The organism is Candidatus Zixiibacteriota bacterium, assembly GCA_036480375.1.
Classification (GTDB): Bacteria; Zixibacteria; MSB-5A5; order GN15; family JAAZOE01; genus JAZGGI01.
Genome location: JAZGGI010000024.1, coordinates 1 through 115,343 on the forward strand (window position 1 = coordinate 1; position 115,343 = coordinate 115,343).

Consider the following 115,343-nt stretch of genomic DNA (forward strand, 5'->3'; position numbering starts at 1 on the left):
CCTTTTCCTGTGTGAAAAAATCAATGTAATCCTCGGTTATTTTTCCATTCCATCGTATTGTTACCTTATCGTGTTTGGGAATAGTGCGTACAATCGGAGCCGGGGGGGGCGAAGCTATTCTAAAATCAGGAACACCGTCTCCGGTAAAATATCTTTTATAACAACAATCGCGGGTTGTATCTATCGGAAAATCACCTTCTTCATAACAGGTATCGATGTCATCGCATTTACATTTCCACAAATACCTTCCGCGGTATCCGTCATTGTCAGTATCAACCCCGGGATTATCAAAAGTGAATTTAGCCCAATATGAATTTTCAAAAAGATTCCTAAAGTCTAAGTATTTGAAATACGCTTCAGGACTCCAGGGATCGTGATACCAGAGATAACTCCAGGGTTTCCAGTGAAATTTATCGCCAAATACCAAGGCCATTGTCATAAAAGTCGAATCACCTGGCGCCAGATCAACCGGCCCGGTTGATAGAACTCCCTCGGGCGAAAAGCCATTGGATACGTCAACGGCAAATGCCATTCCAGGGGGCGGAAGAAATCCTTCACCTTGATGGTCAATAACCGTAAACATTTGATCATAATCAATTTCGCCATTCGACATGAGGTAATATTTATTATTATCACCAGTGGGATACCCTGTTCCATAATGAAATTCACGATAGTTGTCTTTCAACTGAGGTCCAAAATTAGCAGCCCAATGGTATCCGGAAACAAACCAATTAAAATTAATTTTGGCATTTTCGTTTGGACGGCGAAGAAATTGAAATGAGGCGGCCGCCCGTGGGGAACGATAATCATACCTGCAATTATTTACGGCTTCGCCCTCATTATCTGCCCACCACATTAAATTTATCGAATCAGGCGGTACACATTGCCCAGGAGAATATGCAGATACACATTTAAAACCGATTAACTCGTCATTATTACTTTTGCCCGCACCCATATCGCCCTTATTACCAACGGCCGTTACGGTATAGATTCCCATATAAAAATCTTCAATAGTTTTCTTTCCTTCATTTTTAATCATATAATCAATAATAATGAAATCCTTAGTGTAATCAGTATCCCAGGTATAGCTTGTATGCTTAATTACTATACCTAAAGGCTTGTGATAACGATTATCGTAAGGATCTTCCGGCATCATCCCATAAGACCAAGTACTGGGCATGGTGTCTGTCAATGTAAATTCAATATCCAAATCCGAATTGGCATTTAAATCATAGTTCACTCCAGTTTTATTTCTTGAGCGTATTTTGAGATCACCGTTGTTCCAATCAGGAAATATTTCTGTTCTGATCAAATCTGACCAGTCATCAGTATCCATTGAAGAGGAAGATACAAGGGTGTCGCCGTCAATAATTCCGCCGAACCATAATTCCGCGCCCCATAAATATTCGTTATAGGAATTCTTCGGATATTCGCAACTGGCATGATTCATAAAATGCCTGCCTGCGCCTAAAACTCCAAAATTGGTAAGTGATAGCCTGATTTTGTTGGCATCATTAAGGAAATAATCATAGCGCGGAAAATAACTACTATAATTTGCCCCTGATGAAGATGTTTCTTCACAGACTACCTCATTGATAAAACCTACAAGAAGGATTATTAATAATATGTATACTGTTTTCAACGACTGGCCCCCAAGAAATTGCCAGCACTTCATATATTTCTCCCGTTTTGGGCGGTATTGGCTGAGGGGGGAGTATTAGTCAAAGCGAATATATGAATATTTGCTTCATGTGTCAATATTTATCCGCAGATTTTTCTATTCCAATATATTAAAAAAAGCCCCCGATTATTATCGAGGGCACAGGGTACAATTAAAAAAAAGGAAGGAGTGATCGTGATGTTCTTTCTTTACCTATCCGTAAAGATTTTTATTCAAGCTTTTCTTTGATCTTGCTTATCTCTTCCTGAAGTTTCTTTATTTCCTTGCGGAGTTTATCGATCTCCGATCGTTGATCATCAAAATGAATATCGAAGTCGTCGTCGCCAAACCAACGTAATCCATAGCTTTTTGAACCCGGTGAGGGGATCCTGATACGAGGCGCCGAAAACGTATGAATTTCAGGCTCATGCTCCGCGATCTCAACCGTCACCGTTCGTTCCCTTTTGTCCCGCAAATAACTAATCTCCGCCCGGTCACCTTCTTCCATAGCTCCGATAATTTCCCGCAGTTCATCGGTCGAATTGACATCTTCACCGTCAACTCCGGTAATCACATCCCCCGCCTTGATTCCCGCCACTTGCGCCGGAGAATCATCCTGGACTTCGGTAACCAACACTCCTTCACCGTCCTCAACTCCAAAATATTCCCCCAATTGATCATTGAGATCCATAATGCCGACGCCGATATAGCCGGACGGCTCAGAAATGAATGAATAGGCGTAATTGCCAGGACCCTTATATCCGATGATTGATTCTCCGGGAGCCGACGATTTGGGCCGATTCCCGATTTTAACAACGGCTGTTTTTTCCTTACCATTTCTCACATAAACGACGTCAACTTCATCTCCCGCTTCCGTATCCAACACAAAATCCCGAAGCGGAGTTGATCCATCAATATTCTTCCCATTAAAATTGACTATAATGTCCCTTTTGCGTAGTCCTGCTTCTTCGGCCGGCGAACCGTCCAAAACATCGACTATAACAATTCCATCGCTGCGAGAAAGGTTAAATGCCTCCTCCATATCTTCATCTATCTGCTGGACGTAAACGCCTATCCACGGGCCATATTTTGCCTTATCCCCGGCAAAAGATATGTTTGCGGTAAATAGAACTATTGAGAAGAAAGACAAAAGTATGAGGGCTTGAATTGACCTCCGCTTCATAATTTTCCTCCTGATGTTATTCACAATTTTGGGACCCGATGTCCCCATCCAATTGATTTTACCATCTTTGACAATGGTGGTTCCATATTTTGGAGTTATAATTTTTGCGATATTAAGCTTGTGATATTTCCTCCAATTACCCCCCAAAGGCAGTAAAATAAAGACTTTGGCCATTCCGACAGGTAATGGGAATCTGCCCATATAATTGGATGTATTGAAGTGTCAAAATTCCGGTAAATTAGCCAGTATGGGGTTGCGCCCGCACCATATCTCTTTAACATACAACAACTTATAACAATTACTCATTTCTCGTATTGGCTTGGCATTAGCCTTGCAAAAGGAACATCGAAACGGTGAACCTATTGATAGCAAAGCGGGTGATTGCATGAAGGTCAAATTTACTCTTACAATGGATGATGTCATTGTTGAAAACCAGCATCTTGATAATATCATCCTTGACTGGGAGGAAGAGTTAAATCAGGAAGAAATTCTGGAATTATCCCAAAAATGGATAACATCCAGGAATTTTCTGACCAGCCGAATGATCGGGTTGACCCAGGTAGGAGAATCCAGTCTAACAATTGAACCGGTGGACTAAGGATTTACCGAAGTCGACCGAATATATTTATAGGACAGGAGATTAATGAGTCTGCTATCGAGTATAAAAAACGATATTATTGCCTCGCAGGTTTCTCAGCATCAGGAGATGCTTGATCCGATTCGGCAATTTATCGTTGACCAGTTCGGGCAGAACGGGCTCTATGCGGCATATTTTTTGGTAGCCGCTTTGGTTGCGCTCATAATATACAAATTGGTAAAACTGGGTTTTGAGTTGATATTTTTCGTGGTTCTACCGGCGGCAGTTTCGGCATTTATTTTGGGGTTGTTTTTGCCGTATAGCTTTTTCTATCTCCTGCCGGTAACCGCCGCAGTGTTTACTTTGGGACTGATATTGAAAAACGTTGGATTTTCCAAAGGGTAGCAAAGCCCCCTTCCCAACCCCCTGTGCGATAGAGGTCGGGATGCAATATCCCGGCCTTTTTTTATTCCTTAATTACCGTAACTTCCCCGGCATTAAACGCTTTTCGGTTCCCATCAGGTAATTCCAGAATCAACCGCCCCTCAGTATCAATATCGCGAGCAATCCCTGAAATTATTTCGTCCTTCTGACCCAGACTGACAAAGCTTCCAATCAGATTAGAATATTTAACAATTCGCTTCCGCAGATTTTTAAGACCCGACTTTTGATAGACACGGTAATCCTTCTCAAATTGGTATAAAAAATTTTGTAACAACTCTACCCGGGATAATTTCCGTTTCAATTCCGCTCCTACCGAAGTCGCTCTTTTCCTGATATCTTCGGGGAAATCTTCGCGCTGCTGATTGACGTTGATCCCCACCCCGACGATAACATAATGCACCTTTCCAATCTCGGCCGAAAGTTCGGTCAGTATCCCCACCGTTTTGCGTCCGTTAATCAGGCAATCATTGGGCCATTTGATATTCACCGACGGCGCGCCGTAATCCGATATGGTATCAGCCAGAGCCAGCGCTGTCATAATCGAAAGTCCGGGAGCCATCGTCGGCCTGATATCGGGATAGATTATTATCGAAAGATAAATACCTTTCCCGTTTGAAGAAAACCATTTTCTCCCCAGCCGTCCCCGGCCGCGAGTCTGCTCTTCAGCGACGACAATAGTTCCCTCGACCGCCCCGGTCTCGGCCATTTGACGCGCGATTATATTAGTCGATTGCACCGATTGAAAAGCGTGAACATTACGGCCCATCTTCTTTGTCTTCAATCCATGCAGAATCTCCGCCCGGAGCAACAAATCGGGAGCCGATTTAAACGCGCAATGCGTATCCTTGCGGGTTTCTATTCTATATCCCGTCTGCCGCAAAAGAGCGATAGCCTTTGCCAGTAAATCTTCATCAATTTCGAGCTTCCTTTTTAGATAGGCAAACGTATAAAAATAATCCGGTCGGCGTCGAATAATATCTACCAAATTATCCGACACATCATTGAGATTTTGCTTATTCATCGATGATAATTTTTAGCGAAAAATCGGAAGCCGGAGCCGAATGGGTCAAAGCTCCGACTGAAATATAATCCACTCCCGTCGCCGCCACCTCGGCCACGTTGTCCAGCGTGATGTTGCCGGATGCCTCCAGCAAAACACCCGTACCGTTCTCATGCTCGCGGGCGAAAGCGGCCATCTCTTTCAAATGCTCCGGCGATTTATTATCCAGAAGAACTCGTTCGATTTTAGCGTCGAGAGCCTCGTTGAGCTGCTTGATACTTTCAACCTCGACCTCGATTTCAAAAGCCGATGGCTCGGTATGAAAAATCTTTATAAATTTTTCCGAAGCCATAAATTCGCGGACCTTCGCTATCGCCTCTGTTACCGAACCGGCCGCGGCAATATGATTATCTTTTATCAAAACCATATCATAAAGGCCATAACGGTGATTTTCACCGCCGCCAGTCGCGACTGCGTATTTTTCAACATACCGCAACCCCGGCATGGTCTTACGGGTATCCAATATCCGCACCTTATCCGGACCCGCAACCTCAACCATTTTGTTTGTAAGCGTGGCAACACCCGATAGATGCATCAGAAAATTCAGAGCCGTCCGTTCCCCGGTCAAAATCGAGCGCAGACGCCCCGACAACAACGCCGCCCGGTCGCCTTTTTTAAATTTCTGACCGTCTTCTATCAGCATCGTAAATTCTATCTGGGGATCGACTTTTAGAAAAGTCAGCTCACACAGAGGCAACCCCGCGATAACGCCATCGGACTTAGCGACAATTTCGGCTTCACCGGTCATCGATTCAGGCACTGTCGCCAAACTGGTAATATCTCCGGCGCCGACGTCCTCCTGCAAAGCATTCATCACCTGTTGCAAAAGAATTTTCTCTCTGCTCGGCATAAATCCTTGATACGAGATGTTGACCGGTTTGTCAATTATAAACGATTATGAAAAAATCGGTTTTGACAGGGCTAATTACTGACTATATTCCGGTCACGAAAGAGGATATTCAAATGAAAAGAAATCAAAACATAACCGTCCTGGGATACGGCTCACAAGGCCGAGCGATTGCCCTTAATCTGAAAGACTCGGGATTCAATGTTACCGTCGGACTGCGGGCACGTTCGAAATCCAAATCACTGGCCCAAAAAGATAAATTACACGCAATATCAATCTTATCCTCCTCGATCGAATCCGATTATATAATTGTTGCCCTGCCCGATCACGCTCACAAAGAAATTCTAACCGATAATTTTTTTAACACGCTCCAAAAAAAAACGGCGCTGGTATTTCTGCATGGCTCCTCAATTCATTTCAAGCAGGTTGTTCCGCCCAAGAATTTTCCGGTTTACCTCCTCGCGCCCCACGCTCCGGGTTTGGCAGTTCGCGATAATTATCTGAATAAAATTTCTTACTCGGCTTTTATTTCTGTGCATCAGGGATCAAAGCAAAAAGGATTTGAAAATCTCAGCCGCCTTGCCCGAGCCATCGGGATTCCCAAAACTCATCTGGTCAGAACCACCTTTGCCGATGAAGCTATAGGCGACCTGTTCGGCGAGCAGGCAGTACTTTGCGGAGGTTTGGCCCGGCTGTTAAAATTTGGATTCGAGACTCTCGTCGAAAATGGAATCCCTCCGCAAAATGCCTATCTCGAAGTCGCCTTCCAGATAGACCTCTTAGTTGAATTAATCAAAAAATACGGCCTCGAAGGAATGTTCGAACGCATCTCGCCGATAGCCCGTTACGGCTCGGTCACAAACGGCCCCCGGGTCATCGACAAAAACGTCAAAACACAGATGAAAAAACTCTTCGGTGAAATAAAATCCGGCGAATTTCTAAAACAGGTTGACCGAAAAAGGCTAAAGCTTTCCAAAAAGCAACTATCCGAAGTGACCAACATTCAATTTGACAAACAGGCAAAAAAATTCAGCAAATACTAATCCATTATGATAAAAGATGCCAGGCGCCGGGCCAAAAAAATAGTCGAACTTCTCAAAGCCGAATACCCCGATTCGGGATGTTCGCTCAAATTCAAAACCGCCCATCAGCTTCTCGTCTCGACGATACTCTCGGCTCAGACAACCGACGAGCAGGTCAACAAAATCACGCCCGGACTTTTCAAAAAATATAAATCGATAAAAGATTTCGCCTCGGCCGATATTACACAACTCGAAAACGATATCAAATCAATCGGGCTGTATCGCCACAAAGCCAAATCAATCAAAAATTCCGCCGCCGCCATCCTGCATGATTTTGGGGGTACGGTCCCCGATACGTTAGATGAGATTATCAAACTCCCCGGTGTCGGGCGCAAAACCGGATCGGTCATATTGGGGGCATGGTACGGCAAAGCCGAAGGCATCGTCGTCGATACTCACGTCAAACGAATCGCCAACTTGCTTGGTCTGACTGAAAACAAAGACCCGTACAGGATCGAACTTGATCTGATGCGATTGATCGCCAAAAAAGACTGGATTATCCTGACGCATTTACTAATCGACCACGGCCGCGCCGTCTGCGTCGCCCGCCGTCCCCGCTGTGAAGCCTGCACCCTCCGCCCCCAATGCCCGTCTGCGAAATAACCTGGATTTAGTAATATTTTTATCTACATTCGTTGTACCCCGCACAACAGCTAAAAACAGGCCTTTACCTGTGTAGAGACAACTCTTGAGTTGTCGAACCAATTTGCCTGTCATTCCCGAGAGCGAAGCCCAGAGGGTAAAGCGAGTCGGGAATCCAGAGTTATCCACATTTTCATTTTTGAAAATCCCTTGTAATTGCATGTTTTATTTTTAGTTGCGGGGAATTGGGTTCGTTTTGTCCTTTTTCGTAGTCGTCCTTTTGGCTCCTTTTATTTTGTGGCATATATGATGCGTCTCCCGGTTAAGGATATACTTATTTTCAACTAAGGGGTTGGTTTAAGAATCAATGGTGAATTTGTTGGGGAATTGAGAAATTTTGTAGGGCAAGAGCCCACAGGGCTCCTGCCAGAGATTAATCCATAAATCAATAAACTGATTGCCATTATTATATAAATTTGGTATTATGAACCCGATTGTGGGCAATAATGTAAATACATTTAGATAATACTAAGTTGAGGAGTGATATATCTATCTCCACATCTGAAGATGTGGGGCACCGGGCGATTGATCGCCAAAAAGGACTGGATTATCCTGACGCATTTACTAATCGACCACGGCCGCGCCGTCTGCGTCGCCCGCCGTCCCCGCTGCGAAGCCTGCACCCTGCACCACCAATGCCCTTCTGCAAAGATATAAACTTATTTGCGTAGCGACAACCCTCGGGTTGTCGTATGGTGAAATCAGGGAATTTGAAGCGATTGCATTTTGGGAAAGCCACCCGAAAACTTTACATTTTTTGGGATGAGCCATCCGTGCCTACAGACTGATTTGGGAGGATTTTAGAATCTTGGTTGCTAGTTCCGAAATCCCTTTATCTGTTGATCCGGCTAATTTATCTGCCAAGGTCGGTGATTTGGAGACGACATAATCGTGATCCACTTTGTGCCATACAGGCAATATTACTTTGTTCCCCTTAATTTCCTTCTGAACCAATCCAGATAACTCTCTTTGGGGCCAAGGCTTACTAAAGAACGCTTTGCTTATGATGACTATTCCATATTTCGAGTTTTTAAGACCATCATCAATCCTTTGGCTTAGACTATCACCTATAGATAATGTCCAATCATCATACCATACTTTTGCACCTCTATTATTAAGTTCCATTGCAAGAGGTTCGACAACTTCCTTTTTATCTTCAGAAGCGTGACAAATGAAAAAATCCCATTCTTTAGATATCTGTTGTATGTTTTTGGCGTTTTCCACATTAATCAAATTTTGAGGTTGATTGGTTAGATTGATATAATTATCCGCCGAAATACTGAAATCTTGCACAAACCACTCAGATTCTGAGCCTAGTGTCATCCAAATATCAGATGGCCAAGAGAAACTTAGTAGTTTGTGTTTATGCATAAAGTGTAATTGTTTTTTCGTAGTGACCACCGATAATTCACATGCAAGAATTATTTCTATAACTGTGAATGACTTTTCAAATTCTGCATCGTACCTTCTTTTAATGTAATTTGATATGTCACCTCTAATCATCTCATTAGTCATCTCTAAAGGAGTATTAAAAAGGTATGATTTAAAATTCCCTGTGTGTAATTCAATTTCATCGTTACCCGTTTCCATTTTTTTCTTCGCCACATTCAACATTGCGATTTCTAGAGAATTTTCAGGTTTGAGTTCTGCCAAAAGCGTTCCACTTACAAAAATATTTATATGCTTAGATTCGTTTTCGCAGGAAAATTGGAAGTTAAAAAATTCCCCATCGCGATTACATCTTTTGCCTTCTCTTGGACATGATACTGTATATACTTTATCCAATATTAAGATATGAAATTCAAATGAACCTAATACGTTGCTAAATTTCATAAACCGTTCCTTTTTTAAAGAAAAACTTTGGTTATATTACTTAACCATTTTACGAATTATTATTAGTATTGTCAAATGTAGACCCGCCAGCCCCGTAACCCATCCGAAAAATAAGCGAAGTGTTTTTTCGAGTGGGTTCCCGCATAAAAAACCTCCAATTTTCACATCAATTCAACACATTTTCCGAAATTTCCTATTTAGTATGATGAAGTATATTTTAAATCGGCTGCTACCGGTAGGGGGCTCGTCGCGACGAGCCCGTATTTACTTTGTCTTAATCCGAACTCAATTCTCTTAAAATCGAATCAACCCCCAAAAATGTTGAATCGGAATTATAAACTCGCTGATAGGCTTCAATCGACTTTGCCGTATCACCTAATTGTTTCAGAACCGTCCCGAGGCCGTGCCATCCGGCGAGATAATCCGGAAAGGTTTTAGTGATTAAAATGTATTGGGTTTCAGCTTCCTCATATCTTTCGGCCTGAGTCAGAAAAAACGCCAGATTATTCATTAATTCCAGCTCTCCGGGATTCTGAGCCAGTAATTCCTCAATGACAACTACGGCACTGTCAAATTGACCGGTAGCGGCCAGGCTATAGGCGAAAGCGAATCGAATTTGATTGTTGGATGGATCGTCAACAAGCAAATCGCGATAGATCGATACCGCCATTCCCGGCATTCCGGTTTTAATATTCAATTCGGCGATTTTGGGCAGGTATTTTTTCCTATTGTTTTCCAGAGCGCCCAAACGACTGGCCGCTTTTAATTGCATTTCAAAATCCTCGGCACGCTCACTTATCTCATACAGGAACTTCTGTCCCTCAAAATCGGTCGGATATAATGCGGAAAATTTGATGGCATACGATAAAGCGCTGTCAATTAGATTTAGTTTTTCATATAGACGCGCCCCCATAAAAAGCGTTGCTTTATCGGTGGGCATATCTTTTTTTAGAATTACGAAATGTTCGAGAGCCTCTTCGTAATTCCCCTCATCCATTAGATGCCGCATCCTGACGACTCTCTGCTCAGGCACTAAATCGTCTCCGCAGGAATTCAGAAGAAACGATAAAATTAGAATGGCTGGGATATAAATTAATTTTCGCATAGATTAAATATAAGAAAATGCCGTAAATGAGCAACATCCCTTTTATAATTTTCCGTTTTTGTGATTGGTTATTGCCAAACCCAAACCGCCGACGTAAATTATGTTAATGTTGGATTTAAAGAAATACAGTCCCGCTTCCCAGATATTGGCGCTGAAAATGACCGGCAAAGTGGGCCCCCGCACTTTTGCTCTGCTTATTAATCAATATCAAACTGTTGAAGACATATTTCTAGCCGAAGTCGATGAACTCCAGCAATTGGAAGGTATCGGACCGGGACGAGCTTCCGCTGTCGCCAAGGCTCCCGAATTTCTTGACCCGGCCCAGATTATAATCGAAAGCCTTGATGCCTTTGACTCCCGTTCGGTAATCTACTCCGCTGATAATTATCCGCGACTTCTGGATGAATTAAATGATCCGCCGCCGCTCCTGTATTATCAGGGTAACCTGCCGTCTCAGGATGAAAAAACGGTAGCTATTATCGGATCTCAGGACGTCTCGGCCGAAGGCATCGGAGATGCCGTGGAACTGGGATCTCTTTTGGCCAAAAACGGAGTATCTATTGTTGGCGGTCTGGCCCGAGGTATCGATACCGCCGGTCATGTTGGAGCGTTAAAAGAAAGGGGCAAGACCTACGCCGTCCTGCCCTGCGGAATAAACATTATCCATCCTTTGGAAAACAGCGGTCTGGCCAAAGAAATTACTGAATCGGGAGGCCTTATTAGCGAATATATACCCGATAGCCCGGTCAGTACCGGACGGCTGATGAGTCGCAATCGCATTATTGTGGGACTCTCTCAGGTGGTCGTTATCGGGCAGGTTTCGGCGAATTCAGTGGGGACTCTCGATGCCGCCCTATGCTGTCATCAGCTGGGTAAATTGCTTTTTGTGATAGTCGGCGATGAAAATCCGCATCTTGAAAAATTCATCGAATACGGAGCCATCCCGCTAACTAATGTTAACGAATATAAACTGATTCTCAAATCATTGGTTTAGCAAGTACCATGTCTGGGAAAATTATCGATAGCTTTTTGACTCTGGCTGCTCCGGCCGAACATGAAATTAAAATTAAGGGCTCTCGTTTTATCGCCAAAGGTTTCTCAATCGAAAGTGAATTGGACTGTCAAAATATCCTGGAGAAAATTCGTAAAGAAGAATATTCAGCGACGCATCACTGTTATGCCTATACGATTGGTATTGACGACGCAAAGTTCAAATATTCAGACGATGGGGAACCGTCCGGGACTGCCGGGCGGCCCATATTTCAGACCATCACCGGGCATGAATTAAAAAATGTAATCATTATTGTCATTCGTTATTATGGCGGTACGAAATTGGGAACCGGAGGATTGATCCGGGCTTATTCAGGTGCCGCGTCAGAAATGCTTGACCAAGCGCGAATAGTCGAACGGTTAATCTGCGACCGCTTGAAATTTTCGATTGCGTTTAAATACTATGACCAGCTTATGCGAATTATAGACGCCGAGAAATTCAAAATCATAAATCAAAATTTCGCTGACGAAGTAACCATGGAACTTAAAATCAGGAAATCAAAAACCTCCGATTTTGAATCACGCTTGATCGAATTAACGGGAGGCCAGGTTAAAATTGAAAAAAACGGTTGACGCTCTGGGGCTGGGTATCGCTCCGGTCGATTTTTTTGTGACAATGCGATCTTTTCCTCTCCCGGGAAAAAAAATCGACGGTATCCCTCAGAGCAGCCTGATCGCGGGAGGCGGGCCGATCCCCAATTCCCTTTGTACTTTTTCCAAATTAGGCGGACGGGCCAGCTTGATAGCGCCCTTTGGCGATGATCGGTGGGCAAAATTCGCCAGAGAAGAGCCCGATAAATTCGGCGTGCGTCATAACCTGTGTGTCATCCGAAAAAACTGCTCGTCGGCCAGAGCCTTCGCCTGGATTGAACAACAATCGGGAAACAGGACAATTGTTTTGGATATGCCGCAGCGAATTTTTATCCATCCGCGCGATTTTAAGCTATCCTGTTTGCCGATTCCCAAACTGATTCACCTCGATGGCCGTCATCTAAAAGCCGCCGTCAAGCTTGCCCATTGGGGCAAAAAAGTCGACGCCCGAGTCATGCTCGATATCGGTTCGGTTCGCAACAAAGTCGATGAACTGTTTCCTTATCTTGATTTCTTAATTTGCGCCGATGATTACGCCCGGCATTATTTTAATACCCGCTCTATAAAAAAAGCCGCGTCCGGTTTCAAAAAAATCGGCATCCCCGAAGTTGTCGTCACATGCGGCACCAATGGTTCATTTGGTATCGATTCGTTTAATAACCAGCATCGCCAAAAAGCATTTAAGATAAAAGCAGTTGATACTACCGGGGCCGGTGATGCCTTCCACGGCGGGTATTTGTTTGGGTTACTCAAGGGATGGGATCTGGAAAGGAAAATGAAATTCGCCTCAGCCACGGCCGCTCTGAAATGTCTTAAGCCGGAAGCCCGCACGGGAATACCGTCTTACCGGCAGACAATAGCCTTCATTAAAAAACATCGGAAATTCCATGATTGAACGAATACTCGAATATGATACGATGCTGTTTCAAATTATAAACAGTACCCTGGCCAACCCGGTCACCGATTTTATTATGCCGATTATCACCAACGACTGGCTGTTGCGCATTTTATACGCCTTGATAGTCATTACCCTTTTGACCTTCGGCAAAAAGAAATTCGTCTGGGTGGTCGTTTTTTCCGCAATCACTGTGGCGATAACCGATTTATCATCGGCCGGGCTGATTAAGCCGCTGGTTGAAAGAATGCGGCCCTGTCGAGCATTGGATGTCCATCTTCTGGTAAGATGCGGTCCGGGATTTGCCTTTCCCTCGGCCCATACGGCCAATCTTTTCGGTCAGGCACTTTTCTTCGGCCTGCTCTATAAAAAATACCGCTGGTATTTCATGATATTCGCGTTTCTGGTCGGTATCTCACGCGTTTTCGTCGGAGTCCATTATCCTCTCGATGTGCTGGGAGGCGCAGTGTTGGGATGTTTCGCGGGAGGATTCTGCGTCTCAATTCTGATATTTTTAGATAAACGGGAAAAACTAAAACCTCGTCCTTACGTAGAATGAAATATCCGGATGCAAATAAAAATTATTAGGAATTTTCAAAGCGGACATGAAAGTCAAAATCTATTCTGGCGATATCACCGAAGCTAAGACCGACGCCATCGTCAATGCCGCCAATAATCATCTTTGGATGGGTTCCGGTGTGGCGGGAGCGATCAAACGTTTGGGCGGTCAAATTATCGAAGACGAAGCGGTGGCATTAGGGCCGATTGAAATCGGGAATGCGGTCGCCACGACCGCGGGTGATTTGCCGCATATGTACGTCATTCACGCCGCCGGTATGGGTCAGGATTTGAAAACCGACGAAGAATACGTTTATAAATCCACTCTCAACAGCCTATACGTCGCCGATGATTTAAATCTGTCGTCGATTGCATTTCCGGCTATCGGTACCGGTGTCGGAGGATTGTCGCTTGAGTCATGCGCCCATGCGATGCACGAAGCCCTGGATGAATTTGCCGATGACGCTCGATCAATCACCGAAATTCATTTTGTATTGTTTAATAAATCCGACACTGAATTATTCAAGAAATCATTTGGATAGAAATAATGGTAGGGCAGGATCCCTGCGGTTTCGACAATGCGACAACTCTAGAGTTGTCGCTACATATAAATAATCATAACATAGTCATTGCGAGCGAACGAAAAGAGCGTGGCAATCTGTAGTATTATAATAACAGATCGCCACGTCGTCCCGCTTTTGCAGAACTCCTTGTGATGACCATTCAGTAATTTTTCAACGAGCCCTAAAGATTTGAGGCACCGGGGCGCAAAAAGTATTCATCCCGGTAATGAGGATGATTTCTGAAAATACATCGAATGGATTGAATATATGTAAATGCCCCATGCGGGATCCCATCCGAAAAAAGCGCTTCGCCTGTTTTTCGGATGGGGCATTAGTCTAAATCTGCCTCAAAAAAACAACAAAAGGCGATATACGAGATATCGCCTTTTCAATTAATGTAAGCTATAATTACGGACAACTGGCGCAGGGTTCGGGACCGTCTTTAAATACATGATTGATTAAATAAACGGCGTCACCGACATTACACGTGCCATCGCAATTGGCATCGCCCGCTTTGGGATGCGATGGCGGCGGACCACCCTTAAATACGGCATTGACAATGTAAACGGCATCTCCGACATTTATGTTTTTATCTCCATTGGCGTCGCCATTAATGTACTCATCGCAAACATCACCGATGCCGTTTCTATTTCTATCTATCTGATCAGCGTTTGGTATTAATGGGCAATTATCAACACTGTCGGTAATACCATCACCGTCGGCGTCATCTATTATGACAATCGGCAACCAATCTATATAATAGTAGCCACTGTAAAATTCATGGGGTACGTCACCTAATCCATCACCATTATCATCACTGCCAGTATAATTGGACCAAAAATTCCCAACGTTATCATCGGGAGAATTCCAATATTCAGGATAATTAAACATCTCTAAGTAGTATCTTAAATCCTCACCATCTCGGGCTTTGAAGATATTATGATGAAAATAATTACGGCCACCTCCGCCCATACACTGAACAATGCCAAATCCAGATGAATTATCAATGCATTGATTAAAACAGAAAATATTGTCATACGACATAATAATTGAAAAGGCTGTTCCGTTATTTGAGATTAAATTCCCTCGAACTTCATTGAATCTGTGGTGAGAATACCCGGTATGCTCAAATTTGATGCCTGTTCTTTCGTTGCCAATTATCTGATTCTTCAGAATCTTATTTTCCACAATATCAACATCACGCATATCCTCAGGGAAAAAGAAATATATACCCGTGTAATTATTCGAAATGTAATTATTCTGTATCATACAATATGAGGATGATCGCAACGTGATTCCGGCGGCCAGATTGTCAATTATATTGCATCCTTCAATTACGCAACTATCGGAATTATAAATTTTAACACCGGCATCATGAGGATATTCATCGCCATATACTGGGCCAGCATTGGTTAAGGTTAAAGATTTTATAAGAACTTTCGGGGATGTAATAAAAATTTCGTCATCTGTGCCTCCGGCGTCAATAATCGAGCAATTTACCGATTCACCAATGAGGCTGATAGTTTTATCAATTGTCAGATGCTCGTTATAGTTTTCGATTCCCACGAAAATAGTATCGCCCGTTAAGGCATTATCAATACACTCCTGGATAGTGCCAAAGTCATCGGGAATATGAATAATGTTTGCGAAAACAGCTACAGGCCAAGCCAATGCCAATAGACTAATGATAAATTTTCTCATTATTCCCCTTCCCTGTAATCGATCACGATAGAATAAATAAACAATATTCCTATTAGATGACTAAATATCCTGAAGTGTCAAGAAAGAATATTATCTTTGCGGCAGGTCCTGATTTTGAGAAGAAAAATTGTGACCCGCCGCTGAAACCGTCAGTTCACACACGGCTAATTCCGGGCAGGAACTGACGGAACTTCCGAGTTTTTTAAGCCACAGATTGCCGCGCTCGTTTCACTCGCTCGTAATGACTATTTGGAGGTTCTTAAAAAAAGGCTCTTGCATGGCTCTGGCCGGAAATTCTTGACATTAATGCTATCTCACCGTAGATTGGCCGACAATTGGAACCAAAAACATGAGCGAATATCAAAGTACGGCCATAACCAACTCGCCTGGGAAATTCAGCAAAATCGTGATGATCGTCACGCCGCTGATAACAATTCCCGGCATACTGATGCGCCTCGGCGTTTTCCACAACGGCCCCGGAACCGAAGCGTTGATTTTTGGATTCAGTCTTCTCGGCGCGGCGTTTATACTATCCTGGGCGGCCGAAGTCGTCCAGATGGATATATCGCAGGGTTTCGCACTGGCGATTTTGGCTCTTATCGCTGTTCTTCCCGAATACGCCGTCGATATGGTATTTGCCTGGGACGCCGGCAAAGATATTGCGCTATCGGAGTTGGCCCTGGCCAATATGACCGGCGCCAATCGTCTTTTGATCGGTCTCGGCTGGCCAATGGTGCTTCTCATATTTTTCCTGCGCTCCAAAAAGAAGGCTTTACAGCTCCATAAAGGCCATTCCACCGAAGTTTTCTATATGGCCTGTGCCACCGTCTATGCTTTTTCGATTCCGTTCAAAGGCAGCCTTTCGCTGGTTGACGCCGCCGTTTTGATCTCTATTTTTATTGTCTATATCATCCGCACGGCCCGAGCGGAAGTCGAGGAACCGGATCTGGTCGGCCCGGCCGCGATAATTGGAAAACTGCAAAATAAACCGCGCCGAATGGTAACCTACGCGCTGTTTTTGTACGCCGGATTTATAATATTCATATCCGCTGAACCGTTCGCGCACTCGCTGAAAAATTTCGCGACTCAAGCCGGGATGGATGAATTCCTTGTTGTTCAATGGCTGGCGCCGCTGGCATCGGAAGCCCCTGAATTTATGGTGGCGGGCATCTGGGCTTTTCGTCTACAGGCACAGGCGGCTATCGGAGCTTTGATTTCTTCCAAAGTCAATCAATGGACATTATTGGTGGGGACTTTGCCTATCGTCTTTTCGATATCGGCCGGGAAAATCGGAGCGCTGCCTCTGGATTTGCGTCAGGATCATGAAATCTGGCTGACCGCGGGACAGTCAATATTCGCCGTGGCGATATTGACGAATTTGAGAATGTCCTGGTATGGAGCGATAATTCTGGCGGTTTTATTTCTTGCTCAACTCATATTCGCAGAGATTAGGATGGAAGTGTTTTATATATATCTGGCTTTTGCCGCATTGATTCTGATCCGCGACCGAAAAAGAATCCCCTCACTGTTCAAAATCGGACTGAAATTTAAATAGGGTAAAGCCGCAATGTCGAAACCGCAGGGGTTTCGACATTCTAAGATGATTTAAACACGCCCAAACTAAAAATCAATTTAGTCTTGACAATTGTATTCTGTGTATTAAGTATAGTCCAAAGTCACCTTTGAATGAAAGTTTGAAAGGCAATAAATGAAATATACCAGATACTCCCTTCTTATTGTATGCGCCATAATCTTTACCATCTCATGCAGTAAAAAATCAATTCCGTCGCCCGAAAAGCCGGATTTACACAAATCTCTCGAATTGCTTTCGACCAATAATCGAGCTGTCGAAGCCGGGACCTTTATGTCCGATTCGGTCAGGGTCAGAGTCGTCGATGAAAACAATGCGCTGGTACCTGGAATTGAAGTTTCCTTTGAGCAAATCACTTCCCATGATGGATCGGTAATATTTCCGGCGATAGATTCGACCGATGAGGGTGGTTATGCCTCGGCCGCATATTTGGTGGATACATTAATCGGAGTGGACACCATTAAGATTATTGCTTCGGATGTCGATGATTCGGTTGTTTATCTCTCGATTTTAGTCACCGCATCTAATCCCGAAAGAATGGAGTTAATTGGACCTACTATAAATCCAGTAACCGGGATTGCCGGGGAATTTATTGCTGATACGATTAAGGTTCGCGTGGTTGACAAGTATTCCAATCCGGTAGCATCTCAACGGGTTTTATTTAGAGCCCTTGATCGTAGTATAGTGGTTTCTGATTCAACGGCCCTGCTTCCGGTCGAAAACGACTCGATAGTAACCAGAACGGACGCATCCGGGATCGCCTGGACAACCTGGCGTTTAACGGCGAACCCCACCCCATTTATAGAATACCCCACTTCCAGTAATTTGGAAATTTACAGGGTATTAGACATGATATTGACCGATAAAATAGAATTGAGGGGCAACGGCAACGACCCAGGATCATATAATTATTACAGCGACATTCGGCCGATATTTGAAGATAATTGTTTTCCCTGCCATCCCGGAATCAGAACTGATTATTCTATGAATTTTTATTATACAACTGTATTGCCGGGCATTGTCGAGCCGGGCGACTCCGCTAATTCGGCTCTTTTGGATTCCGCCAATCGTTCCCATGAAGCGAACATGATAAATGTTGTCGAAGAGGATCTGGTTATTCAATGGGTCGTCTCCGATAGCGCCGCTCCCGGTTCTTCGGGATTAAATAGTTATAACAGCGGCATGAAAGATATTTTTGATCTTAAATGCGTTTCCTGCCATGGCGCCCTGCCCTATGGTAATTACTCCCTGGATTCTTTTGAAGGCATTCTCGGAAATGGAACCGATGGAATACCCAACGCTATCGCCGGAGATTCACTGTCGATGTTGATTCAGAGAATTTTACCGGTTGGCAACATGAGGCAATACCTGGCTCCGGACAACATACTATTCTCTGATTCAATAATAAACTGGATTATTATTGATTCTTTACGGCAATATTAACATCGGGAAAATCTTTATTCCCCGGGCGGGTTTCCTATAATCTAAAATAAATGTTTGTGGTATAATCAGTTATTTGATGCGATGTCCGCTTTAACGAGAGGAACAGCTTGACAATAATACGAGGGTTTGATATAATTCAAGGCTTAACCGTAGGTGGGATGCTAATGAAAATATCGACTATTGCGATATTTATTCTTATTTCGTTTTTTCTTTTTGGTGGGCTTTGCTTGGCCCAAAATCCCGATAACAATAGCGATTTGGCAACCAGGATTGGTGAATCAATAGTAAATGCTCAATCAAAAAGCGTTTCTTTCACCGAAATGGCCTTACAGATGATTTATAACAGTAGCCAAAATAAATTTCTTGGCAATTATGTTGATCCCGAAGATTATATTGTTGGTCCGGGTGATAGATTTACGATTTTTTTTATATCCGACCAGCTGGCTAATATTTCATGCGAAATAAAATCAGACGGCCACCTGTTTATTAAATCGGTCGGGCAGATTTATATTGGCCCGATAACGATGAATGAAGCGGTTGAGAAAATAAAATCATCCGCCGGAGAATTATTCGCGGGTTCGCCTTTTACAATACAATTGACTGAATTTCGCTTCGTAAAAGTAAACGTATCCGGCCAGGTCAAAAATCCGGGGACGTATTACGCCCCGGCAACGTGGCGGATTTCGGAAATAATTGAATTGGCCGGAGGAATCACTCCGGACGCATCAATTCGTAATATAGTTTTTCGGGGGAACAAGGGCGATTGGCGTACCGATCTTCTTAGATACAACGCGATCGGAGATAACTCTACCAATCCCTTATTATGCAAAGGTGATTTTGTATTTGTCCCTTCCAGGCATACTATTAACCGTTTTGTGTCGCTTTCCGGAAACGTAAATCAGCCGGGCATTATTGAGATTATTGAGGGCGATAAATTATCCGATTTGATCGCTTATGCCGGAGGATTAATCGGAAATTCCGAGGATTTGGAAATTGTAATTACATCAACCGATGGGGAAGAGAAAAATCGAGTTGATTTGGCAAGTTCAAATGCATCTTCATATATCCCTGCCGCGGGAGATAATCTGAATATAACATGGAAACAGGGGCATCAAAGACAAGGCTTTGTTGTAATTTTTGGGGAGGTTGCCAGGCCCGGGCGTTATGGACTTAGCGGTGACATATTTAATCTGGCGGAGCTATTTAATTTATGCGGTGGGGTAACTCCCAAAGGCATTCGCGAGCTTACTCAAATATATCGGTTATCGTGGTTGGACCGCGAACAGAGCATAAACATCGCATCCGTGGATAACTACAATCCAAATTCACCACAAAATGATTTGAAGAATATTACACGTTTGAGTCTCAATCCGCGTGACATAATGGATCCGATCCGGATTATTCTTATGGATCGGGATTCGGTTTATGTTCCTGAAATAACGGGAATGATCTCCGTATTGGGAGCGGTAGCGTCACCGGGATTAATTCCGCATATAAATGGAAAGGACGTTGATTATTATATAGTTCAAGCCGGCGGCTTCGGCAGTAACGCCAACCGGGATAAAATAATCATTATCAATCCGTCCACTGGCGGACGCATAAGCATCGAAGATACAAACGAATTATTTGACGGCGAGATTATCTATATACCGGAAAAAGAAAGCCAGGATAAACGATGAACGACAATTCATATTCTAATTTTAATCTGTGGAAAATGCTTGTTGTCCTGGCCTGCCGAAAGAAATTCATTATCAGTTTGGTTTTGGTCTGTACCATCGGGGCGGTTATTATCGCCTTACTTTTGCCGAAATGGTACCGAGCCAAAACATCGATTCTTCCGTCCCAACACGACCAGATGGTTAGTATGTCCGGGAGTTTTGCCCAGTACACTATCAGTTCGGCCGGATTTGATTTGCCTATCATGGCAACGCCCTCAGATGTATATGCAACTATGCTCAAATCGACGACTATCGCGCGAGCGGTTATTGAGGTTTTTGATTTGCAGAATCACTATCAACTGGGCTCCTTTCAGGAATGTCATTCTTACTTAAAAGATAAATCATCCATATCGGTATCTCCCGAGGGAATCGTCGAGCTGTATTATGAGGACAAGGATCCCGAAATGGCGGCTAAAATTGCCAATCAATTTGTCAAAGAACTGGATGATTTAAACCGCAGTGTCAAAGCGGCAAAGGCAAGATCCGATCGCGAATTTATCTATCACCGGCTGGACTCAACGAAAACCATGTTGGACAGCGCCCGGGCGAAATTATTGGCATTTCAGAAAGAGAATAAGGCAGTAGATTTGGCAAGTCAGAAGGAGTTGGCCATTTCGGCGGCATCGGAACTTAAATCGCAATTAGCTTTAACCCGGGTCTCGATTGATGTCCAGAAAAAGATGTACTCAGCCAATCATCCTTCGATAAAAAACCTCGAAAACAGAGCTCAGGAGTACGAAAAACAGCTGAGAAAAATTGAGTTGGGAGATGGAAGCAAATCGTATCTTGATTTGCCTCTTGAAGATATTCCTCGGTTGTCAATCAAGTTGGCCGAGTTCTCATCGGCCGTCGAGGTTCAGGAAAAAGTATATCTTCTCCTGACTGAACTTTATGAAGACGCGCGAATAAAGGAACAAAAGGATACACCGACAATTTCGGTTCTGGAAGAGGCCTACCCTCCGGAATTAAAATATAAACCAAAACGCTCAATTATTGTCGCGGTGACGTTTTGTACGTCGTTGATGCTGGCGGTTTTTCTTTCTTTGTTTGCCGACTATCTCGAGAATCTAAGGCGCCTTTCACCGACTGACTATGAATTGTTAAATCAGGCCCGGAAGGAAATCTCTGGCAAATCGGGAATTCCGGATTGATTAATCAGGGGCGAGGTCTGAACTGAATGGTTTTTATTCGGGAAAATTTAATTAATCCGGTGCTCAATTAGACGATTCGGAGAATTATAATGGACAATAATTTTATTGATAAATCGGCAGATATCGGAGCCGAAATGACCCTTGGCGTCAATTGTATCATCGGTCGGAACGTTTCTATCGGAAAAGGTTGTGTTCTTGGAAATAATATTGTCATTCATGCCGATTCGGTAATTGGCGATAATGTTCGCATTGATGATAATACCGTGATCGGCAAAGAACCGATGAAAGCGGCTAATTCGGCGACCACCTCCGTTCAGGAGCTGCCGCCCTGTAATATTGGAGATGATTGCATTATCGGGACCGGGGCGATCATGTATCGCGACTCACATATCGGAAATAGAGTTTTGATTGCCGACCTGGCCACAATTCGGGAAAACGTTACGATCGGAGATTTCACGATTGTCGGTCGAGGCGTAGCCATAGAAAATTTCTGCGAAATCGGACGCTATTGCAAGCTGGAAACCAATGTGTATATTACCGCCTATAGCCGTCTTAGTGATCGCGTTTTTATAGCTCCCTGTGTCGCGACTTCAAATGATAATTTTGTCGGACGAACCGAAAAACGATTTAAATTCTATAAGGGGATTATTGCCGAAAAAGGCGCTCGTATCGGCGTAAACGCTACTATTCTTCCGGGTAAAACAATTGGAGCCGACGCCCTGGTTGCCGCGGGCGCGTTAGTGACCAAAGATGTTCCTCCCCAGAGGATATTTGCGGGAGTTCCGGCCAAAGACTTCGGTCCCGTTCCCGAAGAAGAATTGCTTGAAAATCAAAACTGGCCGGAATAAGGAATAAACATGGCCGTACCATTACTTGATATAAAAAGAGAAACCGAACCGATTCGCAAAGAGATAGACCAGGCCATTGCCCGCGTTATTGACCATGGACGATATATTCTCGGACCGGAAGTAAAACAGATTGAAGAAGAAGTATCGGAGTTTTGCGGCGTCAAACACGCAATTGGAGTGGCTTCGGGTACCGACGCAATCTTGCTGGCATTGCAGGCTTGTGGCGTCGGGCCGGGGGATGAAGTTATCACTTCCGCATTCTCATTTTTCGCCTCGGCCGGAGTTATAAGCCGTCTGGGAGCGACCCCGGTTTTTGTTGATATAGATATTGATACCTATAATATCGATCCCGATTGCGTTGAAAAGGTCATCACTCCCAAAACCAAAGCAATTCTACCGATTCATCTTTTCGGACAATGCGCCCGGATGGATGCGATTATGGACATCGCCGGCAAGCTAAATATAAAAGTCGTTGAAGACGCGGCGCAGGCTATCGGCAGCGTATATAAAGAGCGTAAAGCCGGAAATTGGGGAGACGCCGGATGTTTTTCGTTTTTCCCGACTAAAAATTTGGGCTGCGCCGGAGACGGCGGAATGGTCGTCACCAACGATGACGAGATCGCCGACATGGTTCGTCTGCTCAGAGTGCACGGGGGCAAATTCGAATATCATCATGAAATTATCGGATATAACTCTCGCCTGGATACTCTGCAGGCGGCAATTTTGCTGGTTAAACTGCCGTATCTTACGGGTTGGTCGGAATCGCGCCGACAAAACGCCTCAAAATACGATGAAATGCTCAGCGGTCTTCCGGTAAGAACACCAAAAGTCGAAGACGGCAACTGGCACATATATAATCAATACACAATCGCGTGTGATAGACGGGATGAATTGGTTGCCTGGCTGAAAGACAAGAAAATAGGCTGCAAAATTTATTATCCGGTTCCGTTTCATCTCCAAAAATGTTTTTCGGATTTAAACTACAAGCGGGGCGATATTCCCAATTGCGAAGAAGCCGCCCTGACGGTAATTTCGATACCTATCTTCGGTGAGATGACATCGGATGAACAAAAAGAAGTAGTCGATACCATAAAAGGCTTTTTCAATTAGCTCAAGATTGGATATTCGCGATTTTGACATTGCATGAATAAAAAAAAAGCAAAAATAATGTCGCTCGTCGGCGCTCGTCCACAGTTTGTAAAGCTGGCGCCGCTGGCGGTTCGTCTGCAAAAAGCTTATCAGCATCAGATTATTCATTCCGGTCAACATTACAATTATAATCTATCCGGAGCCTTTTTTGACCAACTGCAAATTTCCAAACCGGATAAAAATCTCAATATCGGATCGGGCAATCATGGCTGGCAGACCGGACAAATCCTTGAGAAATTTGAAAAGATACTCCTTCATGACCGCCCCGATATGGTTTTGATCTATGGCGACACCAATACAACTTTAGCCGGGGCGTTGACGGCGTCGAAACTTCATATTCCCATTGGTCATGTCGAAGCGGGGCTGCGGTCGTTTGTTCCGACTATGCCGGAAGAAATCAATCGCCGCGTTGCCGATCATCTTTCGGATTTGCTTTTTTACCCGACGCCGACAGCTCGAAAAAACCTGTTACGGGAAGGTCTGACCAAAGGTTTGATTCGTTCCGGAGATTTGATGTATGAAATCCTTGACGCGCATTTGAAATATATCAAAGGCAATCGTGAAGTTTTCGCTAAATACAATATTGAAGAAAGCCGGTATTTCCTTATTACATTGCACCGCGCGGAAAACGCCGACGATCCGGAGCGGCTAAGGGCGTTTATAAAAATTCTGAACTCTCTGAAAGGCGCGAAGCTTTTTCCGGCTCATCCTCGTACGATTAAAAATCTCAAGAAATTCAGGCTTTATCAGGATTTGAAAAAAGTTAATAATCTTCTCGTAGTTGAGCCGGTACCATATAATGAGCTATTGACTTTGATGGCATTCGCCCAAGCAGTATTAACCGATTCGGGCGGAATGCAGAAAGAGGCGTACTTCCTCGGATGTCCCTGTTTGACATTGCGCCATGAAACCGAATGGGTGGAGACGGTTGAAAAGGGAGCCAATGTCCTGGTTGATATGTCGCCGGGTAAAGTGTCCAAAGCATTGAAGAAAATCAAGAAATCGCGCCGCCGCCTCAATTATTTAATCAACGGTAAAAAACCATCGCAGGTGATTCGTACGGCCATTGATAATTATCTTCAAAGATCCTGATGAATAATCCCGCTCATACAATTAAACAGGCCACCCTGGGCATTATTATTCTTGTTCTGGTTTCAAAGGTGATCGGATTTGGGCGGGAGATGATAATCGCCTACCGCTTCGGCACCAGCTTAGAATACGATGTTTATCTGGTCGCGGCCTCAATTCCCCTCGCGATATATACATTGGTGGCCGGATTATCCAATTATTTTATTCCGCAAATGAGTAGGGCGACTACGAAAAGAACAGGTATTGCCCCAATATCAACCATCTGGCCCGAATTTTTTTATTCATTAATCGGATGTATTGCTATTTCCCTAAGTGTCTTTACTTTTGCTTCGGTACTTGTAGAAATAATCGCGCCAGGTTTTAACGAAGAAACAATCGCCAAAGCGGTTTATTTAACCCGAATTATGACAATCATAATTGTTTTTTCGTACCTGGAAACATTTTTCCGTTCAGCGCTAAATAATGAAAAGAAATTTATTATTCCCGCATCGGGGCCGCTTATAGCCAATATAATCCTGATCGGTTCGATTATTCTTTTTGCCGCCGCATACTCGACCAGGGCCATAGTATATGGCGTGATTGTAGGATATCTTGTCCAGATTATTGTTTTGTACTTCCCTTTTCGCAGTCTAAAGTTTCTTCAGGGGATAAAAAAGTTTTCATTGAGTTTTACTGGTAATGGGAAATTTCTGACAGCGATTCTGTTCATTCTTATAATTGAGGGATCGGCTCAGGTTAATGCTGTTGTTGACAGGTTTTTTGCCTCATCAATGGAAACCGGAATTATTTCGGCGCTGGGTTATTCTTACGTTCTGTATAATGTCCCGATATCCATTTTTGCCTTCGCGCTGGCAACCGCAATCTTCCCTTATTTTTCCGAGTCACTTGAATTGAAACAATATGACACCGCCCGCTACATTTTTCATCGCGCCGTAACCTTAAGCATGCTGATTGCGGTTCCGATAATGATAGTTTTCTGGATTTTCCTTGAGGACATCATTGTTATTGCTTTTCACCGGGGTGCCTTCGACAGCCGCTCGATTGACCAGACCGCTTACGTCATGAGGTATTTTATTCCGGGAATGGCCGGACAATTTTTGTTCTGGATTATAACGCGGGTTTATTATGCCGGTAGAGAATATAAGGTTTTGATGATAAATGTCGCGCTCGTAGTTTTTTTGAAATTATTTTTTGCGTATTATTTGATTGAGAATATGGGCGCTGCCGGACTTGCCCTTTCAACCAGTATAAGTTATAGTGCCGGGGCCTTATTCCTCATGGCTCTGTCGAAACGAGTGTTGCCGGGGATTGGCTGGAAAAAAATACTGACTTATTTTTTCAAATTGATCGCTATCTCTGTTGTTGTTTTTTGGGTGGCGTCGGTCATATCGAATTGGGATATATTATCTTTTGGCGGAATGGCAGAAAGGATAGCGAATACAGTCATAAAATTGTCAATTACTGCTGTGACTTTTTTCTTGTGCGGGCTTATATTTAACATACCTGAATTAAGAGCGATATTTGCAAGAATAACCGGAAAAGGGTAATTGGTTTGATATCCAAATTTGATTATTTGCCATTGCATGGAAAAATCGACATATCCAATTGGGTGTTATTTCAGGCTGGTATGGTATATATTATACCACTGAGCGCGTTATTAATCTGGAAACCGGTACTCGGGATCGCATTTGGTTGTTTGCCAATACTTATATTGCTGCTGGTTAATGGAGTTTTTGCCGTATATTTATTAATCATCGGCACCTTTTTGTTTCTTCCTATGCAATTTACAGTGACTTTCCTCCCGGCCGATGTCTGCGCTATGATTCTGGTTCTGGCTTATTTTATCGATATCTTTCTGGGACGTCGAACAATAATACAAAATCATCTGTTTAAACCATATCTGATTTATCTTTTGATTGTGGTTCTCTCGGCCTTGCTCAACGGAGCGACGGCCCTATCCATAAAATTCATTATGCGCCAGATACTTCTTTTTATGACATTTATGGCTGTGTGTCATTATTCGCCCCGGCTAAATATAAAACACGTATTTATCTCATTTGCAATAGTAGCGGCGGCAAACTCTCTATTATCTACTATGCAATTTCTTGTCGCAGGCGGAGGCATACGAACTTTCGGTTTGGCGGGAAGAGGTTATGGGGATCATGTAATGCTTGGAATGTTGATTTGCCTCGTTTATTATTTATGGTCATCTGATATCCGGGAGCGAGTGTTTTGGACGATCTGTGGAATAATAATTTCAGGGGCACTGGCCGCCACTCAAACTCGCGCGTCGGCAATAACGGCTGGAATTGGAATTGTCTTAATTATTTCATTTTCTTTGCGTTACAGCTTTAAAAAAAACCTGGCCATTTCACGCAATAATCTAATTCATGCGGCGATATTGGTAGCCGCCGTTATACCCATAATATTAATTTATACGCCTTTACTTGACGGCATATTATATCGATTTGGCCGGATTGGACTTCAAGCCAGTGGTACGATTTTACTCCGCTTCACATTGTGGACGGCTGCCCTCAAAGCGTTTTGGGCCAATCCCATTTGGGGAATCGGTCCAGGGAATTTTGCCCAGATATATTTATGGTTGCCGGAGGTGAAATTTGATCCGATTTTTTATATGGTTTCGGGTTTATCAACTCACGCTATTGTTATGACAGTGTTATCTGAAACCGGCATTTTTGGATTCTTATCTCTGGGATACTTTTTTTTCAAGGCGATACGAGTATCTTATGGGAATTTCATTTCGGTTTCAGATACGTGCAGATCGGCTGACACGCTAATATTGTTTGTTATTGCCAGTGTTATAACGATATCATCCATTTATTCCGGTTCCTGGTTTTGGGGTAACAATAGCTACCACATGGCGATTGTCTTTGGGGTGATTGCCGCTTCAGAAGGTGAGCGTATCAAATTCAAAACGCGGGGATGTTTAAATTGAAAATTGCCATGCTGGCGCAGGCGGGTTCGGTGCATACCGAACGATGGTGCGAAGCGCTGACGGTGCGAGGACATCATATTCGTTTAATAAGCAATAGCCGCTCAACCTCTTCCAATGATGAATACGAAACGGTCACGTTGCCCGGGAAGTCATCGATATCATATATTTTGAATATCTTGACGGCGCGAAAGGAAATTTCGAACTTCAATCCCGATATTGTTCACGTTCATTACGCCACCGGTTTCGCACTCTGGGGGATCTTACAAAATAACGCTCCGTTGGTTGTATCCGTATGGGGAACTGACATAGTTGACGCCGCCAATAAGAGATTCACAATTGGACCAATTACGCGCAAGGCATTGAAAAGGGCAGCGTTTGTTACAGCGACCAGCCGGTATCTGGTAAATAAAACCATACAATTTGAACCGTCTGTAGCAAATAAAATAGAACAGATACCATTCAGCCTGCCATTTTCAAAGAATATTGAAAAACTTGAAAAGAAAAAATCATCTGAAATTGAATTTATTTTTGCCAAAAGCTTTTGGCCTAATTATGCGCCGGACCTGGTTTTGAGGGCTTATGCCTCAGCTTATACTAAAATAGTTCCTTCACATCTTCGTTTGATAGGCGGGGGGCCAATGCAGGATGACCTTGAAAAATTGGCGGAAGATTTTGGGATAAAGAACAAGGTAACAATTGAAGGATGGATTGAAAAGACAAAGGCCGCGTCATACATTGCGCATGCTGATGTTTTGCTGATGCCGTCATATCAGGAATCATTTGGCGTTGCAGCATTAGAGGCCGCTGCTTACGGCTTACCTATCATAGCCACCAATGTTGGAGGCGTTCCCGAAATAGTAAAGGATGGGATCAGTGGAATCTTAATTGAACCGGGAGATGAGAGCGCATTGGCAGGAGCAATGGTTCATCTTGGAAATGATTTTCATGTGCGCAAAAAAATGGGAGCGGCAGGAAGGGAGTATGTTAGAAGACATTACGCATGGGATGAATGTCTGGATAAAATGGAAAAGGTATATCAGAAAATACTGGAGTAAAAATGAGAATACGGTTTGTAACTCTATATTTCCCGCCTGAAATGGGAGCAGCGCAGCGGCGCATATCGGAAATGGCTCGGCGACTGGCAAATAAGGGACATAAAGTGACTGTCGTAACCGGTTTTCCCAATTATCCCACGGGATTAAAGCCGAAAGAATATCACCGCAAATTCTTCATGAGAGAGAAAGTTAATGGATATGGAATAATCCGACTTTATCATTATACCGCGCCGAATAAAGGATTTCTGAAAAGGATTATGATTCATTTGACATTCGCGCTCTCGGCCTCCATTTATAATATATTCATGAAGCGCGACGATATCGTATATATCGAATCTCCTCCTCTTTTTAACGGCTTTATCGGTCTATCCTCGAAATTATTTCGACGTATTCCATACCTGTTTAATGTGGCCGACCTATGGCCACAAACGGCGATTGAACTTAAGGCCTTAAGAAACAAACAGATAATTTTTTTAGCCAGGTTACTTGAGAGAGTATTCTATGCGCAATCTTCCGGCATTATTGCTAATACTAAAGGAGCGCGGAAATTCATAATGGATTTGGGATTTGATGATAAAAAGGCATTATTTATAACCAATGGAGTTGATCTTCAAGAATTCCACGATCAAGTAGTTCCGTCAACAAAGATACTGAAATACAAGAAGGAAGGAAGATTACTGGCGATTTATGCAGGTATATTGGGCATGGCACAGGGGCTGAAAATCATTCTTGAAGCCGCAAAAGAACTGGAACGTGAACCGATAGATTTTCTTTTTGTAGGCGATGGCCACGATAAGGAAATGATGCTTGAATACAGTAAACAACAAGGGCTAAAGAATGTTACTTTTCTGGATCCGGTCCCTCAACAGGAAATGCCATCGGTTCTCAAGGCTGCGGATATTGCCATTATATCTTTGAGAAATTTAAAACTCTTTAATTTCGTAATTCCGTCAAAATGTTTTGAATCAATGGCGTCGGAATTGCCAATCATGTTATCTGTCCCTGGCGAAATGGCAGAATATGTAAATGCAGCATCGTGCGGGTTTACCGCCGAACCCGAAAACTTGGAGCAAATAGTTGGCGCTTTTAGGAAATTTATCGCTCTGCCTGATGAAGAAAGAATTGAAATGGGGCGTCGAGGACGAACCTATGCGATTCGGCATTTTTCGCGCGAAGATATTACCAATAAATTGGAATCGGCGATGCGGAACGTTTTAAGTCATGGCAAATAATCGCGAGAAGGCAGCCAATATATATAATTCGAGGAAAGATATCGATGACCGCTATTCACTCACTAAACCGGGTAATAAATACAACTATAAGAATCTTTATAATGGCATCGAAGATCTTCTATTATCCGCCTTTTCTGATTTGTCTGAGGTTAAATTTCTTGAGGTTGGATGTGGAGAATTATTTTGGCCGGAAGTGTTTATGGAAATAGGCTGCCGGTCGGAAAATTGTTTTGGAACCGATATCCTCCACCAACGAATGGTCAAAGGACGAGAAAAGGGACGGCACACCGCCGCGGTAACATCATCTGTACTCGAATTGCCGTTTAAGTCAGACAGTTTTGATTTAATCTGTCAGCTTACCTTGATGACCTCGATCTCTGAAGATGCAGATCGTGATATGGCAGTAGAAGAAATGCTGAGAGTCCTCAAGCCGGGGGGATATATTCTCTGGTATGATTTCAGATACAATAATCCAAAAAATCCTTATACTCGCGCGATAGGCAAAAACGAGCTGCATGAGCTATTTGCCCCCTTACCGGTCCAATTAAAAACAATTACGGTATTTCCACCGCTGGCAAGAAAAATGCCTGCCGCCGGCGTTCCTTTATTGAAATTTATCAATCTATTTTCTATGTTACGAACACATTACCTGGCTTTGATTGGACCGAAAGGATGATTTTAGATGGCAATTAAAAACGTGCCCTTTTATCGGCAGTCATTCGATAAAACCGAAATCGCGGAAGTCACCGATACTATAAAAAGCGGATGGGTAACGACCGGAACGAAAGCGCACAAGCTCGAAGAATTGATATCCGGGTACGTGGGGGCGAAATACGCCGCGGCGGTAAATTCCTGCACGGCCGGGATGCACCTTCTGCTTAAAGCGTCGGGGATAGGCCCCGGCGACGAAGTAGTTACGACTCCCTACACGTTCGCCTCAACGAGTGAAGCAATTTTATATACCGGAGCCAAGCCGGTTTATTGCGATATCAATTATAAAACGTTAAATATAGAAGCAAATGCGGCATCCTGTAAAGTAGGCAAAAAAACCCGAGCGTTATTACCGGTCCATATCGCCGGTTTGCCGGTCAATATGAAGAAATATGTATCGCTTGCCAAAATCAAAAAAATCAAATTTTTCGATGACGCGGCTCACGCTATCGGGGCGGAATATAACGGTCAAAAAATAGGTTCTATCGGCGATGGAAGCGCCTTCAGTTTTTATGCCACCAAAAATTTGACAACCGGCGAGGGCGGTATGATTACCACCCGGCATAAACGACTCGCTGAAAAGGTAAAACTCTTATCCTTGCATGCGATGAGCAGAGGCGCCTGGAAAAGATATACCAAAGGCGGCAGCTGGCGGTATGATCTTCTTGATCTGGGATATAAATACAACATGTCCGACCTGGCGGCATCGCTGGGCCTGGCGCAATTTAAAAAGTTCGAATCATTTCAAACCAAAAGACGGCGAGCGGCACAAAGATATATTTCGAATTTATCTCAAATCGATGCGATTCGATTGCCTTTTGTCGATAGCAATTCGGTTCATGCCTGGCACCTGTTTCTGCTCCGCCTGAAATTGAATAAATTGAAAATAAATCGCGACCGATTTATTGTTGAGCTGAATCAGCGAGGGATCGGCACCTCGGTTCATTTTATCCCATTGTTCCTGCAGACTTTTTATCGCCGTCATTTGGGTTTGGACAAAAAAGATTTTCCCAACGCTTATAAGGCTTACCGGGAAGTCATAACCCTGCCTTTGTTTCCCGATATTAAACCGGGCGAAATCGATTATGTCTGCGACACCATCGGAACAATCGTGAAAAAATATCGTCGATGAAACGGTTTTTTGATTTTGTTGTATCGCTGTCGGGATTGCTTGTCCTGTCTCCGCTCCTGATTTTAATTAGCCTGGCAATCCTGTTTTCTATGGGCTGGCCGATTTTTTACAGGCAGGTCAGGGTGGGAAAAAACGGCCGGAAATTTAAGATTATCAAATTCCGCAGTATGGTTAAAAACGCGGAAAAACGGGGTCCCGAATTCACAACCGGGGGAGATTCACGGATTACTCCTTTGGGTGGAATCCTGCGAAAAACCAAACTGGATGAATTGCCGCAGTTTATGAACGTATTAATCGGAGACATGTCTTTGGTCGGGCCGCGGCCCGAAGTCCCGCGCTATGTCGCGCTGTATAATGAGGAGCAAAAACAGGTTTTGTCCGTTCGTCCCGGGTTGACCGATCCGGCTTCAATCGCCTATCGTAATGAGGAAGAAATTCTGGCCGGATACGAAGACAGCGAAAAAGCGTATATTGAAGAAATAATGCCGGCCAAACTGGAATTGAATCTGGAGTATATCAATCGGGTTTGTTTTACGACCGACATATCTTTAATATTTAAAACCATCAGCAAAATATTTTCCCGCTAATGAGCCCTTGCCAGCCATAATAATTTATGTATATTATCATGCTTTATTGGGATTGAGAGATTATGCGGAAGAGACTGTATTCATACTTACTGGCAGCTTTTGATTTTATTTTATTCAATATTGTTGTCTGGATTCAGATATTATTAAGGCCCTCTATAAGTGAAATTTATGGAGGCGGAGTCATACAATTTTTACTGCCGACTTTTACCGCTTTGGTAATGGTTGGACTTTTGGCTTTATTCAAGCAGTATCGGTTCAAGAAAAAAGACCGTTTCCTCCGTCAATTTACCAGCGCGTTCAATGTTGTCACCCTCGGATTTTTATTGATAGTAATTATCAGTGTTGATCTGGGCGCCATGCGGGAATTTGAGCGGGGGTATCTTCTGATATTGCTCGTCGGCTTACTGGTGGCAACGGCCCTTTCTCGAATCATCACTTATTTATGGTTCGGAGGTAAACCTGATTTTTCGCTCAAGGAACCGGTTGTTTTGAAGCAGGGTAATTCGCATCAAAACGGAAATAATAAGCCCTTGATAATTCATAATAATGTTGCAGTCAGCGAAATAAAAAAGCGTATCGATAGTTCTCCCTTTGATTTTGCCGTGATTACCGACGAAAGCGGGTATTTCAAAGGGGTCATAAATGACGGCGATATCATTGAAGCCACAATGCAAAACGGCCATGAGTTGAAGATAAAGGATATTCTTAATCACTCCTATCCGGTCGCGAGGGAAGATATATCCGCGGGTCGGATGCGGCAAATAATGCTGGAGCGCAATCTTAGGTTCTTGCCTTTACTCAGCGGCGAAGGCAAACCATCGCGAGTCGTCTTACTTTCCAATCTCAACGCCAAATATCAGGACCTGATGCAATCTCGGGGCACAGGCCAGGTTCTCATAATCGGCGGCGCCGGATATATCGGTTCAGTGATGACCCGTTATCTGCTCAAACGCGGTTATCGGGTAGCCGTTCTGGATAATCTGATGTTCGGTTACGACGCCCTCAAAGATTTGGATAATCATCCGGCTTATCGATTTTATAAAGGCGACGCGCGTAATATTCAGGATTTATTGACGGCCATAGAAGATGTCGATAGCGTTATTCACCTGGCGGCTATCGTGGGCGATCCGGCCTGCGCTCTTGACCCCCGGGCTACTATCGACATAAATTATGAAGCTTCCAAAATCCTGGTCGATACCTGCCTGAACAAAAATGTCAAACGGCTTCTCTTCGCTTCGAGTTGTTCTGTATATGGGGCGAGTGAAAACGATGAATTGCTCACCGAAGAATCGCCACTTAATCCGATCTCACTATACGCCGAAACACGCATCCGTTCCGAGGAAGCGATATTAAATCAAGCCGAGTCGCCTCTGGTGGTGACTATGTTCCGCCTCGCGACGGTCTTTGGTTTTTCGTACCGACCTCGTTTTGATCTGGTCGTAAATATCCTTACCGCTCGCGCTTTGCAGGAAGGAGAGATATCGATCTTTGGCGGTTCGCAATGGCGGCCTAATATTCACGTTCGGGACGTTGTCGGGGGTTTTGTAGCCGGGATGGAAGCACCCATTGAAGTTGTCGATCGGCAGGTATATAACCTCGGTTCAGAGAAAGAAAATTACCGAATCGCCCGAATCGGCGATATGGTCAAAGAAGCTCTGCCGGATACGATTGTCAAAACCGTTGATGCGGAGATAGACAGTCGTGATTATAAGGTCAATTTCGATAAGATCGAAAAGGCTCTCAACTGGCAGGCCGAGGTGAGCGTCCCCGAGGGAATACAGGAAATCATAAGAGCATATCATCAAAACAAATTCGGACATTATTCCGAGAAACGATATTCAAATCTGAAAATCCTGCAAGAAGCATAGAGAATACCAATGGGTAAATCGGTTTAGATTTCCTTTATTGACCTTGGCTTTGGATTTATCTACATTAATTACCTTGTTATCCGTGTAAATACTGGAAGGAAAAATGCTTGATATTAAATTAATTCGAGAAAATCCGGAGCTTGTTAAAAAGGCTTGCGCCGACAAGAATGACATGGTCGATATAGATGAGATATTAAATCTCGATAATCAGCGAAAAAAATTACTAACCGAAACCGAATCGCTGAGGGCGAAACAAAATCAAGCCTCTCAGGAAATCGCTCGTCTCAAAAAATCCGGTGAAGATACTTCCCCAGTCATCGCTGAGATGAAAGAAGTCTCCGCTCGGGTAGGAGAGATGAACGGGAAGGTTCGGGAAGTCGAAGTCAAACTTCAAACGGCCATGCTCAAAGTTCCTAATATGCCCGATAAAGACGTCCCTGTCGGTCCGGACGAAGAGCATAACGTTACTATTCGCGAATGGGGCGATAAACCGAAATTTGATTTTACACCCGCCCCTCATTGGGAATTGGCCGAAAAACTCGGGATTCTTGATTTGGCGGGAGGCGCTAAAATTAGCGGCTCCGGTTTTTATACATTAAAGGGATCAGGGGCCCGACTGGAACGGGCGTTAATATCATTCATGCTCGATCACCATACCCAAAAATATGGTTTTATTGAAATAATGCCGCCGTTTTTGGTTCGCGGCGATTCGATGAGAGGCACGGGACAATTACCCAAATTGACCGATGATATGTACCGCGTTGAAAACGAAGATTTGTATTTGATTCCCACTGGCGAAGTTCCGGTGACTAATCTGCATCGCGACGAGATATTGAAAGAATCCGATATGCCGATTTATTACGCCGCCTACACTCCCTGTTTCCGCCGCGAAGCAGGCGCAGCGGGAAAAGATACGCGGGGAATACTGCGAGTTCATCAATTCAATAAAGTTGAGCTGGTAAAAATAGTAAAACCGGAAACATCCCATAACGAGCACGAAAAACTCCTTGAGCAGGCTGAATCTATCTTGCAGTTATTGAATATTCCTTATAGGGTGCGGATTCTGGCTACCGGGGACCTGTCATTTGCCGCCGCAAAATGCTATGATATTGAAATCTGGTCGGCTGGAGTAGAAAAATATCTTGAAGTCTCATCGGTTTCGAATTTCACCGATTTTCAAGCCCGGCGAATGAATTGCCGCTACCGTGATGAAAACAACAAGGTCCGATTTGTTCACACTCTTAACGGCTCCGGTACCGCGTTACCGCGACTTATGATTGCTCTTTTGGAAAATAATCAAACAAAAAATGGCCAGGTTCTTATCCCCGAAGTAATGAGACCGTATCTGGATGGCCTGGAGAAAATCGAGTAATTGACCATGCCCGCCGACCGACCGAAATATTCGCTTTTGGCCTCGGGGCGTTTTAACGCCCTTTTTAAGGGCTTTATATTGTTCGGCGTCTGCGCCATCGGGGCTGTCTTTGTTTACTACACTAACGATATCATTCAGGATATCCGGGAAAACGAAGCCCAGACAGTTGAAACTTATACTCAAATAATGCAACTGGTCGCATCCGATTCGGTTAGCAGTCAGGTAACCTCGGTACTATTTGATGAGATTATCCTGAAATCAAATTTCCCCATCATAGTCACCGATACACTCGAAAACCCTCTCTTCTGGAAAGCCGTCCCGGGAATGCCTGCAACCAGTGATGATCCCCAGGTCCTTGACAAAATTCGCGAAAAAATAGCGGATATGAAAATCCGCAAGGGTGAAGTACTTATATATGTCGATTCCTTGCCGATTTCAAAGATATTTTACGATGATCCGGCACTGGTCGGCAAACTCCGCTTGATTCCGATCGTAGAGATGGCAATGGTAGTCGCTTTTGTTTTTCTGGCTCTAATGGGATTTCAGCAGATTCGCTTGTCCGAACAGAGAAGTATCTGGGTCGGGATGGCCAAAGAAACTGCGCATCAGTTGGGGACGCCGATTACATCAATGATGGGCTGGATCGATTTGCTAAAATCCGGTGATTCTTCGTTCTCTGACGAGGAAATCTATAGACGGATTGGCATTGATTTGAAACGGCTCGAAACCATCGCCAATCGTTTTGGAAAAATCGGATCCCAGCCGGTTCTAAAAAAAGCCGATATCAATACCCTGACTGGCGAGGTATTAGAGTATTACAGGGAGAGACTGCCTCACGGTGGCAAAGGCGTAATTATAGATTTTTCGCCGGGGGAAATCCCCGAGGTTAACGTCAACAAGGAGCTATATAACTGGGTCATAGAAAATCTGATTAAAAACGCACTGGAATCGGTTGACGCCCAAAAAGGAACAATTTTTGTGGAAACTTCTCAGGCTTCATCCGGTAAACAGATTTGCGTCGTTGTTTCCGATAACGGCCGAGGGATTAACCGGCGCGATGCCCGACGCATTTTTCGCCCCGGATTTACGACCAAGAAGCGGGGTTGGGGGTTGGGTTTATCGCTATCGAAACGAATTATTCGGGAATACCACCACGGTAGCATAACCCTTGTAAAAAACGATACCGCTAATGGAGCGACTTTTGAAATTAAATTACCGATATCATGACGTTAGACTTTAGATTGGAAAGATTATGATGGCCGTACCAAGCAATAAAATATTATGGGTTGATGATGAAATAGATATGCTTGAAGCTCATATCAGTTTTCTAACACAGCGCGGGTTTGAAGTGACGCCCTGTTCATCCGGCGATGACGCTATTGACGCGATTTCCAAAGACGAATATGACCTGGTTCTTCTCGACGAAATGATGCCGGGAAAGGACGGCCTTCAGACGCTGGTGGAAATAAAAGATATTCGTCCGCATTTACCCGTCGTCATGGTCACCAAATCGGAAGAAGAGTCCCTGATGGAAGAAGCATTGGGGCAAAAGATCGACGATTATTTAACTAAGCCGGTCAATCCTTCACAGGTTTTAATGGCAATTAAAAAACATGTCCAGAGCAAAAAAATCGTAACCGGAAAACTGGGCCAGCGCTACATTACCGATATTAATCGCATTAATATGAACCTGGCTGGAGCTGCCGAATGGTCGGATTGGGCCGAAGCGTACATAACCTTATGCGAGTGGTATTTGGAACTGGATAAATACCCCGACGAGGGCCTGGCCGAAATTCAAAAAGGCACTTACAAAGAGTGGAACAATCAATTCGCTCGGTATTACGAAAAGAATTATGAGAACTGGGTCAACGACAAAAATCGCCCTCCCCTATCTCCGGATGTCGTCGATGAAAATGTTATTCCTCGATTGGAAAGCGGCGAACGAGTGGTCTTTATCGTCATCGACTGCATGCGTATGGATTTATGGCTGAAGCTCGAACAACTTCTGGCGGATTTGTATCATATTGAACATAAACACTATTTTTCCATCATTCCTTCAGCGACGCCGTTCGCTCGCAACGCGATTTTTTCAGGTAAATTTCCCATCAAGGTGGCCAAAATGTATCCCGACGACTGGAAAGCCTATCCCGATGACGAAGTTTCTCGAAATAAACGTGAGGGCGAATTACTCGAAAATCAATTAAAAGAAAAAAATGTTTCCGTTCAAAACGGTTCCAAATACATAAAAGTTTTGAACGTTTATGAAGGTGAAGGGTTGGCCAAAAGAGTCGAGAGTTGTCTGGCATCGCAACTGGTCGCGCTGGTAGTGAATTTTGTCGATGTCCTGACTCACGGACGATCCAGCAATGTTCTTCTAAAGGAAATCGTACCGGATGAAGCCGCTTTCAGATCGCTTATGACAACCTGGTTTGAGCATTCAACTCTTTTTGAAACCCTGAAGATGCTCGCGCGAAAAAACGTAACCGTTGTTATTACCTCAGATCATGGCTCGACCCTGTGCTCACGGGGGACAATCGCTCACGGCAAGCGTGACACCTCGACTAATCTGAGATATAAATACGGCGATAATCTGAATTGCAATCCCAGGGAAGCGCTTTTGATAAAAAATCCCGACCGTTATCAACTGCCTTCGTTTACCCTGGCGACGACTTATATTATTACGCGGGAAGATTTTTATTTTGTCTATCCCAATAAATATAATGAGTATCAAAAGCATTTCCAGAACAGTTTCCAGCACGGCGGGATCACAATGGATGAAATTATTCTTCCGGTTTCGATATTAAAGCCTAAAGGATGAGTTGGGGTTGATTGAGTTCGACACAATAATAATCAGCCGTTCCCCCGCCCATACTGAAAAGCTGGCCGCCGGATTTTATGAAATTGTAGGCAATAGCGGAGTTATTGCTCTCTACGGTCCACTGGGGGCGGGCAAAACGGTATTCGTACGAGGTTTTGCCGCTGCTGCCGGGGTCGATCCTGATAAGGTAAACTCGCCTTCGTTCACTCTGGTTAACGAGTATCCGGGCGGGCAAACGCCGATATTCCATTTTGACCTATATCGATTCAAGAAGGCATCTGAATTTCATGATATCGGCGGGGATGATTATTTAAGCCGCGAAGGAATTGCCCTGATAGAATGGGCTGAAAACGGAGTTGGATTTATACCTGAAAACCGGTTTGAGATAGAAATTGATATCATTGATGAAACCAGCCGTTCTCTGATATTCAGGAAAATTGAGAAATGAAAATTCTGGGCATCGATAGTTCCACCGATCGACTAAGCGTTGGGCTTTGCCGTGACGGAAAAATTATTTCTGACAGGTCCATCGATTCTTTACGCGAGCATGGTTCCCGTATCATGGGATTGATTGATTCTACTCTCAAGGGAAGCAAAATAGAAGTTATAGCTCTGGACGGCGTCGCCGTCGCCGTCGGCCCGGGATCGTTTACGGGTTTGAGAGTCGGGATGGCGGCCGCCAAAGGTTTGGCTCAGGCTTTGAATATTCCAATTGTTGGAATCTCGACTTTTGAAGTTGTGGCCCACAGATTACTCAACGAAGTGGATGAATTTGTTCTCGTTGAACAAGCCCGCAAAGGTGAGTTTTACTTTTGCCACATGGATATCGAGTCCGACATATTATCGAATATGAAATTAGTGGCGTTAGAAAATCTCGGAGTGAAAGTGGAAAATTTGCCTGTCGGTTTGATTGGGGTTGCAGCCGATTGGCCAATTGAATCCAATCAAACAATACATTCTGAAAAAACTAAGGTATCCGGAGCAGAACTGGCGATTTTGGGTGAGGAGAAAATTCTAAACGGTCGGGCTGATGATTTGGCTCAATTGGAACCTTTATATATCGCGCCTTCTCAGGCAGAGATCAAATATGGAAGAACTAAATCCTCAAATTAAAGAGATGGTTCTTGAGGATCTCCCGGAAATACTGCGTTTAGAGCGGGAGCTGTTTTCTGATCCGTGGCCGGAGTTGGCTTTTATTGAGGATATTGAATCCAATTTTAGTTATCCTTTTGTCGCGCATATTGATAATGAAATTATCGGGTACGCGATTTTGTGGATTGGGGTCGAGGAAGGCCACCTGACCAATATTGCCGTTGACAAAAAGTATCAGCGAAAATCGGTTGCGAAAAAGTTATTATCATTTATCTTAAGGTTTGCTTGGGAAAATGAACTGAAACAGATTTTTCTGGAAGTCCGTCCGTCGAATACGGCGGCCGTGACTCTATATGAATCGTATGGATTTAAGAATCTGGCAATCCAGAGGAGCTATTATAATAATCCTTCCGAAGATTGCCTGATGATGAAAAAGGATTTAACCGATTAATTTGGCGGGGATTTGGGATTGATATGGATTGGTTTCGTAAATCAAAACATGGCTTGGTATCGCAACAAAAGAAAGAAATCCCGGATGGCCTGTGGACCAAGTGCAAAGGATGCGGAGAAGTAATTTACACCAAAGTCCTTGAGGAAAACCTCTGGGTTTGTCCGAATTGCAATTATCATTTTCGCATAAATGCCAAAAAAATTATAGATCTTTTATTGGATAACGGCGAGATCGAAAAATACGATGAAAACCTGGTTTCGCTTGACCCCTTATCATTTCGGGATTCGAAAAAATATACCGATCGGATAAAAGATTCTCAAAGGAAAACGGGACTCAAGGACGGTATTGTCAGCGGTTTTGGAACCGTAGACGGCATTAAAGTATCTTTCGCGGTCATGGATTTCTCATTCATGGGCGGTTCCATGGGTTCGGTTGTAGGTGAAATTGTCGCCCGCACAATTGAACGCGCGACAGAAAAAGAAATTCCGCTGGTAATAGTCTCCTGCAGCGGTGGGGCCCGGATGCAGGAAGGAATCTTGTCTTTGATGCAAATGGCCAAAACTTCAGCGCTTCTGGCGCTTCTGGCCAAAAAGAAAATCCCGTTTATTTCGATATTGACCAATCCTACCACGGCCGGGGTGATGGCATCGTACGCCTCATTGGGCGATATTATCATCGCCGAGCCGAAAGCTCTTCTGGGGTTTGCCGGGCCGCGTGTGATTCAACAAACTATCGGTCAGGATTTACCGGAAGGATTTCAATCATCGGAATTTTTCCTTGAGCACGGTTTTTTGGATATTATTTCGGAGCGCAAAGATTTGCGCCGCAATCTCAGTCTCTGCTTAATTTATACCTATAATCAACCCGCGCAGGGTTAATATTTTCGTTTATGAGCCAGGATAATTATCAAAAGGCGCTCGACTTTATATATAATCGCCAGCATTTTGGGATTAAACTGGGATTGCACAATATTACCCGTCTTTCCGAATGGCTGGATAATCCTCAGGACAAATACAATATCGTTCACGTCGCGGGCACTAACGGTAAAGGTTCGACATCGAGCTTTATTGCGTCAATCCTTCAGGAGGCCGGATATAAAGTAGGTTTGTTGACCTCTCCCCATCTGGTTGATTACCGGGAAAGAATCAGGTTGGACGGGCGGAAAATTGAAAAAACCGCAATTGCCGAATTCATTGAGAAATATAAAAAACTGATTGTTAAATCCGATGTGACATTTTTTGAAGTTACGACTGCCCTGGCCTTCTGGTATTTTTATAAGAAAAAGGCTGATTGGGTTGTTTTGGAAACCGGGCTGGGCGGTCGCCTTGACGCAACTAATATTGTCATGCCCAGGGTATCGGTGATCACCAATATTTCTCTGGAGCATACCAATCTGCTCGGAAAATCTATTTATAAAATTGCCGGGGAAAAGGGCGGAATTATAAAATCCCATATTCCTCTGGTAGCAGGCATTTCTGATAATGGAAATGAAGCCTCTCAAAGATTCAAAGAAATATGCGCTGAGAAAAACTCGCCTGTCTATTTTCATGATGACAAACAGTACCGATACGCATTTGAAAACGGGTATGATATCTTAAATATTTTTTCAGGAGAATACAGGGGGTTAAAGGCAAGGGTCTCCCTGTGGGGAAAACATCAGGTTCAAAACAGTTATCTGGCAGTTCGAACGATTGACGTTTTAAACAAGCAGGGTTTTGATATTTCAAAAAAGGCGGTCAAAAATGGCCTGGCGAAAAATTACTGGCCCGGCCGCTGCATGACCGTCAGGAAACGTCCGCGGGTCATCATTGACGCAGCTCACAATCAGGAAGGATTCGCGGCCCTGTCAGATACTCTTAGAATGCATTTCCCCGGACAAAAATTCCATTTTTTAATCGGTATGGTTGAGAAGAAGCACGGCGATGCTTGTTTGAGGATGATCGAACCGCTGGCAAAATCGATTTCGACTGCTCGCATAAAAAACCCCCGGCGCGACGATCCGTATTTCCTGACGTCGCGATTAAATTATCAAAAATCTCATGTGCGGATATATCCCGATATTCCGTATGCTTTTCAGGACCTATATAAAAACTGCTCTCAGACCGATATATTGATAATAGCTGGCTCTCATTTTATTATGGGTGAATTGGCTCTATTTATCAAACGAGACGGATTTTGAATAAAGAAGATAAGGCAAAAAACAGATCACGGCAGGCTGTGGAGATGCTCGGCTCGGCCATTGATATAAAAATCAATGAGCTAACCGAAAGCAATCGCCGGTTGAAGCGTAAAATTTTTGACCTCTATACTATTTTTGAAATCAGCCGTAATTTTAATGCCGTCCTTAATTATCAAACACTGGTAGATTCTTTTCTGCTGACATCATTGGGACAGGTTGGAGCCGCGTCGGCGGCGCTGTTTCTTCCCGATGAAAATGATTCCCAAAGTTTCAATCTCGTTAAGTCCAAAGGATTGATGCGCGATGTCCGTTTTGAAGATAATGGTAATATTGTCGGAGACCATGCCAAAAATCTATTTGAGATTAATAAACCGATAATGATCGATGAATTTCTGGATGAAAACTCTGGCAAGGGCTCTGGCAAGTTACTCCGCCGTTTCAAGAGAGGTATTGCCATGCCCCTTATTTTCAAATCGAATCTCAAGGGTCTTTTGATTTTGGGTGGTAAAGTTTCCAATGAAGATTTCGCTCCCGATGATATTGAGTTTTTATCTATCCTCGCCAATCATTTCGTTGTAGCTCTGGAAAACGCGCGTCTGTATGAGTCGGAAAAAACGGCTCTAAAAGAGCTTCGCCAGGCTCAAAAACAGCTTGTCCTGTCCGAGCGAGCGGCCGCGATGGGCGATTTGTCGGCCAAAATCGCCCATGAGGTCAATAATCCGTTAAGCATTATCTCTAATTATCTTCATTTGGCCGGGCGATCAATGGACTCGCCTGAAACCGCTCAGGAGCATCTGGGTGTGATAAGACAGGAGCTGGATCGAATCGCGGGAATTGTCCGGCAGCTTCTTGATTTTCATCGTCCGCAAAAGGCCAAAATACAGGAGACGGATCTTAAGGAGATTATTGACGCGACCCTATCGCTCATGAAATGGCAGCTTAAAGAAAATCAAATTGAACTGAAGTGTATTTATGCCAAAGATATTCCCCCGCTAATGGCCGATCATGAGCAATTGAAACAGGTATTTTTGAACTTGATTATAAACGCCAAAGATTTTATGCCGGACGGTGGCACCCTGACGATTGACGTTTCATATCGGAATGATAAATTACACATAGTCCTCTCCGATACGGGATGCGGTATTCCAACAGAGAATCTGTCTCGAATATTCGAGCCGTTTTTTACGACCAAGGAAGGAAAATCAGGAACCGGGCTGGGGCTCTCGGTTTGTTACGGAATTGTAAAAGAGCACGGAGGTAATATTATCGCGACCAATAATGATGGGGACGGATCGCGCTTTGATATAATATTGCCTGCCTTAAAAAACCGGGGAGGATGACGGTCGTGGCAACCAAAAGTAAATTACGAGGCATCACACCGGGTGATAAAAGTATCAGGGAGTTAATCCTTGTTATCGATGATGAAAAGCGCATGTGTGATTCTCTCTCATCTCTCTTGACCGATTCGGGGTATGAAGTCAAGGCTTTTCAGGATAGCGATGAGGCGGCCCGGGAAATCAATAATGCCAATTTTGATTTGATTGTCTCCGACATACGCATGTCGGAAATCACCGGATTGGAGATTCTCAAGCTGGCTCGCCAGGTCGATCCTCAAGCTCTCGTCGTTTTAATGACAGGTTTTGGGTCACTCGATTCTGCAATTGAAGCTATAAACCAGGGTGCCTATGATTATTTATTGAAGCCGGTGGAATACCCACAATTGGAATTAGTTATCAAGCGGGGTCTCGAACGAAGACGTTTGGGGCGGGCCAAGTCGTTTTTATTAACCGAACTTCAAGAGAAAAATCTTGAGCTGTCGGCCCGGCTCGAAGAAATCAACGCGCTTTATAAATCCGCGAAATCGTTAAGCTCAACCATAGATTTGGATGAATTGCTCGACAACGTCATCGGACTGGCGACCGAGGTGCTCCATGCCCGTATTGGTTCAATAATGCTAATCGATGAAAATCATGAATATTTGACTATCGCCGCCTCAACCGGACTTAGTAAAGACATCGTACGTGACACGAGTATTCCCATCGGTTCTTCAATCTCAGGTTATGTCGCCAAATCCGGGGAGCCGCTGTTCGTCGCCAACGTTGAGGAAGACCCCCGGTTCAAAAGAGAAAATAAGGAAGAACGATACGGCAAAGCCTCGCTTTTATCGGTTCCTCTGATTATAAAAGACCGAGTAATAGGTGTAATCAATATGGCCAATCGAACCGATGGAGGGGGATTCGGAGAACTTGACCTAAAATTGCTGAGTACATTTGCCACCCAGGCGGCGGTCGCGATTGACAACGCTTCCAATTTTCATCTCTTGAAACGGAGAGTCGAGGAACTTTCTACCCTGCAGGATATCACCGATGCCATGTCCCGGGCCGGCAGTGTGACTCATTTACAGGAGATAATATTCTGGGGCATACGTAATCTCATGCCCGCTGATGTGTCGCTCTGGTTTCGCTGGCGGCATAAGGATAATTCACTGAAATTTGTAGGTGGAGCCGGCAATATCAAGGTTGATTTTGAATTGACAATTGAAACCTCACCGGACGAGATAAAAACTGAGAAAAGAGCCCGGAAACTTATTCTGAAGCATCTCCCTCCCTTCGAAGAAGTATCGATTCCCAGCGAAAATTTCTGCACCTTTTTTATAAAAAACGAGTCAGGTCTGGCCTATGTTTTCTGTTTGAGTTCTTCAAGCCCGGAGAAAATGAGCGAGGAAAATAAAAAAATCGCCGGTTTGATTGCCAGTCAAGCGACGACAATGTACGAGAGGGAAAAAGCGATTCTTAACGCTACCCGACTTCTGACAATGGGCAACATGATCTCGGAAATATCTCATGATATGCGAAAACCTCTGACTAATATCAGGGGCGGGCTGCAAATCATGCGGCAAAGGTGGCCGGAGCTGGCCGTAGAGTCGGATATGTTCAAAATGGCTGAAGAGGAAGTTCGAAGGCTTAACGAACTTGTCCGGGAATTAGTCGATTTTTCAAATCCTAAAAAATATCAAACTGAGAGAATTAATATTGAGTCGATTCTGGAACGCGCTACGCAGCTGGTCAGCCGGGATATGGAGATGAAGGAAATAAAACTGGAAACAAGATACGTTGAGAACATCCCGGAAATTTTCGCGAATAAAAATCAAATTATGGAAGTATTTTTAAACCTGATTATTAACGCAATTGACGCTCTTGATAATAAGGGAACGATTACTATTCTAACTTCGCATGCCCGAATTAACGACCGTGATATGGCGAAGATTGATATTATCGATACCGGATGCGGAATTGACAGCAAAGATAAGGTGATAATTTTTGATAGATATTATACTTCGAAAGAAACTGGCACCGGGCTTGGATTGGCCGTTGTCGAGAGAATAGTATCGGCCCATAGCGGAAAAATCGAGGTGGATAGTAAAAAAGGCAAGGGAACGACATTTTCAATATTTCTGCCGATTAACTAATTTCCCTGCAAAAAATTGCAAATAATTGATAAATATTACGTAAAATGGCTTGATTTTTCCAAATTGCTGACGATTAATTAATTAACCGGATTAATAATGGCAAAAGAACGAATAAAAATACTGGTAATTGACGACGACCCAAAGGTTGGCTGGATTCTTTCCGAAGGACTTTCAGGTAGTTTTGATTTTGTCGCGGCTCGCAACGGCAGTGAAGGTCTCCAGATGATAACTACCGAAAAACCGAATCTGATTCTCCTTGACATAAAAATGCCCGATATCTCCGGCATTGATATTTTGAAAAAGCTGAATAAAGTCGAGGGTCGGCCTGAGGTTGTAATGCTATCGGGGCATGATGATACCCATTACGTTGTAGAGTCAATTCAAAACGGCGCGGCCGAATTTATCAAAAAACCGTTCGACGTTAAAGAAGTCGAAATTCATATCAATAATATTCTCGAAAAGAGCAAACTTAAAAAAGAAGTTTCGAGCCTTAAAACCGAATTAAAAGCTCGTTCGCAGTATGAGAGTTTCGTCGGGGATTCTCCCAAGGTAATACAGGTCAAAGAGTTGATCGAGCAAATCGCCGGGTCGGAATTAACGGTTTTAATTCGCGGTGAATCCGGAACGGGTAAGGAAATTGTGGCTCGCATGGTACACAATATATCCGATCGCAGCGACGAATCATTTACGAAAGTCAATTGTGCCGCAATCCCTCGAGATTTGCTTGAATCTGAGCTTTTTGGATATGAAAAGGGCGCCTTTACCGGGGCTCATAAAACAAAGCCGGGACGATTCGAAGTAGCCAACAAGGGCACGATCTTTTTGGACGAAATCGGCGATATGCCGCTGGAGCTTCAATCCAAGCTGCTACAGGTTTTAGAACAGCAGGAATTCGTTAGAGTGGGCGGAATCAACAATATTCATGTTGATGTCCGAATAATCTGCGCCACAAACCATAATCTCGAAGAAGCTATTGCCCAGAGCGCTTTCCGTGATGATCTTTTTTATCGGCTAAATGAAATTACTGTTTTCCTGCCGCCCTTGAGAGACAGGGCTAATGACGTTTCCTTATTGGCAGAGCATTTTATTGAAAAATATAATAAGCTCTACCAGCGCGAAGCCCCCCCTTTATCTCAGGAAGCAAACAATCAATTGCTGGCATTTATGTGGCCGGGAAATGTCAGACAGCTTGAAAATCTTATTAAACAGGTCGTGGTCAGAGGCGGCGAATCAATAATTTCAGAGCTGTTATCGGCTCACGGAAGCAATTTACCCGTTCAACCTCAACATATTGCAGCAGTCAATTCTACGGCAGCCTCAGCAGATAATAAATCTTTGTCCTTAAAAAAGCGCGTGGCCGCAACCGTCAGCCGGGAAGAAAAAGCGTTGATTTTGGAAGTTCTGAACCGCACCAACTGGAACCGGAGAAAGGCTTCCGAAATTCTCGAAATCAGTTATCGTTCGCTTTTATATAAAATTAAAGAATATAAGCTCAACGAAATCAAGTAAGTTCTCCACAAATGCCGTTATAGGAAAGTGTCGGATTTCCTGACACTTTGTGTCATAAGTAACAATTCTCAGTCAGATTTTACAGGGTATTTGCCTAAAATATGCTCAAAATATACACTTATATAGATTTTGGGGAATTCTATCATAATTTCTTTGAATGAGTTTATGCCCTTCTATTGCCATAAGAAATTGATAATCAAGTTCTTATGCCAGACAACCAGTCGGTGTTGAAATTGAAATAGCAAATAACGGAATAGAAATTGCTTATATAAAATCGGGAATTTGTTTTTAAAAACAGGTGAATTATGAGTTATGGTGGGAGAAAGAAACAAGGCATGGAAGCCAAATCACTTACTGAATTCAGGGATCAGGTTTTGCTCGAATTAAAGAGAGCTGAACGCTACCGAAATTTTCTCTCAATGTTAATCCTCAATCTATCCGAATTTCTGTCCAGCGCCGGGCACAGGAAAATCAAATCGGATAAGGACGCCGATGAGTTTATAAGGGATCTTCTCTATCGCCTCCGGCTTGTCTCCAGGGAAACCGATACAATTTCGCCGATCGATAGTTCTCGTTTGGTAATGCTGCTTCCGGAAACAGATATAAAAGGGGCGCATGTTACCGGCAATCGAATGCGTGACCAGCTTTCTGATTATTTGTCAGAATTTATGGAACTCGATTACAAATTTGAGATACCGGTAGAGATTGCCTCTTTTCCCGAAAACAGCGGAGACGATATCTCGTTCAGGAGTAGATTGAATTCTCTTTTCGGCACAAATTGAGATATTGGAAAATTATCTTTCCGGGCCGATTATCAAATTAGCCTTTTTTATTGCTGAATCCAGAGAAATTGGTTTCTTTGCATTGCTTAGCGAAATCTCAATAAAAAATAAATAATTATGAATCAAAATCATAAGAACGCAATCCAAAGAGATGAACAAGAATTAATCAGACTGGCCCAATTCGGGGATTTCGGAGCTTTTAATGCGCTGATAAAAGAATATCAGTCAAAAATTTACGGGCTTGCTTTGAAATTGTCAAAAAACCGGGAAGATGCCGAGGATATTTTTCAGGAGACCTTTTTGAAGGCAATAGATAACATAAAGAGATTTCGCGGTGAATCGGTCTTCGGTACCTGGCTTTATGCCATTGCCGTTAATGTGGTCCGCGCCAAATATGGGAAAGAAAGTAAGGCCGATCTTTTGTCCATTGAAGAGTATCTCCCCGCCCAAAAAAGTCACCATAACGAAGATATTCCGGAACTTTTTGACTGGAACGATCCCTTATCGAAAATGACCGATCTCGAAATAAAAGAGAAAATTGAAAATGGATTGCGTGAATTACCCCTCAAGTACAGGATTCCTTTTCTTTTGAGATATACTCAGGAGCTGAGTCTTCAGGAGGTGGCGGATACCCTCAATCTTTCTCTGGCGGCTGCCAAATCCCGCGTTTTGCGCGCGCGGCTGGCCATGCGGCAATACTTAAACGACTATTTTATGGAGGAATTAAAACATGGGTGATTGCCGCGAATTAGCCGAAATGCTTTCCGATTATATCGACGGCGAGCTGGACAAAGAACTCTGCTCGGAGCTGGAAGCTCATTTGAAAGGGTGTAAAAACTGCCGCCTGGTTTTTGACTCAATGAAAATGACCGTACGTCTGTGTCGTAACGGCGTGTGCGAGGATTTGCCTGCCCAATTCCAGGAAAAATTCCAGCAAAAGATGGCAAAGCGATGGAAAAAGAACTTCGGAAAAACTTAATATTATTTATATAGTAAGCAATTTGTCAGTTTTCTGAACACTCCCTAAAATTGATTCTTTCCAGCAACTAAAGTCAATTTTGGGTTATTATTACATGCGCCTGTCCAGAAACTGGACAAATTCGAATTGTTCTAATCTAACAGTTCTCACCAATATTAATTAAGCTCATTTAAAAATTATCCGTAAAAACTGAAAATTTTTGAATCGTTTTTCTCAAAAATCTATCCAAATCGGCAATTGACAAAAAAGAAAGGAAGTTGACGTGAAAGAAGGAATAATACGATTTTCGACCGGACATCCTCTTATAGTCATTGGAATAATAGTGGTAATCACGGCTCTTTTTGCCTATCAACTGACCGGCGTTAAAATAGATACCGACCCCGAAAATATGCTTCCCGACGACGAGCCGGTGCGGATATTCCACAGCAAGGTTAAAGAAGAGTTTGGGATGCACGATTTTATAGCCCTGGGAGTTGTTCGTGAAGATGGTGCCTTTACCGCCGATCAACTGGGGAGAATTTATCAAATGTCGGAGGAAATCGCCGAGATTGAAGGCGTTATTCCCGAAGACATTATGGCTCCCTCAATGGTTGACGATATTCGCCAGGGTGGAGATAACTCAATTGTTATTGGGCCGTTGATGTCTGAGGCTCCAGAAGATGACGAGCAAGCTCAATATATCTTAGAAAGAATTAAATCCAACCCGATTTTGAGAGGTAAACTCGCATCTGATAACGGCAAAGCGATGGCGCTCTTTATTCCGATTGAAGCCAAAGATATGTCTTATCGCATTGCCGGGGAAATTCAGGAAATTGCCGACAAATACGGCGACGGTGGAGAATATTTTATTGCAGGATTACCGGTGGCGCAGGATAGTTTTGGCAATGAAATGTTTGCCCAGATGATATATTCGGCCCCGATGGCCGGGCTTATAATTTTCATCCTGATGTATATATTTTTCCGCAATTTCCGAGTGATTTTGCCGCCCATGATTGTTGCCGTTACTTCGATTATATGGACGATGGGAGCTCTGGTTTGGACCGGAAATGCGGTTCATATTATGAGTTCAATGATACCGATATTTTTATTCCCGATCGCGGTTCTAAATTCAATTCACATTATATCGGAATTCCATGACCGCTATAAAAAATACAAACATAAAGAGACGACTATCCGCCATACAATTAACGAGCTGTTCATGCCGATGTTATTCACGTCGGCTACGACTGTCGTGGGTTTCCTGTCGCTTCTAACCAACAATATTCCTCCCGTGCAGGTATTTGGAACCTTTGTCGCCTTTGGGGTAGCGGTGTCCTGGCTGATGTCGATAACGCTCAATCCCGCATTTGCGATGCTTTTGCCCGATAAGGCCCTGAGGAATTTCGGCGCTTCCGATGACAGGAAAACGATTCTGGCGACTGTGGTCAGCCGAACCGGTCGGTTTGCGTCAAGGCGGTACCGCCCGATTTTACTGGGCACGTCGCTGGTGATTATCGTGGCCGCGATTGGATTGTCGATGATTGATGTGAATGATAATCCGGTAAAATGGTTCAAAAAATCTCATCCCCTGCGCGTCGCCGATACGGAATTGAATAAGCATCTGGCGGGAACATACATGAACTTCCTCGTCATTGACGGCGGCGAAGAGGATGCTATAAAAAATCCGGAACTGATGACTTATATTGAAAATCTTCAACGCCATGTCGAGCAGAACGAAATTGTCGGCGCCACCGCAGGAATCACCGATATCGTCAAGAAAATCCGATTTGAATTATACGGCGGGACCGACAGTTCCAGGTATGCACTCCCCGATAACGCGGTTGAGATTGGACAGGACCTGTTTATATACGAAATGTCAGGTGGGGACCCCGATGACCTGTTCAAACTCGTTACCGACGATTATTCCAAGGCCAATGTCTGGGTTCAGCTTACCGATGGCGATAATCAGTCGGTCGCTTCGGTCATTGAAGACGTTGAACAATATATCAATGAAAATCCGGCTCCGGTGGAGGCTGAAATCAACTGGGCCGGACTACCATATGTCAATATTATCTGGCAGGATAAAATGGTCAGCGGCATGCGCCTGTCGCTTCTGATTTCATTCGGGATTGTTTTCCTGATGATGGCGTTTTTGTTCCGCTCGCCCATCTGGGGATTTATTTCAATGCTGCCGCTGTCGATTACGATTATGGCCATTTACGCCAGCATCGGCTACCTGGGAAAACCTTACGACATGCCCATTGCCGTTCTTTCCTCTTTGACTTTGGGACTATCAATTGATTTCGCCATACATTTTATCCAGAGGTCGAGGACAATACATAAAAGAACCGGCAATTTCAGGGAGACTTACAAACAGATTTTTGAAGGTCCGGGACGGGCCATTAGTCGCAATGTTCTGGTTATCGCTATTGGATTTGTTCCGATGTTCTTCTCCAGCCTGGTTCCTTATATAACAGTTGGAACCTTTTTCTTCGCAATTATGACGGTATCGGGAGCTGTGACATTACTATTGCTGCCGGCAATTGTTACCATGTTGAAAAATAAATTATTTCCCAATGTAAGCAGGGAAGAAAATTCCGCGGTTAAGGCCGCTTAGGAGGTCCAAAATGAAAAAGTATGCTTCGATATTAACGATTATAATTCTGGTATCGATTTCGGCGGGGATGGTTCGCGCCGAGGATGCCATGGATATAATGAAAAAATCTCATCTGGCCTATTATTACGCCGGTGATGACGGCGTCACCAAAGTTACCATGAAAATTATCAACAAGAAAGGCAGAGAGAGGCTCCGGGAATTTACAATGATTCGCCTTGATCTGGAAGAAGGCGGGAAACAGAAATACTATACTTATTTTAATAAGCCGTCCGACGTATCCCGCATGACCTTTATGGTCTGGAAAAATACCGAAAGTAATGATGACCGCTGGTTATATGTCCCCGCCATTGATCTGGTCAAACGTATTTCGGCCGACGACAAAAACTCATCATTTGTCGGTTCCGATTTTTCTTATGAAGATGTATCGGGCAGATTATGGACCGAGGACGATCATACTCTCGTTTCCGAATTGGAAACCATAAACGACAAGCCGGTTTATCTGATTAGTTCCAGGTCCAAAAAGGAAAAAGACAGCTTTGGTGAAAAGAAAAGCTGGATTGACAAGGAAACCTATTTGCCCCTTCGTGAAGAATATTATGACGATAAAGGCAAATTACTCAGGGTTTTTACAGCCGACAAAATCGAGATCATTAAAGATATCGTAACCATTACTCAGCGGACAATGGAAAACGTCAAAAAGAACCAAAAGACCGTGATTTATTTTGACGGCATCGACTATAATATTGGGATTACCGACGATATATTCACCGAACGTTTCTTAAAATCACCCCCGCGGAAATTTTTGAATTAGTCCGGATTGGAGCGCAGCAGATATGAAAAAGATTTTACTTACTATCATGTTTTTATCGATTGTATCCGGTTTCTCGTTTGGCCAGGATTTATACTGGGGTGGGTTTGTCGAGGGGCTCTGGACGGGAGGATTCAACGATAACAATCCAACCGGAAATGATTACATGGCCGCGGAAGCCCGACTCCAGTTACGTCTCGAATCCTTTGGAGATAACAGTGAAGCCTTCGCGCGCCTTGATTTTGTTCAGGATGGTTTTAATTCCGAACAATATTACTTTGACGTCCGGGAAGCGTATGCCAAATTTACCATGTCGATAGGGATTGATTTCAAAGTCGGACGGCAGGTGTTGACCTGGGGAACGGGTGATTTGATTTTCATAAATGATGTTTTCGGCAAAGATTATCAATCGTTTTTTATCGGGCGGCAGGACCAATATCTAAAAGCTCCCCAGACGGCTCTCCGAGCCGAATGGTACGGCAATCTTGGCTCATTGGCACTCGTCGCCATCCCGGATTTTGAGCCGAACATCCTCCCCACCGGCGAACGAATAAGTTTTTATAATCCGCAAAGCGACGCCATCGTTGGCCCTGAAGGATATATATTACCGATCGAACCTGAAAATAGTTTTGACAATGTCGAGATCGCCGTTCGCTATTCGAAAATGATAGGTGGAGTTAATTTCTCTGGATATGGGTATCGGGGATTTTATAAAGACCCCATGGGATTTGACCCAATGGCCGGTGAAATATTCTTCCCTCGACTAAATGTTTACGGCGCCTCATTGCGGGGCCAGGCCGGTGGCGGAGTCTATTGGCTGGAAGGCGGTTATTATGACTCTCGTCAGGATTCGAAGGGCAATAATTTTTTTATCATAAATTCATCGCTGAAGGCAATGGCCGGGTTTGAAAGGCAGGTTGCCACAGATTTAACGGCTAATCTGCAATTTCAATTTGAGCAAATGGGAGAGTATGACGATTATGAAAAGTCGCATAATTTGGCGTCAATTCAGGCGGCCATGATGAGTATGCCTCAACCGGTCAAAGCTGAGAAAAACCGGACGCTGGTAACTTCCCGCTGGAGCAAACAATTGTATTCGCAGACCGTATTAATTTCGTTATTCGGTTTTTATTCACCCAGCGATGAAGACGCCTATGTCAGGTTTTCGACAGAATATAAATATTCGGATGAACTGAGTATAATGATTGGGGGAAATATTTTTGACGGTAAGCATCACCACACCCCTTTTGGACAGTTTGATTTGAACGACAATGCTTATTTGAAATTTAACTACGGATTTTAGGAGATGATAAAATGTCAGTAGAAGGAATGGTCAGGATTATGGCCGGTACACTCGTTATGATTTCGGTCGTTCTGGGACTTTTGGTTTCACCCTACTGGTTCATTTTAACCGGATTTGTAGGATTAAACCTGTTTCAGTCGGCTTTTACCGGATTTTGTCCGGCCGAAACGTTTTTTAAGGGACTGAAAAAATCAGGTAAGGCCCCAACGCAATAGTTCATATTGCCAGCCCGATCAAAAGCGACCGGGCTTTTCTATCGCCCAAAATAAAACCGGGAGATTTCTTTCCCAAAAAATCTCCCGGCCGATGGTAACTGCGTAGGTGTCGTATGTTTTTTCCTAAATTGTAGGCGCCGGATCGGTTATTTCCTCCAGAGTATGATATATTATCGGATCGACATGATCCTGCCGCCAGCCGACGCGCTGGAAAACCCGCAAAGATGGAGTTCCCGGCGGAAGGTTGCCGGGGTCAGTCAGATCGGTATCAAAGGCCCAATCACGGTTGGGCGGAGTATAGTATGTTCCGTCCCAGTTTCCAATTGCTTCCTGAGAAACCCAGAGACATATCATTGATCCGCGATAAGTCAAAGTTCTGTCCGACCAATTTTCCAGAAAACGAGGAAGGTTTTCCAACCCTCCGTTATATCCCGCTCCGTCTTCACCGGAATTTTTATTGCCGGTTATGAACGAAAAATTCGCCGTGGTCGATAGGGCCGTTCTGTTATTTTTATCATCCGAACCGGAAACCAGGGGATCATCTAGCCAATTGCCGGATAGAATCGTCAGGGCATCGGCAATAATTGCCATCGGTTTTTTATTATTAGAATTGATATCGCCCATGGTATAAACCGGATTTTCAGAAGCAATTGTCAGCGACGCACCGATATCTTCAGCATTGTAAATACGAGTGCCTCTCAATCCGGTCCTGTTATCGGCCGTATAAATGTTTCCATTCGACGGGAAATAAGCGGAATTTTTGAATATGTTCATATCTATATCGTAAACGACAGCGTCTTTATTTTCCCGTTTATCATGGAAAGTTGATTCCTTCAACGAACCGTCGGCAAGAAGATTTGCCGTAACATTAACCCAGGATCCTCCACCAACGTCATATAAGGCTTGCCCGTCAATGATTTTGAAAGCTGCGTTATGCTCGAAAGATTCGTTGTTCCCTCCGTCAAAAGAGGCTCTATTGATAATCTTATGCGCGTCTTCGTCCGGATTATCGAAGGGCAGTCTCAATTTTTCCTGTCCAAAATCGGAGTCTTTTACCCGCCCTCCCCAGCGGGTCGAAGCGGTGTCAAACCAGTGATCGTCATTGGCATCCAGCCAGTCGCTTCCGTCGCGCATGGAATAATAATTCCCATCCATACCCAGTATATTTACTTCGCCATTGGCCTCGCCGGCGCCGGAGCCTGGTTTGCGGCCATGATAAATACTACCGTATGATGTCAAATAAGAGTTAATGTCCAAGCTGTTTCCGGATTGAAGATAGATGTTTTTATTTGAATGAATTCGTCCGTTAATCACCATTGTTGGTCCGGGGGCGATTTCAAGATCATTTTCGTAAAAAACCGCGAATTGAAAAATCGGCACCAGGGCGCATTCAAACTCCTGATAAAGTCTAACCTGGCTCCCATCGACCAACGATGTCCCGATTGATTCAATCGTGTAAGTTTTAACGCTAGCGTGCAGACCTGCAAAATCTCCCTGAGCCAGCTTTTTATTTTCAAAGGCGCCGTTGTCGGTAGTCACATACGCTACATTCGCCGAGGGGAGACCTTCACTGCCGGATGGCATTGTTTCCGGCGGAGCGCCATGTTCTTCATAATATGTTTGCAATGCGGCCGCGGCTTTTTCCAGCCCCGCTTCAGCCGTATAAAAGGCGACCATCTCATTCATTTCGTTACCGGCAATTGAAATTTCGTCATTGGAGGTCTTTATAATTCCAATGCCAATAATGGTAAGCATCAGGGTCAACATCAGGGCAATAAATAATGCCATTCCTTTTTCATTTTTTATGACGCGAAACATTAGTCCGCTCCTTGGCAACGAGATTAAGTTCCCAGGTTTCTAAGGTAAACCTGCGATTGATAAGTTTCGAATCGATACGGCTCTTCCTCAAATTCAATATCGGATCTTTCGGTACGGGCGGTCACGGCGATACTGATTCGCCGGACATCATTAACTAAAGTCGGGCTATCCATGGTGATACCGTTTCTAAGTGTATAGGTGAATTGCAAATCGGCTATGTCTTCGGCATAAATTTGCGGTAGGGCGTTTCCGAACTGAACCATTAACCGAGGGTGAAGGGTATCGCTATAATCGATATAATACTTTACTTTTTCTATGGTATACAAATTCGAACCGGACGGATAGGCTTTGGACAACACGGATGTATTATGCTGGATATGCGATGATCCGGTTTGAACTTCTGTAATTGTAAAGAATTCCCCGCTTTCGGTGTTAGGATCATGTATGTAGGCAATCTGTCCTTCCTCAAAACAGCTAACGTCATACCCGTCGCAACTCAATTCAGATGATGGATTGGGCATAGAATTTACAATCGGAGCGTCACAGGATGACGTCCGGTAGTGAAGCATTATCGTATCCGGATCAGTGTTTGAAGCCTCAAAAGCGTTTAGGCCATTTGGCAGATCGTATCCGGCCATTCTGATTTGACGGGTCAACTCATCTATTGAGGCTCTGGCATTTTGCTGCATTTCGATAACAGAATCCTGGATATTCCAGGCATGGTGTTGATTAATATAAACCCTGAACATCACCGCCGATATTATCCCGGTCAAAAGAACCGCCAATAGTATTTCAACCAGAGTCACGCCCTTATTCGATTTTAATATTTTCATCATGTCATCCTCCTTAAGGCGCGTCGGTCTTAATCAAAGAATTAATGGCGTAAGACCTGACGGTTGAATCGGGGGAGACCCAGGTGGCGGAGATGGATACTTCTCGGAGGTGAGATCCGGCGTCGCTTACAACCCATTCTCGAAGTATACCATCTACCGTATCTTCTCCTGAAACCGGTTCATTTTCAGCCCGTAATTCCTCAAGTTTTTGCTGAAGTAGTTGAGTGCAGGTGGTTGTGCTTGATGCCCAGCTGTTCCCGTCAACGGCGACCATAGCCATATGCAAAAGAAGCATTAAGGAAAAAGCCATGATAAACATTGATGTCAAAACTTCGAGGAGGGAAAAGCCATCTTCGTTAAATAGTTTTATTTTCATCTTAACAACCCTTTTTTAGTTGTCCGGGTGAATATGTACAAGAAATGTGCCGGATAGGCAGGTTCACCAAAAGGGGCAATAATAAATATAATGTTTCGAGTTGAAACCGTAAACGATGCTCTGGTAATATGCTATTGCATAATCGATTACAGGAAATTATAGATTGAACATCTTTTGGTTTACCGATATCAATCGAAAAAAAATGGAGATAATAATCAGACTTAAACCGAAAAAAGCCTGGAGATTTGTTGATTTGAAACAATAAATATTGGAGATGTCCCATATATGGGATAGGCTTATTTGGTAAATCGTGAAATTTCGGTATAAGATAGTTGCCTTTAACAGGTTGAGCGCATATTTTGTGCGCCGATAATGTTAATAAGTCAGAATAACGGAAAAGCACAAAAATATTGTGTAATTATTCTGGACTGGCTCTATCGGTATGGCATATATTAGCAGAACTACGGTTGAGGAAACGTAAGGTATTCCGATGAATTATGAAGCTAAATTCCGATTGGCAATTGGATTCGGATTATTGATAATCTTTATCGGAACCACGGGTTATTCATTTTTGGAAGACTGGGGAATTCTCGACTCCTTATATATGACGATAATTACTCTTTCTACGGTTGGATTTATGGAGGTTCGTCATCTATCCGAAGCCGGTCGTGTCTTTACCATATTCCTAATTGTCTTTGGAGCATTTAATGCGGCCTTTATATTAACGGCTGCCGTACAATTTGTTTTACAGGGACAATTGGAATTGATACTGGGAAAACGAAAAATGGAAAAAAAACTCCAAAAACTCGAAAACCATATTATCCTGTGCGGCCTTGGCCGAGTCGGCCGACAAATCGCCAGTGAATTTGAGCGGCGCAAGGAAAAATTCGTCGTAATCGAGCAGGACGTCGACATGGTTGAAGATGCTCGCAAGCAGGGATTTTACGTTCTGGAAGGCAATGCCGCCGATGATGAGGTCCTCGAACACGCCGGAATAGGCAAAGCCAGAGCAATTGTTTCGACCTTGCCCGATGACGCCGATAATGTTTACCTGGCCCTGACCGCCCGACAAATAAACTCGGATTTGCTGATAATCGCTCGCGCCGAAACACTGTTGGCCAAGAAAAAACTCCGTCGAGCCGGAGCGGACAAAGTGATATGCCCTCATGAATTAGGCGGCGTGCAGATGGCTATGGCGACCTTAAGACCCAATGTCGTCGATTTTCTGCAATTGGCCACGGTTGTTCCGGGAGGCGAACGATTGGGGATCGAAGAAATCACGATTAGAGATGGCGGTATTTTGACAGGAAAAAGCATTATTGAGGCCGCCATAAAATCAAAATATGACGCCATCGTCGTTGGATTACGAAAAGGAACAGGTCAGATTTTATTTAATCCTTCGGGTGAAACAACTATGGAAAATGGAGATATTTTAATTGTTTTGGGAGAGAACGGCACCCTTGAAAGATTGTCGGCTGATTTAGCATAAAATCATCGATTTATGACATAAATTAATCTTTGGGCTAAGTTTCCCAAATATTTAGAAAGACCTTGCAAACTAAGCTATTTTTTTGTAATATAACAGCTTAACTTAACTGGATGGAACGGATAAACTATGTTTGATCGTACTGGAAACTACCTGATCTACGCCATTTTGCTTAGTATGATCTTGGGTGTTGCCTTTGTAGGTATCTTCGGGGATGCCGGACTTCATGTCAAATTCCTCGGCGATATGTTCCTGGCGGCATTGAAGATGGTTGTCATTCCGCTTCTGTTCTTTTCCATGGTGGTTGGTATATCCAACCTCGGAGATGTCCGCAAGCTCGGCCGGACCGGAGCCAAAACAATCGGGTATTTTTTGGCTACCAGCACTATCGCGGTAGTCATTGGCTTAATACTGGTCAATTTGATTCAACCGGGCAGCGGATTTACCTTTTCCGGAGCGGCCGCTCCGGAAACAATCGGCCATCAGGATTCATATTCCTTTTTCACATGGCTGACGGATCAAATACCCTCTAACATCCTTAAGGCCGCGGCCGAGACGAAAGTTTTGCCAGTAATCGTCTTTGCCTTGATTTTCGGCGGCGTGTTGACCACAATCGGCAGTAAAGGAAGAACTGTGATTTCCTTTTGCGATGCCGTGAACGATGTCTTTATGAAAATCGTGCATCTGATTATGTGGTTCGCTCCGATCGGAATTTTCGGTCTTGTTGCCGGTCAATTGGCGGCTGAAGGAGGCCTCAGTCAATTTACCTCAATTTTATCCGCTTTGGGCAAATACAGCGCTGTCGTGATTATCGGACTATTGATCCACGGCATTTTCATTCTCCCGCTGGCCCTTAAGTTTATGGCCGGGAAATCACCGATTGAGTATTTTGTCGGGATGTCTCAGGCGTTAATGACCGCATTTGCGACAGCTTCTTCTTCGGCGACTCTGCCGGTGACGATGGACTGCGTCGCGGAAAAAAATGACATTGACAAACGGGCATCGTCGTTCGTTTTGCCTTTGGGCGCGACCATTAATATGGACGGAACGGCTCTTTATGAAGCCGTCGCCGCGCTCTTTATCGCGCAGGCTTATGGGATTTCCCTCGGGATTGTCGGGCAAATTACTATCTGCCTGACGGCGGTACTCGCTTCGATTGGAGCGGCAGGAATTCCTCAGGCCGGTTTGATTACGATGGTGCTTGTTTTGCAGGCGGTTGGCCTGCCTCTGGAAGGAATCGGGTTGATTTTGTCGATCGACTGGTTCCTTGACCGCTGTCGCACTACCGTAAACGTCTGGGGCGATTCAATCGGCGCCGCCGTAATCGCCACTACAGCCGAGATCGGTCTCGTTGATCGGCGAAGACGAAAACCCGAGAAATCAACCTGGATGAAATCGACCGCGCGTCGTAAAGATACGCCCAGAAAACGGCAGAAACCAGATTCGACGCGTAAGGTAAAGGGTAAACCGATCTCGACGGTTTCGAAACGGAGCAGCGTACCCGACAAAACGGCCACTAAACCCGCCGAAAAAAGAGGGCGCAAATCAAGTCGCGTGGCGCAGAAACCCATCAAGAGGATTCATAAAGTTGATTCGTCTCCTCTTAAAGGTGGTCGTGAGGAATATGGTCCGCAAGACATTCGGAAATCAATTTCAGGCGATGAACCGATTAAGAAAAAACCAATTCGGGGATCTGAAAAGTCCCGAAAAACAGGTTCGTCTAAATCACTGGTTGAACCGAAGGTGGAACCGACTGCAAAAGCAAAACCGCGGGTTTCCAAATCAAATGGGGAAGCGCGTGAGAAATCTGCCGACGACAAGCCAATCTTTGGCAGGCGACAAAAATCATCTCCGGTGAAGAAAAAGCCTGATTCCAAATTTGAAAATGATGATTCCGCTTTAAAAAAATCGGAACCGATTTCGAATTCAGGCAACACTTTTGATGTCCCGAAGTTTCCTTCAAGCATTCTCGATGATCTAAAAGTACCCGATTTATCGGGTGATCATGGAGAGGAAGAGAAGGCTACTGAAGATGCCCATAATTTGGGCAATTTCGATTTAGAATCGAAACCGATGGAAATTTCTTCTGATGCAACAATTGAAGAAACAAGCCCTTCCGTTGAGACTGAATCCGAATCGATACCGGAAAGTTCGAAGAAAGAATTCGAACGATTGGATAGAGCTGTCCTGGGTAATGACACCGCTGAAAAATCTGATTCATCAAACGATTCTGATTCTCATGAAGTTCAACAGGAATCAAGCGATAATGGTGATATGATTTCAATGTCGGATAATGACCCGTCTTTACCCGAAGCTGACAGACCGATTGAAACCGAAATGCCTGATACTCCGGGTAAGATTGTTTCGGAAGTATCGCCAATGGAATCTGATAGTCAGGAGTCTGTTGATGATGTAACGACTTCGGAAGACAAAATTACGGTAAAGTTATCAGAAATTTCTGATGCTCCGCCCGAACCGGTAGAGGAATCTTTACCTGAGGATTCTCGGATCGACTCAACTTCGGAGGATATCGCTCCGCTCAAAGATGAGGATACTGAAGAGCCTCTTGAATGGGGCAGAACAAAAAGGAAGCGTAATCGAAAATAAGCAAAATGGCTACGTTTATGACCGGCTGAAACACTTGTTTTAGCCGGTTTTTTTATTATTATATTCCTGTAAAATGTTAATTTGTGAAATGCGAATTTATTAAGTGGCGAGATGGAAACTTTTTGAAACCGCAACGGTTTTTTGGGTGTATAGATAGATGTACTCAATAATATTTTATGCCATTAACGTATTGATAACTGGGTAATTATGAATAATCTAAAAGTAACTTTTTTGTTGCTCCTCCTGACGATCTTGTTCGTCGCCGTCGGATTCATGCTCGGCGGCCAGCGGGGGATGGTCATCGCTTTTGGTCTGGCCGTCCTGATGAACTTTTTCTCGTATTGGTTCTCGGACAAAATTGTCTTGAGAATGTATCGCGCTCGTCCAACCGACGAGAATGCCGATTCCAAATTAATCAGCATTGTCAGAAACGCCGCCCAGATGGCCCAATTGCCGATGCCCAAAGTTTATGTCATTCCCACCCGAGCGCCCAATGCTTTTGCCACCGGCCGCAATAAAGATCATGCCGCCGTTGCCGTCACTGAAGGTCTGATGCAGCTTCTCGGGCGGGATGAACTGGCCGGTGTTATTAGTCATGAACTGGCGCATGTCAAGAATAGAGATATATTGATTGGCTCTATCGTGGCCACAATCGCAGGAGCAATTGCAATTCTCGCCTCAATCGCTCGCTGGGGAGCCATATTCGGCGGATACGGCCGGAGCAGTGATCGCAATGGGGGAATCTTTGAATTGTTAGCTATCGCTATCGTTGCCCCGATAGTGGCCATGCTGATTCAAATGGCCATTTCGCGCTCGCGTGAATATAAAGCCGATCGCGTCGGCAGTCAAATATCGGGAAATCCCCTCGCCCTTGCCTCGGCTCTCGAAAAATTACATCGCGCTCCGGTACAATTGAACCTTGACAAAAAACCGGCCACAGCCCATCTTTTCATTGCCAGCCCCTTATCGGGCAAAGGAATCACTAATCTTTTCTCAACCCATCCGCCGGTGGCTGAGAGAGTCAAACGGTTGGAAGCGATGGCAATGGGAACACTAAATTAAGGAGATTCTAAGCGGCTATTTATCGGCCCGCCTATGGACAGATCGATTTTAGAGCTTAGCGCCATATTGGTTTTAATCTTGGCCAACGGTTTTTTCGCGGCTTCTGAGTTTGCCCTTATAGCCTCGCGCAAAAGTCTCCTGAAAAACTGGGCTAGGAAAGGCGATACCCGAGCCGCTCGTACTCGGGATTTTATAGCGCGCCCGGATAAATTTCTGGCCACCATCCAGGTCGGTATAACATTTGTTGCTACTCTGGCGGGTGTCTTCAGCGGCGCGACACTGGTTCAGTATCTTGTTCCGTCTCTTCAAAAAATCCCAATAGAGATCATTCAAAACGCCGCCGGGCCGATTGCGATTGGGATTGTCGTTATTGTAATTTCGTTTTTGTCCATTGTCATCGGCGAACTGATTCCCAAGTATATCGCTCTGGCCGCTCCCGAAAAAATCGCCATCTTAGTTACCCGACCGATTTCAATATTTTCAAAACTGAGTTTCTTCGTCGTTACTTTTCTCACCGGTTCGGCGAGATTTATCCTGAGGATTTTCGGATTTTCAAAAACTCAGGAGAGGACCGGCATTACCGAAGAAGAAATCAATATCCTGATTTCCGAGGGCATCGAAAAAGGTGTCTTCGATAAAACCGAACAGAAACTCATTAAATCTGTTTTTGATTTTTCGGATATCACCGTTCGGCAATCGATGACGCCCCGCGTCGATTTTATCAGCATCAGGCTGGATTGGCCCAGAGAAAAAATCGTCAAGGTTATGACCACTCACGGATATTCCCGCTACCCCGTGTTTCGGGAATCTTTGGATCGCATAGAGGGCATTATCTATACTAAAGATTTGATATCTTTCATGGTTCATGATGAAATGATTATCCTGAAAGATATCATCCGCAAACCTCTATTCGTGCCCGATTCAATGCCTCTAACCGTTCTACTCCGGAAATTCCAAAAAAAGAAAATACATATCGCGATCGTGCTTGATGAATTCGGGGGTACCGCCGGTCTGATTACGCTCGAAGATATTCTTGAAGAAATCGTCGGCGAAATACAGGATGAGCATGATACCGCCCAGCCGGAATTTGTTGCCCATTCCGATAAAATGGCCTGTGTTGCGGCTTCTCTCCGACCGGATGAACTGAACGAATCATTTGATCTCCAAATGCCGGAAGAGATTTCAGATACGATCGGCGGTTTTATTATTGAGAATCTGAACCATCGGCCGCAATTGGGAGATGAAGTAATATACGATAAAATCCAATTTAAAATTCTTGAAATGGACAGCGGGCGAATAAAGCGAGTTCAGGTGAGGAAACTTTAATTTTGATTATCAGGCGATTGAAATAAAATGATAGAAAATCTGCTCGAGATATTTTTGCTCCTTGGATATACCGGTATCGTGGTTCTGATGCTCCTCGAAAGTTCCTTTTTCCCATTTCCCAGTGAAATCGTTATGATCCCTGCCGGAGTTCTGGCGGCCCAGGGACAAATGGATCCCTGGCTTGCTATCTTTATGGGTATTTTGGGAAGCTGGCTGGGAGCGCTTCTGAATTATTATCTGGCGGTCTGGCTGGGACGGCCTTTTATCAACAGGTACGGGAAATTTATATTTTTACCGCCTCAGCGTTTTATTAAAGTCGAAACCTTTTTCAGGGAACATGGAGAAATTTCTACTTTTACGGGACGACTGATTCCGGCGGTCAGACAATATATTTCTTTCCCGGCGGGATTGGCTCGCATGGATATCGGAAGGTTTTTGTTATTTACCGGCCTCGGCGCCGGTATCTGGGTTGCCATACTTGTTTGGATTGGATATGTAGCGGGCAAGCAATTGGAAAATATCAACGAGGAATCGATAAAAGCCCTGTGGCATCAGTATTCTTCTGAAATTACTTTCGGTTTGATCGGCTTCTGCGTTATCCTTATAAGTTTCTATATTTTCTGGCACCGAAGAAAAAAGAAAAAGTAAATGGTCAATCCCGAGTTTTATCTTAAGTCGAGTAAGTGAATCATCAAATGCCGTCACCCATTAATAAATTTAAGAAAATCACAATACAAGAAATCCTTGGCGCGATTCAGGAATACGATAAAAACAAAATTTCACTCTCGGTATTGGAAAAAAGACGTACTTTCATACCCTTAACTTCGCATTTGTTTGATTTTCCATAATCCATATACTAACTAATCTCAACCCCTGTGTACAGATTCATCTGGGAAATCCGGGTTTAATATTGCCTGATACCTAATTCTACATTCTTCTGCTCCCCATTATCTAATACCTAAGCAGAACGGATACCAATACCCCGGAAAATCTTTTCTCCTTGTTGAAATCCACGAACCAGCACAGCCCGAATCCCCATTGTCTAAGTGGCGTCCAGTACACTTGTGCTTCAACTGGAAAAGCGATAGCGTTGTAGGTAATTTTTTCGTATATGGTCTCCGTGTGTAAAAAGCTCATCTCGTGGGAAATCAGCTCCCCGTGCCGGACTCCTTCTAACACACTCAATCCGCCTGAGAGAGAAACCATGAATTTGGCACTCTTAGTGAACCAGCCATAGAGCACGCCATAGTCCCGGGTATTTTCCAGCGGCCTGATCTTACTTGTCCCAATGCCCGAGATATTTCCTTCTTTGTCATCCTGCCATGCGCAAATGAACCTGCCGGTTAGAATGCCCCTCCACACACGTTGAGAATAGCCAACCCTGAAAGCGCCAGAGCCAGCATCTGGCGCATGACTTGAACTGGTACCGATTCCTAAACTGAACCAGTGCATTTTCTCATCAGGAGGATCTGCAGGCTGCGAAGACTCTTCAGCGGAAGAAGATATTGAGGCGAACAGCAGGCAGAAACAGATCCCCCAGGCAAGGTTTCTCAGCCGGATCAGATCGACGGCAGGGATCACGTGAAAAAGTCCGGCAGCATTTTGAATAAGTCCAAACATAATGAAATCTCCCGTTTTGAGAATATAAGACACTTCTTTTGTCCAGGACATAAGTAGCCCGCGCTTGCAGTTCCGAAAGGCTACTCCCCGCTCCCTCATTACTGTTTCCATGATCAACCTCGAGTTTGTCTCGTCTCGGCCTAACAATAATTAACCGAGATTTCCCATATAGGGATTCAAAAACACGGTTTGTCCCTTTGTATTTTGAATATACAAAAGTCTCCTGGAATTGGCAATAATTTACCCGCTTACTCCCCCGCACACCCCACCTGTGGCGGGTCACCGCCTTTGAAGACATAGTTTATTAGATACACGGATTCACGCACGTTTGTCTCACAATCGCCGTAAAAAAATAAATTATCCTCAGGTTGTGTTACACCCGGTTAATTCCAGATTATGCCGTGCGACTGCCGTCATTTTTATGGGAAGAACCATTTGAACGGGGAACACGCTTTGCTATTTACAGATTGATAATTAATATGCCGGAATTGCACAGCTTGTTTATTGATTACCTTGATGAATATATAAAATCACTGAAATCGGATAATGAATTTATTCGCGACTATCGGAAATTTGAACGAGATCCAACTGCCTCAATGATTACTTCAACTGATTCTCAAGCAAGCTGACGTGGGCCAGAGCGGCGTCTTTTTTTGCGCCACGTTTAATCAGTTCTTCGATGACATCTCGATCAAATTAAATAAATATTAATTATCGATCCGGTTGAAAAGATATTTTTACCAAGTCATTATCCTCGGCCTCCGCTAAGTTGAAATTCATATCATACCAATCCTGCTCAAGAATGCTAATATGTCTGCTTAATTCTGCATCAGCCGCCAAACCGGTTAATTTGGGTGCGTCTGCGGCTCTGATAATACCTTTGACAGGTGGTGTAAATTTATTTACGAATATTTGTAGGCTCCGAATTCCATTTTTGGGACGAATATTGTAAAAGAGTTCCAATATTTTTTTGTCAACATGCGTGATGGGTCCAAAAGACCTCTTAAATTGAAAAATCCCTTGATAAACTAATTCTGTTCTAAGGCTTTTGCTAAGCTTTGCGTTTTTATCCAAACTCCTTTGACGTTCACTTTCTTCCACTTTATGCTGTATCTGAATGCGGTCTTTTTCTTCAAGGTAATCCAGGTTTAGGATGTGACCGTTAATACGCGATAAAAAATCTCTGCCTTTGTCAGATTCCGTAAGTGAATCTGCCGGTTTCGTCAGGGCAAATACCCATACGCATGGATCTATTTTATTTGTGTTGCCTTCAATTTTGAATTCGCCGTCCCACATAGGCCCCAGAAAGAGCCCCAAAGGGTTGTGTCCCTCAATCCTGGCATCGGTCTCATCCATAAATACCAAAACTTTTTTATTAGTCCGTTTCTGCGTAGAGACAATTACTTTAAATGAATCAATAAGATCCTCGTTTGAAGCCATCTGGGCAATTGAAAACGGCAAATATTCAAAGTCAAAATGATCAGATAAACATCGGGCCAGGTAGCTTTTGCCCCAACCCGGTTCGGAAATAAACAGGCAATTGAAAGGAAATTTGGGATTTTCTATTTTACTGAAACTATTCAGCGAAGAGATCAGGTTGTTTATTGCAGATCGTTTTGCTCCACCGGGGCATATATAATCTGTCAATGTTCCGCATGACCGCCACACTTGCAATTCATCTGTCTGGCGTTGCTCATTCTTATTTCGCAAAATTATTCCCTGTTCTTTTGAAGACCTATTCCAGTCCTCCCAGGATCGTCCATATTTTAAAGCTTGGCGTTTCGGTTTTTTTGAGGGAGGGGATGATAGAGAATTCCACATAATCACTTGGTCGAATGGCCCGCTAAGCTGATCCGGCTGTTTATCGTGCCAGGCGTCTGTGCATTCCTGCGTCCAACGATACATATTAGATAAAGCGCGACCGCACAAATCATAGATATTATCTGAATTAGATCCGGCCTCATCCTCATCCGACATCAGATCCAGATGAATCAGCGAATTGAAGAAAATGGAGGTTCTCCCTACCTGGATCGGCATAATGTCACCTGACGGCGGTGGGATGTAATACATATTGGCGTCATTTGAGTTATCCGGTCTGCTGGCTGCCAGTGCGGAATTATCTTCAAATAAGATAGCCGCATGCAATGCTTTGGGATATTTATTCTGTTCCTTTCTTTTACCATGTTTATATGTATGAAGGCCAAGCATGTCGCCCATCGCCTCAAGAGCCCCTCGACCCAAATAAGCCCCATGACGATAACGACGGATACCGTATTGATACTTAATTAATTGTTCGTCTTTGATAATTAGTCTTAATTTCTTTTTCCTTTTTTTAAGATAGTTTAACCATGATGGTTCTGCACGCTTCAAGCGAACATACCATTTCTTATCTTTATATTTCTCATACAGAATTTCTATCACCTTATCATTTATAACTCCTTTTCCATGATCGACTATGACCACGGCTTCAACATCCTTTATTTCTTTTATAATATCTTTTATCCTTTTGTCGGGTAGTTTGCTTTCGTCAATTTCTAATTTCCAGTCAAATCGATAAAGTAATTCGGGCTGATCTCCGCCGAATCCCTCATATATGCGAAAAATCCGATTTGTGGATGAGTGATTAGAGTTTTCTTCGTTAAATAGATTTATCATTTCCAGATGATCCTGCAACTCACAAGGACAATCATCATAGGGACAGATTCGTCTGAGCTTTGCCTTAGAATTATTATCGTCAGGTTTATAATGGTCAGGAACCTTGAGCCCTTCCAATTTGTATGGATTCATACTTTTATCACGGTGTTTTTTGGGGCATAATACGCATTCAATAATTTCGTTATCACGAGGATTCCAGGCGCTAACGCCTAAAAGTTCATATTTCTTTAATAATGGATTTTCTTCTTCCTCTTCTAAATTTTCGGATCTGCCCGGCCCATATAATATTTTCAATGAATTTCCGACACCGCACAAACTAAAAATCATGCTTTTCGGCCCCTCCAGGTAACTTATGTAATGATGCTTACCCACATTGGTGCTACTATAACTTTCGTGCTTGGCCATAAGCCAATTTTCATCAATAAAAAGATCCCCAATTACAAGGATTTTTTTCTTATTTTTTTCCATAGAAACATTTTTATCCTTTTGCATATCTATTTGTAAAGAGTTGGTTTTATTATTGGTTTTTTTTGCCATGATATCCTCCCGCACCTATTATCCCCAAATGGAATTATTGAAAGACCTAATTAAAATACTATTTATGATTTGAAAGTCAAGGAGACGAAACAATTGTTTTTATTAAAGTTATAGAAATTATTTTTATGAAAATCAATTGTGGATTGTAGATAATATATAGGGAGTGAGGCGCTTTACTTTGCCGAACAATTACACAGGTGTCCCCGGCGCAGTTTATGCTATTTCAGCTGATTCTCAAGCAAGCTGACATGGGCCAAAGCGGCATCTTTTTTTACACCTCGCTTGATCAATTCATCAATAATATTTTTCTTCGGCATTCCATCCGCGAATAGTCTCGTGACATGAATTGAAAGTTCTACCGGTGATGTCACGCCTTCGACAAATTTCCAATTGGTGTTATTGGCAATGGCTTTTTGTTCCTCAGAGAACCCGCCAAACGCCGCCCGCCATTTGGGAACCGGGACGATGTCATTCATATCGGAAGCCATTTTCTTTTTGCTGACTTCCAGCGCTTGTGATTTGATTTTCATCGTCTGTTCGCCAAAAATAGCGAATTTAATCCAGTCAAACGCGAATTTCAAAAGTTTAATATCGTCTGACTTAAGCTGCTCAACCAACTCATTTTCGATTTCAATTTTATCTAAAAAACTGCTCTTGAAGACAAAATCCCGGAACTTATCAATATTATAGCAGGCTGTGAAAAACATCTCCATCCGCTTGGGATCGATGTGATTCCCTTTTTCAAAGAAATCGCTGAGACTTATTTCTTTGAACCAGTTTCCATATTCATTGTATTCTTCAATACCCTGGTCGGCCAGCCATTCACCGACGGTGATAGTATTATCTTCGTTGTGACCTTTGCAGGTCTCCTCCTTAAGCAGAAAAAAGAAGTCTCTCTCATTGTCCGTCTGGTCGGCTTTGGGCGATGCCAATCCCAAAGGATACATGCGGCATGGCCAGGGGCGATCTTCGTAAACCGTACATCCCTGCTCAGCGACAAACGGACACGATTTCTTCTCATTGTCCTCCATTTTGAGAAGCAGTACCGGGTATTTAGCGTTCTCGTCAAACGGAGAAATTGTATAGCGTGAAAGAAATTCACCCGAGGTTATCCCTAGGCGATTTTTAAGACGAATAATATCATAAGAAGTCAGAAAGATATTCACGTCCCCGCAACAATCATTAAAACAGGGAACATCCTTATGACATTTAAAGCAAAATTCGCTTTTCTCATCCATACGCGGATAGTCTTCGAGTATCGCTTTCTTGAGATTTTCAATTTCCCGCATTATCTATTCTCCATCTTCAACAATGGCGTCTTTATGGGCATCGGGCGACCAGACCGGCAGCGGACCTTTCTGACCGGTGACGGGATCGTAACGATGACGATAGGAGGCATATTGATTATATTCTGTCCTCATTCGTTCCCAGCCTCTAACATAATATCCGCACTCGTCATTGAAACAGACGTATTGCGGGTGATCACCCCAGGTTGATTGCTCCGGGGGAGCCCATTTTTTCATCGGTTGACCGCAATGCGGACAATTTGTATCTTTGTTTTCCATAATCCCAATATACTCAAAAAATCCGGTTTAGATTACAAATAAAATCCTCCGGGCCTGGGCCCGGAGGATTAATTGTCGCGTATCGTGCCGAAATTAAACTATCCAACTTCGACCTAAGCCGACGCCATGGTTGCCTCTTCATGTTCAATAGCTTCAGGATAAACATGGAGCATCGGGCGCTTGATCATTTCCCAATCGCCTGATTCGGGATTCCAGCGGCAGTTGGCAAAGCTGTGCCAATTCTCGTCATCCAGTGCCGGGAAGTCTGAGCGACGATAGTAACCCGGCCAACGAGTCTCTTCACGGAAGAGAATAGTTCTGGTATGAGCTTCAGCCTGCCACATACGTTGGACGTTTTCCCAGACACGAAGCAGTTCGTGCAGGTCTTCAGCCGCCAGCTTCTCAGAGTCTTCTCTCAAGAAGGTGAGAAGATCAAGGGCTCTATCCAAACAGGCTTTATTGGTCGTAAACTGAGCCGAGACACCGCCGACATACTCATCCATAATCTTCTGAAGACGGAACATAAACATCTTCGGACGGATGTAGTTGGGATTGATGTTCGGGTCAGTCGTTTTGTCTTTGTTAGCCTCAAAGATTTCGAGAGGTTTGAGGGCCAAAGCCTTATACTCATCGACTTTTCCCTGGTTGGCGTTAGGCTGGTCATTGTTTTCAACGATAAACTTGATGGCTGCCTTACCACTGATACGACCTTCAGCATGTGAACCGGAGGAGAATTTGTGCGACGAGGCGCCCGAGGCGTCACCGGCGCAGAACAAACCCTTGACAGTCGACATGTTGGAGTATCCCCAGAAGTATTCACCTTTGGTTTCGTCATTCTGGAGATCATCCGGACCGGAAACCCAAGCGCCGGAAGCGCCGGAATGAGAACCAATGAAGTACGGCTCGGCCGCGGCGATTTCGGAGGGCTGCTTGTCAGGCTCGATGTTGCTGGCCGCCCACAGGATAGCCTGTGAGATGGTCATATCCAGAAAGTCTTCCCAGGCTTCGGCTTCGAGTTCTTTAAGTTTCTTCTTGGCGGTTTTTTCGTCGCCGGCCTCAGACACGATCCTTTGAATCGCTTCGTCAGTACGCATAAAGATAGGGCCTTTGCCTTCCATGACGTCAAGCATACCGAGCCAGTTACGTAAATTCGCCGGAATCGGTTTTACCAAACCATACGGTTTCCACTTTTCGAGTTCATCGCGGCGTTCGATCATATAGTTACCGCCCATGGCATTAGTCGCAGCTGCTTTGAAGAGCAGGAACCAGGCGCCAACCGGACCATAAGCGTCTTTGAAACGAACCGGGATAAACCGGATTTCCTGAGAGGTTAACTCAGCGCCGGCACGCGCGGTGAAATATAACGAGGAACCGGAGTTCCACGGAGGATACCAGGCACGGCCAAGGCCTTCACCGGTACTGCGTGGTTTGAATACATGAACGGCGCCACCCATGGCACAGATAGTGGCTTTGGCACGGAAGACATAGTATTTGTTTTCACGAGTGCTGAAACCAACTGCGCCGGCAATGCGATCGCCGTCCATCAGCGGTTCGGTAATGAAAATACGTTCAAAATATTCACCGTCATTTTCGGTCAAAGCATTTTTGGCCGCTTCAGCGACGATAACTTTGTAGGATTCACCGTTGATCATAAGCTGCCAACGACCTTCATGAACGAATTTGCCGTTTTCATCGGTCCAGATTGGCAAACCCCATTTTTCAAAAAGGTGTACGGTTGAATCAACGTGACGAGCAATATTGGCGACCAGGTCTTCACGAATGATGCCCATAAGGTCCATGCGGACATAATCGACATAATCCTTAACCGTGTTTTCACCATCGGTCAAACCAACATACTGGTTCAGGGCCGAAAGACCCATGGCAACGGCGCCGGAGCGGTCAATCGCAGCTTTATCGACTAAAGTTACCTTAAGACCGTTCTTTTTGGCCCAGTAGGAAGCCTCAACTGCCGCGCCGCAAGCTGCCATACCACCACCGAGAATCAGAAGATCTGTGGTGACTTCAACAGTTTCGAAATTTTGCATTCTCTTAATACCTCCAGATTTTACTTAAGAGTGTACACTTCAGATAATCTGAGCGCTTCAGGCTCTTGAGCCAGGGTTTGATCGTTTAAATTATCATGAGCGGTAGCATAACCGCCAGTCGGCTTTGCTTTACCTTCTTCAGTTGTCCGAATGGGGAATTTGAACCGTTTCAACATGTTGTTACGGAATTTCACCGTCCACATGATGCTGTCGGTGCTCCGCATCGGCGTAACCATCGCACCCATCGGTACGAAATCGGCATAACCGCGCACTTCGACCGCCTGGGTCGGGCAAATCTTGACGCAGCTATAGCACTCCCAGCACATTTCCGGTTCCTGGTTAAAGGCTTTCATTTTTTCCTTATCCAGGACCATCAAATCGTTGGGGCAAATATACTGACAAGCGGTCTTGTCCAGCGCCTTGCACCCGTCGCATTTTTCGGGAATTACAAAACTTGGCATATATCCCTCCTAATTGGAAGTTTCCCGTTTGTTTATGGTTTTTGCTTCTTCTTTTGTCATTTATTTCTTTGTCTTAGCATTGCCGGTAGCATGGCCATGCATCTTGACTTCAACCTTATCTTCTTCTTTCAATCCGCCGTAATAATCCCGAAGAATTCCCAAAACTTCACTGCGGGAAAATTCCGCCGGGACATCGCCGCCCTCGGAGAGAGACTTACGCAGCGCGGTACCCGACAAGAAGAGACGATCATCTTTACCGTGCGGGCAAGTCTTCATGGAAGCCATGCCGCCGCATTTGTAACACCAGAATGTCCAGTCAATCGGCAGCATCTTGCATTCCAGAGCGCCGTCCCAAAGTTTGAAGAAAATTTCCTGGGCATCGAAAGGACCATAATAATCGCCCACTCCGGCATGGTCGCGGCCGATAATCATGTGTGAGCAGCCAAAATTCTGACGGAAAACAGCGTGCAACAGTCCTTCGCGAGGACCGGCATAACGCATGTCCAGGGGATAACCGCCGGTTACGACGCGACCCTTGTCAAAATAATTTTCAACCAGGGTATTGATGCAGTTAACGCGAACTTCAGCCGGAATATCACCCGGTTTTAATTTGCCGACCAATTGATGAATATACAGACCGTCTGACACCTCAATGGCGATCTTGGCCAGATACTCATGCGAACGGTGCATCGGATTACGAAGCTGCAAAGCCGCGATAGTCTTCCAGCCCTTTTCTTCAAAGCTTTTTCGGCTTTCCGCGGGACGCTGATAAATGCCCTTGAATTCTTCAGGGAAGTAACTTTCGGATAAAACCCTGACCGGCCCGGCCAGATTCCACTCCTTTTGATCCATCACCATCTTGACTCCGGGATGCTCAGGATCAGTCGTGGTGTAAACGTGTTTGCATTCAAATTCTTTGTCGATTTTATAACACTCTTCCACCTTCATCGTACCCATGATTTCATTTGTCTCGCCGGAAATCAAACAAATATCGGTACCCGGTTCGATTTCTTCGTCATGCGAAAGAGTAACCGGAATCGGCCAAAAGATGCCGTTCGACATTTTCATATTCTGGCAAACGCCCTTCCAGTCAGCTTCGTTCATGAAGCCTTCCAGAGGTGTAAATCCGCCGATACCTAAGAAAATCAAATCGCCGGTTTCTCGACTGGACATAACGACCTTGGGCAGAGTCTTCGCCCGCTTCAGTTCTTCTTCTTTCTCCTTACCTTCAAGAAGCAAAATCTTTAACTCGTCGCTCCCATGAGGAGATATTAAATTGGATTTTGCCATTTCTGACCTATCCTTTTTTAAAAGTTATAAAACGCCATATTTATCTATTTATTATCGGTAAGAATGTGATACTTTTCACAAACATAACCGCACTAAAATACATTCGCCGACATTTTTTGCTATCAAATATGTGACTTTTTTCACAAGCTGGGCAAAAAAAAATGAATTTACCCTCCTACAAACACCACTTCTTTACACTGAGAATGTACATATTTTCACAAGCGATGTCAAGCGAAAATGAAGTTTTTTCTCTATTTTAAATTACCTGTATTTTTTAGAAATAGTCTGCAATAAAACCGTAAATATCAATCAGATTGCGAATTGTTTAAGGATTGCGCAGGTTGAAAACCGGCTTAAGAACCTCTGGATATGATATACAGATCACTAAGTCTTATTATTGTAGTGATATATAACGACTTACAAGGGCAGGGCGGATAAATTTCCCAATTTGATTTAATAGAGAACAAAATAGATTCTGTATTCCTTGATTTGTGGGTTAATTATCTTGTCGTTGCTTTTGTTTTGCACGGTGATGCCGACAATACATACAGGATAAAAATTGTATGAATTGTTCCGATAAATTAATCCAGGAAAGCCTAAAGATTATACGGTCCTTGTGAAATAAATAACAAATTGCTTGACAGCGCGGAGGAACCTGTCTATTTTTATAGTTGATAAATATATCTGGCCTGTGTATATAAATGCTTCTGAATAGATCAGAAAGCAAGGAGTGAAATTATGGCTGAACCTCGCCTGATTAATCCCGATTTGCAATTTATTCGAGAGATAAAGAAAAACGGCGGTGAGTCGGTAAAAAAGTGTTTTCAATGCGCTACATGTTCGGTAGTCTGTAACCTTTCTCCCGACGATAATCCGTATCCTCGTAAGGAAATGATTCTGACTCAGTGGGGTCAAACCGATGAACTTATTAAAGATCCCGATATTTGGTTATGCTACCAATGCAATGACTGCGGGATTCACTGTCCTCGCGACGCTAAACCCGGAGATGTCCTGGCCGCGATTCGCTCATTTATATACAAACGTTTCGCTTTTCCCTCGTTTATGGGCAAAGCTCTGGCGAACCCCCGGGCTCTTCCGGCGTTATTTTTATTCCCCGTCTTGATTCTCATTTTCTGCATTTATGTATCCGCGCCCCGTCTGGACAATGGCGATTTCGCATTCGTTTCCAGCGAAATAGTAGATTTCAATCTGTTTCTTCCGCACAGTACCGTTGACGCTCTCTTTGTTTTGGGAAATATTTTAATCTTTGCCTTTGCCTCAATCGGTTTTTCCCGATTCTGGAAAGCTCTCAAATCACGAAGCGATACAGTCAAAGTGCCGTTTATAAAAGCGCTCTGGACAACTATTACCGAAGTGATTACTCATTCCCGTTTCAAGGAATGTGAAGCCAACAAAGACCGCGCCACGGCGCATATTCTTCTATTGGCCGGATTTGCCGGAGCTATGGTTACGACCGGTATGGTATTTGTATTTATATTCATTCCGCACTACTTGAATATGCTGGGTTTGGAATCGCTCCATTCGTTTTTTGAATTGCCTCTTGAATTGCCTCATCCTGTGAAATTTCTTGGGGTTGCCAGTGGTTTGTTGCTATTTTTGGGAGGCGGTATCATGATTTTCCGCCGCTGGGCCGACAAAGAATCGGTCGGTGCGAGCGGTTACGCCGATCAATTGTTCTTATACATTATCTTTTTGACTGGCTTTACCGGCATGACTTCATGGCTTATCAGAGTGATGGGCACCGGAGAGCTGGCTTATCTCAGCTATTTCTTCCATATTGTCTTTGTGTACATGCTCCTCTGGTATATGCCTTATTCCAAATTCGCGCACATGTTTTACCGGACCCTGGCGTTGACTTACGCTGCCATGATAGGACGCGAACCGCGAAACGTTAAAGCCCCGGAACAGGCACCGGAACCTGTCGCGGTCGCCGAGAAGGCGGCCTGAATATAGCTTAACAAGGCGGTCGCATGACCGCCTTGTTTTATATACATTTAAGCGACTAATCGCTTTAACTTGAGATTTAATAAAAATAGTTTTTCATAAGTTTATTGTTTTTCAAGCAGGGGTCAATTGTATGAACAAAGGTTGGGATGATGTTTGGAAGAATGAAGACTGGTGGGCGGTCTGGATCGGTTTTGCCATAATCATTGCCGCGCTTCTGCGCTGGATCCCAGATATTCCCAAAATAGGTAAATGGTCGACGAGTCCGCTCGACGCTTTCGCGATTATTAAAGACGGAACCGTCATCGGCAATAACATCCTGCCGCTTTTGGCTCTGATGATCGGTATGGGGATACTAACGGCGGTAGCGATCGCGGTCATGAAAAATCAGCCGGTCGGGAAATATGTTGCCGGATTTATAGTTATTTTCCTGCTCGCTTGTCTTGCTTATTGGGTCGCCAATCAAACCAATATTAAATACTGGGGACTCAGTTACGCCATGTGGGGGCTTCTAATCGGGCTTTTAATATCCAATACAATCGGCGCTCCATCATGGCTCTTAGCGGGTGCGCAAACGGAATTGTTTATTAAAACCGGTCTGGTATTGATGGGCGCCGAAATCCTCTTCAAAAAAATCCTTGTCCTGGGGCCTCCGGGACTAATGGTTGCCTGGATCGTCACGCCCATCGTTGTCGTGTTCATGTATTTATTCGGAGTTCGAGTTCTGAAAATGAAAAATAAGGCCCTGGCGATTATTATCGCCGCCGCTACTTCAGTTTGCGGAGTATCGGCCGCCATCGCCACCGCCGCCGCCTGCCGGGCCAAAAAAGAAGATTTGACTCTGGCCGTTGGTATGACGCTCATCTTTACTGTCCTGATGATGATATTTATGCCGATTGCCATAAAAGCAATTGGTATGAACGCCGTCCTGGGCGGAGCCTGGATGGGCGGGACAATCGATGCCACCGGAGCGGTTGTCGCCGCCGGATCGATGCTCGGTCCCGACGCCGAAAAAGTCGCCGCCGTCGTCAAGATGATCCAAAATGTTTTAATTGGAATTTTGGCTTTCTGTGTGGCCCTGTTCTGGTGTTACAGTGTTGAACGAGAACCGGGCGGAGCCCGTCCCAATCCGATGGAAATATGGAACCGTTTCCCGAAATTCGTTATCGGGTTTATCGGCGCCTCGGTAATATTTTCTTTTATAGTTGTTCCGGCGATGGGCGGTGATTTCAAACTGGTCGAGGCCGAATTTATAAAACCGATTACCAAAACCATGCGCGGATGGTTTTTCTGCATGGCCTTTGTTGCTATCGGTCTCGAATCAAATTTCAAAAATCTGGCCAGCCGCATGGATGGTGGCAAACCAATGACGCTTTATGCCGTGGGCCAGTCATTCAATTTGATTTTGACCCTGGCGGTAGCATTTCTGGCGTTTATGATAATGTTCCCGGATGCTATCTGATAGAGAGCGTTAATTATTGATTATGAAATGGATTAAATTTACAGCAGGACTTCTAATGATAGGGGGCGCGGCGGCGTTTTTCGCCTCGGGATATACTCCTCCCGGCATCTGTGGCGAAGTCGTTCGCCACAATCAGCAAAACGATATTGACGCCTCACCCTTTTTCTATGGAGATGTTGAGAATTTTTCGGAAATTTTGACCGAAGCGGAACAAATGTACCTCCTCAAACGATTACAGAATGAAAAGAAATCAGATACGGGCAATTAAAAATATGGGAGGTCAAAAATATCCACGAAAGAATTACAGCATAGCATCATCGACAATTCGGATTACTGTAAAATATTTCAAGTTTTGTTCGCAAATCGCCTATTGAAATTATGGCGACTCTGTCGTACCGGAATTGTTCCGCAAGATTGACATTTATATGAATCAATTCCGGAACAAATTAACAAAAAAAACATTTTCCTATATACATATCGTATTATAGATTAGAAAATGCAATTGAGGCTCTGTGAGGGATTTATTAATGAATGCTTCTGAAATATTTGTCAATTGACTGAAAAACCGGGCAAAATCGTCTGCCCGATATAATAAAGCGCAGGAGGCGTATTATGGCCAAATCATATAAAATGTATTTAGCGGGAAAGTGGGTTTCATCCAAAAATAAAATCAGAGTCGAATCGCCGTATGATGACAGTCATGTCGGCACTGTCGCGGCGGCATCGGAAAAAGATTACACGCGGGCGATTGACGTGGCCCGGAAGGCATTCGAGACAACTCGCAATCTTCCCTGCTATGTTCGGGAACGAATTTGCCAGGACATCGCCGACGGGATTTTGAAAAATAAAGAAAAGCTGGCCCGGACGATGACGATGGAGATGGGCAAGACGATTCGTGACGCGCGGGCTGAAGTTGACAGAGCGGCCAATTGTTTTCATGTCGCGGCCGAAGAAGCCAAACGGGTCGGCGGTGAAATTATGGATTTGGATTGGGTGCCGGGTTCCGAGGAGAGAATCGGACTTGTCAGGCGGTTTCCGGTCGGAGTCGTCGCCGGGATATCACCGTTTAATTTCCCTCTGAATTTAGTGGCGCATAAAATCGCCCCGGCGATAGCGTCAGGATGCCCGATTGTTTTAAAACCGGCCTCAAAAACCCCGATTGCAGCTTTAATGCTGGCCGAGATAATCGACAAGACAGAGCTTCCCAAAGGAGCTTTGTCGATTCTTCCCGGTTCGTCGAGAGAATCATCGCCATTAATCAAAGACCCCCGAGTGAAAGTGATAACCTTTACCGGATCGTCTCCGGTGGGTTGGTGGATTAAAGATAATTCCGGGGATAAACGAACGGTTCTGGAACTGGGCGGCAACGCCGGGGTAGCGGTGGCTGACGACGCCGATGTCGATTTCGCGGTAACCAGATTAATTTATGGAGCCTTTGGACAAGCGGGTCAAAGCTGCATTTCGGTTCAAAGAATTTTTGTTCATGAAAAGGTTTACAATAAGTTCATCCGCAAATTCCGAGCGGCGATAAAAAAGATACGGATGGGTAATCCGTTGAACGAAAAAACCGATGTCGGCCCGATGGTTGATATTGAGTCGGCTAAACGTACTGAAAAATGGATCAACGAAGCGGTCGCGGGCGGAGCAAAACTTTTGGCGGGAGGCAAAAGGCGGAAACGGATGATGCAACCGACTCTGTTGGGTAATGTTAAAATGTCGATGAATGTCTGCTCGCAAGAAGCCTTCGCTCCGTTGGCGGTGGTATTTAAGTACCGCAACTTTAAAACAATGATAAATCAGGTAAACAACTCAGAGTTTGGGTTGCAGGCAGGTTTATTCACGCAACGGATTAAAGATATTTTTTATGCCTTCAAATATATCGAAGCCGGAGGCGTAATCATAAACGATATTCCCACCTATCGGGTTGATCATATGCCTTATGGCGGCGTTAAGAAATCGGGCATGGGACGCGAGGGTATCAAGTACGGCATTGAGGACATGACTGAAATGAAATTGCTGGGATTGAATTTGAAATAGAAGGCCATTCATAAATTTTATAAAAAAGCGTGGAATATTTCCGCGCTTTTTTATTTTTGGAGATTTTTGATTTCTGCAATCATGCGCAGGATATTGTTTTGCATTGCTTCATCCTCAAGCCGGGCGACATATATTTCAAGCTCATGTATGGCGCTGTCATAATCGCCTTTGGCACGATATATTACTCCGGCGGCCAAATAATTTTCGGAACTGTCGGGATAGTTACTTTTGAGAGTGTCGATATAAGCAATCGCCGAATCAAAGGCGCGCTCATTCGCGAACGATTGCGACATTAACATCAGGTTGGAATACTCATGGGGATTTAATTTTTGCGCCCGGCGAAAACCTTCCCACATTTCGGAGTCGTTATTCATGCGACGGTAAATAGTTGCCATACTGGTGTAAGCACGGGATTCATAGGGCGATAATTCGGCCGCAATTTTGATCATCGCCAGGGCCGAATCATATTTGCCAAGTTTTATATAAATTTGGGAATGGATGTTATAACCATCGGCTGAATAAGGATCACGATTGTAAATCGAATCGGCGTAGGCGGACGCTTTTGTTATTTGTCCGGCGTTTAACCATCCCCGAGCGATATTGGCCCAGTTGGTTTGGGGGAATAACCTGGCCGTCTCCTCATTAATTTTATCCGCTTGATATTTATAACCGTTATTTGAAAGATAATCTCTAAGCATGACTCTGCCCGACCAGCTTTTTGATTGATCAAGCTCCAAAAGCGACTGCATATATGCCAGTGACGGCTCTTTTTTCAGGTTAGTCGCCAAATAAGGGAGGGTTACCACGAAAGACGCGACTATAAAAACAGGATAAAGATATTTCAGTCCGCCCGATTGAATATATATTCGCGTCAGAAGCAATGTTGGTCCCAGAGCGGCCAGGGCGAACAAATCCCAGTCGCGGGCCATGCCCAAACGGGGGTCGATTAACAAAACGAATATCATACCCCCCGCCGAAAATAGAAGAAAAAATCTGTTAATGGCATCGTTCAGTAATAACCGGCGAGATTTCCAAGCGAAAATTATCAAAACCGGCCAGAGAGGAACTGTCAGCAAGAACAAGTTTAATATATCAACAAAATGCTTGATTGAAATAATAGCGTAATCCGAAGTTATCGGTTTACCATGCCAGAGGGGAAGAATATGGGACCTGAACGCGATTGAAGAGTAGTATTGATGTATAAACAGGTAGATGAATATGCCAGACAGGAAAATTGATACCGCCCAAATAGTTTTTTTGTTTTTGCGATAATAGATTTGTCCCGATTCCCGTGAAAAGATTAAAACCGGAAATGATAATGCGAAGAAAACCATTTGTAAATGCAGATATATTCCCAACAGGATTAATATGGCTGGAATGAATATCCCGCACTTGCCTTTAATATATCGGATGGATGTTAATATATATGCCGCCGATAGCGGCCATAGAATCGGATAGTTTTCGGCGTATCCGAAAAATAATAAAATTGACCCCGAAAAGATCGCCGTGCCTGTTATTAACAGTCGCCCTTTGATATCTTCAGCCACTTCATACGCGATCAAAGAAACGAAATAGACAAAAACAGCTCCCGAGATAACAGATACAATCGCAAAGGCGTATTCACCGCGCGTTAGACCGTCATACGGAAGTAACAATGATACCCAATAGACGATGCGGACTACTCCCGATTCCGACCATTTGAAAACGACCGGCAGATCGCCTCCGATATTGTTGATGACCGAATAGCCATCTCCCAACAAATTCGTGGGCATACGCAAGAGCCAAAAAACAAGACCGGTTGACAATGATAATAGAAGCCAGGTCAGATAATATCGTTTGGATATCGAATTTAGTAGAAGGTCAAAGAACCTGACACCGATTCCGCGATATGAAATGAAAGCCACGGCGATTACGCATAAGCCTAACGCCAGATATATATAATTCCAGTAATCGGGAAGAAAGCGTATATGATTAAATCCCCAGGTGCGGGAATAGGGGAAATATGGCGCAATTAAACGTATCGCATAAATAAAAATCAGGAGACTTAACGCGCTGATATTATATATTTCAAATCGGGGCTTGCGTTTGTCCATTTCTCAAGATAATAAGTTACGCATAGTATTCGCCATCAATTTTTTATCTGGTTAAATTATCTTACCGTTTATTGCGTTATGGCGCGGTTAATGGACGCCAGGATTTCTTTGGCTCGGTTAGCCAGAGGATTAGCCGGATCAAGTCTCAAAAAGTTGGTTAGATATGATTCGGCCAGGGTTAGATTGCCGCTTCTCTGGGCACACAACCCCGCGGCAATATATCCGGCGGGGTTATTCACTTCGACCTCAATCATTTTTTGAGCGTAAACCAAAGCCGAGTCATAACGCCCCATACTGTAAAAACCGGAGGATAATCCCTCGGCGACTTTGAAAGACTTGGCGTCGCACTGCTGAGCCTTTCTTAAAACCATCATCATTTTCTCAAACTGTCCCAATTGATTATACGCCTGAGCCAGCCGAATCAGTGGGCGAGAATCATAACGGCCCAAATCAGCTGCCGTTTCCAAATCCTGAATCGCCCGGGCGTAATGCTCCTGTTTTATTAAAATAGATGCCCGGAGAAGAAAATTTTCTATTGAATATGGATCGAGTTTAAAAAGCGAATCTGATATAATTAATGCTTCGTCATAACGTCTCTGGTCTATTAACTCGTATGCAGTGGGGGCCAGAGTTGCCGCCGGATAATGGTCTCGTAAAATTACTTTTAAGCTGTCAACTACCGCTTTGTCCCCCTTTTCATCATACATTTTTATCAGATTAGTAACGCCCGTACGGCCTCGCTCCCGATCGAGACTAAGCAGAAATTTATAATTTTCGACAGCGCTGTCATAATTCATATTGACCGCCAGATATGGCATAATCATGGTAAGTGAAGCAATGATTATTACCGGGAAAAACCGGCTTAATATGCTATGCCTTTCGATAGCGATTTTCGCGACAAGAAGCAACGGCGCCAAACCGGCCAGAGCGAATAAATCCCAGTCGCGTCCCATCCCCAATCGCGGTTCGATAATGAACAAAAATGCGAATCCGCCTAACGATAAAAGAATCAGGAATTGATTTAAGCGATCAGTAAATAATTTTCTCCAGCGACCGAAACTCAGGATCAGCAGAACCGGAAATGCCGGCATTAACAAGAGCAATTGATTACCGATATCAAGCAGGTGATCGATAGAGAAAAGAGTGTACCCCGCTGTCGCGCCATGCCCGACAAATAAAGGCATAAGATAAATTTGTAATTCCAGTGATTGTTGATAGAATTTATAAAACAGAACGGCCGCACCGGCCATTCCAAGGACAATAATACTCAAAATTATTTTCTTGTGATTTTCATAAAGTCGGGCCGGTAAGCCTCGCGAGAATAAAAGCAAAATAAATGAGAAAATAAAAAACGCGATCTGGAGATGGAGAACCATTGATGCCGCCAGGAAAACAAACGGCACGATCAGGCTGTTTTTACCCCGCAGGTATCTAATTCCGAAATAAACATAGCCGGTTATAAAAGGCCAGAGGACAGGGTAATTTTCGGTATATCCAAAAAACAGTAAAGTCCATCCGGCAAATAATGTCAGACAGAAAATAAACAACCGTTGTGTGCGATCATTCCCCAGTTCATATGCCAGCGCGAATAGGAGAAAGATGGTAGCTCCACCGGAAAGAACTGAAATTACGCCATAAGCGTAAACCCCGGATTCGGCTCCGGCGACGGGAATTATTTTTGAGACAATCACGGCCATAAAAATCGAGCCAATCTCCGACCATTTGTAAATAACAGGTAGATCGTTTGAGATATTTGCCGTCACCGAAAAACTATCGCCCAGAAGATACACCGGCAATTTGAGGAACCAAAAAAATATAACGGCACACACCGCCGCGAAAAGCCACCGTTTGGGAAATGGCCTTTCCAAAAGCACGGCAGCGGCACTACCGAAAACTCGATTGCTTATCTGAGCCACAGGCCGGAAGAAAAGCGATAAAATAATTATCCCCAGAGCGGCGTATATCCACAAATAGACTGGGGGTAGGAATAATAGATGGTTTACACCCCAGACCCTGCCTTGAGGAATCAGATAGGGTAAAAAGCGTAGTCCCCACACCAATCCGGTTACCCCTGCGACTGATATGAGCACGGTATTTCGATAGCTACTTCCGTGTGTCATCGAGTCCGACTCATTCATTATTTGCTTGACCAGTGATATGACATCACATTATATATTATCAAGTATGAATAAGCAACTCGAAATCGAAATTTCCGGCGATTATCCGGATGGATTGACCTGGCAAAAGACGATTCCGACATTCCATCCCGAATCGGCCGAGCAGGTGGCGGATATTTTCCACCGCGCCAATGATGCCGAACAGACAATTTTTATTTCCGGTTTTGGCAACAATATTGACCCGGCTGGTGATAAATTCACTGATTTCCTGGTCTTCAAATCGGATCGGCTAAACGATATCATTGAGATTCACACTGCTGATTTCTACTTGACGGTTGGAGCCGGGTATCCATTAAAGGAAGTCAATAAAGAGCTGACTAAGAAAAATCTCTGGTTTCCATTTGGGGATACTCATTATCCGGGATCGTTCGGAGGCGCCCTCGCGGCCGGATTAGCTGCGGATGATGGCGCTCACACTATTCCATTTTCAAAGAGCCTGTTATCACTAACGGCGGTTTTGGCCGATGGTACGATTGTCCGACCCGGAGCCAAAACCTTCAAATCCGTTTCGGGGTATGATATATCGCGAATATTTTATAATAGCTGGGGGACGATGGGTTTTATAATAGAAATGTCATTTCGGATTTTACCGTTATCTCAAAAAGATAATCATCCACACCTGTCTATCTTTCATCCGGACTATGATGCTTTTAAGCGGGAGCTGTCCTCCGGCACCCCGCTGGCTCAGGACTGCCGAGCGCTAAAAGACGAATTTGATCCCAATAATATCCTGCCGATAATCTAATCCAAATCGATTTTGACTTGGTATATATAAATTGGTATTATGCGGTTGTCATGATGTCGAATATTGCCGATTGAGAAAGTAACGTAAAGAATTTGCAAATGACTAATATGTTGTTTTCATTTAACGCCTACCATAAACTAATAGAACTGATTTTAGAATCAGGTCGAGCGATTGTCGGAATTGAAAAGTTCCTGATTGATCGAGAAAATGGCAAACTGACTGAAAATCAATTAGTGGCAATCCGGCATGATGTCGATTATTCCCCGGTCAGAGCGCTCAAAATGGCCCGGATAGAAACCGCATATCAAATTAGAACGACCTACTATTTCCGCCGCCGGTTTTTCGATAATAATCTGGATGTCATCAAACAGATAGCCGAATTGGATCATGAAATCGGGTATCATTATGAAGACGTGGACACCCATAAGAAGGCCCCCAACAAACAAATCCTTCGAGATGCGCTTGGTTTTTTCATTGGTTATCTTTTGGACCTGGATAAACTTGGTTTTAATATCAAAACTATCTGCGCCCACGGTGATCCTCGAACGGATTTTGATAACAGGCAAGTTGTTTATCAGATGCGAAAAGAAGGTTGGCTCGATACACTGGCGTTTACTTATGATCGTGATTTAGTCGTAGAAAAAATAACGAATCGTTTGGTCGGTGACGCCTCGATTGACATTACCGGCGATGATGTCGATATTTATATTCCCGATACGGGACGATTCAATCCCCGGTATAATCTAAAAGATCATATCGATAATTGTCCCACGGTCGGATTGTCTAATTTAAATTCGCTAAAGGAATTAATGAATAACAAAGATTATCGAAGAATATATATGAATATGCATCCCGATCGGTGGTCGGATAATATGACGATCTGGCTGTATGATCTGGTACTCGATACCGGCAAAAATTTTATCAAGTTGTTGATAGGCGATAAAATTAAGGAAGGCGGTTGATGAGCGGCCGGGTACTGGTTCTCAATAGTTTCGTCAAGGGCTGGAATATATTAAAATCCCTGGCCCGAGACGGCTTTGAAGTGAACGCCGGAGATTATCGTTCGGGCGCGCCCGGGCTTTATTCGAATCGCATCAAAGATAAATCAAAAAATCTGGTTTATCCTAATCCCAAAATTGACGAAGAAGGTTTTGCTCAATCGGTTTTGGAGCATATCCAAAAGTATAAATTCGAAATTATCCTGCCGGTCAATGCTGCCGAAATGATGGCTCTGGCCAAACGAGCCGCGGATATCAGGGAGCGCAGTTTGTTTCCTTTCGAAAACTATTACAAATTGCTGCTATTGCATGATAAAAAATATTTTTTTGAAGTAATCGCCGGGATTCTGGACGACAATCTTCTTCCCCGGAGCTGGTCGATAGGCGATAAAACACCCCCAACTTCAGAGATTCTTGACAAAGCCGGTTTATTCGATGTGCCATATCAACCGATGCAGGATTATTCCACTCCTGAGAATTTTCTAAATACCGTACCCGGACTGGCATATCCGGTTGTAGTCAAGACAAGGCGGGCGACATCGGCGGTGGGCGTCTATCGGGTGCAAAATAAGAATGAGCTTTTCTCGGCCTGCCGGAAGCTGGGAGATGAAGATATAATTGTACAGGAAAACCTGGTTGGCCGGGGTGTTGGTATTTCATCTCTGCGCTGGAAGAATCCCGACATGATAACACATTTCGGACATAAACGAGTTCGTGAATATCCCATTTCGGGGGGAGCTTCGACCAGTCGCGAGCCGTGGGATATTGACAACCACCCCAACACCAAATCATTAAATAAGCTGCTTGAAAAACTGAATTGGCACGGCGTGGTTATGTTTGAATACAAAGAAAGCGCAAGTAAAGACGGCGCTTTGGAATATAAATTACTTGAGGCCAATCCTCGTTTCTGGGGTTCGGTGCCACTGGCAATCGCCAATGGAGTCGATTTTCCGGTGTTATTGTGTCGGGCTGCGACGGGAATGGAAATTCCCAAAATTATAAATAGAAAATCGGTGAGGGCCCGGATATTGTTTTCCGATTCGCTTTCGGCTTTGCAAAATATCATCAGAGGGCGTCGCGTTGGGTATCATCTCCAAGATTATTTTAATTTTCGAAATTTATATTTAGACGATATTGATTTTAGCGACATACCGGCAACAAGAAAAAACATCAGGCAAATGTTTTCCGAATTCTTCAAGCATGGCAGGAAATAATACGCGGGGAGTGGAAATCTCTCGTAATTAATAGAATATGAATCCGAACAAATACAATCTCAACCTGGCCCAAAAGGGCACGCCTCACCTGTTTTTGGCCGCCAATTTTCTAAAACCGGAACTGAAATTCCATGCCTTCCTGGCCGCCTACGCGGCAATGCGAATCATTGATGATCTCGTAGATGATTGGAAGACATCGGGCTATTTTGGATCGGGCCAATCTGACAATGTCCTGCGCGAAATTAAAAAATACTCGCGGATGTTTGGAAATAAGGAGTTTGATGGTTCTTCGCACCAGGGGAAGGAGTTGCATGAGCTGATGGAAAAGTGCAAAATTCCACAATGGCCATTTGTTGAATTGGCGCGGTCGATGGAATTTGACGTTTATCATAATCGTTTTGAATCAATGGATCAATTTTTGAATTACGCCGAAGGCGCCGCTGTCGCGCCCGGGGCGGTATTTATGCACTTGGCCGGATGCCGGTACATCGAGAAGGACAACGACCTGATAGCGCCATCCTTTGATATAAAACAGGCCGCCCGACCTTTAGCCTTGTTTTCGTACCTGGTACATATAATTCGAGATTTCAAAAAAGATTTTACGTTCGGTAAAGAACCATTAATTTATATTGATCGGGAAACGGCCCGGAAATTTAATCTTGGTAAAAATGATTATTCGGAAATAATTTCATCTAATATACAAAATGATAATTTCACTGAAATGATTGAGTGGTATATTGAAAAGATATCTGAATACCGTGATGAGGCAGAGAAAAAACTAAACGAAATCTCCAATGAGCTGCCCGATGATGGCCGCTTCTCCTTAAATTTTATACTCGATTTATATTTCGCGATTGTCAAAAAAATCCATTCAGGAAAATTCCAAATATTGAATGATGATCTCAATTTACAGCCGGGTGAAATTATCGAAACCGCGCGTCATACTTCCGAGAGATTAAAGATTTCGACCGCGCCAATCCTGGAAAAACTAACCGATCTCCTGAAATAGATTTGATCTTCTCAACTGCAATGCATTAATTATTAACCGGTTATTTGCGCAAATGTTGAACAGCGCCCTGGATGTTCTGCATTAAATTCATTTTCCCAATCAGATGTATCTCTAAATCGGCCGATAAATAAATAATATTGCGGTATTTGAATACGGAGGAAATCATGAAAAGATTATGCGTCATCTTAGCCGTTTTATTCTTTATAATTGGCTGTCAGAGCAAAACGGTAGTAATTAAATCCCGTCCGGTTGAAACCGAACAGGGCACAATCAAAAGAGGTCAGAAGATATCTTCGGATAATCATCTTATCCAGGGCAAAAAGTTTTATACCGCCGGAAAATATAAGCAGGCTTCCAAGCATTTTATCCGGGCCATTTCAAAAAACAAAGACAATTGGGAAGCGCATTATTATCTGGGATTGACTCTTCAAAAACAGGGGCGTTTCGATCAGGCCATTGGTTCATTCAAGTACTCTCAAAAGTACGCTCCCAAAGATAATCTTATTCGTTCCCGTATTTGCTATTCGCTGGCTTTGAGCTGGGAAAATGAGGGCTATTTTGCGCGCGCGGGCGAGCTTTATACCCAAGTGCTATCATTGAATCCTAAACACGCCAAAGCCAAGGCCGGTATTGAGCGTACAAAACTAAAATCCGCCAAAGCCAATAAGAAAAAGAAGAAAAATCCCAAAGCATTTTAGGCGTATATTTCCTTAGAAACCGGATAGCGCAAAAAGCATTATCCGGTTTTTTAAAGTTCGATTTGGCCTGATTCAGATTTATAATTGATTAATATTTATTGAGGGATATGCGGACTGTAAAAATGAATATCGAATTATTTTCTATCGATGATTATGATGAATTAATTTCGCTCTGGGAGAAATGCGGACTGCCTTATGACAGGGCCAACCGAGACAGTCGCGAAAAAATCGAACAACAAATCTATGATAACTATATTGTCACTTACCTCCTCCGGGATGATACCCGAAAACTTATCGGCTCAGTCATCGCTTCTTCCGATGGCCGTAAAGGTTGGATTAGTCGTTTGGCGGTTGACTCCGATTACCGGGGAAAACGTCTGGGTGAGAGGCTCCTGGAAAAAGCCGAAGAATCCTTGCGCGAAATGGGAGTTGAAATCTTCGCCGCTCTCATTGAGGATGTCAACTTCCCCTCGATGGCTCTGTTCCGCCGCTGCGGATATGAGGGGTGGGACAAAATCGTCTATTTCAGAAAACAATTGACTTAATTAATCCATGTTGCGAAATTGCGGGCGGGAGTTTCTTGACCTGTGAGGGATTTTATGCAATATGCAATATGGGAACCGTTTTTGGCCAATAGTATTCTGATAGCAGTCGTGGCCATTTTGCACGTGTTCGTGGCTCATTTCGCTATCGGGGGGGGGCTATACCTCGTCCTGGCGGAAATATGGGCGCGGCGTAAAAATGATGATGCGCACCTCGGGTATGTAAAAAAACATTCTAAGTTTTTTGCCCTGACAACTTTGGTTTTCGGCGCCGTTTCGGGCGTTGGAATCTGGGTCACGATCGGGCTGATTCATCCTAATGGTACCAAATGGCTGATAAATAATTTTGTCTGGGGCTGGGCAACCGAATGGATTTTCTTCTTTATCGAAATAACAGCCGCAATGATTTACTATTATGGATGGAAGCGATTGTCGGCCAAAACGCATATCGCCGTGGGCTGGATATATTTCATTGCCGCCTGGCTGTCGCTGGTGATCATTAATGGGATTCTAACCTTTATGCTCACCCCCGGAGAGTGGCTGACGACCGGCAATTTCTGGGACGGATTTTTCAACCCCGCATATTTCGCGGCGACTTTATTCAGGACCTGTATTTGTTTAATGCTGGCCGGATTATACGCGACGGTTTCGGTCGCCAAGGAGAAAAACCGTGACCTCAAAGTCAAAATCATGCGGCGTAACGGTTGGTTTATTATCATTCCGCTCCTTGTGTCAATTCCGTTCGGACTCTGGTATTACAATGTTCTTCCCCAATCGGTTACCGGGGCTTTTTTGCCCGGCATGGTGCCGACGATCGCTCTTCAAGTAATGATTTTCTCGGCGGGGTTGCTTCTGCTGCTTTCGGTCTTGAGCACTCTCGTCTTCCCCCGCCATACCGGATATGTTTCCGCATCAATTCTGATGCTTCTGGGACTAATGGCGATGGGAGGATTCGAATGGTCACGAGAAGCTGCTCGCAAGCCTTATATTATCTACGACTTCCTCTATAGCAATAATGTCTTGAAATCTGAAGAGGCAAATTTACCCTCTGAAAAACCGCTGCCCGTTAAATACCCTACCGGAAATCGCGGGCGAGACCTGTATTTGGCGGGATGTCGATCGTGTCATACGCTGGACGGATATAACTCTCTCGGTGAACAATTGGCGGGTGTGGAAACGGAACATATTGCCAATATTATTCCCCGTTTGCAGCATTTTATCGGAAAAATGCCTCCCTTCCCGGGTAATGAAAAAGATGCCGCCGATCTTGCGGAATTCCTGGCTTCACATACGTTTTCTGACCCCGTATCCACACGGATGGATTTGACGGAAGCGGAGAAAAACCAAATCGTTTTCGACCGGCGCTGCGGCGGGTGCCATACGCTTAACGGTTATCGTGAGATTGGGAGCACCTTCGCGGATTTGGATTATGAGGAATCGGAGGAATTGGTTCTGATGGTGCAGGACCTGACCGATGAAATGCCTCCCTTCGCAGGAGATGAAAATGAGTTGAAGATGCTGATCGCTCATTTGAGGGGAGGTGCACAATGATGAATTTACCGATTATAACAATTTTGACGTCGGGACCTTCGATGTCAATTCCCGGACCTTATTGGCTGTTTACGATTTTGCACTGGCTAACGTTTACACTTCACTTGATCGCAATGAATTTTCTTTTCGGCGGAATTCTATTGATTATCTTTGCCAAAAAATCTCCCGACCGGAAACTATTATTGCTCGACAAATTAAAAGCGTTTCCCACATCGCTGGCGGCAACGATTACCCTGGGAGTGGCTCCCCTTTTATTTTTGCAGGTGATCTACGGTAAATTCTTTTACTCGGCGACAATTATTTCCGGGTGGAACTGGTTTATGATCGTTCCGATTTTGATCGTGGTTTATTACTTGCTGTATATCGCGTCCCTGAAAAAGAATTTGCCAGACGGAAAAAGAATAACATTGATTTCGATTGCGGCAGTCGGGCTGGTGTATGTCTCCTATACGCTGACCATGATTTCGGATTTGGCTTCCAAACCTGAACTTTGGGCTGGATTATATCAGGCCTCGCCCGAAGGTCTAAGCCTCAATCCCAACTGGATTCAGACATTTTTCCGCTGGGGACATGCAGTAGCCGGAGCTATAACTGTCGCGGGAGTCATCATCCAGCTCTTTACGCTGTACTACAAAAAAGTCAAAGGTAATCTTGAGTTATTCGTTTATGGGCGCAGAATATTCATGATAGGCATGATCAAAGCCGCTATTTTGGCGACTATTTACCTGCTGGTCATCGACCGCGACATATTAATAAGATTTCTGTCGTCACCGGGATTGCACGTGCTCCTGACGGCTATCGTCGTTAATATCGTCGCGATAATTATAAATTACAGAGTGTCCGGCGTTGAAAAATGCCGCGGTATGATATTAACGACGGCCGGTTTGGTTTTTGTGGGAGTGTTTTTGATGGTTATGACAAGACACTTCCTGCGCCTCGTTTATCTTGATGGTGTTTTTGATCCGGCCCGTCTCGATATTCAGACTCAAATTGGACCATTGATTTTGTTCCTGGCCTGTTTTGTGCCCGGAGTAATTGTCACAATTTGGATGATTAAAAAGTATTTTTCCTCACCCCAACAAACTTAAGCACTCAGGTAAGTAAGCGGGAACTCACCCGAAGGAACTTCATCAGAGGATAGGTAACCGGACCGTAGCTTTACCTCGAACAGAAGAAACAAGGAACTGACATATAAAAACGATATTTTCTCCTTGACATATAATTTCTATATAGTATAGTACTATATAGAAATTAAATAACTGAAGGAAACTTAAATTGAATACTGATGAAATGAAACAAAAATGCCTTAGCCTGATGAACAGTACCGACATTTTGTACATGTCAACGATTGGGAATGACGGCTTCCCTCATATCAGAGCGGTTATGAATCTCAGAAACAAAAATAATTATCCAAATCTGGCAGAGGTTTTCAGTAAACCTGACACGGGCTTTCAGACATATTTTGCCACCAAAACTTCATCGGATAAGGTCAAACATATTGCTGCAAATAACTCGGTCTGTTTATATTATTGCCTTCCCGAGAAATTTCAGGGCGTTATGCTGACCTGTCAGGCTCAACCAGTCCTTGATTTGAAATTGAAACAAATGTTCTGGCAGGATGACTGGCAGCAATTTTTTCCGGATGGCTATAACGATCCCAACTATACTTTGCTGCATTTTGTGCCGTTGTATGCAAAAGGCTGGTGGGTAAACTCTGTATTTGATTTCAAATTAGGCTAGGTGAATATGAAGTTAAAACGTCAAGGCGGATTTTTGATTGGAAAGATACACAGATTAGCCGGTCGAATATTTACCAAAAAGCTCAAGGGTCATAATATAGATATTATTAATCCGGCGCAGGGCAAAATTATGTTTGTGCTATGGAAAAACGATGGCCTTTCAATAAGTGAGCTGGCCGCCAAAACATCACTCGGTAAATCAACCCTGACAAGTATGCTCGACCGCCTGGAAAATGCCGGTCATCTGAAACGGGTTGCCTCAGATTCTGACCGGCGTAAATTTCTATTATATCGTACCCGCAAAGATAAAAAGATGGAAAAACTGTATACCGAGGTATCGGAAGAAATGAACAGGCTTTTTTATAAAGGTTTCACCAAAATAGAGATTTTGCAATTTGAGAATAATTTGCTTAGAGTGTTAAATAATCTTGAATCATTTTGAAAATGGAAATCTGAACAGATAGAGAAAGGATATTTTATGGGTAGGCTCGATTTTTTATTTAAGTCAAATCGGCGGAAATTCATGCTTGAGACAGTACCGGCATGCGGAATGTCATGCCTCGCTCTCGCCAATTTTTCCAGCTTGATCAATGCCGGAAATGGAGGTAAAGAGCAGCCGGAAAAGCATAAATTTCAAAAAGATTTTGTCCAGACTTATGAACAGGCATTTCGCTGGCGGTTCGAATACTTTATTGAATATATGACACGGTTCGGTGAATACCTTGGACGGGAAAACCTTGTCAATATGCTATTAAAGGCGGTTGATGATAGTAATCCGCCGGCTACAAAATCCGATCCGGATTTTTCATTCAGTAAATGGCTTGAAGGCGGCAAGATTTATGAAAATATGATGAGTAAGATTGATATTGAAAAAACTGATAACGTTTATGAAATGAAAGTCACCGAATGTCTGTGGTGGAAAATATTTAAGGAGCATAACGCCACCGATATCGGTTATGCCGCTGTTTGTTATACTGATTTTTCATACGCACAGATGGTTCACCCTCAGTTACACTTGAAGCGGACCAAAACGTTGATGCAGGGTCATGATTGTTGCAACCATCGCTGGGAATTTAATGGTTAGCTGGGCTCGGTGGACCATATCAAAAATAAGCGTAGCGCTTTTTGAGGTGGGTTCCCTCAAGGAAATTAAACTGGTTCATATATAGGCTAAAACAAATTCAGAACATGGGTAACATTTTTCAGTTTATATAATCTTCTCAAACTCCGCTCTGAATATATGTTCTGGCTGAGCGCCGATCAATCGGCCGGTTTCATTGCCGTTAGCATCGAGAAAAACAGTTGTGGGAACGCTTCGCCCCAAACCGAATTCAAAAGCTGATTCCCTGTCGCCATAAACGATAACCCACGGAATGTCCAGTTGCTCTACATAGGGTACAACCCGGGCAATAGTATTCTGCTGGTCAACCGAAATACCTATAATTTCCAATCCCTGAGATTGATATTCAGCGTATAGTTTCTTCAGAATCGGCATTTCTCTTAAGCACGGCCCGCACCAGGTTGCCCAGAAATTTATGACAATCGGTTTACCGGCAAACTCGGACCATTTGCGGATATTTCCGTCAAGATCACGAAGAGCGAATCGTTCATGGCTCATCGACGGAAGATTTTTGTTCGCACTTTGCGATGTACCTGCAGATTTATTCTGAATCGTTCCGGCCTGGGTATCGGCCGTTTCACTTTCTCCGCAGGCAGTTATAAATAGCATAAAGCCTAATAAGCCAACTAAGGCTATATTCAGGATTGTTTTGCGATTTAATTTTTTTATAGAATTTTGCATAGTATATGGCCGGATTTACGGTTTTTCGTTTTTCTTTTCCTGTTCTCTTTCGGCAAGAAACTGCTTGAAATCCATTGTTTCATATGTATCATCTTTGAGGTAAAGCAGAATGTTTATCAAATTTTCGGCCGTTTGGTATCCGCGTAAAGGCGCCAGCCTTTCTCCATCGGATTTCAAAAACCAAAAATATGGAAAGGAGCGAACACCCAATTCACCGGCCAACTTTCGACCCGATGTAAACCACCCGTCAACATTTATCGTATCCCGAGATTCGCCATCGAGGGAAATAGAAATATAGTTTTCGTTAAGTGTTTTGATGATTTCCGGGTCTTTGAACGTTGTGGCGCGCATTCGCTTACACCAACCGCACCAGACCGCCGTAAATTCCAGAAAGATTTTTTTGCCGCTTTCTTTGGCCAGCTTCAGCCCTTCGGGATAAGACACCCAGTTTATTTTATCTTCAGCAATCGCCCTTTTCTCGGGTGATTTTGTCGATTTTTCCTTTTTAGCCGACGGATCGGCGAAAACAAAACCGGCGAGTAAAATTAAGATCAGGATTGGCAGAAAAAGATAAGTGGTCTTAAGTAATTTACTCATAACACTCCAATATAGCAAGAAGTCAATGCCTGCAAAACATTATACCGTACCGTTATTTTTTAGTTTACCTTAATATCGAAAAAAATCAAGAGCTTTCTTGTTTCCTTAGTTATTTGACGGGGGCCAGATATGCTTTACCTCCGCCCAGAAGCTCTTTGATTTTATCGACCATATCGCTTTCTAAGCTTACCTGTAAGTTGCGGGGTTTAATTTGCAGTTCTTCTCCGTTGTGGCGCGTCAATACCATGACTTCATTTTTGCCTCGATGAGATTCCAATATCGGCCAGATGGCGTCTATTTTCGTAATATCCTGAGTATCCAAATTCAAGACCAGCCTGCAGTGATAATAATCGCTTAAGTTTTTAAGCGGCACAATATTGGAAACAATCAACTTGGCCGCCTGGCCTTCCCGGGTCGAAACACTGCCCGAGGCTAAAACTATCTCGTCAACATTAATAAAGCTCTTTGCCTTTTCATAACGGTCAGAAAAGACGATTAGTTCCATGCTTCCGACAAAATCCTCGATGGTGACAAAAGCCATTTGATTGCCGCGCTTATCAAGCATAACTTTGACATTCTGAATTATTCCCCCTATTCGAACTTCCCGACCGTCATCTTTGGAACCTATTTCACTTGAGTTGAGCCCGGCGAATCTTTTTATTTCATTTCGGTAGCGCATCAAAGGATGTCCGGAAACATAGAATCCAAGCATTTCCTTTTCTTTGCCCAGTCTGGCGGAAACGGGCCAATCATCAATGGCAGGCAAATCCGGAGCGCGCCGGGTGGCGTCTTCTTTACCTCCCCCAAACATATCCACGGTATGAGATTTTTCCTGGATGGTTTGACCGTAAGAGATCATCTGCTCCAAAACTTCGGTCATGGCGGCCCGATTATTATAAAGAGAATCAAACGCTCCGGCGGCAATCATTGATTCCAGCGCCCGCCGGTTGAGAGCATGCAAATCCACCCGGGAGACGAAATCGGCCAGGGAACTGAATTTACTGCCCTTTTCCCGAGCCTTGATTATATGTTCTACCGGTCCGGCGCCGACGTTTTTAATAGCCATTAACCCAAATAATATTTTATTGTCGGCGACAGTGAATGAACCCAAAGATTCATTTACATCGGGGGGCAAAACCTCAATATCCATCCTGCGGCATTCATCCATGAGAGCCACGACCCGGTCGGAATTTCCCATTTCTGAGGACAGGGCGGCGGCCATAAACTCATGAGGATAATGAACTTTCAACCATGCTGTCTGGTACGCGATGATGGCATAGCAGGTGGAATGAGCACGGTTAAAACCGTAACGAGCGAATGTCTCAATCAGGTCAAAAACTCGTTCGGCTACGGCTTTTTCAACTTTATTTTCAATGGCTCCGTTTATGAAGCGGGCTTTTTGCTCCTGCATTATCGCGGCGTCTTTTTTGCCCATGGCTTGGCGCAGCAAATCAGCCTGGCCGAGAGTATATCCGGCCATCTTGTTGGCAATCTGGAGAACCTGTTCCTGGAAGACAATAACGGCGTAAGTGTCTTTGAGGATTTTTTCAAGCATAGGGTGGTCATAGATGATTTTTTCTTCCCCATGCTTGCGCTTGATATAAATATCGATCATGCCTGAATCGAGAGGTCCGGGACGATAAAGAGCATTCATGGCGATCAAATCGGTTAAAACGCTCGGTTTGAGTTTTTTGAGGTAATCGCGCATACCGGCCGATTCGAATTGGAAAACGCCGATGGTATGCCCTTTGCCAAACATATCATAAATCTCTTTGACATTCAGGTCGATATTATCGAGATCGATTTGTTTGCCATGATTCGCGGCTATCAATGATACGGCATCATCAATTACGGTCAGGGTCGTCAGACCGAGAAAATCCATTTTCAATAGGCCGATCATCTCGACATTTTTCATCGAATATTGGGTTGTTACCTCGCCTTTAGATCCTTTGAATAGCGGTACATAATCGGTCAAATCAGCCGGGGCGATGACAACTCCGGCGGCGTGAGTCGAGGCATGGCGAGTCAGGCCTTCAAGAGTCCTTGACAACTGGATCAATTTCCCGACTCGCTGATCTTCATCGGCCAGTTTTTGCAGGTCAGGATTTTGCCTGAGGGCTCTTTCAAGAGTCATGTCCGGTGCGGCGGGGATCATTTTGGCGATTTTATCGACTTCCGTGTATGGCATGGCCAGTACTCGTCCGACATCTCTAACAACGGCCCGGGCGGCCATGGTGCCGAACGTGATTATTTGGGTGACGTTATCCGAACCGTATTTTTTCTGAACGTACTCTATGATTTTATCTCGATGCCGATCGGCAAAATCGATATCTATATCCGGCATCGATATTCTTTCAGGATTTAGGAATCGTTCAAAGAGCAACTCGTATTTTATGGGATCAACATTGGTTATGCCAAGACAGTATGAAACCAGCGACCCGGCCGCAGAGCCGCGGCCCGGTCCTACGGCAATGCCGTTATCTCGGGCATATTGGACAAAGTCCATGGTGATCAGGAAATATCCGGCCCAGCCGAGCTGTTTGATGACACCTAATTCGTATGTCAGGCGTTCTTCCAGCTCCGGCGTAATATCGGGATACAGCCTTGCCAGGCCTTCCCGGCACAATCCCTCCATATATTTATCCGGAGTCTTGTCCTTATCGGGAATGGGAAAAGCAGGCAATAACAATTTGCCCAGTTCAATATCAAGGTTGCATTTTTCGGCAATTTTAATCGTATTTTCAATCGCGGCCGGGTGATCGGCGAATAGCTCCTGCATTTCTTCGGCTGATTTGAAATAAATTTGATCGGTATCATAGCGCATCCGATCGGTATCGGTGATGAGTTTTCCGGTTTGGATGCATAACAAAGCGTCATGCGCTTCGGCATCTTCGCGGTTGATATAATGACTGTCATTGGTTGCCACCAGAGGCAATCCCAGTTCTGAAGCCAGGTCAATCAATTTTGGCCGGACATCATTTTCGCGGGGTAGATTATGATTTTGGATTTCGATATAGAAATCTTCCCCGTCGAATAGTTTAGCGTAAAACCGGGCAGCCTCTTCGGCCTTATCCTGATCATTACGGCTGAGCCAGTATGGTATTTCTCCCTTTAGGCAAGCGGATAGCGCGATCAAACCTTTTCTATATTCCGATAGTATTTCGCGGTCAATACGGGGGCGATGATAAAAACCCTCACGATAGGCGGCCGACGCCAGTTTCATCAGGCTTTTGTAACCGGCCTGGTTTTTGGCCAGCAAAACCATGTGGAAGCCGCCGTCCGGATATCTGGGGACCCGTTTGTGGTCGAATCGCGAAGTCCCGGCGACGTACGCTTCCATTCCGATAATCGGTTTGATTCCGGCCTTACTGACGGACTTATAAAATTCAATGGCGCCGAACATATTCCCATGGTCGGTTATTGCCATGGCTGGCATTTTGAATTTTTTGGCCGCGGTAATCAGATCGAATATGCGGCTGGCTCCGTCGAGAAGCGAATACTGAGTATGATTGTGGAGGTGAACAAATCCGCTGTATTTCATGATCAAAAACTCTAGTTAAGGGTTCCCCGATATGGTAACAGAGTTATGGCATCATTCAAAGATAAATTTGGAAAAAGATAGAGATTTCTATTTTCGAGAGACTTTTTTGTCGCGGGTGAGGATAATATCATCAGGATCGAAGCGGACTTTTTTGATTTTTTGAGGGAACGGACCCAGTTCAAACGAGTCTTTCTGGCCGACTCGGTCGACACGAAACAGTTCGCGCCGGCCGTCATCGTATTCAATCTCAACCGGATACGGTGTCGAAAATGATTTGCTGACATCAGAAACGGAAATTTCAAAATATAATTTATCCCGACCTTTCTCATCGGTTATAATCCGATACAGACAGGTGAAACTGGGCACTCTCCACCCATAGAGCCATTGACTGAAAAATTCAATCGCACGCTTCTGACCAATGGCCCCGGCAGCGACATTTATAAAGTCAAGGCTTGTCACCCGCTGTCCTTGATATTTACGATTGAATTCACCGAGCATGTTAACAAAAAAGTCGGTTCTGTAATCGGGGCCGTCGATTTCGAAATGGAGCATACGAAGCATATAAGCCGCTTTGGCATAAATGAGAGCAATATAATCACCGGGGGAATATGATTCCAGAAATCGAGCTCCCATTGTAATCGGGCCGGCTTTATATCCTCTGGAATACCAACCGCCGATTTTGCCTTCCTGAACAATTTGTCTTTTCCACAGAGCAATCCGTTCGTCGCATAAAGTAGGGTCGTGTTTTATTTTCCAAAGATAGAGATAAGCGGCATACTCAGACATGCCTTCTGACAACCACATTTCACGATAAGATTTAGGAATCGTAGAATGGCCCCACCATTGATGCGCTATTTCATGAGCCATTAAATGAGAACGGATTCGATTGTTAAATATAGAATAGCTCGGAATATGAATCAATCCCGGGCTGCTCTGACCCGCGAAATAGGGTCGATCAACAACCCGCAGATTAGTTGTTTGCGACGAGCCGAACCAGTTCGTAAAAGCCTCAAATGATTGAGTCGCCTCGGAGAGTAACTTACCCGGAAGGTCTCGATTAAAGACTCCCGTATTGTTGTGGGCCTCGATATATAGTTCTATGGGAACCCCGGATGCTGTATCCTGAAACATATCATACTTCCCGGAGGCAAAGCTGATATATGAAATATCAATGGAGCTTCGGTATGTAACGGTTTTATTGTCGCCCTCAAATGACTCGCCGATTTTATCACCGACCGAGTTTAATGTCAGGTCTTTGTGGAGTGTATAATGGATAATAAACTGGCCCAGATTGCGATGGGGAGTATGGGGAAACCATCCGGTGATTGAAGCCGGGAAATCATAACCGGCGTAACGGGCGGCGATAAATTTGCCACGATAAAATATAGTGATAAAATCACGCTCATCATTCGGGAGAGCTCTCGCGCCAATATAGAGATTACTGCGGAATTGTTTTTTGAAAAACTCGATTTTGTTGCCGGTGGCGTCTTTGACTGAGTCAACTTTATATAGATGAGGTAAAATAAATTTTATCCCCCGGGTATCGGTACCGTCAGGAAATACAATGCGACTGGACGCCTCGAATTTTCCGGATTCTCTGAGTAAAATCGAAATTATAGTGGAATCAACCGTAATTGGCTGCGAGATTAGAAAGTTCTCCATACCAAAAGCCGCCGCCAAAAACGGAGTGTTGTCCAACTCATCATAAACGTACAATCCCAGTTGTTCTTCAACGTCAGGAGTCAAGCGAACGACCAATTGCTTATCTCTGTCGAGTGCGGCATCGATCCAGATCGGGGGAGGATTAACTTCTTTGTCAGACCAGATGCCCAGTTCGCAGCCCAACTCAATTCCAAAGTACTTATCTGCCGCCTTTTGCTGAAAAATCAGTTTATGGTAAATGCGGCGGTTGATTTTATCTTTTGACCATTGAGTCGAATCGACTTCAAGTAAACCAGGAATATTCTTTCCGCATATATATGCCGTAGTGAACTCGACGCTCGTCGCGCGTCCGAAACGCATATACCAGAGATTGTCCAATGAGATTGAATCGAGAATAACAATTCGTCCCTGGCCGATAAAATAAAAATCATAATGGGGATCGTTGTTTTTCCGGCGATGCAATTTGCCGTCTTCAAATATAAAGCGCACTTTGTCCGAGTAATCGATAACAATATTGTCGATTTTCACGCTCTCGGTTTTTGAGCCAAACCGTCCCTTGATTTCCGGGAATCCTGATTTATCCCTGGAGTATGAAATGGAACAAAGCGTCAAAATCAAAATAAGCAACGCTGCAATTAATTGATTCGATGAAACTTTCAAATTAAAACGGCAGGCCACGGACAAAACCTTTATTTAAGGGCATCAATAACAAACATAACGCCCATATACAGCAAGAACAATGCGCATATGGTTATCAATATATAATACGGTTTTCCGGCCAGAAGTTTTTTCCCGGCGGCAATTAAAAGCGAAACAAAACTGTACCAGACCAGATCCGATAGAATGTGTCCGAAATAAAAGACGATGGGACCGGCAATTCCGTGCGAAAGAGATTTACTCATCAGGGCCGACCCGACGGTAGCCCACCAGACAAACCAGTAAGGGTTTGATATGGAAGCGGTGATGCCTTTACCGACTAACAAGCCTGAGCTGGAGCCCGGTTTATCGGCGTCGAAGGAAATTTTTTTGCGGATGATATCATGCATCATCATCGCGCCCATCAGTATTAACGCCAGACCGCCTAAGAGGCCGATTACTTTGAATGCGGTTGCGGATGAGAACAATTCGAGAAGGCCGAAGGCGAGAGCGAAAACGACCGCCAACTCGGCGATAGCGTGACCGAAAACCAGTATCGGCCCGGTCCAGAATCCTTTGCGAGTCGCCTCGGCAATATTGACCGTCAAAAGTGGCCCCGGCATCAGCGCCCCGGAAAACCCAATCCCAAATGATGTAAAAAACAACGCGATTAAACTCATAGAGAGAATATACGAAACGCAGGATATAAAGTCGAAAAAAAAGCAATGGCTAAAAACCCGTACTTTTTGAATGACTATCAGTTATATGTTCTGTCAGGTCTTGTTCCGCGATAGCGGAATGTGACCTGACAGTTATAATAAATATTGAACCTACTCGCGGACTATCCAGCCGCAGCCGGTGTCGCCGTCAATCCATTCATGGCATACCGCCGGTCTGGGACCTTCCTTGAAAACCGTGTTGATGATATAAACCGCGTCGCCGACATCGGCGCTGCAATCTTTATTGGCATCGCCGTTGCACAGAATATAGGGTTTTGGGGGCGGGCCGCCTTTGAAAACAGAATTAATAATGTACACCGCATCGCCGATATTGACCGATAGGTCATTATTAGCGTCGCCGATATAGCAATCGCAGACGAAAGGATTTACGCAGGTGCATTCCACCGGGGCCGGGCCGCCATCAAGGATGGCCGCGGCCAGGTAGGCCACATCAACCTCATCAACAAAGCAATCGCCATTGACATCAGCATTAGCCATTATATCAGGCACTTGTCCGCCGCGATAGATAAAGTTATTGAAAAAGGAAATATCATTGACATTGATTGACCCGTCATTATTGATGTCACCGGGCAATTGTTCCGAAGTGGCACAGGTATCCTCGATGGCTTCCAGAACCTCGACTATAAAGCTGCCGATAGCCATGCCGTAAGAATCCGTTGCATATATGTTAATGTCATAACTGCCTACACCCGTGGTATTTGTCCAAGTGTACACGCCGGTTACCTCGTTGATTTCACCTTCGCCCGAAGAAAGGACAAAAGTCACTTCGTCGCATTCGTTAGGTTCCATCACGACTATATCGGTCTTGACGACATCATTACCCTCATTGACGTAATACACCGGCATGCCGCAATTAATAAACGGACCATCATTGGTAACAAATACATTGAGTAAATATGGATCGCAATTGCCGATAGGATGAAATTCGTCGTAAATTTCTACTTCCAGAGTTATTGATTCTCCCACATCGGATTTGCTGGCATAATATGTAACATCGACCCTTCCGTTTCCGACGTCAGTCAATTCGGCGTAACCGCTGCCGCCGGTTTGTGTGCCTAAAGAAAACATAATCATATCTTCTTCAGGATCGGTCGCCGAAAGCCGAACCTTACCCTTGTCGCAATGGTCGGCTTCCAGAGTAGTCGGCAATTCAGCATCCCAGACAGGGCAATCGTTGGGGATTTTTTTGGCCGGCCAGCACTTTCCTCCTACGTTCCAGATTACCGTGGGAGTCACCCCTCCCATACCCCCAATGAACGAAAACAGGAAATCGCCAAAAGGAGCGACAAAAGCGCTATCGATACAGATGGTGTGCACGACGTCATCATTTGGTCCGTCAGGAGTAAAACTCATTGAAATCATATGTTCCAGCGTGCCGGGATTCACTCCACCGGCAATAGCGACGCCGCCAAACATGACCGTATCGGACGATATTCCATCGGTATTTTTCTCAGTAAGAATAAAACCCATCATGTCCCAGACTGTTTCCGGCGGGTCCATCCGGCATCCGGAAACAATTGAAACCATACTTTCGCCGATATTATTCCACGTCCAGGTCGCTCCGTCATCGGATTTTAAGGCGAAACCAAGACTGATACCTCCCAGCTTTTGATCGTTTTCAAGAAAAAACCGGATTTCATAATCGGTATCATAATAGAGCGTATCGACCGGCGTTGACGTTCCGGGGACGACAATATCGACATCAACAATATCGGCGGCGACCGTAATCTCAGATAAGCCGGTGGCTAATAATATCGTAATCGCAAAAACTAATAAAAAATATCGGGGGATTGCAAAACAGCGGTTATGCACAATCATTACCCACCTCCCGCACAATAGAAAATGTTGCGTACATGTCTCCGGTTAAACCGGAGCTTCCTAACATTCGAAATTCAAACTTGTATCAATTCGATTGGGGACAATCTTCGCACGGCATCCTGCCGTCTCTAAAGATAGTATTAATTAGATAAACTATGTCGCCGACATTAACCCACTCATCGCAATTAACGTCACCTGACTCATACGGTTCTGGAGGCGGACCAGACAGGAATGTATAACTGACGATAAAGAGAACATCGTTTAGATTGATACGTCCGTCGCCGTTGGCGTCGCCGCAAATGTATTGACTGTCGCTGTTTACCGGAGCGCTCGATAGGGCCAGCATTAAAACCAGTAAAAGGCAAACAAAGCGGCGAGAATTGATACAATTGCACCTAAATAGAGTATTCATACCACCCCTCCTCGCGAATGGTTTTGGCGGTATTAAGAAAAGACGAGAACCTTGTTAATTACAATTTACGCTTGAGAAGATTTTTGTCAATACATTTTACAGAATTTAAAAATCCCATCACATTTCTGTGACGGGATTTTGTCTATCACCTGAATCGGAATTTTTACTTATCAACCGCCATGAGCGGCGAGCATTTCTTCAGCCATTTTCTTTATTTCGGATAAGTCGCGGACCATCTCGCTCCAGCCGTACCAGTAGGCGTAATCTGGATTGGCATGAAATGTCCCCTGAAAAGTGCGCATACGATGTTCGAGATGCATTACGAACAAAGTCAGCTCAATCGGCGTGGGAGCATCCTGAAAAGTCAGCAGGTCAGGAAATGCGAAAGAATAACCTTCCGGTTCTTTAAAGTTCCGTCAGGTCTTGGCCGCCGAAGGCGGGTGTGACCTGACGGCAATTCTCACTTTTCCGAATAATAATCGACCAGCTCATCCAACAGGCCGGCGATGTTCTGGACTTTCGCTTCACGAGTGATATTCACGTCCTCGGATTTGAGAACTGCGCTTGCTTTAGGACCGATTGAAAACACTTTGGCGTTTTGAATAATTTTATCAACTTCATCTTTGGATAAATTATGATACAATCCCTTCTTCGTCGAACCGCTGGTAAACAAAATCGCGTCGGGAGGATAATCTATGAGTTTTTCTTTCAACCCATCCGGCCATTTAGGATAATAAGTCTCATAAGTCGTCAGGGGTACCACTTCCGCGCCCATCCCGGGAAAAGCCTTTTCAATCAAATCATCGGCCAGATTCCCACGCACGCGAACAACGGCGGCGCCTTTCAAATCGACCGCTTTTGGCATCTCATCGACTAAAATATTCACCGTCGCTTTGGAAGGCATATAGTCTGTCGGCAGACGATATTCTTTTAACAATTTCGACGTCCCTGCTCCGATTGCGGCGATCTTAAATCCTGCCAGCATTCGAATATCATCGAATTTCTTGAAGAAGCTATCCATAAAATACCGGACGCCGTTTTCACTGGTGAAAATCAGCCATTTATTTTCGTTTTGAATATATGAGAAATTCGTCCAGCCGTTCACGTCATCAACCACCCGTGCTGCAATTGTCGGATACGGCAAAGGCTCCGCGCCCAGTTCACGCAATCTACGGTACAAATCCCCAGCCTGAGCCGACGCTCTCGTCACCAGTACTCGCAAACCGAGAAGAGGTCTGTCTGCGAACCATTCCAGATACGGCTGGAGATTGACAACCTCACCCAGCACAAACAGCGCCGGAGGTCTGACATTTTCATTTTTCACTATACCGGGCAAATTCTTCAAAGTCGCCGTGAAGACTCGCTGTGATGGAAAAGTCCCTCGCTCGACTATCGCCGCCGATGTATCCGAATTCATGCCGTATTCAATTAACTGAGAAGTGATATTCGAAATTTCATTGACGCCCATATAAATAACGACCGTGCCGTTTTTGATTTTGGCGACCCAATCCCAGGGAACGGTCGATTTTAATTTGTCGCTGGATTTATGTCCGGTCAGAAAAAGAACTGATGAAGCCAGCATGCGGTCCGTGCAGGGGATACCGGCGTAAGCCGGTCCGGCTATACCGGAAGTAACTCCCGTAATAATTTCAAATTCAACGCCATGCTCTTTGAGATATTTGGCTTCTTCGCCGCCCCGTCCAAATATCAACGGATCGCTGCCCTTCAGTCTCGCGACCGATTTTCCTTCCCGAGCCAGTTTGAGAAGAAGTTCGTTTATCTTCTCCTGGGGAACCGGATGATCGCCCGCTTTTTTGCCAACGTAATATTTCTCGGTCGTTTTGGGAATCGCGATGATAAATTCCGGGCAGACCAGGTTGTCGTATAAAACAGCGTCGCAGCTATAGAGCAGTTCCTTGCCGCGAACGGTAATCAAACCCGGATCGCCGGGCCCTGCTCCAATTAAATATACTTTTCCGGTTTTGCCCATCGATATTTATCAGTCATCTCCGCCAAATTCCAAAGTTACCGGACCGGCGCCGGGGTCTTCAGGCTTCTTTTGTTCCGGGCCTTCATCTTCCTCGACTGATTCCAAAAGTATATCCAATTCATTTTCCAGTTCAGCGTCGTTTTTATTTTTTATCATCGTTTTCCAGTCGGCGCTTAAAAATCTGTCAAGGCTGGCAAACCTCTCCTTCGTATTGTCGCCCCACCTGGATTGAACTTTCTTGCGGAAGCTCACGGCCAATTGCATGATTCGCGACCAGTGATTGGGAAAGATATTTTCCATTATAAGGCGCAGGTGCGCTGCCAGAAACGGAGCTTTGCCGTCGGTCGATACCGCCACCGTCAACGCGTCCCGCTTGACCATAGCCGGAAAAATAAAATCGCACAGGGGTGGATTGTCAACGACGTTCACCAGCGCTTTTCCTTCCCGACAATCATCATATACGCCCCGATTGACAGCTTCATCATCGGACGCCGCGACGACCATTCCGTAATTCGAAGCCTCCTGAGATTCATAGACCCGTTTATGAAGTTTCAATTTACCCCTGGATGCGTAATATTCGATTTTGTCAAGCGGCTCCGGGGCCACAACCGTGATATCGGCCTCAAAATCCATAAGTAATTCAATCTTCCTCAATGCCACTTTACCGCCGCCGACAACTAAAAAGTTGCGCGATTTCAATGTGATATTTATCGGAAAATACTTGTTAGCCATTGTCAACTCTCCGTTTTTTCCGCCCGCGCTTCGACGCGGGATTTTACCTGCATCATTCTTTCCATCATCTGCCGCGAAACCCGGTCAAAAACCGCTTTTGTCTCTTCCGGCAATGAATTCAAACCGCCAAGCGTCTCCAGACGAATTTTCTCAAACGCCTCAGCCAGACCGTTATATCCCGGCTCATGCCTGATATGTTCATACCAGTACATAAACTGTTCCAATCGCCTTTTTATTAATTTCTCAGCGTCCGGAATCGCGTGTCTCCGTTTTGCTTCCTGCTCCTTCAAAAAATCACGAACAGTATCCAGATCGTATATCTCGAGCCCATCATAGACTGTGTTAACTTCCACATCCCGGGGAACAGCCATATCCGCGATCAGCATTTTCTTTTCGGAATTTTCAGCAAAAACTGGCTTTAACATGTCGTCATCAATAATCGCCGACCCCGAACCGGTACATGAAATAACAATATCAGATTTATTTATCAACTCCGGCAGACTATCCAGTCCGTAACCTCCCGAGTTATAATGCCGGGCGAAATCTGCCGCTTTTTCCCGGGTGCGATTGGCAAAAAGAAAATTATTATAACGCAACCGATGCAATCCCGAGGCCGCCAATGAAATCATCCGGTTAATTCCAATGAATAGAATCACAGGGTTATCGAATTCTTGTAATTTTGTCCTGAGCATATCAATCGTCGCGCTCGAAACCGAACAGGCGCCCTTGCCAAGTTCCGTTTCGGTCCGTACCTGTTTGCCGATCCGGAAGGTCTGGTGAAGTAATCGATGCAAGATCTTGCCGGTTGATTTTACGGCGCAGGCCGACCGATAAGCGTCTTTTATCTGGCCGAAAATTTGATTTTCTCCGATAACCATCGATTCGATTCCGGCGGCAACACGAAAGATATGCTCAACCGCGTCTTTATCTTTTGAAAAATAGAATTTATCTTTTAAGCCCGAAATATCTATTTTCCTGAAATTACGGTAAAACTCGGCAATTATCTTAAATGCCTCATCTTTAGCGCCCGCGATAAAATAAAACTCAATCCGATTGCAGGTCGATAGAATCAGCGATTCCTTGATTTCTACCATATCAACGAAAGCGGCGTTGACCGAGGCCATATCTTCGTGATTGATTTGCAGCGGTTCGCGCTCTTCCAGCGAAGACGTCGTGTGATTTATGCCGCACAAATATAACCGCCAACTGCAGGGAATCATAATCCGCTCATTTCCTCTTTATAGTACCGCCGCTTCGTATCCGCCGCTTATAATATTAACCGATTTAAAACCGGCCTGCTTCAAGATAACTGCCGCCTGATACGAACGGGGCCCGCGCTTGCAGACAATAACTATTTTACGGTTTTTATCAAGCTCATCCAAACGGTTTCGCAAATCATCGAGAGGAATATTAAGATAGGCGTTCTCTCCGGCATATTCCCATGGTTCCGATTCAATCTCTGATGGTTCCCGAACATCGAGCCAGATGCGATTATCTGATGATGTTTCTGAAAGATCAACCGGTGAAACAAATGAAATCCCATTGATTTTTGCCAATGCCATCGCCGCCAGATGATGCAAAGGGTCAAGAGCCTCGGAATAAGGCGGGGCATACCCATGTTCAAAATCAAGAACTGACTCCAGCGTCGCGTTGTGTTGCAGTAAAGCCGACATGCTGTCCACCCGGCGGCAAATATCGCCATGACCGACTGCCTGCAAACCAAGCACCCGATGAGAGCCTGGTTCATAAACCATCTTCGCCCTGAACGTCTTGCCCTCGGGATAGTAATCAGGTTTATCCGGGAATGTCCCCAGAACATAATCAGCATTAAGTCCGCAATTCTCTGCCACCTGCCGGGTAATCCCGCATGACCCGACATTGCAGTCAAACAGCTTAATCAAAAAAGTCCCCAGCGAACCTGGATACGTCATTTGATTACCGGCAATATTTTCCGCGATAACTCGTCCGTGACGGTTGGCCAGCGAACCCATCGCAATATAAAACGGCCGGCCGGTAATTTGATTTATCGATTCGACACAATCGCCACCGGCATAAATATTGGCGTCGGATGTCCGCAAATAGTCATCTACCTTAATGCCTCCCGTTTCACCGATCTCCAAACCGCATTCACTCGCCAGCGATACAATCGGCCTGACACCCAGACACAGAAACAGATAATCGCATAAAATACCATCTTTCCCCGATACAAAAACAACCGGATTGCCATCGTTATCCAAATCAACTTTATCGACCATCGCGCCGTTTAATATTTCGATATTCTGCCGGGCCAATTCACGCTGAGCAATTACCGCCATCTCATAATCAAGAGCAAACGGCAATATCTGATTTTCTTTTTCTATTAAGACCGTTTCGATGCCCCATAATCCGCCGCACGTCTCAGCCAATTCGCACCCAATGAATCCACCGCCGACAATAATGGCCTTTCCGACCTGTCCGGCTTGAGCCATCTTGCGAAAAGCGATAGCATCTCCAGGCCTTGTAAACGAACTGATTCTATCTGATGTTGCGACCGGAAACGGTGGAGGCGTTGGAGTCGATCCTGTAGCAAGAACAAGATATTTATATTCATGCTCAAACTCTTCGCCCGATTCCAATATTTTAACCGCAACCGTTTTTTCATCTTTGTTTATTTTGATAACTTCGGCCCCGGCAATCGCCTCAAACCCCTTGGAATTTTTAAAAAACTCGGGCGAGCGAATGACACCGTAAGAAGTAGATACCAATTGCTGAAAGTTATCAATATCCCCCGAGGCAAAATAGGGGAGACCGCACGATCCATAAGACAGCACCTCCTCTTTTTGATAAAGAGTGATGCTCAGGTTCTTATCCCGCCGGGCGAGAGTTGCCGCGGTTTTAGGTCCGGCGGCCACGCCACCGACAATGATCACATCCGAATATTTTTTTTCGCTCATAGACAAATCAGGGGTTGCATCGAACAACCCCTCTCACGCTTAATTCTTTAAGGATGAATTATCATCCTCAGACAAAAAGCAGGCGGACGAACCGCCTGCTTTTTCACCTTTTATCTTTACGCTTTAGCCAAAGTCTCTTTGACCGACAACGCGATCTTATATAAAGCGGTGACTATCAAAAATCCAATCGCGTACACTCCCAGAGTAATCATCACCTCCGGCAGAGTCGGCGTGTATTCGGTGACGACACCCAGAGGATTCGGTATAAAACCGGTGATGACCATTCCCATGCCCTTATCAATCCAGATCGAGAAGAAAATCGCCACGCTGGCCACGGCCAGAACCGTATGGTTCTTTCGGAATTTTGGAACCAATATGAGAATCAACGATAGAATCGCCAGAAATACCGAGAACCACATCCATGGAACAAGAGCGTTATTCTCGCCCAATCCCACAAATAAATATTGAAAATGAGATGTGTGTTCCGGAATGTCGCTGTAAAACACGGTGAATAATTCCATCAGGATCAAAAAGACATTAAGACTCATCGTATAAGCGATTATCACACCCAGCTTGTTTATCGCCTTATCTCCGGCGTCAAATTTGGTCAGTTTGCGCAGAAGCAGGCACACAATAATCAAGAGAGCCGGGCCCGAGGCGAACGCCGATGCCAAAAATCGAGGCGCCAACACAGCCGTCAACCAAAACGGTCGCGCCGCCAAACCGGAATACAAAAACGCCGTCACCGTATGAATGCTGACCGCCCACGGAATCGATAAGTAAATAATCGGTTTGACCCATTTGGGCGGAGCGATTGATTTTCTTTCCGCACCCAGTACCGTCCAGCTTATAATGAGATTCAAGACGAGATACCCGGATAAAACAATCGTATCCCAAAACATCATCGAGTTGGGCGATGGATGCAAAAAGACATTAATAATTCTAAACGGCTGACCCATATCGACGAAGATAAAGGTCATGCACATAATCACGCTCGATACCGCCAGAAACTCGCCCAATATGGTGATTTTGCCGAACGCCTTGAAATCATGCAGGTAATACGGCAAAACAACCATAACCGCCGACGCGGCGACGCCAACCAAAAACGTGAACTGAGCAATATAAAATCCCCAGGCCACATCGCGGCTGAGACCGGTGACGCCCAGGCCTTCGCTGAACTGATGCAGATAAGCCAGTACGCCTCCGCCTGTAACAATCATCAAAAAGGCAACCCAGGACCAGTATCGTTTATCTCCATGTAATGCTTTTTCTAACATAATTTCCTCACACCAGATAATAGACTTCAGGTTGGGTTCCCAGTTGCGGTTTACGTCTTATCGAAAAACGCGAGCGCAGCAATTCGCGAACCTTTGATTCCGGATCTTCCAGATCACCAAATACAATAGCATCGTCTTTGGCCGCTTCCACGCAGGCCGGTATCTTTCCTTGGGATAACCGCTCTTCGCAGAAGGTGCATTTCTCGACGACACCCCGGCTTCTCGTGGGAAACTCGTTATTTATTTTCTTGATATGAGGACGAGGATCACGCCAGTTAAAGCTCCTCGAACCGTAGGGACATCCGACAATGCAATAACGGCATCCGATACAGCGGTGCCAGTCCATCATGACGATGCCGTCCTGCTCGCGCTTCCAGGTCGCCTGGGTCGGACAAACTTTCACACACGGCGGATTATCGCAATGATTGCAAAGTACCGGGAATTTGGCGTGATGCAGTTTTTCATCGATATACTCATGATTTTGCTCATGAAACGCCTTATGAAAATCTTCCATCCAGATCCATTTGATCTCTTCTTTGGGGTTACCAAAATCAGGGACGTTATGCGCTTCGTGACAAGCCTGAGCGCAATCTTTCACATTTTCATGATCCAGACATTTTTGCATATCTATAACCATCGCCCACCGTTTGGCCGTCAGTGGATTCTCCTGAGGCAGAGAACTATCGACAACCTGCTCAGCTTCCTGAGCGACAACCGCCAGCGGTTTGGCGGCCGCGCCCAATGCGGCCAGACCGGCAAACTTCAAAAATTTCCTTCTGTCTACGCTCATTCGGCCACCTCCTCCGGAACCGTATGGCAGTCCCAACAGTATGGAGTCACTTTCAGGTAGGTATGGCATTTTTCACAGAAATTCTTCCTGCTGGCATGGCAGTCGAGGCAGGTATGCGTCAGGCTCATATTAAACTTCCGGCCGTCCGGAGCCGTATAAATCCGTTGACCGTCGCGCACGACCGCGTCACGCCATTGATTCAGAACATCCATGTGAAATGATCTCATATATTCGGTATCCGCCACGCAAGCATCTCCCTTAACCGGTTTTTCAAGTTCCGGAACGTTTTCAGCCTCGCCGGTCGCGACGTTGTACCACATCGGGAAGGTAATCAGAATAAGAAAGATAACCAGGCCGATGATTACTTTGCCAGAATCATACATCCTCACTACCCTCCTTTCCATTATTGACAAATTCCTGTCCGCGTAAATCGGTTGTGCGGTCCTTCTCGCCCGTCATCACCAGGGCGTTGCCGACCAGTTCGTGCAGAGCCGCAACCTCAACTCCGGGCACCCAGTATTCCAGCAGTGGCGGTAAAGTCGCCTTATCAATGGCGCAGATGCATGAGAGCAAGTTAACGCCGTGTTTTTCATGCACATATTTAACGGCATTGGCGCGAGGCAATCCGCCTCGCATCCGCATTTCCAGATTTTCGTCGGTGCCGATGCCCGAGCCGCTGCCGCAACAGAACGTTTGCTCGCGAATGGTATTCTCCGGCATTTCATAAAAATGATTACAGACCTTATTGAGAATATACCGCGGTTCATCCAAAAGCCCCATCGCTCGCGAAGTGTTACATGAATCATGGAATGTAGTTTTCCAGTGATTATTGCGGTTGGGGTCGAGCTTGATCTTGTTATGCTTGATAAGGTCCGCGGTAAATTCGCAGATATGAACCATCCTGGTCGTTTTGGCGTTTTCGAAGACCGTGCCGGTAATCGGGGAGCGCGGCACTTCAAGAAAATCAGCCGGGCCGTTCATCGTATCCATATATTGATGCAAAACCCGCCACATATGGCCGCATTCAGCGCCGATAATCCATTTCACGCCCAGCCGTTTCGCTTCAGCGTATATTTTGCCGTTCAGCCTCTTCATCATTTCATTGGAATGGAACAGGCCAAAGTTACCGCCCTCGGATGCGAATGCGCTGAGAGTGTAATCAAGTCCTATCTCATGAAAAAGAGCCAGATAACCCAAAAAGCCAAAGTAGTGCGGGTCGCCGAAGTAATCGGCCGACGGTACTACAAACAGAACCTCGGCGCCTTTTTTATTAATCGGCGCTTCGACTCTGACCCCGGTGTTTTCTTCCAGATCATCAACCGCGAAATCGACACTGTCCTTGAATCCATGCGGCTGGACTCCGAGGTGGTTACCGGTTCGGAAGCAGTTTGCGGCGGGAGTTGAAATCCAGTCGATATCCAAACCCAAAAGATTCAAAAGCTCTCGACCAATCATTGTTATCTCGGCGGTATCGATGCCATACGGACAGAACACCGAACAGCGGCGGCATTCCGTGCATTGATAGAAATAGTAAAACCATTCCTTGATGACATCGACCGTAAGTTTTCGTCCACCGGCTATGCTTCCCAAAATTTTTCCGGCGGCGGTAAAATCATTGCGATAAATTGACCGCAGCAATTCCGCGCGCATGACCGGCATATTCTTGGGATCGCCCGAGCCGATATAAAAATGGCATTTATCGGCGCACGCTCCACAGCGTACGCATATATCCATAAAGACCTGCAACGAACGGAATCGTTTAAGACGATCGGCCAGGCCTTTGATTATAATTTCTTTCCAGTTTTCCGGGAGCTGCCAGTCATCATGCATCGGCTGCCATTTACGAACATTGGGCAATCCCAGATATTTCGTACTTGACGGCTGGGCGCCATAATTAAAGCATCCTCTTTTCAACTCCGTCTTTTCATCGCGCCAATCACCGCCGGGGGTGGTATGTTTGATGCCCTGGGCCAGCTCTTCCGGTTTTATTAATTTTTCCGCCATATTCACTCCTTCTCCAAAGGCATACCGGCATCCTTCATGACTTCCCTGAACTCATCTTCCCACTCCTCGTATGTATGAGTCTTAACTTTGGGATTCCAGGGATTAATATGTCTTTTGGCGCGATTATTGTTCGCCAGGTTGCGCGTCGGACTGAAAAATACTCCGGCAAAGTGCATCAGTTTCGAATAGGGGAAATAGGCCAGGAGAAAACATACAAGAAACAGATGGATATAAAATACCGAGCCAATCCCCTCGGGTACAACCGGATTAAGAGTCAAAAGCCCGGTGACCATTTGTTTGACATATACGATATCAACCTTATAAAAGTGCCGCATGCAAATACCGGTGGCCGCGATGGAGAAAATCACGTAGAGCGGAAAATAATCGGCCGGAAGCGATATATACCTTACCTGAGGAATCATTATCCGACGCAAAAACAAAAAAGTAACCGCGCCGATTAAGATAATACTCGTCAGGTATAATTCCGGAACGCCGATTTGAAAAAAACCGTCGAGGGCCTGAATCGGTTCGATAAAAAACAGCGCCGGTTCGGTAAAGAACCGAAAGTGTCTCAGAATAATTATCAAAAAACTGTAATGAAACGCCAGTCCCGCGGCCCAGAGCCATTTATCCGAACCATAAACAAGGTTCTTACCTTCGTGCAGTTCGGCTTTGGTATTTCGGAACAGCGAACGAAAGAAAAATACTTCCATGAACATTCGAGCCACGACCTGCCAGAATGTAAACGGCGCTTCGAGCTTATTCTGTTTTATCCACGACAGCGATTTCTGTTGACCGCATGTGGTGGGGATTCGGAACGGAACCGGAGCCCCGGCCCATTTCAATACCCGCATGATAACGCCGAGTACAAACACGGCGATTGATATATAGGGTATTATCACCCCAAATAAATATTGCCATTTCAAAACGCCGGCTCCGATAAAAACTACCGCCATTAGAAAAATGACTATAAACATTGAGCTTAAAACATGCATAGGCGACAGCCTCCCTTCCCATGATTGACCCTAAGTTTTGATGCTGCCATTAACATTGCTTTCTATTTATTCCCGTTTTGTTCGTTTATATTGCGAATTGCCATGATTCCGGCATTGCTTTTTAATTGCGCGTACTTGAGATTATATATCTTTTCCCGACACCGCGAATAGCTGTCAAAAGCCGTCAGTGCGATCCGGTCGATATCAGATTCCAATTCCAAAAATTCCCGAAATATCTTTTCGTCAGATTTTTGTTCTGTTAACTCCTCAAGTATCGCGGTTTTAAGAAAGAACATAAATGCTACCGCCTCCGAAGCCGAAAAATCCTGAACCGCCCTGATTTTATTGATGTTCTCACAGGACTGGTAAATCTCGTCCCAGTCAGGTTTACCGATTAGATTGTCAAATATATTTCCAATTTCGTGATTAATCGTCGAGCCAACCGGATTGGCGAATCTATTCTGTTCCTGAAAAAAGAATTTCGCGCCGTCAGGCGGGTAGGTTTTCGATATCCTCGAAAACCATCTTTTGAGTATTGCCGTTTTCTTTTTTTTCAAAAGAGTTTTTAGCATTTTGACCAATCACCACAAAGGATTGTTAAAATAGCGCCAAGTAAAAAAAATTCGGGGGCATCGAAAGAGTTAGCGCATTGATGTCACCCGAATAAGTCAGTTAAAATTATACGCAACCGGTCGGTTTGGCCAGGCCCGCTACTTTACAGGCGCCTTTAGCCGGACCCGATGGAAATAGCTCATAGACTTTCTTCAGCGGGAAACCGGTTTCTTTACAGAGCTTCCGAATCATTGGAGCGATGCCGTATTTGGCATAATATTCACGAAGATAGTTTACGAGTTTCCAGTGCTCTTCGGTAAGATCATCTACGCCTTCGGTGCTGGCCAGAGCCAACGCTACCTGCTCGTTCCACACTTCAGGCTCCTCCATAAATCCGTCTTCATCGACTTCGATTTTTACATCTTTCCACTCAAATGTTGCCATTTTTTGCCTCCGTTAAAATAAAAATACTCTATCTAAAACAGTTTATTTCACTTAATGCATTTCCAAATATCCGCACGGACAATTTTCCGCGCATTTCTTACAACCGTTGCAGAATTCCAGTTTGAATTTGTATTTTTCGCCCTTAACCAGCGGCTTGATAACGGCGCTATCCTGACACAGCCCCCAACAATTACCGCAATCAAAACACTCACCGCAGCTCAGGCACCGTTTCGCTTCGCCAATTGCCTTTTCCTCGCTCCAGGTCGTGACGATTTCGCTATCCATGTTTTCGAATCTTTCCTCAACCGGAAGAGAATCGATGCCGGTTCGTTCCAATTTCTCGTAGAATGGGAGATACATCTTCTCGTGCACGATTTTGGCCAGCTCCGGAGTTTCAATCTTTTCACCGGTAATCGCTTCATGAATCGCCTGAGCCGCCATGCGGCCGTGTGCGATCGCCTGCACCGCCAGCCCCAGATTGACATTGTCACCGCCGGAATAGGTATCTTCGAGCTTGGTCTTGCAGTTATCGTCAATCTTGATCCAGTCGCGGCCCTCGATTAAGGCTTCAAATCCCGTGAAATCAGGAGCCTGACTGATAGCGGCAATCAGTG

The 115,343-nt window shown here is 44.5% G+C and carries 101 protein-coding genes and 1 pseudogene (1 of these 102 running past the window's edge); 62 read left to right on the forward strand and 40 right to left on the reverse strand.

The genetic code is table 11. The features are described from left to right. Both V3V99_06135 and V3V99_06140 read right to left on the reverse strand, forming a co-directional pair. Window positions 1-1,675, reverse strand: a 1,675-nt coding sequence (locus tag V3V99_06135) for a hypothetical protein (GenBank protein MEE9442229.1), incomplete at its 3' end; no start/stop codon positions are given. A 214-nt stretch (window positions 1,676-1,889) separates the two neighbouring features. After that, window positions 1,890-2,843 carry a PDZ domain-containing protein gene (locus tag V3V99_06140; protein MEE9442230.1) on the reverse strand — a complete coding sequence of 318 codons (954 nt, stop codon included), beginning with the start codon at window positions 2,841-2,843 and terminating at the stop codon, window positions 1,890-1,892. Window positions 2,844-3,228: 385 nt separating this feature from the next. Here V3V99_06140 and V3V99_06145 point away from each other — a divergent pair, with 385 nt between their 5' ends. Beyond that, on the forward strand, window positions 3,229-3,441 hold the full coding sequence (locus V3V99_06145) for a hypothetical protein (GenBank protein MEE9442231.1): 213 nt from the start codon (window positions 3,229-3,231) through the stop codon (window positions 3,439-3,441). A gap of 45 nt (window positions 3,442-3,486) precedes the next feature. Continuing rightward, on the forward strand, window positions 3,487-3,825 hold the full coding sequence (locus V3V99_06150) for a hypothetical protein (protein MEE9442232.1): 339 nt from the start codon (window positions 3,487-3,489) through the stop codon (window positions 3,823-3,825). Window positions 3,826-3,886: 61 nt separating this feature from the next. Here V3V99_06150 and V3V99_06155 read toward each other — a convergent pair whose 3' ends face one another. Further along, window positions 3,887-4,885, reverse strand: a complete 999-nt coding sequence (locus V3V99_06155) for a biotin--[acetyl-CoA-carboxylase] ligase (GenBank protein MEE9442233.1) — start codon at window positions 4,883-4,885, stop codon at window positions 3,887-3,889. Then, on the reverse strand, window positions 4,878-5,774 hold the full coding sequence (gene nadC / locus V3V99_06160; GenBank protein MEE9442234.1) for a carboxylating nicotinate-nucleotide diphosphorylase: 897 nt from the start codon (window positions 5,772-5,774) through the stop codon (window positions 4,878-4,880). The genes V3V99_06155 and nadC overlap by 8 nt, the downstream gene beginning before the upstream one ends. A 113-nt stretch (window positions 5,775-5,887) precedes the next feature. Here nadC and ilvC point away from each other — a divergent pair, with 113 nt between their 5' ends. Next, window positions 5,888-6,814: a ketol-acid reductoisomerase gene (ilvC, locus tag V3V99_06165; protein ID MEE9442235.1), complete on the forward strand. Its 927-nt coding sequence runs from the start codon at window positions 5,888-5,890 to the stop codon at window positions 6,812-6,814. A gap of 6 nt (window positions 6,815-6,820) precedes the next feature. After that, window positions 6,821-7,456: an endonuclease III gene (gene nth / locus V3V99_06170; protein ID MEE9442236.1), complete on the forward strand. Its 636-nt coding sequence runs from the start codon at window positions 6,821-6,823 to the stop codon at window positions 7,454-7,456. 603 nt (window positions 7,457-8,059) lie between these two features. On the opposite strand, the gene V3V99_06175 is transcribed toward nth, so the two are convergent. From V3V99_06175 to V3V99_06185, 3 genes are all read right to left on the reverse strand, one after another. Beyond that, the gene (locus V3V99_06175) at window positions 8,060-8,266 is read right to left on the reverse strand and encodes a hypothetical protein (protein MEE9442237.1); all 207 of its coding nucleotides are present in this window, start codon (window positions 8,264-8,266) and stop codon (window positions 8,060-8,062) included. Window positions 8,267-8,272: 6 nt separating this feature from the next. Next, window positions 8,273-9,328: a toll/interleukin-1 receptor domain-containing protein gene (locus tag V3V99_06180; GenBank protein ID MEE9442238.1), complete on the reverse strand. Its 1,056-nt coding sequence runs from the start codon at window positions 9,326-9,328 to the stop codon at window positions 8,273-8,275. Window positions 9,329-9,602: 274 nt separating this feature from the next. After that, window positions 9,603-10,361, reverse strand: a complete 759-nt coding sequence (locus V3V99_06185; protein ID MEE9442239.1) for a tetratricopeptide repeat protein — start codon at window positions 10,359-10,361, stop codon at window positions 9,603-9,605. A 172-nt stretch (window positions 10,362-10,533) separates the two neighbouring features. Here V3V99_06185 and V3V99_06190 point away from each other — a divergent pair, with 172 nt between their 5' ends. Genes V3V99_06190 through V3V99_06210 form a run of 5 tightly spaced genes read left to right on the forward strand, consistent with a single transcriptional unit; the run spans window position 10,534 to window position 14,069 of the window. Continuing rightward, window positions 10,534-11,427: a DNA-processing protein DprA gene (locus tag V3V99_06190; protein ID MEE9442240.1), complete on the forward strand. Its 894-nt coding sequence runs from the start codon at window positions 10,534-10,536 to the stop codon at window positions 11,425-11,427. Window positions 11,428-11,435: 8 nt separating this feature from the next. Then, a complete protein-coding gene (locus tag V3V99_06195) occupies window positions 11,436-12,056 on the forward strand; it encodes a YigZ family protein (protein MEE9442241.1) in 621 nt (206 codons plus the stop codon). Further along, complete coding sequence (locus tag V3V99_06200; GenBank protein MEE9442242.1) at window positions 12,040-12,969, forward strand: PfkB family carbohydrate kinase; 930 nt, start codon at window positions 12,040-12,042, stop codon at window positions 12,967-12,969. Before V3V99_06195 ends, V3V99_06200 begins: the two co-directional genes overlap by 17 nt. Next, on the forward strand, window positions 12,962-13,528 hold the full coding sequence (locus V3V99_06205) for a phosphatase PAP2 family protein (GenBank protein ID MEE9442243.1): 567 nt from the start codon (window positions 12,962-12,964) through the stop codon (window positions 13,526-13,528). Before V3V99_06200 ends, V3V99_06205 begins: the two co-directional genes overlap by 8 nt. A 46-nt stretch (window positions 13,529-13,574) precedes the next feature. Then, window positions 13,575-14,069, forward strand: coding sequence for a macro domain-containing protein (locus V3V99_06210; GenBank protein MEE9442244.1), 495 nt, complete (start codon window positions 13,575-13,577; stop codon window positions 14,067-14,069). A gap of 429 nt (window positions 14,070-14,498) precedes the next feature. Here V3V99_06210 and V3V99_06215 read toward each other — a convergent pair whose 3' ends face one another. Next, window positions 14,499-15,791 carry a right-handed parallel beta-helix repeat-containing protein gene (locus V3V99_06215; protein MEE9442245.1) on the reverse strand — a complete coding sequence of 431 codons (1,293 nt, stop codon included), beginning with the start codon at window positions 15,789-15,791 and terminating at the stop codon, window positions 14,499-14,501. Window positions 15,792-16,140: 349 nt separating this feature from the next. On the opposite strand from V3V99_06215, the gene V3V99_06220 reads away from it, so the two are divergent. The 33 genes from V3V99_06220 to V3V99_06380 all read left to right on the forward strand — a co-directional run bounded on the left by V3V99_06220 (window position 16,141) and on the right by V3V99_06380 (window position 53,894). Then, the gene (locus V3V99_06220; protein ID MEE9442246.1) at window positions 16,141-17,346 is read left to right on the forward strand and encodes a sodium:calcium antiporter; all 1,206 of its coding nucleotides are present in this window, start codon (window positions 16,141-16,143) and stop codon (window positions 17,344-17,346) included. Window positions 17,347-17,499: 153 nt separating this feature from the next. Further along, entirely contained in the window at window positions 17,500-18,825 is a 1,326-nt protein-coding gene (locus V3V99_06225; GenBank protein ID MEE9442247.1) for a hypothetical protein, read from the forward strand. 164 nt (window positions 18,826-18,989) lie between these two features. Continuing rightward, window positions 18,990-20,504: an SLBB domain-containing protein gene (locus V3V99_06230; protein MEE9442248.1), complete on the forward strand. Its 1,515-nt coding sequence runs from the start codon at window positions 18,990-18,992 to the stop codon at window positions 20,502-20,504. After that, on the forward strand, window positions 20,501-21,694 hold the full coding sequence (locus V3V99_06235; GenBank protein MEE9442249.1) for a Wzz/FepE/Etk N-terminal domain-containing protein: 1,194 nt from the start codon (window positions 20,501-20,503) through the stop codon (window positions 21,692-21,694). Before V3V99_06230 ends, V3V99_06235 begins: the two co-directional genes overlap by 4 nt. Before the next feature lie 89 nt (window positions 21,695-21,783). Then, window positions 21,784-22,542 carry a DapH/DapD/GlmU-related protein gene (locus tag V3V99_06240; protein MEE9442250.1) on the forward strand — a complete coding sequence of 253 codons (759 nt, stop codon included), beginning with the start codon at window positions 21,784-21,786 and terminating at the stop codon, window positions 22,540-22,542. Between the two features lie 9 nt (window positions 22,543-22,551). Further along, a complete protein-coding gene (locus V3V99_06245; protein ID MEE9442251.1) occupies window positions 22,552-23,652 on the forward strand; it encodes a DegT/DnrJ/EryC1/StrS family aminotransferase in 1,101 nt (366 codons plus the stop codon). A gap of 33 nt (window positions 23,653-23,685) precedes the next feature. Continuing rightward, window positions 23,686-24,783 carry a UDP-N-acetylglucosamine 2-epimerase (non-hydrolyzing) gene (gene wecB, locus V3V99_06250; GenBank protein MEE9442252.1) on the forward strand — a complete coding sequence of 366 codons (1,098 nt, stop codon included), beginning with the start codon at window positions 23,686-23,688 and terminating at the stop codon, window positions 24,781-24,783. Beyond that, a complete protein-coding gene (gene murJ / locus V3V99_06255) occupies window positions 24,783-26,327 on the forward strand; it encodes a murein biosynthesis integral membrane protein MurJ (protein MEE9442253.1) in 1,545 nt (514 codons plus the stop codon). The genes wecB and murJ overlap by 1 nt, the downstream gene beginning before the upstream one ends. Window positions 26,328-26,332: 5 nt before the next feature. Then, on the forward strand, window positions 26,333-27,736 hold the full coding sequence (locus tag V3V99_06260; protein ID MEE9442254.1) for an O-antigen ligase family protein: 1,404 nt from the start codon (window positions 26,333-26,335) through the stop codon (window positions 27,734-27,736). Beyond that, window positions 27,724-28,791, forward strand: a complete 1,068-nt coding sequence (locus tag V3V99_06265) for a glycosyltransferase (GenBank protein MEE9442255.1) — start codon at window positions 27,724-27,726, stop codon at window positions 28,789-28,791. Before V3V99_06260 ends, V3V99_06265 begins: the two co-directional genes overlap by 13 nt. A 2-nt stretch (window positions 28,792-28,793) precedes the next feature. Further along, window positions 28,794-30,023, forward strand: coding sequence for a glycosyltransferase family 4 protein (locus V3V99_06270; protein MEE9442256.1), 1,230 nt, complete (start codon window positions 28,794-28,796; stop codon window positions 30,021-30,023). Then, window positions 30,013-30,699, forward strand: coding sequence for a class I SAM-dependent methyltransferase (locus V3V99_06275; protein ID MEE9442257.1), 687 nt, complete (start codon window positions 30,013-30,015; stop codon window positions 30,697-30,699). Before V3V99_06270 ends, V3V99_06275 begins: the two co-directional genes overlap by 11 nt. A gap of 6 nt (window positions 30,700-30,705) precedes the next feature. Then, complete coding sequence (locus V3V99_06280; protein MEE9442258.1) at window positions 30,706-31,866, forward strand: DegT/DnrJ/EryC1/StrS aminotransferase family protein; 1,161 nt, start codon at window positions 30,706-30,708, stop codon at window positions 31,864-31,866. After that, window positions 31,863-32,453 (forward strand): sugar transferase, encoded by a 591-nt coding sequence (locus tag V3V99_06285; protein ID MEE9442259.1) that lies wholly within the window; start codon window positions 31,863-31,865, stop codon window positions 32,451-32,453. The genes V3V99_06280 and V3V99_06285 overlap by 4 nt, the downstream gene beginning before the upstream one ends. Window positions 32,454-32,515: 62 nt before the next feature. Beyond that, window positions 32,516-34,321: an NAD-dependent epimerase/dehydratase family protein gene (locus V3V99_06290; GenBank protein MEE9442260.1), complete on the forward strand. Its 1,806-nt coding sequence runs from the start codon at window positions 32,516-32,518 to the stop codon at window positions 34,319-34,321. A gap of 103 nt (window positions 34,322-34,424) precedes the next feature. Continuing rightward, window positions 34,425-35,693, forward strand: coding sequence for a serine--tRNA ligase (gene serS / locus V3V99_06295; protein ID MEE9442261.1), 1,269 nt, complete (start codon window positions 34,425-34,427; stop codon window positions 35,691-35,693). A gap of 6 nt (window positions 35,694-35,699) precedes the next feature. Beyond that, the gene (locus tag V3V99_06300; protein MEE9442262.1) at window positions 35,700-36,920 is read left to right on the forward strand and encodes a HAMP domain-containing sensor histidine kinase; all 1,221 of its coding nucleotides are present in this window, start codon (window positions 35,700-35,702) and stop codon (window positions 36,918-36,920) included. A 25-nt stretch (window positions 36,921-36,945) separates the two neighbouring features. After that, complete coding sequence (locus V3V99_06305; GenBank protein MEE9442263.1) at window positions 36,946-38,511, forward strand: bifunctional response regulator/alkaline phosphatase family protein; 1,566 nt, start codon at window positions 36,946-36,948, stop codon at window positions 38,509-38,511. A 7-nt stretch (window positions 38,512-38,518) separates the two neighbouring features. Then, entirely contained in the window at window positions 38,519-38,959 is a 441-nt protein-coding gene (gene tsaE / locus V3V99_06310; protein MEE9442264.1) for a tRNA (adenosine(37)-N6)-threonylcarbamoyltransferase complex ATPase subunit type 1 TsaE, read from the forward strand. Beyond that, on the forward strand, window positions 38,956-39,624 hold the full coding sequence (gene tsaB, locus V3V99_06315) for a tRNA (adenosine(37)-N6)-threonylcarbamoyltransferase complex dimerization subunit type 1 TsaB (GenBank protein MEE9442265.1): 669 nt from the start codon (window positions 38,956-38,958) through the stop codon (window positions 39,622-39,624). The genes tsaE and tsaB overlap by 4 nt, the downstream gene beginning before the upstream one ends. Continuing rightward, complete coding sequence (gene rimI / locus V3V99_06320; protein MEE9442266.1) at window positions 39,599-40,054, forward strand: ribosomal protein S18-alanine N-acetyltransferase; 456 nt, start codon at window positions 39,599-39,601, stop codon at window positions 40,052-40,054. The genes tsaB and rimI overlap by 26 nt, the downstream gene beginning before the upstream one ends. A gap of 23 nt (window positions 40,055-40,077) precedes the next feature. Further along, window positions 40,078-40,932, forward strand: a complete 855-nt coding sequence (gene accD, locus V3V99_06325; GenBank protein ID MEE9442267.1) for an acetyl-CoA carboxylase, carboxyltransferase subunit beta — start codon at window positions 40,078-40,080, stop codon at window positions 40,930-40,932. An 11-nt stretch (window positions 40,933-40,943) separates the two neighbouring features. Further along, window positions 40,944-42,233 (forward strand): folylpolyglutamate synthase/dihydrofolate synthase family protein, encoded by a 1,290-nt coding sequence (locus V3V99_06330; protein MEE9442268.1) that lies wholly within the window; start codon window positions 40,944-40,946, stop codon window positions 42,231-42,233. Then, window positions 42,230-43,573 (forward strand): ATP-binding protein, encoded by a 1,344-nt coding sequence (locus V3V99_06335; GenBank protein ID MEE9442269.1) that lies wholly within the window; start codon window positions 42,230-42,232, stop codon window positions 43,571-43,573. The genes V3V99_06330 and V3V99_06335 overlap by 4 nt, the downstream gene beginning before the upstream one ends. A 5-nt stretch (window positions 43,574-43,578) precedes the next feature. Then, window positions 43,579-45,702 (forward strand): GAF domain-containing protein, encoded by a 2,124-nt coding sequence (locus V3V99_06340; GenBank protein MEE9442270.1) that lies wholly within the window; start codon window positions 43,579-43,581, stop codon window positions 45,700-45,702. A gap of 96 nt (window positions 45,703-45,798) precedes the next feature. Next, window positions 45,799-47,211: a sigma-54 dependent transcriptional regulator gene (locus tag V3V99_06345; protein MEE9442271.1), complete on the forward strand. Its 1,413-nt coding sequence runs from the start codon at window positions 45,799-45,801 to the stop codon at window positions 47,209-47,211. A 335-nt stretch (window positions 47,212-47,546) separates the two neighbouring features. After that, window positions 47,547-47,993, forward strand: coding sequence for a hypothetical protein (locus tag V3V99_06350; GenBank protein ID MEE9442272.1), 447 nt, complete (start codon window positions 47,547-47,549; stop codon window positions 47,991-47,993). A 117-nt stretch (window positions 47,994-48,110) separates the two neighbouring features. Then, window positions 48,111-48,731, forward strand: a complete 621-nt coding sequence (locus V3V99_06355; GenBank protein ID MEE9442273.1) for a sigma-70 family RNA polymerase sigma factor — start codon at window positions 48,111-48,113, stop codon at window positions 48,729-48,731. After that, a complete protein-coding gene (locus tag V3V99_06360; GenBank protein MEE9442274.1) occupies window positions 48,724-48,972 on the forward strand; it encodes a zf-HC2 domain-containing protein in 249 nt (82 codons plus the stop codon). Before V3V99_06355 ends, V3V99_06360 begins: the two co-directional genes overlap by 8 nt. Window positions 48,973-49,234: 262 nt before the next feature. Further along, window positions 49,235-51,568 carry an MMPL family transporter gene (locus tag V3V99_06365; protein MEE9442275.1) on the forward strand — a complete coding sequence of 778 codons (2,334 nt, stop codon included), beginning with the start codon at window positions 49,235-49,237 and terminating at the stop codon, window positions 51,566-51,568. 10 nt (window positions 51,569-51,578) lie between these two features. Continuing rightward, window positions 51,579-52,379 carry an outer membrane lipoprotein-sorting protein gene (locus V3V99_06370; protein ID MEE9442276.1) on the forward strand — a complete coding sequence of 267 codons (801 nt, stop codon included), beginning with the start codon at window positions 51,579-51,581 and terminating at the stop codon, window positions 52,377-52,379. A 22-nt stretch (window positions 52,380-52,401) separates the two neighbouring features. Further along, window positions 52,402-53,679 (forward strand): hypothetical protein, encoded by a 1,278-nt coding sequence (locus tag V3V99_06375; GenBank protein ID MEE9442277.1) that lies wholly within the window; start codon window positions 52,402-52,404, stop codon window positions 53,677-53,679. A gap of 11 nt (window positions 53,680-53,690) precedes the next feature. Next, a complete protein-coding gene (locus V3V99_06380; GenBank protein ID MEE9442278.1) occupies window positions 53,691-53,894 on the forward strand; it encodes a DUF2892 domain-containing protein in 204 nt (67 codons plus the stop codon). A gap of 123 nt (window positions 53,895-54,017) precedes the next feature. On the opposite strand, the gene V3V99_06385 is transcribed toward V3V99_06380, so the two are convergent. Genes V3V99_06385 through V3V99_06395 form a run of 3 tightly spaced genes read right to left on the reverse strand, consistent with a single transcriptional unit; the run spans window position 54,018 to window position 56,921 of the window. Further along, a complete protein-coding gene (locus V3V99_06385) occupies window positions 54,018-55,712 on the reverse strand; it encodes a PilX N-terminal domain-containing pilus assembly protein (protein MEE9442279.1) in 1,695 nt (564 codons plus the stop codon). Window positions 55,713-55,735: 23 nt separating this feature from the next. Then, window positions 55,736-56,548, reverse strand: a complete 813-nt coding sequence (locus V3V99_06390) for a hypothetical protein (protein ID MEE9442280.1) — start codon at window positions 56,546-56,548, stop codon at window positions 55,736-55,738. A 10-nt stretch (window positions 56,549-56,558) separates the two neighbouring features. Further along, the gene (locus V3V99_06395; GenBank protein ID MEE9442281.1) at window positions 56,559-56,921 is read right to left on the reverse strand and encodes a prepilin-type N-terminal cleavage/methylation domain-containing protein; all 363 of its coding nucleotides are present in this window, start codon (window positions 56,919-56,921) and stop codon (window positions 56,559-56,561) included. 490 nt (window positions 56,922-57,411) lie between these two features. Here V3V99_06395 and V3V99_06400 point away from each other — a divergent pair, with 490 nt between their 5' ends. From V3V99_06400 to V3V99_06420, 5 genes are all read left to right on the forward strand, one after another. Then, window positions 57,412-58,410 (forward strand): potassium channel protein, encoded by a 999-nt coding sequence (locus tag V3V99_06400; protein MEE9442282.1) that lies wholly within the window; start codon window positions 57,412-57,414, stop codon window positions 58,408-58,410. Between the two features lie 126 nt (window positions 58,411-58,536). Then, a complete protein-coding gene (locus tag V3V99_06405) occupies window positions 58,537-61,014 on the forward strand; it encodes a cation:dicarboxylase symporter family transporter (protein ID MEE9442283.1) in 2,478 nt (825 codons plus the stop codon). Between the two features lie 207 nt (window positions 61,015-61,221). Next, window positions 61,222-62,076 carry a zinc metalloprotease HtpX gene (gene htpX / locus V3V99_06410; protein ID MEE9442284.1) on the forward strand — a complete coding sequence of 285 codons (855 nt, stop codon included), beginning with the start codon at window positions 61,222-61,224 and terminating at the stop codon, window positions 62,074-62,076. A gap of 33 nt (window positions 62,077-62,109) precedes the next feature. Further along, a complete protein-coding gene (locus tag V3V99_06415) occupies window positions 62,110-63,402 on the forward strand; it encodes a hemolysin family protein (protein ID MEE9442285.1) in 1,293 nt (430 codons plus the stop codon). 27 nt (window positions 63,403-63,429) lie between these two features. Next, entirely contained in the window at window positions 63,430-64,050 is a 621-nt protein-coding gene (locus V3V99_06420; GenBank protein MEE9442286.1) for a DedA family protein, read from the forward strand. Window positions 64,051-64,353: 303 nt separating this feature from the next. On the opposite strand, the gene V3V99_06425 is transcribed toward V3V99_06420, so the two are convergent. The 7 genes from V3V99_06425 to sat all read right to left on the reverse strand — a co-directional run bounded on the left by V3V99_06425 (window position 64,354) and on the right by sat (window position 73,575). Beyond that, on the reverse strand, window positions 64,354-65,073 hold the full coding sequence (locus V3V99_06425; protein ID MEE9442287.1) for a hypothetical protein: 720 nt from the start codon (window positions 65,071-65,073) through the stop codon (window positions 64,354-64,356). A 660-nt stretch (window positions 65,074-65,733) separates the two neighbouring features. Beyond that, window positions 65,734-68,214: a hypothetical protein gene (locus V3V99_06430; protein ID MEE9442288.1), complete on the reverse strand. Its 2,481-nt coding sequence runs from the start codon at window positions 68,212-68,214 to the stop codon at window positions 65,734-65,736. A 218-nt stretch (window positions 68,215-68,432) separates the two neighbouring features. After that, window positions 68,433-69,503, reverse strand: a complete 1,071-nt coding sequence (locus V3V99_06435; protein MEE9442289.1) for a YkgJ family cysteine cluster protein — start codon at window positions 69,501-69,503, stop codon at window positions 68,433-68,435. A 3-nt stretch (window positions 69,504-69,506) separates the two neighbouring features. Then, the gene (locus V3V99_06440; protein ID MEE9442290.1) at window positions 69,507-69,779 is read right to left on the reverse strand and encodes an ogr/Delta-like zinc finger family protein; all 273 of its coding nucleotides are present in this window, start codon (window positions 69,777-69,779) and stop codon (window positions 69,507-69,509) included. A 113-nt stretch (window positions 69,780-69,892) separates the two neighbouring features. Next, entirely contained in the window at window positions 69,893-71,824 is a 1,932-nt protein-coding gene (aprA, locus tag V3V99_06445; protein MEE9442291.1) for an adenylyl-sulfate reductase subunit alpha, read from the reverse strand. 20 nt (window positions 71,825-71,844) lie between these two features. Next, window positions 71,845-72,285 carry an adenylyl-sulfate reductase subunit beta gene (aprB, locus tag V3V99_06450; protein ID MEE9442292.1) on the reverse strand — a complete coding sequence of 147 codons (441 nt, stop codon included), beginning with the start codon at window positions 72,283-72,285 and terminating at the stop codon, window positions 71,845-71,847. A 60-nt stretch (window positions 72,286-72,345) separates the two neighbouring features. Beyond that, window positions 72,346-73,575 carry a sulfate adenylyltransferase gene (gene sat, locus V3V99_06455; protein ID MEE9442293.1) on the reverse strand — a complete coding sequence of 410 codons (1,230 nt, stop codon included), beginning with the start codon at window positions 73,573-73,575 and terminating at the stop codon, window positions 72,346-72,348. Between the two features lie 738 nt (window positions 73,576-74,313). On the opposite strand from sat, the gene qmoC reads away from it, so the two are divergent. From qmoC to V3V99_06475, 4 genes are all read left to right on the forward strand, one after another. Continuing rightward, window positions 74,314-75,543, forward strand: coding sequence for a quinone-interacting membrane-bound oxidoreductase complex subunit QmoC (qmoC, locus tag V3V99_06460; protein MEE9442294.1), 1,230 nt, complete (start codon window positions 74,314-74,316; stop codon window positions 75,541-75,543). Window positions 75,544-75,673: 130 nt separating this feature from the next. Beyond that, entirely contained in the window at window positions 75,674-77,002 is a 1,329-nt protein-coding gene (locus V3V99_06465) for a putative sulfate exporter family transporter (GenBank protein MEE9442295.1), read from the forward strand. Window positions 77,003-77,024: 22 nt separating this feature from the next. Next, the gene (locus tag V3V99_06470; GenBank protein ID MEE9442296.1) at window positions 77,025-77,270 is read left to right on the forward strand and encodes a hypothetical protein; all 246 of its coding nucleotides are present in this window, start codon (window positions 77,025-77,027) and stop codon (window positions 77,268-77,270) included. A 344-nt stretch (window positions 77,271-77,614) separates the two neighbouring features. Beyond that, complete coding sequence (locus V3V99_06475; protein ID MEE9442297.1) at window positions 77,615-79,039, forward strand: aldehyde dehydrogenase family protein; 1,425 nt, start codon at window positions 77,615-77,617, stop codon at window positions 79,037-79,039. A gap of 50 nt (window positions 79,040-79,089) precedes the next feature. Here V3V99_06475 and V3V99_06480 read toward each other — a convergent pair whose 3' ends face one another. Further along, window positions 79,090-81,132 (reverse strand): hypothetical protein, encoded by a 2,043-nt coding sequence (locus V3V99_06480; protein MEE9442298.1) that lies wholly within the window; start codon window positions 81,130-81,132, stop codon window positions 79,090-79,092. A gap of 68 nt (window positions 81,133-81,200) precedes the next feature. Beyond that, a complete protein-coding gene (locus V3V99_06485; GenBank protein MEE9442299.1) occupies window positions 81,201-83,252 on the reverse strand; it encodes a hypothetical protein in 2,052 nt (683 codons plus the stop codon). A gap of 64 nt (window positions 83,253-83,316) precedes the next feature. Here V3V99_06485 and V3V99_06490 point away from each other — a divergent pair, with 64 nt between their 5' ends. The 11 genes from V3V99_06490 (at window position 83,317) to V3V99_06540 (ending at window position 92,889) form a co-directional block, all read left to right on the forward strand. Beyond that, on the forward strand, window positions 83,317-84,054 hold the full coding sequence (locus V3V99_06490) for an FAD-binding oxidoreductase (GenBank protein MEE9442300.1): 738 nt from the start codon (window positions 83,317-83,319) through the stop codon (window positions 84,052-84,054). A gap of 98 nt (window positions 84,055-84,152) precedes the next feature. Beyond that, complete coding sequence (locus tag V3V99_06495) at window positions 84,153-85,016, forward strand: hypothetical protein (GenBank protein MEE9442301.1); 864 nt, start codon at window positions 84,153-84,155, stop codon at window positions 85,014-85,016. Further along, complete coding sequence (locus V3V99_06500; GenBank protein ID MEE9442302.1) at window positions 85,016-86,266, forward strand: hypothetical protein; 1,251 nt, start codon at window positions 85,016-85,018, stop codon at window positions 86,264-86,266. The genes V3V99_06495 and V3V99_06500 overlap by 1 nt, the downstream gene beginning before the upstream one ends. 37 nt (window positions 86,267-86,303) lie before the next feature. Further along, window positions 86,304-87,275 (forward strand): squalene/phytoene synthase family protein, encoded by a 972-nt coding sequence (locus V3V99_06505; protein MEE9442303.1) that lies wholly within the window; start codon window positions 86,304-86,306, stop codon window positions 87,273-87,275. Window positions 87,276-87,439: 164 nt separating this feature from the next. Next, entirely contained in the window at window positions 87,440-87,973 is a 534-nt protein-coding gene (locus V3V99_06510; GenBank protein ID MEE9442304.1) for a tetratricopeptide repeat protein, read from the forward strand. A gap of 122 nt (window positions 87,974-88,095) precedes the next feature. After that, window positions 88,096-88,518 carry a GNAT family N-acetyltransferase gene (locus V3V99_06515; protein ID MEE9442305.1) on the forward strand — a complete coding sequence of 141 codons (423 nt, stop codon included), beginning with the start codon at window positions 88,096-88,098 and terminating at the stop codon, window positions 88,516-88,518. A gap of 54 nt (window positions 88,519-88,572) precedes the next feature. Further along, window positions 88,573-90,066, forward strand: a complete 1,494-nt coding sequence (locus V3V99_06520; GenBank protein MEE9442306.1) for a cytochrome ubiquinol oxidase subunit I — start codon at window positions 88,573-88,575, stop codon at window positions 90,064-90,066. Beyond that, the gene (locus V3V99_06525; protein MEE9442307.1) at window positions 90,063-91,154 is read left to right on the forward strand and encodes a hypothetical protein; all 1,092 of its coding nucleotides are present in this window, start codon (window positions 90,063-90,065) and stop codon (window positions 91,152-91,154) included. Before V3V99_06520 ends, V3V99_06525 begins: the two co-directional genes overlap by 4 nt. A 187-nt stretch (window positions 91,155-91,341) precedes the next feature. Then, window positions 91,342-91,806, forward strand: a complete 465-nt coding sequence (locus tag V3V99_06530) for a pyridoxamine 5'-phosphate oxidase family protein (protein ID MEE9442308.1) — start codon at window positions 91,342-91,344, stop codon at window positions 91,804-91,806. A gap of 6 nt (window positions 91,807-91,812) precedes the next feature. Beyond that, complete coding sequence (locus tag V3V99_06535) at window positions 91,813-92,247, forward strand: MarR family transcriptional regulator (GenBank protein MEE9442309.1); 435 nt, start codon at window positions 91,813-91,815, stop codon at window positions 92,245-92,247. Window positions 92,248-92,328: 81 nt separating this feature from the next. Continuing rightward, window positions 92,329-92,889, forward strand: coding sequence for an L-2-amino-thiazoline-4-carboxylic acid hydrolase (locus V3V99_06540; GenBank protein MEE9442310.1), 561 nt, complete (start codon window positions 92,329-92,331; stop codon window positions 92,887-92,889). 123 nt (window positions 92,890-93,012) lie between these two features. Here the strand turns inward: V3V99_06540 and V3V99_06545 are convergent, their stop codons facing one another. From V3V99_06545 to V3V99_06640, 20 genes and pseudogenes are all read right to left on the reverse strand, one after another. Beyond that, window positions 93,013-93,534, reverse strand: coding sequence for a TlpA disulfide reductase family protein (locus V3V99_06545; GenBank protein ID MEE9442311.1), 522 nt, complete (start codon window positions 93,532-93,534; stop codon window positions 93,013-93,015). 87 nt (window positions 93,535-93,621) lie between these two features. Next, window positions 93,622-94,203, reverse strand: a complete 582-nt coding sequence (locus V3V99_06550) for a thioredoxin family protein (GenBank protein MEE9442312.1) — start codon at window positions 94,201-94,203, stop codon at window positions 93,622-93,624. 109 nt (window positions 94,204-94,312) lie between these two features. Beyond that, window positions 94,313-97,744, reverse strand: coding sequence for a DNA polymerase III subunit alpha (locus tag V3V99_06555; protein ID MEE9442313.1), 3,432 nt, complete (start codon window positions 97,742-97,744; stop codon window positions 94,313-94,315). An 87-nt stretch (window positions 97,745-97,831) separates the two neighbouring features. Continuing rightward, window positions 97,832-100,066 carry a M1 family aminopeptidase gene (locus V3V99_06560; GenBank protein MEE9442314.1) on the reverse strand — a complete coding sequence of 745 codons (2,235 nt, stop codon included), beginning with the start codon at window positions 100,064-100,066 and terminating at the stop codon, window positions 97,832-97,834. Window positions 100,067-100,095: 29 nt separating this feature from the next. Continuing rightward, window positions 100,096-100,722 (reverse strand): LysE family transporter, encoded by a 627-nt coding sequence (locus V3V99_06565; GenBank protein ID MEE9442315.1) that lies wholly within the window; start codon window positions 100,720-100,722, stop codon window positions 100,096-100,098. Between the two features lie 150 nt (window positions 100,723-100,872). Further along, the gene (locus V3V99_06570; protein ID MEE9442316.1) at window positions 100,873-102,600 is read right to left on the reverse strand and encodes a dockerin type I domain-containing protein; all 1,728 of its coding nucleotides are present in this window, start codon (window positions 102,598-102,600) and stop codon (window positions 100,873-100,875) included. 85 nt (window positions 102,601-102,685) lie between these two features. Then, a complete protein-coding gene (locus V3V99_06575; protein MEE9442317.1) occupies window positions 102,686-103,012 on the reverse strand; it encodes a dockerin type I domain-containing protein in 327 nt (108 codons plus the stop codon). Between the two features lie 170 nt (window positions 103,013-103,182). Further along, window positions 103,183-103,419, reverse strand: a pseudogene (locus V3V99_06580) (cytochrome C). 53 nt (window positions 103,420-103,472) lie between these two features. Next, window positions 103,473-105,002: a uroporphyrinogen-III C-methyltransferase gene (gene cobA / locus V3V99_06585; protein MEE9442318.1), complete on the reverse strand. Its 1,530-nt coding sequence runs from the start codon at window positions 105,000-105,002 to the stop codon at window positions 103,473-103,475. A gap of 9 nt (window positions 105,003-105,011) precedes the next feature. Further along, window positions 105,012-105,734 (reverse strand): bifunctional precorrin-2 dehydrogenase/sirohydrochlorin ferrochelatase, encoded by a 723-nt coding sequence (locus tag V3V99_06590; protein ID MEE9442319.1) that lies wholly within the window; start codon window positions 105,732-105,734, stop codon window positions 105,012-105,014. A gap of 2 nt (window positions 105,735-105,736) precedes the next feature. Further along, window positions 105,737-106,954, reverse strand: coding sequence for a glutamyl-tRNA reductase (gene hemA / locus V3V99_06595; protein MEE9442320.1), 1,218 nt, complete (start codon window positions 106,952-106,954; stop codon window positions 105,737-105,739). 18 nt (window positions 106,955-106,972) lie between these two features. Next, window positions 106,973-108,667 carry an FAD-dependent oxidoreductase gene (locus tag V3V99_06600; GenBank protein ID MEE9442321.1) on the reverse strand — a complete coding sequence of 565 codons (1,695 nt, stop codon included), beginning with the start codon at window positions 108,665-108,667 and terminating at the stop codon, window positions 106,973-106,975. A 116-nt stretch (window positions 108,668-108,783) separates the two neighbouring features. Further along, window positions 108,784-109,944 carry an NrfD/PsrC family molybdoenzyme membrane anchor subunit gene (gene nrfD, locus V3V99_06605; GenBank protein MEE9442322.1) on the reverse strand — a complete coding sequence of 387 codons (1,161 nt, stop codon included), beginning with the start codon at window positions 109,942-109,944 and terminating at the stop codon, window positions 108,784-108,786. Between the two features lie 7 nt (window positions 109,945-109,951). Next, entirely contained in the window at window positions 109,952-110,734 is a 783-nt protein-coding gene (locus V3V99_06610) for a 4Fe-4S dicluster domain-containing protein (protein MEE9442323.1), read from the reverse strand. Then, window positions 110,731-111,117 (reverse strand): sulfate reduction electron transfer complex DsrMKJOP subunit DsrJ, encoded by a 387-nt coding sequence (gene dsrJ / locus V3V99_06615; GenBank protein ID MEE9442324.1) that lies wholly within the window; start codon window positions 111,115-111,117, stop codon window positions 110,731-110,733. The genes V3V99_06610 and dsrJ overlap by 4 nt, the downstream gene beginning before the upstream one ends. Continuing rightward, the gene (locus tag V3V99_06620) at window positions 111,110-112,738 is read right to left on the reverse strand and encodes a (Fe-S)-binding protein (GenBank protein ID MEE9442325.1); all 1,629 of its coding nucleotides are present in this window, start codon (window positions 112,736-112,738) and stop codon (window positions 111,110-111,112) included. The genes dsrJ and V3V99_06620 overlap by 8 nt, the downstream gene beginning before the upstream one ends. A 2-nt stretch (window positions 112,739-112,740) precedes the next feature. Further along, complete coding sequence (gene dsrM / locus V3V99_06625; protein ID MEE9442326.1) at window positions 112,741-113,733, reverse strand: sulfate reduction electron transfer complex DsrMKJOP subunit DsrM; 993 nt, start codon at window positions 113,731-113,733, stop codon at window positions 112,741-112,743. A 62-nt stretch (window positions 113,734-113,795) separates the two neighbouring features. Continuing rightward, window positions 113,796-114,305, reverse strand: coding sequence for an RsbRD N-terminal domain-containing protein (locus tag V3V99_06630; GenBank protein MEE9442327.1), 510 nt, complete (start codon window positions 114,303-114,305; stop codon window positions 113,796-113,798). A gap of 106 nt (window positions 114,306-114,411) precedes the next feature. Beyond that, window positions 114,412-114,729, reverse strand: coding sequence for a TusE/DsrC/DsvC family sulfur relay protein (locus V3V99_06635; protein MEE9442328.1), 318 nt, complete (start codon window positions 114,727-114,729; stop codon window positions 114,412-114,414). A 51-nt stretch (window positions 114,730-114,780) separates the two neighbouring features. Further along, window positions 114,781-115,343 carry the 3' portion of an NAD(P)-binding protein gene (locus V3V99_06640; GenBank protein ID MEE9442329.1) on the reverse strand. Its footprint extends 1,117 nt past the window's final position, so 563 of the gene's 1,680 nt are visible here — the last part of the coding sequence; the start codon falls outside the window, past its right edge; the stop codon is at window positions 114,781-114,783.

Excerpts from the sequence above, each read along its gene's own strand:
- V3V99_06140 (MEE9442230.1), bottom strand. The coding sequence starts at position 2,843 with ATGAAGCGGAGGTCAATTCAAGCCCTCATACTTTTGTCTTTCTTCTCA.
- V3V99_06145 (MEE9442231.1), top strand. The coding sequence starts at position 3,229 with ATGAAGGTCAAATTTACTCTTACAATGGATGATGTCATTGTTGAAAAC.
- V3V99_06150 (MEE9442232.1), top strand. The coding sequence starts at position 3,487 with ATGAGTCTGCTATCGAGTATAAAAAACGATATTATTGCCTCGCAGGTT.
- V3V99_06155 (MEE9442233.1), bottom strand. The coding sequence starts at position 4,885 with ATGAATAAGCAAAATCTCAATGATGTGTCGGATAATTTGGTAGATATT.
- nadC (MEE9442234.1), bottom strand. The coding sequence starts at position 5,774 with ATGCCGAGCAGAGAGAAAATTCTTTTGCAACAGGTGATGAATGCTTTG.
- ilvC (MEE9442235.1), top strand. The coding sequence starts at position 5,888 with ATGAAAAGAAATCAAAACATAACCGTCCTGGGATACGGCTCACAAGGC.
- nth (MEE9442236.1), top strand. The coding sequence starts at position 6,821 with ATGATAAAAGATGCCAGGCGCCGGGCCAAAAAAATAGTCGAACTTCTC.
- V3V99_06175 (MEE9442237.1), bottom strand. The coding sequence starts at position 8,266 with ATGGCTCATCCCAAAAAATGTAAAGTTTTCGGGTGGCTTTCCCAAAAT.
- V3V99_06180 (MEE9442238.1), bottom strand. The coding sequence starts at position 9,328 with ATGAAATTTAGCAACGTATTAGGTTCATTTGAATTTCATATCTTAATA.
- V3V99_06190 (MEE9442240.1), top strand. The coding sequence starts at position 10,534 with ATGTTAATGTTGGATTTAAAGAAATACAGTCCCGCTTCCCAGATATTG.
- V3V99_06195 (MEE9442241.1), top strand. The coding sequence starts at position 11,436 with ATGTCTGGGAAAATTATCGATAGCTTTTTGACTCTGGCTGCTCCGGCC.
- V3V99_06205 (MEE9442243.1), top strand. The coding sequence starts at position 12,962 with ATGATTGAACGAATACTCGAATATGATACGATGCTGTTTCAAATTATA.
- V3V99_06210 (MEE9442244.1), top strand. The coding sequence starts at position 13,575 with ATGAAAGTCAAAATCTATTCTGGCGATATCACCGAAGCTAAGACCGAC.
- V3V99_06215 (MEE9442245.1), bottom strand. The coding sequence starts at position 15,791 with ATGAGAAAATTTATCATTAGTCTATTGGCATTGGCTTGGCCTGTAGCT.
- V3V99_06220 (MEE9442246.1), top strand. The coding sequence starts at position 16,141 with ATGAGCGAATATCAAAGTACGGCCATAACCAACTCGCCTGGGAAATTC.
- V3V99_06225 (MEE9442247.1), top strand. The coding sequence starts at position 17,500 with ATGAAATATACCAGATACTCCCTTCTTATTGTATGCGCCATAATCTTT.
- V3V99_06230 (MEE9442248.1), top strand. The coding sequence starts at position 18,990 with ATGAAAATATCGACTATTGCGATATTTATTCTTATTTCGTTTTTTCTT.
- V3V99_06235 (MEE9442249.1), top strand. The coding sequence starts at position 20,501 with ATGAACGACAATTCATATTCTAATTTTAATCTGTGGAAAATGCTTGTT.
- V3V99_06240 (MEE9442250.1), top strand. The coding sequence starts at position 21,784 with ATGGACAATAATTTTATTGATAAATCGGCAGATATCGGAGCCGAAATG.
- V3V99_06245 (MEE9442251.1), top strand. The coding sequence starts at position 22,552 with ATGGCCGTACCATTACTTGATATAAAAAGAGAAACCGAACCGATTCGC.
- wecB (MEE9442252.1), top strand. The coding sequence starts at position 23,686 with ATGAATAAAAAAAAAGCAAAAATAATGTCGCTCGTCGGCGCTCGTCCA.
- murJ (MEE9442253.1), top strand. The coding sequence starts at position 24,783 with ATGAATAATCCCGCTCATACAATTAAACAGGCCACCCTGGGCATTATT.
- V3V99_06265 (MEE9442255.1), top strand. The coding sequence starts at position 27,724 with ATGTTTAAATTGAAAATTGCCATGCTGGCGCAGGCGGGTTCGGTGCAT.
- V3V99_06270 (MEE9442256.1), top strand. The coding sequence starts at position 28,794 with ATGAGAATACGGTTTGTAACTCTATATTTCCCGCCTGAAATGGGAGCA.
- V3V99_06275 (MEE9442257.1), top strand. The coding sequence starts at position 30,013 with ATGGCAAATAATCGCGAGAAGGCAGCCAATATATATAATTCGAGGAAA.
- V3V99_06280 (MEE9442258.1), top strand. The coding sequence starts at position 30,706 with ATGGCAATTAAAAACGTGCCCTTTTATCGGCAGTCATTCGATAAAACC.
- V3V99_06285 (MEE9442259.1), top strand. The coding sequence starts at position 31,863 with ATGAAACGGTTTTTTGATTTTGTTGTATCGCTGTCGGGATTGCTTGTC.
- V3V99_06290 (MEE9442260.1), top strand. The coding sequence starts at position 32,516 with ATGCGGAAGAGACTGTATTCATACTTACTGGCAGCTTTTGATTTTATT.
- serS (MEE9442261.1), top strand. The coding sequence starts at position 34,425 with ATGCTTGATATTAAATTAATTCGAGAAAATCCGGAGCTTGTTAAAAAG.
- V3V99_06300 (MEE9442262.1), top strand. The coding sequence starts at position 35,700 with ATGCCCGCCGACCGACCGAAATATTCGCTTTTGGCCTCGGGGCGTTTT.
- V3V99_06305 (MEE9442263.1), top strand. The coding sequence starts at position 36,946 with ATGATGGCCGTACCAAGCAATAAAATATTATGGGTTGATGATGAAATA.
- tsaB (MEE9442265.1), top strand. The coding sequence starts at position 38,956 with ATGAAAATTCTGGGCATCGATAGTTCCACCGATCGACTAAGCGTTGGG.
- rimI (MEE9442266.1), top strand. The coding sequence starts at position 39,599 with ATGGAAGAACTAAATCCTCAAATTAAAGAGATGGTTCTTGAGGATCTC.
- accD (MEE9442267.1), top strand. The coding sequence starts at position 40,078 with ATGGATTGGTTTCGTAAATCAAAACATGGCTTGGTATCGCAACAAAAG.
- V3V99_06330 (MEE9442268.1), top strand. The coding sequence starts at position 40,944 with ATGAGCCAGGATAATTATCAAAAGGCGCTCGACTTTATATATAATCGC.
- V3V99_06345 (MEE9442271.1), top strand. The coding sequence starts at position 45,799 with ATGGCAAAAGAACGAATAAAAATACTGGTAATTGACGACGACCCAAAG.
- V3V99_06350 (MEE9442272.1), top strand. The coding sequence starts at position 47,547 with ATGGAAGCCAAATCACTTACTGAATTCAGGGATCAGGTTTTGCTCGAA.
- V3V99_06355 (MEE9442273.1), top strand. The coding sequence starts at position 48,111 with ATGAATCAAAATCATAAGAACGCAATCCAAAGAGATGAACAAGAATTA.
- V3V99_06360 (MEE9442274.1), top strand. The coding sequence starts at position 48,724 with ATGGGTGATTGCCGCGAATTAGCCGAAATGCTTTCCGATTATATCGAC.
- V3V99_06370 (MEE9442276.1), top strand. The coding sequence starts at position 51,579 with ATGAAAAAGTATGCTTCGATATTAACGATTATAATTCTGGTATCGATT.
- V3V99_06375 (MEE9442277.1), top strand. The coding sequence starts at position 52,402 with ATGAAAAAGATTTTACTTACTATCATGTTTTTATCGATTGTATCCGGT.
- V3V99_06380 (MEE9442278.1), top strand. The coding sequence starts at position 53,691 with ATGTCAGTAGAAGGAATGGTCAGGATTATGGCCGGTACACTCGTTATG.
- V3V99_06385 (MEE9442279.1), bottom strand. The coding sequence starts at position 55,712 with ATGTTTCGCGTCATAAAAAATGAAAAAGGAATGGCATTATTTATTGCC.
- V3V99_06390 (MEE9442280.1), bottom strand. The coding sequence starts at position 56,548 with ATGATGAAAATATTAAAATCGAATAAGGGCGTGACTCTGGTTGAAATA.
- V3V99_06395 (MEE9442281.1), bottom strand. The coding sequence starts at position 56,921 with ATGAAAATAAAACTATTTAACGAAGATGGCTTTTCCCTCCTCGAAGTT.
- V3V99_06400 (MEE9442282.1), top strand. The coding sequence starts at position 57,412 with ATGAATTATGAAGCTAAATTCCGATTGGCAATTGGATTCGGATTATTG.
- V3V99_06405 (MEE9442283.1), top strand. The coding sequence starts at position 58,537 with ATGTTTGATCGTACTGGAAACTACCTGATCTACGCCATTTTGCTTAGT.
- htpX (MEE9442284.1), top strand. The coding sequence starts at position 61,222 with ATGAATAATCTAAAAGTAACTTTTTTGTTGCTCCTCCTGACGATCTTG.
- V3V99_06415 (MEE9442285.1), top strand. The coding sequence starts at position 62,110 with ATGGACAGATCGATTTTAGAGCTTAGCGCCATATTGGTTTTAATCTTG.
- V3V99_06420 (MEE9442286.1), top strand. The coding sequence starts at position 63,430 with ATGATAGAAAATCTGCTCGAGATATTTTTGCTCCTTGGATATACCGGT.
- V3V99_06425 (MEE9442287.1), bottom strand. The coding sequence starts at position 65,073 with ATGTCCTGGACAAAAGAAGTGTCTTATATTCTCAAAACGGGAGATTTC.
- V3V99_06430 (MEE9442288.1), bottom strand. The coding sequence starts at position 68,214 with ATGGCAAAAAAAACCAATAATAAAACCAACTCTTTACAAATAGATATG.
- V3V99_06435 (MEE9442289.1), bottom strand. The coding sequence starts at position 69,503 with ATGCGGGAAATTGAAAATCTCAAGAAAGCGATACTCGAAGACTATCCG.
- V3V99_06440 (MEE9442290.1), bottom strand. The coding sequence starts at position 69,779 with ATGGAAAACAAAGATACAAATTGTCCGCATTGCGGTCAACCGATGAAA.
- aprA (MEE9442291.1), bottom strand. The coding sequence starts at position 71,824 with ATGCAAAATTTCGAAACTGTTGAAGTCACCACAGATCTTCTGATTCTC.
- aprB (MEE9442292.1), bottom strand. The coding sequence starts at position 72,285 with ATGCCAAGTTTTGTAATTCCCGAAAAATGCGACGGGTGCAAGGCGCTG.
- sat (MEE9442293.1), bottom strand. The coding sequence starts at position 73,575 with ATGGCAAAATCCAATTTAATATCTCCTCATGGGAGCGACGAGTTAAAG.
- qmoC (MEE9442294.1), top strand. The coding sequence starts at position 74,314 with ATGGCTGAACCTCGCCTGATTAATCCCGATTTGCAATTTATTCGAGAG.
- V3V99_06465 (MEE9442295.1), top strand. The coding sequence starts at position 75,674 with ATGAACAAAGGTTGGGATGATGTTTGGAAGAATGAAGACTGGTGGGCG.
- V3V99_06470 (MEE9442296.1), top strand. The coding sequence starts at position 77,025 with ATGAAATGGATTAAATTTACAGCAGGACTTCTAATGATAGGGGGCGCG.
- V3V99_06475 (MEE9442297.1), top strand. The coding sequence starts at position 77,615 with ATGGCCAAATCATATAAAATGTATTTAGCGGGAAAGTGGGTTTCATCC.
- V3V99_06480 (MEE9442298.1), bottom strand. The coding sequence starts at position 81,132 with ATGGACAAACGCAAGCCCCGATTTGAAATATATAATATCAGCGCGTTA.
- V3V99_06485 (MEE9442299.1), bottom strand. The coding sequence starts at position 83,252 with ATGACACACGGAAGTAGCTATCGAAATACCGTGCTCATATCAGTCGCA.
- V3V99_06490 (MEE9442300.1), top strand. The coding sequence starts at position 83,317 with ATGAATAAGCAACTCGAAATCGAAATTTCCGGCGATTATCCGGATGGA.
- V3V99_06495 (MEE9442301.1), top strand. The coding sequence starts at position 84,153 with ATGACTAATATGTTGTTTTCATTTAACGCCTACCATAAACTAATAGAA.
- V3V99_06500 (MEE9442302.1), top strand. The coding sequence starts at position 85,016 with ATGAGCGGCCGGGTACTGGTTCTCAATAGTTTCGTCAAGGGCTGGAAT.
- V3V99_06505 (MEE9442303.1), top strand. The coding sequence starts at position 86,304 with ATGAATCCGAACAAATACAATCTCAACCTGGCCCAAAAGGGCACGCCT.
- V3V99_06510 (MEE9442304.1), top strand. The coding sequence starts at position 87,440 with ATGAAAAGATTATGCGTCATCTTAGCCGTTTTATTCTTTATAATTGGC.
- V3V99_06515 (MEE9442305.1), top strand. The coding sequence starts at position 88,096 with ATGAATATCGAATTATTTTCTATCGATGATTATGATGAATTAATTTCG.
- V3V99_06520 (MEE9442306.1), top strand. The coding sequence starts at position 88,573 with ATGCAATATGCAATATGGGAACCGTTTTTGGCCAATAGTATTCTGATA.
- V3V99_06525 (MEE9442307.1), top strand. The coding sequence starts at position 90,063 with ATGATGAATTTACCGATTATAACAATTTTGACGTCGGGACCTTCGATG.
- V3V99_06535 (MEE9442309.1), top strand. The coding sequence starts at position 91,813 with ATGAAGTTAAAACGTCAAGGCGGATTTTTGATTGGAAAGATACACAGA.
- V3V99_06540 (MEE9442310.1), top strand. The coding sequence starts at position 92,329 with ATGCTTGAGACAGTACCGGCATGCGGAATGTCATGCCTCGCTCTCGCC.
- V3V99_06545 (MEE9442311.1), bottom strand. The coding sequence starts at position 93,534 with ATGCTATTTATAACTGCCTGCGGAGAAAGTGAAACGGCCGATACCCAG.
- V3V99_06550 (MEE9442312.1), bottom strand. The coding sequence starts at position 94,203 with ATGAGTAAATTACTTAAGACCACTTATCTTTTTCTGCCAATCCTGATC.
- V3V99_06555 (MEE9442313.1), bottom strand. The coding sequence starts at position 97,744 with ATGAAATACAGCGGATTTGTTCACCTCCACAATCATACTCAGTATTCG.
- V3V99_06565 (MEE9442315.1), bottom strand. The coding sequence starts at position 100,722 with ATGAGTTTAATCGCGTTGTTTTTTACATCATTTGGGATTGGGTTTTCC.
- V3V99_06570 (MEE9442316.1), bottom strand. The coding sequence starts at position 102,600 with ATGATTGTGCATAACCGCTGTTTTGCAATCCCCCGATATTTTTTATTA.
- V3V99_06575 (MEE9442317.1), bottom strand. The coding sequence starts at position 103,012 with ATGAATACTCTATTTAGGTGCAATTGTATCAATTCTCGCCGCTTTGTT.
- cobA (MEE9442318.1), bottom strand. The coding sequence starts at position 105,002 with ATGGGCAAAACCGGAAAAGTATATTTAATTGGAGCAGGGCCCGGCGAT.
- V3V99_06590 (MEE9442319.1), bottom strand. The coding sequence starts at position 105,734 with ATGGCTAACAAGTATTTTCCGATAAATATCACATTGAAATCGCGCAAC.
- hemA (MEE9442320.1), bottom strand. The coding sequence starts at position 106,954 with ATGATTCCCTGCAGTTGGCGGTTATATTTGTGCGGCATAAATCACACG.
- V3V99_06600 (MEE9442321.1), bottom strand. The coding sequence starts at position 108,667 with ATGAGCGAAAAAAAATATTCGGATGTGATCATTGTCGGTGGCGTGGCC.
- nrfD (MEE9442322.1), bottom strand. The coding sequence starts at position 109,944 with ATGTTAGAAAAAGCATTACATGGAGATAAACGATACTGGTCCTGGGTT.
- V3V99_06610 (MEE9442323.1), bottom strand. The coding sequence starts at position 110,734 with ATGAGCGTAGACAGAAGGAAATTTTTGAAGTTTGCCGGTCTGGCCGCA.
- dsrJ (MEE9442324.1), bottom strand. The coding sequence starts at position 111,117 with ATGTATGATTCTGGCAAAGTAATCATCGGCCTGGTTATCTTTCTTATT.
- V3V99_06620 (MEE9442325.1), bottom strand. The coding sequence starts at position 112,738 with ATGGCGGAAAAATTAATAAAACCGGAAGAGCTGGCCCAGGGCATCAAA.
- dsrM (MEE9442326.1), bottom strand. The coding sequence starts at position 113,733 with ATGCATGTTTTAAGCTCAATGTTTATAGTCATTTTTCTAATGGCGGTA.
- V3V99_06630 (MEE9442327.1), bottom strand. The coding sequence starts at position 114,305 with ATGCTAAAAACTCTTTTGAAAAAAAAGAAAACGGCAATACTCAAAAGA.
- V3V99_06635 (MEE9442328.1), bottom strand. The coding sequence starts at position 114,729 with ATGGCAACATTTGAGTGGAAAGATGTAAAAATCGAAGTCGATGAAGAC.